Here is a 115,343-nt window from a genome sequence, read left to right on the forward strand (position 1 = left end):
TAAAGAGTAGTTAAGCCTACCAAAATATGATTTCAGTCTGTAGTGAGACTGAGATGGAATCCCATCAACCGGAGTTCCTATGATATTACCTTCTGCATCCACAAAGTTGAAATCAGGAGATTTAGAGAAAAAGTCCTGAAAAGAGTAACCGGCAGTTGCTTCTATGCGGCTGTTTATACCCGTTAGTTCCTTTGTATAATTAAGGTAAAAGTCTAACAGATCATTTTCCCTGTTCTGAGCATAACGTGAAATGGTTTGAACACCATATTGGTTAGGAGCATAGTTAGCAGCTTCAATTATGCGTCCTTCACTATCAGACCTGTCAGTACCGATGTTAAGATTTGCTCTTAACTCAGGCAAGAAATGAAATTTATAATCAATCTGTACATTTCCTATCCATCTGTTTGCTTCCCCCTGATCGTCTCTCTGCTTAAGCAAACTCAATGGGTTTGTTGGAGCAAGAGTGTTAAAGGCGTTATTTAATGTCCATTGGAAATACCCTCCAAATTGATTATCAGGTTGGAATACAGGCCGGGTTGGATCAAAAATAATTGCCGCACCAATGGCCCCTTCATTTGCAAAAACACTTTCCGTAAGCGCTCCTTTAAAATTCAGGTTAACACTCAAGTGATCATCCAAAAAGCTAGGATTCAAGCTTAATCCCAAAGATTTTCTTTCGAAGTTAGACGTCTTAAGTACCCCATCCTGGTTTAGATAGCCTAAAGACAACCGGTAAGGAAGTGATTTGTAAGAACCACTTAAGCTAATGGTATTATCAGTAATATAGGCATCCCTGTAGATCACATCCTGCCAATCTGTGCTTGCATCGCCTAACAGGTCTTTTTGAGTTTGTGTACCTGTTTCATTTACCAAAGCTCTGAACTCGTCTCCGGAAAGTACATCAATTTTGTCTGTAACAGTTGAGTAAGAATGCTGCGTACTGAAATTTACTGAAAGCTTCTCTCCCGCTTTACCCTTTTTTGTAGTAATTATGATGACACCATTTGAGGCACGTGATCCATAAATCGCGGTGGCAGAAGCATCTTTTAAAATGTTAAAGGAGGCAATGTCATCCGGGTTAAGAAAGCTCAAAGGGTTTGCTACACCAGAAACCCCTCCATTATCAATAGGCACACCATCGATAACGATCAAGGGATCATTGCTGGCAAACAAAGAAGCTCCTCCCCTGATACGGATTCTGCTTCCGGCTCCCGGAGCACCGCTATTGGAAGTAATCTGTACACCAGCAACCTTGCCCTGTATAAGCTGCTCAGGAGTAGTATTTTGCCCCTTAACAAACTCATCAGAAGTAACCGCAGTTACAGCTCCTGTTACATCGCTTTTCTTCTGCGTGCCATAACCAACTACAACCACCTCCTGAAGGGCTTTGGTGTCAGGTCTTAAGGTAACATTGAAATTAGACTGATTTCCGATTGCTACCTCCTGGTTCGTGTAGCCAATATAAGAGAAAACAAGCGTTCCGCCTGTTTGAGGGACAGAGAGAGAGAAGTTTCCGTTCACATCGGTAGAGGTTCCAGTTGTTGTACCTTTCAACACAACCGTAACTCCCGGAAGGCCTTCCCCATTCTCATTTACTACCTTGCCTCTCAAAGACACATTCTGTTGTCTTGCTTGCAAAGAGCTGGTAACCTCTGTGTTGTTTTTGACAACTACAGGGTTTCCGTCTCCACTTTCGGCGTTTGCATTACCTGAAATATACAGGCAGCACAAAGCCATGGTCAAGCCGAAGCTAATCCGTTTTGTAGACTTTTTTTGCATATAAAGTTTAAGTGAGTGATAGTTAGAATTTGGTAACACTGGTGTGTGGCTCTGGATGCTAATGAATAAGTAATCCTCAACACAACACGCTAAAATCAATAGCTAAACTAATAATTATACAATTTGTTTTTTAAGAGATAACCATTAATCAAAAAAAGCTCAGCTAGTTCAGAGCAGAGCAATTCAACCTCTTGCTTTAGACTCGATCCCTGATCTTTGCTAAGACCGTGAATTTTTCCTTAAAAAGCAAGTTATATATATATAGATTTTGTCATAATAACACTTCTGTTGAAAGCATGTTTAGCTATAAAAGAAGTAAAAGATGACATCCAGCATTAAAGTAGAAGCTTCCTTTGCACAAGGAAAGCCATTTTTATACGTGCTTTACGAAACATTAGATGCACATACTAAAAAAAAGCCTGCATACCCGCGCAAAATTAACGGGTTTACAGGCTTTTCTGATAGGTAAGGTATGGTTTCTGCAGAAGTGATTCCTTTACCAGAAGATGATGTAAATAGCTGCTGTTATAAATAAGATAGCCAGTGCTGCTACATTAAATATCGAGTCTGTACTGAATAGGTTTGTTTCAATCCTTACATAGTTTTCAGGTACTCTGTTCTTTGTTTTGTTTTCATACAAAGAATAAATAATTATCAAAGCTGTAAGAAGCAGAAATACCACACCCATCTGATCCAGGAATGGCATAGTTGGGAATACCAGGTCAATAATTATACTAACTGGTACGGAAGCGATGGCTGTTGCCAAAGCAGCATTAGAGGTGGTTTTTTTCCAGAAAAGACCAAAGGCAAACAAAACAACAATACCTGGGCTAACATAGCCGGTATACTTTTGTATGAACTGGAATATCTGCTCTTCGCCACCCAACAGAGGCTCCGCTACCAGTGCCGCTATAATAATAGCTACCAGGCTGACTAGTCTACCAATAGAAACCAGTTGATTCTCACTCGCATCTTTCTTTAAGTGAGCTTTATAAATGTCCATCGTAAAGATGGTTGCCGTAGAGTTCATCATGGAGCTCAGGGAGGACAAAGCAGCAGCGATGAGTGCCGCAAAAGCAAGACCTTTTACACCTGTAGGCACAATGTTACTTAATAGCCAAGGGTATGCCTCATCGTATCTCGTGATATCAGCGTTTAGGGCAAAAGCTGCAATACCTGGTAGTACCACCACCAACGGAATAAGAAGCTTTAAGAAGGCAGCAAAAGAAAGCCCCCATTGTACCTCCTTCACACTTTTGGCAGCAAGTGCTCTTTGAATAATATATTGGTTAAAGCCCCAGTAGCTTATGTTAGCAATCCACATTCCACCGAAAAGAACCGTCATACCAGGCAAGTCTTTATAGAAAGGATTCGTCTCCTCCAGAATCATGTCAAATTTCTCCGGTACCTCCACCAGCAACTGCGAGAATCCGGCAATGGCTCCCTGACCGCCACTAACGGCATCTAAAGCAAGGAACGTAGTAACAAGGCCACCCGCTACAAGGAAAATTACCTGCACTACGTCCGTCCAGGCTACCGCCTTCAGACCACCATAAATAGAGTAAGCTACCGCTACAGTCGCTAAGCCAAGAATAGCCTGGAATGTTGTTATACCTAACACCACACTAAGCGCAAGAGCCGAAAGGTAAAGCACCGTGGTAAGGTTTACGAAGATGTAAAGCATGATCCAGAAAATGGCAAGGCTGGTCCGGATGCGGTCATCATAACGTAACTTCAGGAACTGGGGCATTGTAAAAATGCCTTCCTTGATGTAGATCGGAAGGAAGAATTTCGCAACCACTAGCAGGGTAATTGCAGCCATAAATTCGTAGCTGGCAATACCAAGTCCGATAGCAAAACCAGAACCCGACATACCGATAAACTGTTCTGCCGAAATATTAGAAGCAATCAGGGAAGCCCCAATGGCCCACCAGGGCAGGGATTTGCTCGCCAGGAAATAGTCAGTAGAGTTCTTTTTATGGCCTTTCTTCTCGCGGGAAACAAGGATACCGATGACTATAATAAAGACACAATAGCCAATGAAGATGATAAAGTCCAGTGGAGAGAGATTCATGTAAAGGAGCGTTATTTATTTGTTTAAGGGTTAAAGTTGACTCTGTAAATAGAAACAATTTTAAATATGGATATTATATATTATAGTTTTCTAATATAAAAAGGAAATTATCTTTGAAGAAAGCTTTTTAGCTTTTCAGCACTTGTTTCAGGTGTTATATCACGCTGCGGGCTCCCTAGCATCTCATATCCAACCATAAATTTTTTAATGCTGGCAGAGCGTAAAAGGGGCGGGTAAAAGTGCATATGAAAATGCCATCCCAGGTACTCCTTACCATCTGTTGGCTGCTGGTGTATACCGGAAGAGTATGGGAAGGAGGTACTGAAAACTTTATCATAAATAGAGGTTATTCTTTTGATGGCATCCGCATAGGCATCTTTCTCCTCTGTTTTCATCTGGCCGATGTGCTGAAAATGGCGTTTACTGATAACAATCGTTTCGAATGGCCAAACTGCCCAGAAAGGTACTACTACCGCAAAAGAAGCATTTTCATAAACCACCCGCTTTTGCTCCTGCAGTTCTAGGGAAAGGTAATCCTGCAAGAGGCTTTTCTGATGCTCCAGATAGTAATTTTCCTGTTGGGTGGTTTCTTTTGCCGGTTCATTAGGAATTGTACTCTGAGCCCAGATCTGGCCGTGTGGGTGTGGATTGCTACACCCCATAATAAAGCCTTTATTCTCAAATATCTGCACATAATGGATAAAATCTACTTTACTCAGTTCCTCGTACTCCTGCTGCCATAGATCTACCACATTACGGATATCTGCAACTGCCATGTCGGCTAAAGTATGATCATGGCGCGGTGAAAAGCAGATTACTTTGCAGATTCCCCGCTCACTCTCTGCCCGAAGCAAACCTCCCCGTTCAAACTTGCCTGCCGGGGTGTCAGACTTTAATGCACCAAAGTCATTTTCGAAAACGAAGGTAGTTTTGTAATCAGGATTATGCGCCCCATTTGCTCTTTCGTTAGTAGGACAGAGGTAGCAGGAAGGGTCGTAACCAAGTCTGTCGTCTACACACACCTCCTCCTGCTGCCCCTGCCAAGGTCTCTTTGCTCTATGAGGAGAAACAAGCACCCACTCCCCGATCAGTGGGTTAAAGCGTCGATGCGGGTGATCTGCTAAAATGAATGAACTCATCTGGTGTATAAATTCAGCTTTATAATAAGGGGTAATAATTTAACCTTTAAAAGGACAGTATCAAGAAATCTTGCTGCTGCCATCAACAATTTCAGCTACATATGTTTTAAGTGACATTCCGAACCTCTTCTCGTAAACCTCATTCATCGAATGGGTAAAGTCTTCTACAGCAGCAATATTCACAATATTTATGGTGCAGCCCCCAAAGCCCCCGCCCATCATACGGGCCCCCAGAACTGAAGTATTCTGCTTTGCCTCCGCTACCAGGAAATCCAGTTCCGGGCAACTTACTTCATAATCATGCTGCAAACCTGCATGTGAAGCATACATCTTTTCTCCAAAAAGGTGCAGGTTACCCTGCTGCAGTGCCTCGCAGGCCTCCTCTACCCTTTTATTTTCCTGCACCACATACATACAGCGTTTGAATACAACAGGATCGAATTCTGTCCGTTGTTCTTCCAACATCTCAGGTGTAACATCACGAAGGCTGATAAGGTTATGATAGTGTTTTTGAAGTATGGCTACTCCTGCTTCACATTCCATTCTTCGTGTGTTATACTCAGAAGAGGCAAGCGAGTGTTTGACCTGTGTATCGCAAAGCACAATACGGTACTGGCTCATGTCGAAAGGGTAATAAGTGTATTCTAAAGAGCGGCAGTCGAGCTTTACCACATGCTCCTTCTTTCCAAATAAACTGGCAAACTGGTCCATTATACCACAGCGTACTCCGGCAAATTCGTGCTCAGCCTTTTGTGCAACTTTGGCAAGGGCCATGCGGTCTAAGCCATAATCAAATATCTGGTTCAGAGCGAAAGCAAGCCCGCACTCCACAGCAGCAGAGGAAGACAAACCAGCCCCGATCGGAACATTTCCGCCAAAAAGAAGATCAAATCCCTTTACCTGTAGGTCTGCCTTCTGAAATTGTGCTACAACTCCCAGTAAGTAGTTTGCCCAACTAATATCTGACACTCTTATAGCTTCCAGATCAAAATCAGCCTGTTCCTGCATGTCAAATGAATACAGCCTGACAGAACTTGTGTTAGTTGGCGCAACGGCGAAAAAAATCTCTTTGTTAATAGCTGCCGGCAACACAAAGCCATCATTATAGTCTGTATGTTCACCAATAAGGTTTACCCTGCCGGGGGACCTGAAAAGTGTTGGCTCCAGATTAAAGATATCTTTGAATTTATTTCTGATTAATTCCTGCATATTTTTTAAGCTGCCTGGTATACTTTACAAAGTGGTCTGTCATTTTTTCTCTACAGCATCAATAGAAACTGAAGCTGATTAATAAGCTTATCATTTTTTCAGGCTTACAGACTCCACCTCCAGACTAAAAGGCTTATTCTTTTCACTTTCAGTGAGTCCTTTGCCTAACAATATCTCCAGCTTTTCACCCTGGCTCAACCTGAAAGGTTCTGAGTTACCAGGTACAAACCAAAAGGGATGGAAGCCTGGATAAGGTCTTGGTAAAAGCATAAACTCTTCGGGTTTCAGGTTCTCCAAAGGAATTTCTATGTCCTGGAAACTACTTATGAGCGTAACGTAAGCAGCATGGGCGGTAGCATCATCAGAAATCAAAGCAACTCTGGCTTTGACAGGGTTAACATTTGTCGTTCTTGCTCTGATCACCAGCTTCTTGAATTCATTAAGCTCAGAGGCTCTTCCCTTCAGCTTATCACCAAAGAAAGTTTGGTAGCCCATCACCCCCTCACCGCTCAATAAGTCAGGTACTGCTAAGCGAAGTATTAGCTGCCCAGGTTTTTCTGCTGTGATCAACCCCCTTTCGTTACTTTTCCAAAGATTAGGGTAAACATAAATGTTCCTGTCATTACCAGCATCAAAAATTTCCAAGGCTCCTTTTTCACTCGCTACAAGGGTTTTCCAGCTATCATCATGATAGTAATCCCAGGTCCATGGGTTTCCTTTATGTCCCCCCGGGAAAGTGAGATAATCTTTATCACCCTCCTGAACCATAATACGGTAGTTAAGAACACCTGGAGTGGTTAATTCAGCAGGCACTGTTGCCTGGAATACATAAGGCTCAGCCTCCTGCATAGGTATCGTTTTGTAAACACCTGACAGATTATTGATCAGTAGGGTTACTTTAGTAGTAGAGTCTACTCCTACTATTTTAGCGCTTAGTTTGTAAGGTTTATTTGCAGTTACTTCGCTGACAGGCTCATGCGACACAAAAGCCTCCTGCCTTACCGGCTGCGGAGCGACAAATTCATTTAGTTTTAGTGATCCCATTCTACTTGTACCAGACCAGCCTCCTGTCTTTTTCCCCTTTTTCATCAGCAGATAAGAACCCGGCTTTACCTGGAATACCCCATCCTTTGCTTTAGTTGCCAAGGTGTTTCCTGCATTTAGTCCTTGCACACTATAGTCATTGCCAAGATCTGGTAGATCAAACTGTATGGGATGTGTTGTCCATTCTATGCGGGTTACCTCTTTATTTGGTGAGGCCTTTGAAAATGGGTCGCGTATGTGCACGGCATCCGGCATTACTTCTAACCGCCACACCCCGTTTTCAAGTTTATCTAAAAAATAAGCACCACGTCCGCTGTAGGTCACCACAGGAGAACTTCCGACGCCAGCTATATGCTGCAATCTGGAAGGACGTACGGGTTTGGTAAGCGTTGTATTGGAGTAATAGAACTCCTGGGGCGTGTTCAGTTCGCTCAGATTATCTTTGTAACTTACCCGAAAAGCGCCAAAAGTACTGTCAGCCGGATAAGTACCATAACTTTTTAGCCTCGGAAGCTGATGAAAAGCCTTCGATGCTATAAGGGCACTGATTGCCTTCGATGGTGTATAGGCTATATTCAGGTAATGTGTCTGGTATTCAGTATTACCATAAGCAGTTGCCATAGGATCATAGGCAAACTGGGTAGCCCATTGAAAGCCTGCTCCCCTGAAGCTGCGGGCCATGGCCGGATACATGTTCGGCTGAAGTACATCCCCTGCATCAAACTCATACACCATTCTGGCCTTGTTTGCATAGGCGGCAATCGTATCGAAGGGGATGTTGTAGCGGTCTACGTGCGGCAAATAGTTTCCCTGTAAGGTATGATTAGCTACCAGTCCGGTAGGATACCACTGAAAGCTCACTCCATCTATGTTAGCATTCGCCACGGCATCGGCGTAAGCAGGTGATTCACTGATGTTGTAAAAAATTGGCTTGCTCCATCCTGTGTTTTTCACTGCAGCCACCATACGATTGACAAATTCTGTTGCTCTGGCTTTTGGCCCCGTATGCTTGGGTTCGTTGTTTATCTCTGCTGCAATGATGTCAGGGTCATCCTGGTAGGTGAGTTTAGTATAGGGATTCGTATGCCTGAAGAATTGATCAAGAAACCGTTCCTGAGCCTTGATAGCCTTTTCTTCAGTAACAGCTTGTTGCTTATTGTAAATGCTGGAGAACCCTGCTGTTTTCATGTCAGGCTCCGGATAACCTGCTCCCCAGTATGCTATTGGCGTAACAAGAATTTTAATATTCCGCTCTTTTAACTTCGCAATAAGATAATCGAAAAGCCGAAGGTGCTCATTTTTCAGAAGGTTACCAGTTGAGTCTGATATCTCTGTATCCCAGACATGAACCCGGAAGGCATTGAACCCCAACCTAGCCATATGATAAACATCCTTATCAATAGCTTTCTCTAAGTCAATACCCAAGGCTTTGTGAGAGCGATAGCCATAGGCAAAGGGTACGGTATAGTTTACGCCAAAGAAGGTCGCTTCCTTATTGTCTTTTTTCCAGCGAAGAACCCCATGCTTATCAACATAAACAGGCGCTACTTCTTCATTTCTTTTCTGTGCTATAGCTGCATGGCCAGCTAAGAAGGATGTACAAAGGAAAATAACCCACAGGGCAAATCTATCTTTTAGCTTCATGAGTTTCAGGTATGGTCAGAGAAAAAAAGACGCTGACACTAGTTGAGGTCCTGCCAGTCTGGTAAAGACCGGTAGGACCTCAATGCTATGTGAACTTCCTAAGTCGGCAACTCAGGCAATAAGATGTCAATTCTTAATAGAGCTTAACCATTTTCTTTATTGTTTTCCCCTGCCCTATTTCAACCTGGAGCAGGTATATACCGGCACCGACTTTACCATAATGTAGAGTGTGCTGAATGTTTTCTCTATCTTTTGATATTACCTCCTTCTGGATCAACCTTCCAGTTAGGTCAAGCAAAGTAAGGGTAACTTCCCCTCTGTAGTTACTATTGATCTCTACCTGGGCCTTATCTTCAAATGGATTAGGATATACGCTGGTAGACCTTGCTGCCAGTTCATCTTCTGCTGACAAGGCCACATTCTGCCACGGCACCAAACCAGCCTGCGGAGTGCTCAGACGATTGGTTGTGAAAATGCGAAATTCTCCAGGCTGAAGCACGATCTGCTCAACCGGGTTTGTGATATTCACAGACTCTCCTGTAAAGTAATCGTACCACGTACCCACAGCCGGAAACTTAGCTTCTTCAGTACGCCTGCGAACATCAAAGTTACCGATCATAAACGCTGTAGTGTTACCTTCTACAAGAACCATACGCTTCACCATTCCATCAAATGAAAGCGAATAGTCGCTTGTCTTGAATACAGCTTCATTTGTTTTTAGCTTAATCAGCTCCGAATATACTTTGTAGAGTTTCTGGCGCTCCGCATCGTTCTGGTACTCCCAACGAAGGGGTTTAGCCCCGGTTCTTCCATTAAAGTCAATGTTAACATCATAGCCCAACTCTCCAAACTGCCAAAGCAACTTAGGACCGGGAACAAGCAGAGAAAATGCTGCCGCAAGTTTAGCCCTGTTAAGTGCCGTAACTAAGTTTCTTGTGTTATAAGAGTCAGCGGAACGGCCATTCTGCATCACATCATACATAAGTCGCTCCTCATCATGGCTTTCAACATACCCAATCAAGTAGGGGTTTTGCCAACCTCTTTTCTTATAGGATATCCAATCCATATTTACCGATTCTCCTTTCGCTGCATTTCTGTAATCGTGGCTAAGGTTACCCCAGAACATCATACCATAGTTTGCCAGCTCTTTTTCCTCTGTATTATCGGCAAAGTGCTCCAGAATAACATAAGCAGTAGGATCATAGGCTCTGATTTCGTCATAAATACGCTTCAGGTTCTCCACTCTGCTCGCATCATACGCACTCCATGCTCCTACATCACCACCCGTATTCTTCTGTGTAAAGCCTTTTGACAGGTCAAAACGGAACCCGTCCACATTATACTCCTGAAGCCAGAATTTTGTAACCCGACGCACAAACTCCTCTGTTGCCGGACTCTCATGGTTAAAATCAAAAAAGACACTGAAAGGGTGAGTTGCCTGCTGGTTGAAGAAAGGACTGTTGGCAGAAGGCTTAGACCCATCCCAGTACATTTTTACGTAAGGAAACTCGTAATCTGCCTGGTTAAGCACAATATCCAGGATAACAGCGATGCCATTCTGATGACAGGCATCAATAAACATTTTTAATTCACGTGCTGTACCGTACGCTTTATCAGGCGCAAAGTAAAAAATTGGGTTGTACCCCCAGGAATCGTTACCTGTAAATTCCATCACAGGCATCAGTTCGATGGCGTTTATTCCCAGCCTTTTGAAATAAGAAAGGGTATCGGTTAAGGTCTTATAATTACGGGTGGCAACAAAATCGCGTACCAGCAATTCATATACCACCAGGTTCTTGGGATCAGGTCTCTCAAAATCAGGCACGGCCCAGGTGTAGGTCTGCTGATTTGTCTGTAGTACTGAAACGATACCGTTTGCACCAGTTGGGTAATCCTTTAGATCCGGGTAATTAGCATCCGTCAGATACTGATCATTGTTCGGATCAAGTATTTTGTTGGTGTAGGGATCAGCAACAGCAAGTGTACCGTTAACAAGGTATTGGTAAGCCACTTCTTCTCCTGCCGGCAATCCATTCAATTCAAGCCAGTAACGCTCTCCGTCAGGCGTGCGCTTCATGAGGTATTCGGAAGTAGCCTGCCAGTTGTTGAACTCTCCGATTACATACACAAACTCTTTGTGTGGGGCAAAAAGAGAAAGTATAGCGCTGGTTGCACTTGTGTAATTTACTCCGTCTTTTATTCCAGAAGGCCGTTGCTCCACTACCGGAGACGGCTTTACAGTATAATAAAAAGTATCTCTCGCAGTTTCAGTGGTAGTTGTTGCTTCAAATACGACCGTTTTACGTACTCCTGCCTCTGTGCCTGCATTTAAAGAATAAGTAAGTGTTTCTGCATTTCCCTCGGTTACAAGAACAGTATTATCCCTTTTTAAGGTGAGTGTAGCAGGGGCTGATGCTCTAGCTACAACAGAGATACTTGCGTTGGCATTTACGAAAAAAGAACTCTCGGAAGGGCTGCTGAAACTTGCGTTTAGCGCATCATCATATATGGTAATGATAAAGTCCTCTGTCTGGTGTTGCCCGTTTCCGCTCTTAAGTAACAGCCCAAGCTTCTTTATGTCTTTGTCTGCGGGAACATTAAAATACTGCCTTGGGGTCAGCTTTATTTGCCAACGGTTATTGCCCAGTGAAGTCATTCTTCCCGGCTCAAAGGGCTTAGAGAAATCTGTTTGCCCTGTTGGCTGGTACTCAAATGCATTTGCAGTTGCCGTTGTGCCGGCACCTGACCACAGAAATACATCATCTGTTTTACCTAACAACCCTGCAGCGCGCGAGTCTTTGGCTTTTGAGACATCAAAAATGAGGGTAACTTCTTTATTTGCTGTAGGAAATTCAGGAACAGTGGTAACAACCTGTCCCAAAGCGGTTGTGCAAACAAAGAGTAAGAATAATAGAAAGTTACCGGAGTAGAGTTTACGCATATGTTATGGTAAGAAAAGGTTAAGCTTTAAGGTAATTTAACCATAAAAATGGGAAAACGTTTAACTAAAGAACTAGCTGAAAAACCTCAATAAACATAGTTAACGATAGAAAGCAATCTACTGATAAAATGTGATTGTGACAATTTCCACTACATTAACAGCTTAAAAAACAACCCTGTTGCTATATTAAATTTTATAAATACAATTCTGTTGATGTATTGTTATAGGCGCAAACACAGAATGGCACTTAAAATGATACCACATAACCCCGTTTTTAGTTACCTACTCAAATACTTTTTTCAGTAAATAAAGTACCCCAAAAAAACTGGACCTGCGTCAACTATTTATGCCTTCGGTAATGATTCACAATTGATAGGTAAAAAAATAAGTCTTAAACAGTTGTTGTAAGACTATTATTTAACCAAAACAAATTTATAACCCACAAGAACTATATACTTTACATTTTATTACTGATGAAGGCATATGGCTCAGGAAGTTAATACTAAGATAAACAAAACTGAATTGAAGGCGTTCTGAGAGTAATATGGGGAAGCACCGCAACATAACCTACCAAGCTGCAAAGACTGTTTCACAGGCACTGGAAGAACATTTTAAGAGAAATATCTCTGCTGCTCGGCATAACAATGATGACATACCAGCCTCATCCCCACCAGCAACTATCATAGAAGCAATAATTGATACGGCATTCTGGACAAGCCTGCGGCGTGAGGAGGGGCAGTCACCAAAGATTTCCTTAGCATGGCTGTCCCCGGACCAGGCTGATCAGGCAATGCTGTTTGAAAAGCCGCTGCCCCTGAATTCAGGTGTTTTAACCAAATTAGGCCCTGGTGTAGAACGACCTGGTATACATTTAGGGGTTTGGCAGGATGAGGAAGACCTTTATATATGGGGAGCCACACGTTCTATTCCCAGCTTTTGTTTTGTAGTGGATGTCCCGGAGCCTGGGCTACTGGTTATCAAGCACCGCAGGTTAGATGGCTTTGGCAAGTTTGCCAACGTTGCCGTACTTAAAGGTGATGAGGTAAAAGTAGTGGACGAGGATAATGCAAAATTACCTGACAGCCCCAATGTTTTGAAAAATATGCTTGGCTACACTTCATCAGGCTTGTGGGACGACTCCCTAAACGTGCTTGTACAGATGGCTGTTTCCATGCGGGCACACAAACATGGAGGTTCCTTACTTGTTGTACCTTCCGGCAGTACCACCTGGCAAAAGTCTATCATTTACCCCATAAACTTTGCCGTACAACCAGCCTTTTCTTTATTGAAGGATATTTTAGACCGGGACACCACTGAAAAAAATCAAAACCTGTGGCAGGATGAACTGAAACGTACCATTGATGGCATTGCTGGCCTGACTGCCATTGATGGCGCTACTATAATAAGTGATTCGTACGAACTTTTGGCCTTCGGTGCAAAAATAGGTCGCCGGGAAGGCATGGAGCCGGTAAATGAAATGTTAGCAACCGAGCCCATAGCCGGAAGTGTAGCAACCGTCTCCCACCCGGCCCGCCACGGGGGCACCCGCCACTTGTCTGCAGCACAATTCGTGCATGATCAGAGAGAGGCGATGGCTCTTATCGCATCTCAGGACGGACGCTTCACAGTCTTCTCCTGGTCGCGTAGTGAAAACATGGTGCAGGCCCACCGCATTGAAACACTATTGCTCTAATATAGCTCTTAAGAATTTACAGGCAGGCTCCTGCTTTGCTTTAACATATAAAAATTCAAAGCCGCCCCAGATAACCCAAGGCGGCTTTTGTTTCACCTTCCGCAGAAGACACTATTCTTTTACATGTTTCTTGCCTGAACAGGCAGGTCTTCAAGCTGGGCAAAATGAAGCTTCCACTCTCCTTCTTCGCTTTTCTTCCAGAGCAACATAAAGTTACCCTCTCCAACCCCATGAGGCTGGTCGGGACCGGCAGGTAACACATCTACTGAAAAAGTACCTGCTTCATAGGCGATGTTCTCACCCGTGCCCGAACTCACAACATTTGTTTTAAGGTCGGCAATAGTGCCCATTGTTTCGCGCACCCACTTATCTGCCACTTCAGACTTACCCTGAAAATGAACCTCGCCTTGCAAAAAATGAACATCTTCTCCTAAAAAGGAAATTACTTTATCTGCATTTTTAGAGTTCCAGGCACTAATAAACTGCTGGTTTAGTTCCTGAATGTTAACAGATTCCTTCTGTTTGGTGCAGGAAGTAAAGAACATAGCAGCAAAACCAAGTATAATAACTAATGCTCTCATGTCTGTATAAGTTAAATTTCAACTTTTGAAAAAGCCCGGATATTACTACCCGGGCTTTCTTATTATGTAAAAGACAGGGTAAATGTTACCAGCTCTTTCTTCTGTATTCTGATGTATAATATGGCTTTGTAGGATCACCATAGTCCAGGTTAGGAAGCAGAGCAATGCTCATAATCGGATCCTGTGTATTATAGCTGGCATAAGCATGTACTGCAGGATAATCAGCAGCTTCAATCTGCTTCGCCGGAGCAGCTTCCGCTCTGCTAGCTACTCTTTTGTTTGATACAGCCTTGGTGTTATTTGCAACTGATCTGTTTGCTTCCGCTCTCCTTGCCGCAGCTCTTTCTGATGCTGCTCTGTTTGCCTCCGCTCTTTCAATAGCTGCAATTCTTTCTGCTTCTCTTTCTTTCTGTTTGTTGTCAATGTGCTTACCAATACCATAGCCAGCAGCGCCACCTACAACGCCACCTACAACACCACCTATAACACGATTACGCTTATGTATAACAGCACCTGCTGCGGCACCTGTGGCTGTACCAATGACAGCACCCTTAGCCTGTGGACTCCATTTTTTCTGCGCCTCCGCTGAGTTATTGAAAGCGAATGTCACTAATAAAACCAAACTTAAAATAAGACTAACCTTTTTCATAACACTTTTCTTTAAGTCAAAGATATTGTTTGTAATGAGATCAGTTATCCCAAATCCGTGCCAGAAAATATTAGACATAGTTAATTTAAATCAGACTCAGGAGGAAATACACAACATAACTCACTGCTTTTCAAAACATTAAAGCCATCTTATATTTTTATTTACTTTCTAATGGATGTTGAAGGAGCACCACCGACCTACTATCTATTCTTATGGATTCTCCTGCACCGAAAGTTCCGTTCTTTGCATCTGCACGGTTTTCAGCTGTATCCAGAACTTTAATCCAGTTACTTCCATACTTTTTGGGTGGCAACTTATAGTCGAGAGGCTCATAGTGCGCATTAAAAATAACGTAGAAGCTATCATCAGAAACTACTTCGCCGGAGCCCCTGGAGTGCATATCATGCCCGTTTAGGAACACCCCAAGTGATTTGGCGTAGTCATGGTCCCAGTTTTCCTCCGTCATTTCGGTTCCTTCCGGTAAAAACCAGGCAATATCTTCAATCCCAACACCTTTTATAGGCTTACCCTGGAACCATCTTTTACGTCCAAAAACAGGATGCTTCTTTACCAAATGAATTAGCTTACGCGTAAACTCAAGCAAGTCTGAATCGATGTGGTTCCAGTCAATCCATGAAATCTCATTATCCTGACAGTAGGCGTTGTTGTTGCCCTTTTGACTTCGGCCGAATTCATCTCCGGCTAAAAGCATAGGAACTCCCTGTGATAAGAAAAGAGTCGTCAGAAAATTTCGCTTCTGTTTGTCACGCAATGCGATCACCTTCGGATCATCCGTAGGTCCCTCTATACCGCAATTCCAGGAACGGTTGTGGCTTTCTCCGTCCTTGTTTTGCTCGCCATTCGCTTTGTTGTGTTTTTCATTGTAAGAAACAAGGTCGTTCAGTGTGAAACCATCATGTGCAGTTACGAAGTTGATGCTAGCTGTAGGCCGGCGAAGATTATCCTGGTATAAGTCAGAGCTTCCCGTAAAACGTTCTGCAAATTCCGCTAACATACTGTCCGATCCGCGCCAGTAGTCACGTATACAGTCACGGTACTTCCCATTCCACTCTGTCCAGCCAGGAGGGAATCCTCCAACCTGGTAACCACCCTCTCCTACATCCCAAGGCTCTGCAATAAGTTTCACCTGAGAAATAACAGGATCCTGGTAAATAATATCGAAGAATGCACTAAGTCGGTCAACTGCGTGTAGCTCCCGGGCAAGTGAGGCAGCAAGGTCAAAACGGAATCCATCCACATGCATCTCCAGTATCCAATACCTCAAACTATCCATTATGAGCCGCAATACGTTCGGTTGCATGGTATTCATGGTATTACCTGTTCCGGTATAATCCATATAATACCTGCCTTCGCCAATAAGCCGATAGTAAGAAGCATTGTCTATTCCCTTGAAGGAAAGAGTTGGGCCCATATGATTTCCCTCTGCCGTGTGATTATACACAACGTCAAGTATCACCTCAATTCCCTCTTTATGAAGCGCTTTTACCATGTTCTTGAACTCCACTACCTGCTCACCCAGTACACCTGTGCTGGAATAGCGGACATCCGGAGCAAAGAATCCTATACTGTTATAACCCCAGTAGTTTGTGAGCCCCTTTTCATCAAGGTGTCGGTCTGTAACGAAGTGGTGCACGGGCATTAGCTCTATGGCCGTAATTCCAAGCTTCTTTAGATACTCCAATGTTACAGGGTGAGCCAGAGCTGCATAAGTGCCTCTTATCTCTTTGGGTATTTCCGGGTGAAGTTTTGTGAAGCCTTTGACATGGGCTTCATAAATTACAGATTTATAATAGGCCGTCTTAGGTCGACTGTCCCCTTCCCAGTCAAAACGCGTGTCAATTACTACTGATTTCGGCAAGTAGGGTGCACTATCTTGCTTACTGAAGCTCAGGTCTTTATCAGGATGACCCAGCTTATACCCAAAGAGGGAATCGTGCCACCGTATGGTTCCGGCAATAGCTTTGGCGTAAGGGTCTATCAGTAGCTTATTACGATTGAAACGATGTCCATTCATAGGATCATACGGCCCATCCACCCTGTACCCGTAAAGCTGCCCGGGTTTGACACCTGGAATATAAATATGCCACACCTGGTGGGTTCGTTCTGTGAGCTTTATAGTTTCACTTTCTTTCTTAGCATTTTCATCAGAAAACAGGCACAACTCTACACCTGTAGCGTTTATTGCTGTCAAAGCAAAATTGGTTCCTTTACCATCCCATGTGGCTCCCAAAGGAAAAGGACTGCCTGAATATACCTTATTGTGCATAATTTGGAGTTACATATGTGAAAATCGCCACCACTTAATTTAAGTGCTGTACTTATAACTCATGAAACGACAACAGGTGAATTGGAGTTTTAACAGGGTCTGCAGGCTTTGGTTCCTTTATGAGAAATAGTATTTTAAACAGGAAATAATTCCCCCGCCGTAAAGTGAGCAGGGGATTTAGTGCTAATCGTACTTCAGTTAGGTCTACCTGATTTTTTCGTATCAGTACTTGCAGGAGAAAAAGAAGCTACTTCTTCATCTTTAGTAGAAGAAGCCCGTATACTCCTGATAATAAAAGTAAGACAGCATGACAAGTCTCCTACTTATATCAGTTTTTACGGCTCTATATAGGAAAGACAAAATATAATTGATAAAACGATTGCTTTAATTAGCGGAAGTCCTTTTCTTTACTACAGTGAGAATACCGGCTATATATCTGATTCATAAATTTGGCGCTCTGTTAGCTGCTTTGCTATGCTTTGCGATCACTTTATGTACTTCAGGTAATGCACAGGCAGCTCCTGTTGCTCCATGCCAATCTATTCTTTCTCTTAATAATTCAGAAGACCCGGACTTTATCTTATCAGCCGGAGAGTTAGAATCAGGTGAAACAGAAGCTGTTTTACAGTTAAAGAAGTCTTTACTTATCCCATTATTTCAGGCTGTTCTAGCACAGCTATACCCCCCACAGTATAACTTTGACTTTAAACTTAGTGAACATCCCTTCTCTGGAAGCGACTGTGGGAAACACTCCAGCCTCACGAAAGGCCCCTGATATCGTCAAATTTCTTTAATCTGCTGTTTTCTTCGCAGTATCCTACTGCTATGAGGAAGGCAATGTCTTCTGAGCAGCAGTAACACAAATGTCCACTCCTTTTTTGCTTTTCAGCTGCTGCGGCCAATTGGCTCATATTTTTATTCTTTGCTTTGATATGCAGCAGTAGTGCTAAATTTAAACCCTATTCTATAAAAAGGTTTAATCAGCATAAGTAGATGGATGGATTTTCAAACAGAAAATATATTGGTTAGTTAATTACCCCAAGTAAAATCCGCCCTTTATGGGGCGGATTTTCTTTTTAATTTATCTTTACAGGGATGCAGTTTCAAAAGCACGAGATGAAATTAACTACCCTTTACTCGAACAACTGTAACTGCTTTCCAAAGATACTGGTTGGCACCTCCTGCTGTTCCTTATAAACTGAAGCATACTTACCTAAATCAATTTCCACACCTTCCTGCAATGCTGCATGGTGGACATCGGTACAACTGATACAAAAAACAGCTGACTCCTGGTAACGTGAGGCTACAATTACCTCTGTTGATTCACTTTGTGATGTAAAGAGTTCTTTCACTAAATCAGGGCAATTATTATCCTTAGACAAATGTGACAATAACAAGTGGCTCATATAAGAAGGCTTACAGGCTGTAAAAAGAGCAAGTGCCTGCCTGTTGGAAAGATGTCCTTTGCCCCCTCTTATACGCTTCTTCAAATAATAAGGGTAATGCCCCCGCTCCAATAAGTCCTCATCATAGTTTGCCTCCAGAAAAGCTGCGTTGCACTGACTAAAATACTTAATAAGGTTATTACAAGGAGAGCCAATGTCTGTGAACACACCAATTTGTACTCCTTTATAAGTAATTAAAAAGCTATGTGGATCATAGGCATCATGTAACTTAGCAAAAGGCAAAATAGTGAATTCACCAATCTGTACTGCTTGCTCCGAGAAAAAAGGCAAGGTATACACTCCATTGAAATCCGTCCTGGAATAAGCTTTTGTACCTTCTGTTATATAAACAGGAATTTGATACTTTTTGGCTAGGACGGGAACGCCACGAATATGATCAGAATGTTCATGAGAGATAAAGATCGCTTTCACCTTTCGCATAGATAAACCAAGGCGTTTCATTCGCTTTTCTACCTCCCGACAGGAGATTCCAACATCCACGAGAACAGCTTCCCGATTATTCCCGATATAATAGCAATTTCCGTTGCTTCCAGAGTTTATTGATGCAAAATATACGTGCATGTAGTATAAAGTAATTCTTCAGGGTACATCCAAAAGTGTTTGCAGCGCCACAACGTTCCATTTTTTACATTGGGGAAAAGAGAAATCAGCTATGCATTTGTTATACAGCCGGTTACCAACCTTCACAGTTTTATTTTTTATTATAACGCTCCCGCGCCTCCAGAATCTGGTGTATGTTTAGTTTAGCCCAGTCAGCCAATTTAAGTAACTGCAATAACAGGCTTTGCCCCAGAGAAGTGAGAGAATATTCTACCCGGGGCGGTATTTCAGGAAATGAATTCCTGTTTACAAGTCCATCTTCCTCAAGAGCACGCAAGGTTACTGTAAGCATACGTTGCGAAATGCCAGCAATCAAACCCTTGAGTTCGTTAAACCTAAGCGTTTCATGCTTTCCTAGCATCAGAATAGCATAAATAGACCATTTATCTCCAAATCGGGCAAGAATATCCTTCACCGGACAACACTGCTCTTCCTCCTGCCTGGCTGTGAGTACTTTTTCAATTTTTTTCTGAATCCTAACCCGCTGGTCCTCAGCTTTAGTTACTCCCATGTTCCTACGTTCCTGTTAAATACCTTCTTGACACTACCAAAGTTAATAAATAACTTTAAGTTACTAAAGGTAACCTAGTATTGAAACGATACTTAATTTACTACTGTTAAGATTACGTTGATTATGCAAGGCATTGGGGTGCAAATTGCAGCACCCCCTAGTAAGTATACTAATGTATACTTTGGAAGATAAATACTGTTCCTGATCCAGTTAACCAGGAGCAAATAAATGTACAGATATGACAAAACAGAAAATAAAGATCGACATCGTTTCAGACATAAACTGCCCCTGGTGCTATGTAGGGGAACGTCGTTTAAAAAAAGCTATTGAAGCTGTAGAAGACAAGTATGAGTTTGATATCAACTTCAAAGCTTTTGAGTTGAATGCAAGCATCCCCGAAAGCGGTATCACCAGAAAAGATTATTTTAGAAATAATTACGGAGAGGCTATTTTACCAAAACTGGGTGAAATGGATACGCAAATGAAGGAGAGTGGCACTGCGGAAGGAATTATATTTAATTTCTCTCCCGGTATGGTTATAAACAATACGTTTAACGGCCATAGGCTTATCTGGCTGGCAGATGAATACGGAGTACAGGAAGCTGTTGCCAATGAATTGTTCAAGAGCAACTTCACGGACGGCAACAACATGAATGATACCAAGGTTCTGACAAAGATCGGCCTAGAGAATGGTATTCCTGCTGAACGACTCGAAGGATTCTTTGAGGGAGATGAGGGACGTGTGGAAGTACGTGAGATGGAGAGTTTTGCACAGGCTGCCGGCATTACAGGAGTACCATCTTTTATTATCAATGATCAGTACCTTGTAAGGGGGGCACAACCTGCAGATACGTTCCTGAAGGCTTTCCAGCAAATAACTCCTGCGCTTCAGGAGGTAAAATCTGAAGGAGGAAGCTGCGGCGTAGACGGCTGCTAATAACCCAAGCAAGTATAAGTCCGGTAGCAGCTTATATAGGCTGCTACCGGATTATTATTTAATATCATACTTAAAAGAAAACGTGACAGACCATTCTAAAAAAACACTTAAAGACACTCCGGCTTCTATTCTGGACCTTGTACCTATCCTTTCCGGTAAAACAGCATCAGACTCTTTTAAAAACAGCCTGAACCTGGCTCAAAATGCAGAAAAGTTCGGCTTTAACAGGTATTGGCTGGCGGAGCACCACAATATGCCTGGTATTGCCAGTTCTGCCACGGCTGTACTGATCAGCCATATTGCAGGAGGTACCTCTAAAATCCGGGTTGGCTCGGGTGGTGTAATGTTACCAAACCATGCCCCTCTCGTTGTAGCAGAACAGTTCGGCACATTGGAATCGTTGTATCCCGACAGGATTGATCTGGGTCTTGGTCGTGCCCCAGGTACTGATCAGCTTACAGCTATGGCGCTACGTCGCGACTTAAGAGCGGCAGACACAGATTTCCCGGAGAACCTGGCCGAACTGATGCATTACCTGGCTCCCAAAGAACCCTCTAAAGTAAGAGCTGTGCCCGGTGAGGGCTTAGATATACCAGTCTGGCTTTTAGGCTCCAGTACCTATAGCGCACAGCTGGCAGCTATACTTGGTTTACCCTTTGCCTTTGCCAGTCATTTTGCACCACAGGCCTTACACTTTGCCCTGAAACTGTATCGTGAAAACTTCAAGCCTTCAGAGCACCTGAAGGAACCATATGCCATGGTCGGTGTCAATGTTGTAGCTGCTGATACTGATGAAGAAGCAAACAGGCTTGCCACAACGCTTTACACCTCTTTCCTTAATGTGATAAGGGGAACGCCTAATCAAATGCAGCCACCTGCCAGTGATATGGAGAGCTTATGGAATGCTTCTGAGAAGTACGCCGTGCAACAGATGCTTCGCTATGCCTTCATCGGTAGTCCGGAAACAGTGAAGAAAGGCTTAGGTGAATTTATAGAAATAACCCAGGCAGATGAGCTAATGGTAACCTCACATATTTATGACCATGAAGCAAGAGTACATTCTTACGAACTGCTTTCTCACTTTATTAAGCGGAGTAATTAGGAAAGTGCAGCAGCTTTTTATCTGAGTATTTTTTTTACCTCACCACACTCCAAAAAAGCATCCGCCCCATATGGGTTTCTTACTTCATTTGTTTTACTAAGCCAGTAGGCACCACGACGTTCATTTACCAATGGGCAGTACATAACATAAAGCTCCGAGCTACTTCCAAAAGCATTTACAGCTTTTATCATCGCAGTGGAGATGTATATAAAGTTTTCTTTGATTCTTTGCATGTCCTCCATTTCACGCTGCATACGGAGATGCTCTTCCAGAAAAAGCTTCTTTTCAGCCCAGAAAGCTTTTGCTTCCTCCTGCAGGTCGTTTACATCTGTGGCTCTTAAGCTGCCCAGCATTTCGGAAGCAAATTGGTCCGCTTTCGCCAGATCGTTCTGGGCGAGTGCTTCCTGAAGTTGTAAATAGTTGATTAGAGCCTGCTCGAAAGCTTCCTTAAAAGCCTCTGTTGTTTGATCCCGGAACTGCATTGTGTCTGTTTGGAGGATAGTCTCAATCGCCACCTGGTCGTATAAGCTTGTAGAGTCTGTAACATAACCTGCGACGTTGGCAGGATTAGGAGGGTCACTTACATTTTCCTTGTTCCTCTGCTCCTGACAGCTATTACAAAAAAGCATGCTTGTTAAAAGCACGAGAACCGAAAATGAGTATCGATTTAATTTCATAGTTACCTTTTGTTTTCTAGTTATACATACCTTCAATACAACGCATAATTCACTTTACCTGTTTAATGGCCCTTTTACCCGACTTTCTTATCCCTTTTCGCCACTTCTGTGTAGGTAAACCAATGATTTTTCGTTCAGAATACAGAACTTTGGCTGGATGACTTTAGCGACTAACACCTTTCCTGGTTTGCCGCAGTTTCCGGTAACAGAGGTTCTGCCGGAGTTGCTCTCCACCCTTGAATCAAATATGCGGGGCGTATTGGAAGCGCCTCCCGGGGCTGGAAAGACTACGTTAGTTCCTTTGGCTTTACTACAGGCAGCATGGCGAAAAGAAGGTAAAATTCTGGTGCTTGAGCCACGCCGTTTAGCTACCCGGGCTGCCGCACAGCGTATGGCTGATCTTTTGGGCGAACCCCTGGGCCAGACAGTTGGCTACTGGATCAGAATGGAACATGTGGTTTCAGCACAAACTAAAATCGAGGTAGTGACCGAGGGTATCTTAACAAGGCTGCTTCAGGAAGATCCTGCCTTGGAAGGAATTGCCGCTGTTATTTTTGATGAATTCCACGAACGAAGCCTGCAAGCCGATTTAGGCCTGGCTCTTGCTTTGGATACACAGGCTGTGCTAAGGCCTGACCTGCGCCTGCTTATCATGAGTGCTACCCTAGATGCTGCTTCCATTGGCAAGTGGTTAAAGGCTCCAGTGGTGCGTAGTGAAGGTCGGCTATATTCTGTTGAGACGCACTACCTAACCAATGCCGAAGTGGCCGCAGCAGGGAACTGGCCTTCCGAGCGATTAGTGAACCTTGTTCCTAAAACCATTCGGCAGGCACTGGATCAGCATTCAGAAGGAGACGTACTGGTCTTTTTGCCTGGCATGGGAGAAATGCGCAGAGTTGCTGAAAAGCTTGATAACACCCTCTCTCCTGCTACAGATCTACATTTACTACATGGTGATCTGGTTCTTTCGAAACAGGTAGCTGCCATTCAACCTGCGCCTGCAGGACGAAGAAAAGTGGTATTGGCTACAAGCATCGCAGAAACCAGCTTGACTATTGAGGGAGTAAGAATTGTAGTAGACGGCGGGTATGCCCGTGTGCCTGAATTTGTACCGCGCACCGGGCTTACTACGCTGGTAACTATTCCTGTTTCAAAGGCAGCAGCCGACCAACGCCGTGGGCGGGCGGGGCGTCTGGCACCCGGAACCTGTTACCGGTTATGGTCTACAGCTGATCAGCTACAGTTGCCGGAAAGGCAAACACCAGAAATTTGTGAAGCTGATTTAACAGGTCTGGCCCTGGAACTGGCGATTTGGGGTATTAAAGATGTTGCGTCCCTTTCATGGTTAGATGTTCCTCCTGCCGCGGCCATGCATCTTGCTAAGGAGCTCCTGCTTCGCCTGGAGGCAATTAACAAAACGGGTAAACCAACTGCACATGGAAAGGCCCTTGCTCCTCTAGGTCTCCCTCCTCGCCTGGGCCACCTGGTCATACGGGGCACCCAATTGGGATTAGGTGCAACAGCATGTGCCCTCGCAGCTTTGCTCTCGGAGAAGGATGTAATCAAACCTATTCAGGGAAACTGGGGGAATGCGCAGCCTGACCTCCACCTGCGCCTTGAAATTATCAGCGGAAAACGCCCTCCTGTACCGGGTTATACTATTGATGAAAATGCTCTGAGAAGGGTACGGGACCAGGCGCAGCACTTACGCCAGCGCATACGTGAGCAGCATAAAACCATAGCACCTGATCATGCCGGTATTCTCACGGCACTTGCTTATCCTGACCGGCTGGCACAACGGGAAAGCTCCGGGCGGGTTAGGCTCATTTCCGGACACCGGGCTTTGTTACCAACAGAGTTATTTGGCGAAGCAGAATACTATGGAATTGCTCACCTGGATCTAGGAAAGCAACCGCGGGTTTTATTAGCTGCACCTATTACAAAAGAAGAAGTACTGGAGCACTTTCTGGATCAGGCAGAAGAAACTCAGGAAGTAAGATGGGATAGTGCTACAGATCGTATCATAGCTAAAAGATTTTTAAGATTAGGTGCTATTATTCTGGAAGAAAAAGCACTATCCACCCCGGATCCCAATAAGATACTTGAAGTACTGCTAGAGGTACTTAGGGAAAGAGGAATAGAACGCTTACAATGGTCTGTTGAGGCAGAACGGACACGGCAACGATTAGCTTACCTACACCTACTCCATCCTGCTAACTGGCCAGATGTGTCGGATAAAAACTTAAATGAAAGTATAGAAGAATGGCTTGGCCCTCACCTGCACGGTATGCGATCCCTGGAACAGGTAAGCAAATTGAATTTAAAGGAGATTTTACTGAGCAACCTCTCATGGGCACAGCAACAGGAAATGGAGAGACTTGCACCTGAGTATTATGAAGTGCCGACAGGATCTAAAATTCCTCTTGATTATTCCAATCCTGAGGCACCGGTGCTGGCTGTGCGACTGCAGGAGGTCTTTGGTTTACTCGATACGCCACTGATAGGAGGTGGTAAAACGCCTTTACTCCTGCATCTTCTCTCTCCTGCCTCACGACCCGTACAAGTTACCCGCGACCTCAGGAGCTTCTGGACAACAGGCTACTTTGACGTACGAAAGGACCTGCGTGGCCGATATCCAAAACACCATTGGCCGGAAGATCCATTGACAGCTTCACCTGTAAGAGGTGTTAAAAGGAAGACGCAGAAATAAGAAGAGCCGTTAATTTCTTAACGGCTCTTCTTAAATTGTAACGGTATCTTGGGTTTAACCCCTCACTTGTCCACTGCCTTTCACTATCCACTTGTAACTTGTTAGTTCATCCAAAGCCATAGGTCCACGGGCGTGCAGCTTTTGCGTACTGATTCCAATTTCAGCGCCCAATCCAAACTGTGCTCCATCGGTAAAGGCTGTAGATGTATTGGCATAAACTGCAGCAGCATCAACAGCTTTCAGAAAGTGATTGACATGGTCTTCGTTTTCTGAGATGATAGCCTCACTATGCTGAGAGGTAAAAGTGTTGATATGCTCAATGGCTTCATGCAATCCTTTAACAGTTTTTACCGACATTTTCAGCGACAGGAACTCCGTACCAAAATGCTCTTCCGTTGCCGTGTGTAATTCGTCCTTTGGGTAGGAATCTTTAAGGGCTGCATATGCGGGGCCATCGGCATATATTTTTACTCCTTTTTCAGATAATCCCTGACCTATTTCAGCCAGATCAGGCAAGCGGTCTTCATGAATTACCAGGCAGTCCAGTGCATTACAAACGCTAACCCGACGGGTTTTTGCATTGATAATGATGTCTTTACCTTTGGAGAGAGCTGCAAACTCATCGTAATAGGTATGCACAATACCCGCCCCGGTTTCTATAACCGGCACTTTAGAATTCTCACGCACATAGTTGATAAGCCCCTGGCTGCCCCGTGGAATAATAATGTCTACATAATCTACCGCATGAAGCATCGCGTGCGTTGCCTCCCGATCAGGCGGAAGCAACTGCACAATATTCTTCTCTACCCCATTTTGCTCCAGCACCTCATGTATGATTTTCACAATGGCGGCATTCGAATCTTTGGCATCACTACCTCCTTTCAAAAGCAGGGCATTGCCAGACCGAAGGCACAGGCTGAACACATCAAAAGTTACGTTTGGTCGCGCCTCATATATTATACCGATCACACCAAGTGGTACAGAAACTTTCTTCATTTCCAGTCCATTCTCCAAGGTGCGCTCAGAGAGAATTTTACCTAAAGGGGAAGGCAAGCTGGCAACATTATGAATGTCAGCGGCAATACCTTCTATTCTCTCTTTATTCAGCTTTAGGCGATCATACTTTGGATCATCCGCACTCATCCGCTCAAGATCATTCTTGTTTGCCGCCAAAATTTCATCAGTTGCCTGTATGGCTCTGGCAGCAAGACTCTCCAGCACCTGCTTTACTTTATCTTCTGATAACAAATTGAGCTTCCTGCTCGCCAGTTTGGCGTTTTTAAAAACCTGTTGCAAAGCCATAACTATAGGGTGTGATATTTAAATAAATAAAGATAATTGTAATGAATGATAGGCTTTTGGTTGCTTAGGCCCATCTGTTGCAAAGCTTTTTTAGAGCCATACTCTGCTTTTCCGATTCCCAGCCTTTCTCCGCTTTCATTCTTGATCCGGATAATGTCCCCTTTAGAAAAGTTACCGATGATCCCAACAACTCCGACAGGAAGAAGGCTCGCGGCATCTTCTGCATGTAAGGCTTCCTTTGCTCCCTCATTGATAATCACCTCCCCTTTGGTATAGTTGTCACTGTGCGCTACCCATTTCTTCGGGTTTGCTTTGGAAGAGTGAGGCTCAAAATAGGTGGCCTTTAATTGGTGGTTGTAAAAGTCAGCCAGCACATCATCCCTGTTGCCGTTGGCTATGTAAACATGTATCCCAAGATAAGCTGCTTTCTTCGCCATCTTCATCTTACTGCCCATACCACCACGACCAAATGTAGACTTAGAAGAGGCAATGTAGCGCTCCATGCCGGAAGACCTTCTACCTACACGTTCAATCAATTTTGCATCCGGATCATTCGGGTTTCCACTGTAAATTCCATCCACGTTTGTGAGCAGGATCAATGTATCTGCATCTATCATGGCAGCAGTCATACTTGCCAGTTCATCGTTGTCGGTGAACATCAGTTCTGTTACAGCAACGGCGTCATTCTCATTAATGATGGGAATTATATTGTGGTTCAGCAGCCCCAACAGGCATTCTTTTATGTTTAGGTAGTGACGGCGCGAAAGGAAATCCTGCGGAGTTACCACGATTTGAGCTATCTGGTGCCCTTCCTGCTGGAATAGCTCCTTATAGGATTGCACAATATCTATTTGTCCAACGGAGGCCAGTATTTGCTTCCGTACAACAGACTCTGTTTTTTCTTCTATCTTGATGTTGTTTCTTGCAAAGGCCACTGCCCCTGATGATACAAGCACTACCTGAATGCCTTTTTCTTTCAGAAAAACAATTTGCTTGACAAGAGAAGCCATGCGTTGTCTGTCTGGTGAGCCATCCTCTTGTGTTAACACATTGGAGCCAACTTTAACAACAACCAGCTGTGGCTGATAATCCATACTTTGTTTGATTTGTAAAACAATAGTTTAGCAGCAACGCCAGATCTTCTGCGCGCGCTGTATTGAGATGCAGTAAATTAGGGGGTATTAGTTCAGGAGAAAGCAAGGCTTTAACTTGGCAAAGTCTTACCTTATAAAAACAGCATGTTGTTCTGCAGCAGCATAAACCGAAGAAAATGCTACGGTACTGCCACAGAACAACATACTTAATAAGAACTACAGGGCAGCTTCTTTTTCGCGCTGCTCTTTCAGGTCTAGTATTCTTCTATGAGATCCCACAAGTCCCTTGATAACGGCAGAGCTCAGGCCCTGGTGTTCCATCTCGTTGAGACCCGTAATCGTACAACCCTCCGGAGTAGTTACTTTGTCAATCTCCTGCTCAGGGTGCGATTTATTTATAGTAAGCAAGGTAGAGGCACCTTTACTAACCTGTACAGCAATTTTCTGTGCGTCCTCAGCATCCAGGCCCAACTGAATACCACCCTGTGTTACGGCACGAATAAAACGCATGTTAAAAGCTATACCACTGGAGCAAAGCACAGTAGCTCCAGCCATCAACTCCTCCTCTATTACAAGAGTCTCACCCACACAGTTAAAAATCTCTTTTACTTCATCTTCTACCTGGGCAGCTTTATCATTGAATGACAGGCAGGTCATAGACTGTTGCACGGCAATGGCGGTATTTGGCATACTGCGAACAATAGCAAAATCACCTACTATGTCTTTGATATAGTCGATTGTTATACCTGCAATCACGCTTAGCAACACGTGCTTCTCAGGGTTCAGGTAAGGAACAATTTCCTGCAATACATTGTCCAGGTGCGCTGGTTGTACGCAAAGTAAGATATAGCGGCAGTTTTTTACAGCAAATGTATTGTCGCTGGTAACCTGCACACCTTTATCTTTAAGGCTCTGTAATGACTTCGTGTTTCTCCTGGTTACATAGATATTTTCCGGCTGATACTGACCATTGCTAAGGAGTCCTTCAGCAATTGATTTTCCGAGATTACCTGTACCCAGGATAGCTACGTTATCTGTATGCATACTACTGTTTTATAGTGATTTTTTAAGAGCTCCGCAAAGGGAGCCACGGTTAAAAAGAAGTTGTTTCGAATGCAAAAGTACAAAATATTGCCTTAGATAAAAAACCTGCATTGCCATCAGGTTAAGCCTAAACCGCTTCCTAATACCTTAACAGCTGTTTTCTATAACGGAATTGTACAATTTAAAAGACAAGCAGATTTATGACGTGAAATTCTGCTTTACATGCGCGATATACTGCAGCATCCGCTCATAGTGGGAACCTTTCCAGTAAACTTTTTCACAGGAGGGGCACTGGTAGAACTCCTCAAAGTACAGCCTTGTCTTTGGTGGTACTTTATTTAAAATTTCCTGCTTTTCCACCTGCTTTATAAACGTATTACACACTAAACATCTCGTTAACGGATCAAGCTCATCGAGCAGGTTATAGCGCTGCATTACTTCATTTAGCTGCTCCTCTGTTTGCTGTGATCGTAACCAATATCCACGTTCAATGGTCTTCTGCTTCAGCAATCCTACATCCCGCGTTAGCACGATACGCTGCTCTTCCTGGGCTATCTCAGCTATTCTTTTATCAGACAGATCCCTTCTATAGTAGCAATCAAAGCCAAGCATCCTTAGCGACTTGGCAAGTGTACCCAAGTGAACGTCTAAGACAAACCTATTTGATTTTCTGCAAGTTGTGACTAGTGCATAATCTGCTGGCCAGTTCATGGTTGAGGAGTACGGGTAAACCTCTACTCTATCTCCTGCCAGCAAGGGCTGCGAAAATCCTACTGGCTTCTCATTAACCAGAATCGCCTGCACCTCCGGATGCGGGATACCAATTGCCTCGATGGCATCCTTCACTGCGGGCGCGCTATTAAATGTGTATTCCAGTTCCTTCCCTCTCTCCCTGGATCTTAAGAAGTCATTAAGGGCACCGTAAAAGCGGAAAGAGGCTGTATTTTGCATGGTTTCTATACTTAACTTAATCTACGTAAAAACTTCAGACAATGCCCTCTTAGTAAAAGCCTCTGGTCCACTCTAAAATAAATTTTACAGTTTAACCACAATCCTGAAAACTTGCTGTAGTATTGCACCCTTAAATCAGAACAGGAAGATTCGATGGAACAGTGGCTAAGTTATGCAATCATGGCTATGCTTACAGGAGGTGTAGCAATGGTGTTTGCCAAGATGGGAATGGGAAGTGCCAACGAGCATGTGGCGCTTGTTATTAGAACAAGCGTATTACTAGCCATGGTGGTTGCTAATGCCTGGTATGCTGGTGCACTTAGCGGCGTTCGTTCTGTAGACAATAAGACAATGTTGTGGCTTGTATTGGCAGGCTTGTGTACAGCAGTATATTGGATATTATATTTTAAGGCTCTGAAAACCGCCAACGTTTCAATGGTTGCAACCATAGATCGGGCAGGTATAGTTGTAACAGTTCTACTATCATATTTTATACTTAAGGAGCCGCTTACCCCCAGGCTTTTATTAGGTATGGGTACAATCCTGGCCGGAACCCTCATTCTGATATGGAAATAAAAAGAGGGAAAGTTTCCTTCCCCTCTTTAAATCAAATGCTAACAGAAAACTATTTTAAGGCAATCTGCTTTGAATCGGCTTCAATTACTTTCTTGTAGAAGTCCCCGAACGCTTTTACACCCTTAGCAGGTATTACATCCTGCTTATACTTCAGCTCACGCACAAACTGTAGCGTCTGCCCGTTAAGTTTGCATGATAGGGTATAGTCTGCATATTCACAGCTATAAGTAACCGTTTTTGGCACCTCTACCAGCTTTTTGTTAGCAGGCAGTACAATAGTGATCACCTCTCTGTCCTTGTCAGTGTACACGTTCTGGCTCAGGTCTATCGGGAAAGAGCGCTCATCAGTATTCAGTACATAGTCACTTGCTGATGCTTTGCTGCTCCATGGCAGAGCGAACAGTGACATGCCTCCTACTTCAGTAATTACATTGTCTATGGTGTACTCGATGCTGCTGGTTACAGTGTCTTCCGTACCGTCAAGCCCAGTAAACACTAACTTGCTCATTGCCACATTTGGATAAATTGTTTTGATGCCATCCAATATCTCCTTCTCACGTTCCTTGCTGCTAAGGTGTCGGTACCTGGATTTAAGGTAAGCAGCAATAGATGCCGTATTCGTGTTCTCTTCACTTATCACCAGGCTCTTCCCCTCTACCTTGATCTTCGTGTCGCGGGATATGTTATTTGCCTTTCGCACCTGTGGGTTTAAATATCCCAGTTGAAGCGATGGATTGCTTGTCTCACTGATCTCAAGGATGCGTGAATTCAACATATCGCTGTAGAGGCTTCCGAACGGCAGGAAGTTAGATGTCAGCTCAAGGTAATGCGTTTTACCTGCAAGGTCTACTCTGGCAATACAATGATTAAACTCTATGGAAGGTAGCTCCATATCATTCAAACCATTATCACGGGTATTCACAAGTACCAGGTTTGCCTTGATTCCTACTTCATTACACATGGCAACAAACAGGGTAGAAACATCTTTACAGTCGCCCATTCGGGTATTCAAAACAACAGAAGCTTTTTGTGGTACAAGGCCACTCTGACGGAATGATACAGAACTGTAAGTAATGTTGGTGATAATGTAGTCGTAAATAGCTTTCACTTTTTCCTCAGGACTTAAACCGGCCTTGTCTTTAAAAAGCTCTGCAACCACCTCTTTTACTTCATAATCTCCTTTGGCCTTTGCCGAAGCCAGATCAGAATACCAGTTAGCCACGTAGTTCCAGTCCGGTAATGAAGACAGGTAGAGTGTTTGTCCTATGTCCGCCAGCACGGGCATTTTGTCCTCATACTTAAGTGCTGATACTTTTTCTTTCTCCCATACATACAGATCGAAATCCGCATCAGGTTTTGTTACTTTTGGCTCAATTGGTTGCTGGTTTACTTTATACTGAAACTTTACCTTTGGCGAGACCAGAAGGCTGTATCGCGTTGTAAGGTAAGGCATACCATGGGTAAAGTAATATTTATCCCAGAAATGAGAGGCTAGCCTGCCCTGATGAAAGTTCTGCAGGCGGTATGTCACATGAAGGCCATCCCCTACTTCCAGGTTAGTGAAAACCACCTGGTTCTGGTTGGTCTCAGCAGGCACTTTTGTTCCGTTAGCTTTGATAACCTCCGCCTTTTCAATTACCAGCCGCTGATCATTGCTGTAGGGGATGTTATACTCCTTCCAGTCATCAATGCCCCTGGCATTCAGGATCTTCATCAGGTATATCCGCTTCTCTTCAGAGGCTCCCCCTTCGTATACTACACGCTGCACTTCATCGTGCAGGATCAGAGCTTTATCCTCTGGATATGCATCGGAACCAGGTGCTGCTTTATAAAGCGCGTATACATCCTGTGCCGGAAAGTAATCGAAAACATCCTTTTTATCTTCTAGTTTGCGTAGTTCTTTGATGCTGCCAAAGTCCGTGGAGTTAAAGGAGATGGCTTTTTTATAGGAAGAAACAGCCTCCTCTTTCTTGCCCATGGCCTGCTGTGTTTTAGCAAGCTGGGCATAGTAGTCGCCATCATAAGGCGAAAGACGCAGCGCTTTATGATAGGCCTCCTCGGCCTTTTTATAATCCTGGAGGCTTGCATAAATGTTACCTACCTTGTACTGGTATCCAACAGATACGGGCTCATTTTGAATAGCTGACAGGTAGATTTTTAAACCATCACTTACTTTTCCCTTTTCAAAGTAATCCTCGGCCAGTAATTCAGCACTGGTAAAGTGATTGTTGTTCTTCAGGAAGCTCTTGAGAACGTTTACAGAAGAGGACGTATTCTTCTTTACTGATTTCTCTACCAGGTACTTCAGTTTTACGAAATCAGCGTTTTCAGGGTAGGCCGCATAAGCCTGCTCTGCAATGGAAATTATCTCTTTCTCCTTCTTGTCCAGGTAAGCCAGCTGCAGACGCTTGAGGTAAATATCTTCTTTGTCGGCATTCATGCTCTCAATCTGCTTTAGAATGGCCGTTGCCGTTTGAGAATTCTCTTTCTTTACTTCCTCATTAAAAAGCAGGTTTAGCGAGAGAGGATTCTCCGGATCATTGTCCTTTAGCCACTCCAGGGCTGTAGCCAATTGTGTTCTGTTATTTTCGCGCTGGTAAAGGTCGATTAGTTGGGTCATGATGTAGCTTGACTCCGGTGCCAGCTTCTGGGCTGCCAGGAAAGCCTTCCGGGCTTCATACTTCTTCTCATTACGAAGGTAAATTTGCCCCAGGAGCAAGTGGTTCAGTACCTTTGTCGGCTCCTTTTTAACAAGCTGCTCAAAATACTCTTCAGCGAACATTGGAAGTGCTACAGCTTGGTAGCTCATTTCCTTGCTGTAAGATTGTGCTGACTTGGAGAAGGAAAGACCACTTAAAGGTTTACCGGTACCGTCAGTAAGGCGAGCCATAAAGTTGGAACGTCCTGCATAGCTTTCGGCAATTTGTATCAGTACGCGGTTATACCCTTTCTTTAACTTTACTTTTGCCAGGTAAGTGTCGAGATCGTTATTTCGCTCTTCCTGCTCTGACATTACAAGAGCATCATTTATCCATGCTTTTAAGGACCCGGATACACCTACACGCAGTTGTACCTCTTGTTCAGATGGGCTGTTGACAAAAGTCTGGGCGTAAATTACAGAATTATGGGTAAAAAAATGATAGTTGAAATCAATCCAGCGATTTGTACGGTAAGCTGGAAGATCAAACCAATATACAGCAGCACCACTTTTATTCCGGAAAGCAGTTTTGCTGTCAGCCTGATGAATTGGTGAATAGTCTTTGTTGAAACCACTGGCGGAGATGTTTTCAAACTCCCCTACTATCTGCCAGTCAACAAGCGCACCTATCTGGCTAAATTCTTTCTCGGCTTCCTTTAACTGGTTGGATAAATCATAATGATCACCAAGTGAACTGTGAGCCAAAGCACGAAGGGTACCATCTGTTTTCTGCTCAGCAATAAGCCCTTTTAAAAATTTAAGTTGTGCGGAGCTTTTTTTGCCGGAACCACCCATTATGGAGGGAGTGCTCCAAAGTGCTACCGTATAGGGTTGATGATTTGGGTGTGCTTCAGCAAACTGAACATAGGCAGCGAAGGCTTCTTCATGGGTCTTATCTACAGTAGCCAGAAGGGAAAGGCCAAATTGGGCTTCAGCTTTTGATGATGATTCTTTGCTTGCTTTCTGAAAAAGGGTTCGTGCTTCCTGCCGATTGTTCGTATAGAAGCTTTTCCAGGCTGCATCCAGATCAGGGTTTGCCTGACCAAGCAGCTTTGCTGGAATACAAAGCGCTACGAGCAGCAGCAGGCGTACGCACCTGATGGCTTGTAAATTTTTAAGCATACATGTTTATTAAGGTTGAAAATAATAAGCGCAATTAGCTATGTCCTAAATATAGCAGGTTTAAATATAATAATTCAATTATATATATTCTATTTAAATGGCAAATTAACACATGCTGCACATCGCCAAACAGGTAACACATATGTGTAACAGTTTGGCAACCAAAACTCCAGCTTATGTTAGAATAAATGAAAAATGAAGCTAAAGAAGTATGATGCGGTAGAATTTTACACAAAAAATCATCATAAGTGGGTATTGTCCTCCCTTATTCTTCTCTTTAAATTCGTATTAAATATAGTATAAGTAAAATTTGTTTCACCCTAAAGTATGTCTTATACCTAATGGACAGGAATCTAAAACCGTTCACCAGTAAAGAATGCAAGATTATAGCTTTCCTAGCAGAGGGTTATACCTATAAGCAGATTGGAGATAAGCTAAAGTGGAGTGAGCATACCGTCGAGGATACTTTGTTGCAGATGCGGCAAAAGCTGGAAGTGAAGCATCCTTTTGAATTGATAAGTTGGGCTTATATGACAGGTATTCTTGTATAGTTTCCTTTGAAACCATTTCAAAGAAATGATAATCTATATTCACCCTTTTAAAATGAGAAAAAAATTACTAGAAGTTCTGGCTCCAGCCATTCAGTCTTCCATGTTACTCTCTAGCCTGATCAGGATGATCAGCAAACAAGAGTAAAGGAAAACATTTCTTACTTACTTCTTTTCTTTCATCATATATATTGATGGCAGGGATTGTTATCTCTGGTTCATAGCCTGGAGCTATCAACTCCAGTGCCGATTAGAAATCGGCACTGTACCCCACACTTTGTGCTACACACGTAGTCTGTACGCTCTTCTCTTACAGGTTCTGCCATTACCATCATACTGTGTGCTGGTCTGGAATTATGGTAACTTAGTACAGGGGTTACTTGAAAATATGAACTTCCGGCTGTTTCTAATACTGCACAATAAGTTTTGTAGCAGATTATAATACTCATTACTGCCCCTCCCTTTCCAGTTCCTAATGCTTCAGGGGGCTCAAAATGAAGTTTTTAATATATATTTTTAAGATTAGTAAGTTTTAAGGAACATTTTAATAAAATTGAACGTCAACAGAATATTAACAAATAATTATTATGAATAACGGAACAGTAAAATTCTTTAATAGCGAAAAAGGATTCGGCTTTATTAAAGATGAAAATTCAAACCAGGAGTATTTCGTACATGTTACAGGACTGGTTGATGAGATCAGAGAAAACGACAAAGTAACGTTTGAACTGCAGGAAGGAAGAAAGGGATTAAACGCGGTTAATGTTAAGCGCGCTTAAGTTAGCAATACAATCCATCAACAGAAAAAAGTAATGCCAGGCTAAAGCCTGGCATTACTTTTTTAAACCTATATAATGTATCAGGCAGAAAGAGCACCTTGTGTTTCATCTAAAGTTAAGAGCCAGTGACGAGCATGTTCTACCCTGCTGAAGCACTCCAACTGTATTCGGTGGCCGTACAATCTGTAAGTTTTCTCTATCATACTGTTAGCCAGCATATGCAAAAAATGATCTCCGGGTAGTACAACTGCAATTTTTCTTAAGCTTGAATTAAGGAAATGGGGGAAAAGATGCTCTATAGTCCATTTCTGGTCTAAAGCCACAGGTGGAATAAAAACAGAGGCACAAATCAGCCAGTTTTCCAGGTTTTCTTTTAGGATTAACTTTTGAATTTCTAAAAGTCCCCTCCGAAACTCACTCCCGCTTACAGACCTGGTCCATTCTGTATGAATTATTTTATGTGGTGAATCAACTCTAACATTGATATACCTTTCATAGTTTTTCATTAAAGCCTCCTAATTCCCTCTGATCTAACTTTTATATAAGCATATTTACGTATATTACAATTAATTAGCATTATTGTTCAAGTTATTTGATGAACGTGCTGTAAATGGCATCAAACAGCATTTGATTGCCTGTGATTAAAAAGAAGAGGAAGTTTCTTAGTACTAATTTAGACTCTTATACTAATTAACTGTACTTTTAAACTAAATTAGGTTTAATTGAAAAAAAATAAGAACGAAAAGAAAATAAATCGGTATCTTTGCATTGACAAACGTCAAAGAACATATCAACATTATTTAAATGAACAAAGGAACAGTAAAATTCTTTAATGATTCGAAAGGATTCGGATTTATCAAAGAAGCAGATTCAGGTCAGGAGTATTTCGTTCACGTAACTGGACTTGTACACGAGATCAGAGAAAATGATGAAGTTACTTTTGACCTTCAGGAAGGCAAAAGAGGATTAAACGCGGTTAATGTTAAACGCGCTTAGTTTTTAACATAACGTCACTTGAAAATCCCCGCACTGGCTGCGGGGATTTTTGTTTTAATGGATTCGATAAAAACGAAAGCTTTCTCAACTAACTGGCAACTGTGTTATAAACTTGGACTGTTTATCTTAAAACTTCGGCAGATTAAATCATTCAGTTAGCTAAACTTTCAGCTGTACAGCACTAATTAAGAGGGGGTTCAGTTATCTCTACCTTAAGGAGCTATGAAATTTAATTGCATTTATTTTTCAGCTATCGCAACCCTGCTTCATCTACAACCGTAAACAAGCATGGCTAAAAGTTGAAAAGTAGTCTTACTGTTGTATTCACTATCTTTTCATATCATAAGAGGGCTCCCTTTGGGAGCCCTCTTCATTTAGTAGTTCTAGAACTTACCAGTTCTACTTCTTTGATCTCTCCAAGGTCTATATAGGTCAGGCAATTTTAGCTAAATCCCTTCCCAGTAATGTAGTTATTTTTTGCCGGCCTCTCATTATGCCTTTATTCAGAAATTTCAACATTATAACTCTCCTTTCCCCCACGACCCCTCCTACACCTCATGTTTGCAGTAAAATAAGGGCTGTTGATCTAAAAAATTTTCATAAAGCTTATAATATATTTCTTTTGCCAAAGCATTGTGCGTTAAAACACTATACCACAACAACATAAGCTATGATTGAGAATAAATATTTCCTTATACTAATAGTACGTCTCTTTTTGGGGTACATATTTTTTTCAGCCGGAGTTTGTAAGCTAACGCACGGTAACTTTGGGCAGTTAATAGGCCCCCCCTGGTTGGAAGAGCTTTTAGCTAAACATGGTTTAGGGCTTTTTGCACAGGTGGTGGCAGTTAGTCAGGTTGTGTGCGGTGCTCTGTTACTCTCCCAAAGATTCAGTTTATTGGGAGCTATAATGCTCATTCCGATGAACGTTGCCATACTTGCAGTAACTGTATCTCAAAAATGGGTTGGTACTCCCTACGTTAATACTGTTTTCTTGCTGCTGAACCTACTTTTACTGGGCATTGAACGGGACAAGTTCAGATTCCTGGTGCAGCCACAGCAAGCTTTTCATGTCAGTCCATCAGAATTGAGTAAAATTGGCCAAAACACCTTCTCCTGGTTAGGGTTAGGGTTCAGTTTATTAACAATGATAGCGGCATTTTTTAGCCTTATACTAACCAACATCTTCGCATTGCTGGCTTTTACTTCTTTTGCCCTTACTATACTTCGTAGCGTGTTACACCGAAAGCTAGACCCAGTTTTAATTGCTCTGCCTTTCGTGGCCATGGTCATACTTACCTTTGCTAAATTTGTTCCTTATGCCCAACCTGTTCTTGCTGCTGTACTACTAACAGAAGCTTTGTTACTCCCCATCAGGCTTTACCAGAACAAGAAAGCAGATGAAGATGCTGCCCCTGCTTCAATCGCTGCTGGATGAGAAGAGCCACTCAAGTGCGGCATCCTTTGAAACAAAATCTCTTGACTCGCAGGGTAAAGGCACTTCCGAGGCCTTATCATAAATGTTTTGTATAGCTAACTGTTGGAAAAGATCTTGTGCCATAAGATTAGCAACTTTTCTAAGCCTGCTATGCTGTAATAAATCTGCTGAGTGATTTGCAATCCAAACCTGATCCTCTACAGTGGGTGAGCACATTTTTGTATAGTCAGCAAGTATCAGTTCAACATTGTTGGCTAGAATAAACTCACAGGAGAAAATTATTGCCTCCCTAAGTTGTTTACTTGGTATTGCCCCTTTCCATTCGTTCCAAATAAAGTTTTCCCCGACGCTAAAGCGCATCGTGAAATAGTCCTTGTCCAAAACCTTCTTCAACCCACGTACTTTGTCTTCCATCCTGCTTAGTCAAAAAATCAAAGACTTGATTCCAATAAGACTTGATTACAATAAGATTTACGCAAAATCATTTCTGTCTGACTAACAACAACTTGCAAAGTTAAAGCATTACCTTACTTTCCGAACAAACTGAACCTGCTTAAAGTAGCTTGTCCCTTTTAATCAGCTTTTTTGTACCAGTCATAACCAGGCCATATACAAGAACAAATAGGTCAATGTTTGAACTTAGACCTATGACAGGGTGTTAATTTATTGGCTAATAGTTGAAAAGTTTCCTAAGAGATAATCAGTTACTTTTCAATAAAACAGATGGGCTCCTTTGGCGAGGAGCCCATTCTGCTTCTTTCAATTCCTGGTCTACTTATCAGCTTAGTACTACTTCAGTGCCCACCAAGTTCACTGATGCTTCGGTTTGAATTATGTGAGGTGTCTCCCCTGGTGCTGCCCCTACCTCCTCCGTATGTGCCTCCTCCCATAGAGCCATACCCTCCGTAGTTACCAGAGGAACTGCCGTACGTGTTGTTACCGAAATTGCCTCCGCGGTGCCCGCTCATGTAACCGGTGCCTTCACCGTAATTCTTGCCACCATATGAACTTCCCATACCAGTGCCAGGGCCTTGTGCAAAGTTACCGTTACCGTAGTCAGGCACACCTCGGTGAGAATGCGGGAAAGACTCTCCCATACTACCACCAAACCCAGTGGTCCTTATTCTGTCTCTGTTGTGGGAATAGTATGGTTGTTCACCCTGCCAATAATTACCTTGTTCATCATTGCTCAGGGTGTTGTACCTGTCGGAGGTACCTTCGAAATCTGATATGCCGTATCCCCGTCTTATATCACTGTAAGCCGGCGTCTGCCTTCTGTCAGGTTCATCCTCAGATCTATATCGGCTTTCCGACCTATTATATCTGCCGTAGTAATTACTTTCTTCACTCTGAGGATAACTCCGGTAATTAGGCACAAACTGGTTATCTACGTTTTCATAATATGTTCTATTGTAATAACCATCCCGCGTGTTACGACTCCTTCTGAAGTTACTATCAGACCTTTGCCTGTTCTGGAGATCAAATCTACCTCCACTATAGTAATTGCTATCTCTGTTATATCTTTCCATAGCTTCCAATATTTAGAAATGTTTAACCCTAGTATTTTTAACGTGGTTAAAATGACACAGTTCAACGATTTCTCTAAACCTTCGGCTTTGATCTAAGCTATCCTTTGAACACAATTAAATAAGCAGATATTTTCGAAAGCCTTTCAGGATTTAAAGATTCTTCATAAATAACTTATGGGGCTGAGGAATCGAAATTGATCTTTATAGCGCAATTGCTCAAACACAAAGCTTATTACTTTTTTTCTTTTAGATACTCCTCAAGAAGCCACTACCGACGACTGGTAAAAGTACTGCTTACAGCCTCAATACAATTTGTCTCGTACTGATTCTATTTTAAACATTCCTGCAGTTCCTGTAGTTGTTTATTGATAATTTTTAAATCTATGCAGAATTCTAATAGCTTTGAGTTTAGCAATGCTACATCAGATCTTATTCGGGTTGTAAATGAGTATTGGGAAAAATTCATTTTCCTGTTACCTAACATTTTTTTTGCAATTCTTTTATTCTTCATCTTTTTATGGTTATCATCCAAAGCTCAGAGTCTGATGCAGAACAGGCTCACCGGAAAAGCGAAAGACAAAATAACAGCTGACTATATAGCACTACTAATAAAATGGGCAGTTTTAATCATCGGGTTTCTGCTAGTTCTTCATACGCTCGGTTTAAGTGCTGTTGCAGGAGGAATATTAGCGGGGGCAGGAGTATCAGCTTTAGTTATTGGCTTCGCTTTCAAAGATATTGCAGAAAACTTTCTGGCTGGCCTTATCCTTGCTTTTAACAGACCTTTTGAACTTGGTGATTCCATTGAGGTGGATGAAGTTGTTGGTAAAGTAAAGGCACTCAACATTCGAACCACACACATCAGAACCTTTGATAGCCGCGATGTCTACATACCAAACGGCACCATTCTTACGTCCAATGTTATAAACTTAACAGCAAACGGGCTTATCAGAACCGACTTCGTTATTGGGATAGATTACAACGACAACATCCAGGATGCACTTAATTTAATAGAGCGAACTACAAAAGATGTAAAAGGTGTCTTGCAGAAAGACCCTCCCTATGCCACTGTAGATGAACTTGGAGTAAGCACAGTAAACATCAAGGTTTTCTTCTGGGCAGAAACGAATGATTATAAAAAAGGTATTGTATTGCTGAAAGGCAAAGTAATGCAAGAGGTTACCAAAGCCTTGTTAGAGAATGGATTTGGTTTACCAGCCGACATACAGGAACTAAAGCTTTATGATTATCAGAAAACGTTTCCTGTTGAGTTAGTAAAGGGTGAAGATAAACAGTCGGTGCAAACTTGATTATCACCCTTTGTAAGCCGATCTACTCCTACCAGGTTGTTTAAAATGCTGAGCAACATTAAAATATCTGCAGTCTGTAAGCTTATTTAATTGTTGTGGATGACCTTCTTTCATCTGGTGCAGCATGTATCTGAAGAACAAATACTCTTCCCTGTTCTTATCAGCTGTATCAATAGATTTTCTATACTCTAATAGGAGTAAGAAGCTCTTCATATCATTGTAGAGCATGTACTTGTACACGTCTGAAAATAATCTTTTAGCCGAAGTAGCCTCCAATTCACAATCTAACTCATCCTGTACGGCGTTAATTTTGTTGTATTTCATAGCACTCGATCTTATGCAGGTTGTTTTGATTCATTGAAAAGAGATCAAAACTACAAATACAAAGCAGCGCAAAAAATGACAAGTATCAGCTTTCAGAAATCACCTAAGTCAATTCAAATGATTTCTGTTTAAGCATTTAGCGATACTCCCGTTCCCTTATTTGAGGAATAAAGAATTAAGGCAGCCAATTATTAGCTTTAACCTCTGAACGGGTTTCGTGAAAAGGAATTCTTCATGAATAAAAGAATTTAATATTCGCTTCTCCTTTTAGCCTGCTCCTCCAGGGCTTTTAGTTCATGTTCAGCTGCCTTTAGCCTGTCCTTAGCGGCTTTTTCCCGTTGATTTGCTTCTTCAGCGAAACGCTTTGCCTCCGTGTACTCTTTCTCGAGTAGATCCACACGCCGCTGTTGCTCTGCTACTTCCGGGTCATTAGAAAAGCTTCCTCCTCCACCAAAAGTCGAACAGCTAAAAAGCAGTGGAAATAAAAATATTACAATCAAGGCACAGAAGCTTTTGTAAATATTTGTTTTCATACAAATAGGATTTGATGCACTTTAACTTACGTACATAGCTCATATCTTGTTCATTTACTTACACTTAACCAGTTAATTTAATAGATATTCAGTAGTTTCCGAAGTGTTAATAAAACTATCTTACTATCTTTAACAGCATTTAACAGAGACCTGTACTAAAAGAAAGGTCTCTGTTAAATGCTGCCATTTTTACTTTTTTTTGACATACTTCTAAGTAAAGCAGAAAAAATTAGCACTTCAGCACCATTACCTTTAGCTTAAAACGATTCAAGTATATTTTCCATGAAAGCCCTTTCAATCACCTTATTGCTTTGCCTACTGATCTGCAGTAAGCTGCAGGCCCAAATTGATCAAAAACCAACTCTTGTCACATGGAAAGAAATTGCAGCCATGCCCTTGCCTGCTGCAGACCATGTTATAAAGTATGGCAGTGATTCGCTACAATTTGGAGAGCTGCGTTTACCGGAGGGCAAAGGTCCTTTTCCGGTGGTTGTGGTGGTACACGGTGGATGCTGGCTGTCGGCCTATAATCTGCAGTATATGTCTCATGTGAGCGAAGCCCTCACCAAAGCTGGCTATGCCACCTGGAATATCGAGTTCAGGCGTGTAGGCGATGAAGGAGGTGGTTTTCCGGGTACTTTTCAGGATGTCGCGAAGGCCACAGATTATGTGAAAGAGTTGGCAAAGAAGCACCCTTTGAACGCTAAAGAGGTGGCAGTACTGGGTCACTCCGCAGGAGGTCATCTGGCGCTCTGGTTAGGTGCCAGAAGAAACCTGTCACGCAAAAGCGACCTGTTTACCAAAAAGCCTCTTAAGATAAAGGGCATAGTATCGCTTGCGGGTATACCTAATCTGGCTTCATACAGCGAACAGGAAGGAAGCTGCAATTCAGCAGTACAGAAACTCATGGGTGCGCTGCCAGCAGAAGCCTCAGCACTTTATGCGGATGCCTCTCCGGCAGAACTTCTGCCACTAAGAGTACCACAACGAATGGTGCAAGGGGAATTAGATCCGATTGTTCCGGTTGCGCAAAGCCAGCTTTTTACAGAAGCTGCAAAAGCAAAAGGTGATGACAATGCTTTATTTCTAATTCCGGAAGCCGGACATTTTGACCTGGTTGCTCCACATTCTCCAGCATGGTCTACTGTTCTCAAAGCTGTTCAGGAAGTTCTTCCGCTAAAAGGGAAATGAAAAATTTCCTGCAAATGAAAAAAAGCTGTGATCTGTTGGTTTACCCCTAGAGACCACTGCTTTTTTGTTTAGTAGCCGCTATGAAACCAGTTCTTCAAAATCAGCACTTTTAGGAATATGGTTAAACTGCTCTGCCAGTTCTTCAGGTAAGGCAGTCAGTTTTCTTTTTTGAGTATCCATCCAGGCGCCGTCCACATTGATAACGGCTGCTTTTACACCATTCTCTTTGATGATCTCATGCTGTATAGACCACCTCGATCCGTCAGGGCGGCTCTTCAACAGGGTTGTCGTAACCGTGAGTTTCTCATTTACCCCAACTTCCCTCAGGTAAGTTGTTTCTTCTCTGAACAAGATGGGCCCAATATGTAGTTTGTGGAACACCTTCAGGTCGAGGCCCAGTTTATCCAGTACCTCAATACGCGCCTGCGCTGCAAAATCGGCATAAGCAGAGTGTCGCATGTGCATGTTCGCATCCAGGTGCGACCACATTACTTTGCCTTCATAAGTATAATCCATGTTTGTTTTTATTTTGTGTTTAGCTGTGGCTAAAGCCGTTGCTCTATACACAAAGATAGCAGTTGATGTTGCAACATGATAAAAAAGAGGGGCAACATGTACAACTAACTTAATTGATACCACCCAATTATAGTTTAATTTATATATTTATAGGTTGTTGTGCATTTACTATTTTATCCCTCTGTTATATCCACATTCCTGCTTATGAGAACAGCTTTACTTATTCTAATCCTTTCTTTCTCTTTTATTACGCCCTCACTTGCCCAAAGCACCTCCTATACAATAGATTATGTAAAAGGTAATGTGCTGAATAATGCTCAGGATGTTATTGTAGGAAATGACGGACTTCTTTATGTAGCTGATAGTTATTCAACCCGTGCTTTTGATCCGGCAGGAAACTTCAAAGGTGAGTTTCATTTAAAAGGGATATATAATGACTGGTATTCCCACAATACCTTAACCCGTGACTCGAATGGTAATATTTATGTAATAAGCTTTGATGGCATCATTCATAAAATAAGCCCGGATGATGAAGTTTTATTTACCTTCGGAGAAAAGAGTGCGAGTGGAATACGAGATGCCCCTAAAGGCATTGTAGTCGACCAGGTAGGAAACATCTTTGTAGCTGATACCAAAAACCATCGGATACTGAAGTATGACCAGCAGGGCATTATCATACTTTCTTTCGGCAGTTTCGGATTAGAACCAGGGCAGTTAAACACACCTACTCAACTTGCTGTTGATAATGATGGAAATCTTTATGTTGCTGACACAGAAAATCACAGAATCCAAGTTTTTGATCAACAAGGTGCTTTTATAAGAGAAATTGGGGCCTCTGTTGATCCTGCCATGCAATTTTATCCATCTGATGTTTCAGTAGATAGCTACGGGAACGTATATGTTGCAGATATTGCTCACCATAAAATCTTAGTTTATTCTTCTGCCGGGAAATTAATCAAAAGTTTCGGTTCAAAAGGAACCGGAAACGGACAGTTTACAACCCCTAGTTTTTCCATTGCTGTAGATGCTTCAGGTTTTATATATGTTTCTGATAATTCTAACAGAAGCCGTATTCAAAAATTTAATGCAGCGGGTGATTATATTCTATCTTTTGGTAGTATAATCACTGAAAACAACCTCCTAAGTTCCCCTTTTACAGTTGAGTCTGATCCTGTAGGTAATTATTTCGTTGCTGATAACTCGAATAAAAAGATATCAAAGTTTGATAAATATGGGAACCACCTGCTATCGTTTGGAGGCAAGGCAGACGCTGACGGCAAGTTTAACTTCATCATCTTTGACATGGAGCTGGATAAACAAGGAAATCTGTATGTATTTGAACCTAATATAAAAGGGTCGGTGCAAAAGTTTAACTCACGGGGCGAGTTTGTTACACGTTTCGCCCCAACATCAATTACAACTTCTGTTGAACCTACTCCAGAACCTATTCCCGAACCTACTCCAGAACTTCCTGCAAAACCTCACTATATTCTTCTAGATCATGAAGGCTATATCTATCTAGTAGAGAAAACATTTATATACAAATATGATCCATCGGGCAAGCTGATAAAGAGACTGACACTTATTAACAATGAAACTGGTAATCCTATTGAATTAACAAAGGCTGCTTTATATGGGCCAACTGGTATTAAGATTGATAATAAAGGTCAGATACATGTTAGCCACAAGAGGGACATCAAAAAGTACGACCTAAACGGTAACTACATCGGAGACTTCATACCGCAGGAGCACCCTTACGGCCTTAATGCAAATGATATTGACTTTGACAGTGACAACAACATGTATGTTGCAAACTGGTCCTACATTAAGAAATTTAATTCTGAAACTGGAGAATTATTAGCGGTAAGCAGTTATCATTCTTTTCTACTACATATATTAGGAAGTAAAATATCGGTTAACTCATCTGGCACAAAAGTATATGTTACCAGTGCTTTGAATACATTAAGCTGCTTTACCAATGGCCTAACGCAAGAATACTCATCACCTGTTAAATATATTACCGGCTCAATTTACCAAGACTTAAACGAGAATTGCAATAAGGAAAGCATTGAAAGCACCTTAACAGGAATCATAGTAGAAGCAACGCCTGGCCCCTACTACGGAATATCTGACAGAAACGGCAATTACTCAATTGAAGTAGATAGTGGCACTTATACTTTATCTCAGGTTTTACCTAAAGCCATAAGTGGCAAGAATGTAGACCAATGCGAACCTGAACTGCAGGTAAGTTTTGAACACCAAGAAAATACCTCGTTCAATAATAATTTTGGTAACAAAATAACTTTGTCTCCTTACCTTACCATAAGCCTCTCTTCTAATCGACGCAGACGTTGCTTCGAAAACAATACAATTATAAAATACGCCAACGAAGGTTATGCAACTGCAGTTGATGCGAAAGTGCACTTACAACTACCTGGACAAGTAGAGCTACTTTCTGCTGATAAACCTTTTGTCCGCCAGCCTGATGGAACTTATATTTTTAAAGTAGGTGATTTGATTGCCGGTAAAACTGGAACTATCACTATAAAAGACATAGTAGTTTGCGGAGATGAGAGCATACGTGGCCTTACCGTTTGTACCAAAGCTTGGATAACCCCTTTAAACGTACAACCTCCTCCCACAGCCACTATAACAGTTACAGGAAATTGTAATTCAGGAACAGGCTATGTTCGCTTCGTGCTTAAAAACGTTGGTAAAAACAGTATGGAGACAAGAAAGCCCTTCCGGTTATACCTGGATGGACAACTAGCTACTATTGAAACGTTTAAACTAATAACAGGCGACAGCCTGGTACTTTGGATACCTACAGGAGGCAAAACAGCAAGACTGGAGGCAGATCAGCCTGAGGGTAATGGTGATAATAAAGTAGTTAGCAAGACAGTTGAAGACTGCCATACTTCTAACTCCAGTGCAGTAGCAGCGAGCAGAGGCTTTGTGAATGTTTTGTCTAGTGACGACGAGGAACCTGAAGTAGCTGAAGAGTGCTTGCCAATCATTGACTCCTATGATCCCAACGATAAACTGGTCTCTCCAATTGGCTTAACTGAAGAAAACTATACCCCAACAGGAATTGAACTGAAATACAAGATCCGCTTCCAGAATACTGGTACCGATGTCGCCTACCGGGTGGTGGTTGTGGATACACTTTCTGAACACCTGGATCTGAGTACTCTGCAGTTGGGTGCTGCCTCCCACTCCTACCGTTATAATGTGAGCGGAATGGGAAAGCCTGTGATAACCTGGACCTTTGATAACATCATGCTGCCTGACAGCACTAGTGATGAGCCTGGAAGCCATGGCTTTATCCAGTTCACCATAAAACCAAAGGCAGGCCTTCCGGAGAAAACTGCCGTGGAGAACTTCGCAGACATCTTCTTCGATTTTAACTCACCTGTGCGAACTAACACAACTGTAAACCACATCTATGATATGCCGCCAGTGGTAAACGAGGAGGTGCGGCTGGAGGCAGAGCAGATCATTGCCTCCCCCGCCATCACTGATTTCTCACCTGAAGCAGGAAGATTCGGTGCAGAAGTTACTCTTACCGGAAAGAATTTCGGTCCCACACCAGAGCAGAACAAGGTATACTTCAATGGTATGTTAGCTACTGTACGCTACGCCTCTGCAACTCAGTTGAGGGTGCTCGTTCCAGAAAGCTCTAGCTCCGGAGCTGTGAAGGTGATCACTCCTGACGGAGGCATTCAAACCACAAAAGATTTTGAAGTATACCAGCCACCTGTAATTAGCAGTTTTACCCCTGGTGAAGGCGTTCCAAGTGCAACAGTAACTTTAGAAGGCATGAACCTGACAGCGGATTGGTTGCAGCGCATAAAGCTAGGCTCCGAAATCTGTGAAATCATTAGTGCAAAAGGCACATCAGCTGTGGTGAGAGTGCCACAGCTGGCGCTAACAGGTAGCTTTGAGATTATTACCAAAGGTGGACAGACGAGCAGTACAGAACAGTTTGTGGTGTGGCACCAGCCAGTAATAACCAGCCTAAGCAACTATCTTGATAAAGTAGGTGCAACCGTAGTTATCAGTGGTGAGAACTATGCAGCAGATGCAGCCCGAAACATAGTGCACTTTGGAACAGTGCAGGCGCAGGTGTTGGAGGCATCAGCAAGCCATCTCAAGGTACTTGTACCTGCAGGAGCCACAACAGCAACTGTTTCAGTGGAAACACCGGGAGGCAAGATCAGCAGCTCCAGACTTTTCGAGGTTATACCTGCACCTGTGTTAGTCTCTTTTACTCCGGAAAGAGGCCCGATAGGCACAGAAGTATCATTAATTGGTGAGAACTTTCTGGCTTTAGGAATGCAGGACACAATTTACATTAATGGGGATAAGGCTCAGGTGCTAAATGCTACAACTGAAAAGGTTACAATCCGCATCCCACGTGGTGCTACAACAGGGAAAATAAAAATAGCTGGTATCGGCGGTTTTGCTCTAAGTGCTACTGACTTTGTGGTGGAAGAACTCAGAGCAGAAGAGGCCATAGAAGTTTTCCCAAACCCTACCACCGGCCACTTCACAATTAGATTTGCCCATGCCGATTTTGATATACAGTCAGTTGAAATATATACCTCCGTTGGCAGAGTTATTCATACTGTTCCTGTTGCCAGTCCACGTCCGGAGAAACTGGAGGTAGATATTACGAAGGCTAAACCCGGCATGTACCTGCTGCGCATACAAACAGACCGTGGTACGGTAGTGAAGAAACTGAACCTGATTTAATTTTTTCCTTAAGCAAAGAAGAGCAGCCATTTTCGGACTGCTCTTCTTTGCTTAAGGAACACACTGAAATGCAAACCTTTTTATTAAGTAATTCACTTAAACTCAAAAAGCTAAGTTTAAGATTGCTTACCTCCTGTCACTTACTAAACTCATCGATTTCACCAAATTGATAAACTCAACCCTATACCCTTCTTTGTCCTTCCCTCTCGCTCCCTCAGCTAATTCCAGCACCATTGGGTAAGTCGCATTACCTTTAAACTCCGAGTCTCGAAGCAGCATACCACAAGCGGCTACAGCGGCTGAGAATCTAAAATTGTCTGACGTTTCACTTGCTGTTGTGTTTTCATCTGTTACAACTTTAGAAATCAGTTTGCTTTCCATTCCCTTTGGTTCTTTATAGCGAAGCTTCAGAGTTAGTATCTCCTTGCTTGCAGTAGCACTCGGATCTAGCTCCGTTCGCTGGTATTTAAGCTCGTCTACCTTTCCTGTTTTTGCAGATGAATGGGAGCTTGCCGGCACAATTTCATAAAGTGCAGTAACCGTATGACCTGCCCCCATATCCCCGGCGTCTTTCTTGTCATCGTTAAATTCCTCATCAGCCAGTGCGCGGTTTTCGTAGCCTATCAGTCGGTAAGCTTTTACTTTGGCAGGATTAAACTCCAGTTGCAGCTTCACGTCTTTGGCAATCGTAAACAGTGTGCCGCCAAATTCATTTACAAAAACTTTTTTTGCTTCCAGGATATTGTCGACATAAGCATAGTTCCCATTGCCTTTATCTGCCAGTTGCTCCATACGGGAGTCCTTCAGATTACCAGTTCCGAAGCCCAACACAGTCAGGTATACACCTGTTTCACGTTTCTTTTCGATAATCCGCTGTAACTCACTATCAGAACTTACGCCCACATTAAAATCGCCATCTGAGGCAAGAATGACCCTGTTATTACCATCCTCTGCAAAGTTTTCTTCAGCCACTTTGTAGGCTAGTTGTATGCCAGCACCACCAGCTGTAGAACCACCGGCTTCCAGGTTATCTATCGCCTGTATTATGGCAGATTTATTCTTACCTGATGTAGAAGGCAGAACCAACCCGGCCGCTCCGGCATAAACAACTATGGCTACTTTGTCCTGCGGCCTCAGCTGATCAACCAGTAACTTAAATCCTGCTTTTACCAATGGAAGTTTGTCAGGAGAACTCATCGAACCTGAAACATCTATCAGAAATACCAGGTTGGCTGGTGGTAAGTCATCAGTGGGAATATCTTTACCTTGCAGACCGATATGCAGAAGTTGATTATCCTTATTCCACGGACAAGCAGAGAGCTCTGTGGTCACAGAGAAAGGAGTATCGCCTTCAGGCTGGGGATAGTCGTAAGTGAAGTAGTTAACCATTTCTTCGATCCTAACCGCATCCACGGGAGGCTTTTGTCCCTGGTTCAGGAAGCGCCGCACATTGCTGTAAGAGGCGTTATCTACATCAATGGAGAAGGTGGAAAGCGGTGTCTTTTTGGCATCCTGAAATGTGCTTTCCTTGAGGTAACTATAGTTTTCAGTATTATGGGGAGGTACATTCATTTCATAGGTTGCATAGGATAAGGTGTTGGAACCACGTATACTTATTCCGGCAACTTTACCTCTTACACCATGCCCTGTAACTACTACTTCCTGTAAGGTCTGCGTATTCAGCTCCAACGCTACGTTTATCAGCTGCTTGCTACCTACTTTAACTTCTTTTGTGTTGTAGCCGATGTAATGAAAAACCAGAACAGATTTTTCATTTGGCACGCTAATGCTATACTTTCCTTGTTTATCTGTACTGGTACCCGTAGACGTTCCTTTCAGGAGAATCGTAACACCCGGTAGAGCTTTGCCGTTGGTTGCGTCTGTTACTTTTCCGGTAATCATTATGCCTTGTGCATTTACCTGGAATCCCGTAAAGAACAGGACCAGCAGGAGGATGAGGTACTTTTTCATGGCTTTATACTTTTGGTTTCCTTTAGGATGCCTCCTTCCTAAACTTTCCATAAAAAGTCTGAAATTTTTTCTCTTTCTTTAAGAAGCAATACCAACTCCTATGCTTCCATTCTTCCTCAAATTGTTTGCTAACGCTAAGCCTCCTCCGGATGACCAGGAGTTGCTGCAGCTGTATAGACAGACAAGGGAGCTGAAACATTTAGGGGAGCTGTTTGAGAAGCATTCAGAAATGGTATACCTGGTGTGCTTAAAGTACCTGAGAGAGGAGAGCGACAGCAAGGATGCCTCAATGCAGCTTTTCGAGTACCTTGTTGAAGCTGTGCTAAAGCATGAAATAACCAATTTTAAAAGCTGGCTTCATGTTACTACAAAAAACCACTGCCTGATGCTGCTACGGTCGAGGAGCAGAAAGCCTGAGGTAGCCATATCTGAATTTACGCCGCAGCCTATGGAAAATCATGATCCTATGCATCTTACAGAAAGTGAGCAGGCAGAGAAAACGGAACAGGTTTTGCAACAGGCTTTACAGGAGCTACCTCCTGAACAACGCCAATGCATCGAACTGTTTTACCTGCAGCAGAAGAGTTACAAAGAAATTGCGGGTATTACGGAGTGCGATTTAAATAAGGTAAAAAGTTACATCCAGAACGGAAAACGAAACCTAAAACTATACATGGAGAAACACCATGAGCCAAGATAACAAACAAGTACTTTGGGCACAAGGGGATCATCCTTCAACAGAACTGCTGCGCCAGTATCAGGAGAACAACTTGCCTCCTGCTCTGGACAACCAGTTGGAGCAGCACCTGTTGGATTGTGAGCTTTGTACTGATGTGGTGGAGGGAATGGTGCTTTCTGGTGGCCCTGAAACGAAAGCTGCAGTAAGAAACATCAATCGTTCGGTTTCCTCCAAAATCAGGAAAAAAGAAAAGCGAAAGCCACTTCCGCTTTATATGCTGGATTGGCGTGTAGCAGCAGCTATTCTTCTTGTACTTTGCTCTATGGTACTGGTGTTATATTACAATTACCAGGAGTTAAACAAGAACAAAGGTGGAGTAGCTTCGGAAACAGGCAATACAGTAGATAAGTCTGTAAACCTTGCCAATATACCTGCTGCCATTGCTCCTGAAGAAATGGCTGAGGCAGTACCTGATACCGTAAAGCAAACCATTACACCTGAAATTCCTGTACCACAAACACGTATTGCTGCGGTGACTAAACCTCCTCAGAAAGAGGTAAATAAAGTGGATTTTCCTGAACCGGCAGCTACAGCAGTACCCGATGAAGATGGGATTACCTTTAACTTCCAGGCCGATTCATCTGTTGCAGCAACTGCCGGTGCTCTAGCTAAAACGGCTAAACCACAAACTATAATTTTACAGAAAAACACGTTTGTTCCTGAGTCTACTTCCGCAGTCAATGCATTGGAAGGCAAACTGGAAGGGCTGCAGGTGATAGAAACAAGATCCTTCTCTCTGAGGCAGGTACAGGGAAGAGTACTCTCACCTACTGGCCAGCCTCTTCCGGGTGTGGCTGTTACCGTAAAAGGAACAAATAAGGGAGTTGCAACAGATGCAAAAGGAAACTTTTCACTAAACCTTCCCAAAAACGACATAACCCTGGTTTTTAACTACCTGGGGTATGATAGAGAGGAAAAAGCCATACCCCCTGACTCAAAAGACATTACAGTAAACATGAAAGAAAATACTATGTCTTTAAGTGAAGTAGTGGTGGTAAGAGGAGTTGGAACAACAGTGACTAAGTCGCCTGCCACTACTCCGGCTGTTCCTTTAACGGGAGACAAGAACTATAAAGTTTATTTAAAGGAGAACATACGTTACACTTCTAACATACAGAAAGGACGGGTTATATTACACGCTACTGTCTCCCCAACTGGTAACTTACAGAATCTGAAAGTGAGTAAAAGCCTCTGCCCTTCCTGTGACCAGGAAGCACTAAGGCTGGTAAGAGAAGGTCCTTCCTGGAAAGCAGCTACAAAAGATGGGAAACCAGTAGCGCAAAAAGTTAAAATAGTAGTCCGCTTTCATCCTCCCTATCAAAAGTAAATGGGCAATGGGCAAGTAAAAGCAATATGGGAAAAGCTTATTTCCAGGTACACATCTAACCTCCAAGGCGATGAACTTTGGAAAGAACTGGAGAAGGCCTATACCTCTGAAGAAAGGTCCTATCATACCCTGCACCACCTGGGGTATATGCTGCAACTGGCAGAACAGTACAAGCCTGAAATAAAGCATTTTGATGCACTTCGGTTTGCTATCTTCTACCACGACATCATCTACCATCCTGCTGCTAAAGATAACGAAGAGAAAAGTGCAGAACTGGCCATGGTTGCACTTAATTCAGCTGGGGTAAAACCTGAAGAACTGGAACTAATAAGAAAAATGATTCGGGCTACTAAAGAGCATCAAGAACACAGGAATAAAGACATTAACCTGCTGTTAGATTTTGACCTGGCTATACTTGGCACAGAATGGGACAAGTACGACACTTATCGAAAGCAGGTGCGGATAGAGTATAAGCATTTTCCGGATGCGGTATTCAATCACGGTCGAAAGCAGGTTTTACAAAGCTTTCTGGCCCAGCCTTCCATTTTCAAAACACCACAATTTGAAGTGGAACGTGAAGCAAAAGCACGGGAAAACCTAACAAGAGAAATATATCTGCTGCAATAGCAGACTAAACCTCCATACAGCTTATTAGTATATAAGCTGAATGGACTGTGAACTTTACCCTGGTCTCTAAACAGAAAGGTCCTTTTTCTTTTCTAAACTGAAGGATAGAAATAAGTACACAAAACTTATATAAACTAGATGAAACAAGCTGACCTGCAATCTTTCCAGTTATGCCCGCTAGGAGATTGTGCCATGACACTGCAGTTCGAGGACAGCATTTCTCAGGACACGCACCTACGCATAAAGGCCATAAGCCATTATTTTGATACGCATACTGTACCAGGCATTGTGGAGTATGTGCCCGGATACACTACCGTCACTTTTTATTATGATCCATGGGCAATAAGCGAACAAGGCAAGTTTAACCCATACGATCAAATTGTGGAGCGAATACAGCAGGCACTCCGGCAGGTGAAGCTTGAAAAAGCCTCCAGGTCAGAAATTATAGAAGTACCGGTTTGCTACGGGGAAGAATTTGGGCCTGACCTGGAGTTTGTAGCACAATATACTACACTAACGCCCCGTGAGGTGATAGAACTACATTCCAAAGGAATTTACCTGGTGCACATGATCGGCTTTGCACCTGGTTTTCCATACCTGGGAGGTCTTTCAAAAAAACTAACTACTCCCCGCAAGGAGCACCCTCGAAAGGTAATACCACAAGGTTCTGTAGGCATAGCAGGAAACCAGACTGGTGTGTACCCTATAGAAACTCCTGGTGGTTGGCAGTTGATTGGGCGCACCCCACTCAAACTTTTTGATCCGGACTGTACTAAACCATCCCTGCTTCAGGCAGGTGATAAGATTCGTTTTGTACCCATCTCAGCAGCAGAATATGAAAGGCAGGTGAAAGATGAGCATTAAAGTTATCAAGCCAGGAATACAAACCACTGTTCAGGATCTGGGTCGGTTTGGGCACCAGAAAGAAGGAGTAATTGTGAGCGGAGCCATGGATAGATTCTCCCTCCGGGCAGCTAACCTTTTAGTGGGGAATCCTGAGCATGAAGCAACTCTGGAAGCTACTTTGGCTGGTCCTACTTTGTATTTTGAAGAAGAGCAGGTAATAGCAATAACCGGTGCCGACATGGCCCCGGCAGTCAACGGCGTACCCATAAAAATGTGGCGACCTGCGCTTATAAGAAGCGGCAGCACACTTGAGCTTAATCACGCCAAAGTTGGCTGCCGGTCTTATATCTCTGTGGCGGGTGGTTTAATGCTGCCGAAGGTTATGGGCAGCCATTCTACTTACCTGAGAGCTGGCTTAGGTGGTTTTAAGGGACGAGTTTTGAAAGCCGATGACCTTTTACCATGCCTTGGGTTCAATCCGCAGGCTGTACCTCTGGCAGCGCCTTTACAGGAAACGGCAATAGGTCAATGGTTTAGCCAGGCTAACTGGTCTATAGACCCGCAGCAGCACTCCCTTTATGAGGAAGAAGTTATTGTGCGGGTGTTGCGCGGACTGGAATATGAATTGTTTTCAGAGAGCAGCCAATCCTACTTCTGGAATGATAAGTTTCAGGTAAGCCCCAACTCCGACCGAATGGGATACCAACTTCTTGGCTCACCTTTGGTAACGTCAGAACCAAAGGAACTCTTATCCAGTGCCGTTACCTTTGGCACTGTGCAGGTGCCCCCAAACGGCAGCCCAATTATACTGATGGCTGATCATCAGACTACAGGAGGGTATCCACGAATTGCTCAGGTAATTTCAGCAGATCTGCCTAAATTAGCACAGGTACAACCTGGTAAGATGATTCGCTTTAAGGAAACAGACCTGAAGGAGGCGCATGAATTATACCTGCAGCAGGAGCTGAACATGGAACAGCTCAGGAGTGCCTTAAGTTTGAAATTACAGGCTACATGACAAAATACCACGTGGACCTAAACTGCGATTTAGGGGAGAGTTACGGTGCTTGGCGCATTGGTAACGACGAAGCAATACTTGATTACGTAACCTCTGCCAATATTGCCTGTGGTTACCACGCCGGCGACCCATTGGTGATGCAGCGCACTGTTGAGATGGCTCTAAGAAAAGGTGTGGCCATTGGTGCTCACCCGGGGCTGCCAGACTTAGCCGGCTTTGGCCGGAGAGAAATGGCTGTGTCTCCTGAAGAAGTTCATGCCATGGTTGTGTACCAGGTGGGGGCACTTCAGGGTTTTATCAGGTCAGCGGGTGCTTCACTTCATCACATCAAACCACATGGAGCGCTCTATAACATGGCCGCCATCAATTCCTCTCTGGCAGAGGCTATTGCTCTAGCTGTATACCGCGTGTCTCCGGAAGCTGTACTCTATGGCCTTGCCGGAAGTGAGCTTATTAAAGCGGGAGAAAAGGTTGGGCTAAAAACAGCTCATGAAGTATTTGCAGACAGAACCTATCAGCAAGACGGAACCCTCACTCCCAGAAGTTCGACAGATGCACTTATAACAGATCCACAGAAAGCAGTAGAGCAGGTAATAAGAATGGTTTGTGAGGGGAAAGTACGATCACAACAAGGTGTAGACGTAGCTATCAAAGCTGATACTATTTGCATCCACGGAGATGGAGAACATGCTTTAGAGTTTGCCCGCTTTATAACCAGCACATTAAAAAACCAGGACATCATCACACAGGCAGTTTAAGCATGCTGAAACACAAAAACTGGGGAGTACTGCTTGGTGCTGCCTTTTTGATGGCTACCTCTGCGGTTGGCCCTGGCTTCCTGACACAGACTACTGTTTTTACCCAGACCTTGGGCGCTAGCTTTGGCTTTGTCATCCTTTGTTCCATTATCCTGGACATTGGCGCGCAATTAAATGTGTGGCGGGTAATTGCCATTTCAGAGAGCCGGGCTCAGGACATTGCAAATAAAGTTTTACCTGGGTTGGGCTTCTTTATTTCTCTTTTGATTGTGCTAGGCGGTTTTGCTTTTAACATAGGAAATGTTGGTGGGGCCGGCCTTGGCATGAATGTGCTCTTTGGCATAACTCCGGAGACAGGAGCGGTCATTGCAGCCTCAGCTGCCATTCTGATATTCCTGGTGCGGGAGGCAAAGAAAGTTATGGATCGTTTTGCTCAACTCATGGGCTTTCTGATGATCGCATTGATGGTGTACGTGGCAATAACCTCTGCTCCTCCCCTTGCTGAAGCCGCCATTAAAACCTTACTCCCTGAAGAAATTGACATAACTGCAATCATCACTTTAGTAGGTGGAACAGTAGGTGGGTATATTACTTTTGCCGGAGGGCATCGCTTGTTAGACGCCGGTATAAAAGGAAGGGACTCCTTACCGCAAGTTAACAGCAGTGCGGTTTCTGGTATCACCATTGCCTCTGTTATTCGCATTTTCCTGTTTCTGGCAGCTTTAGGAGTGGTTAGTAAAGGGATGGTTCTGGATGAAAGCAACCCACCCGCCTCTGTTTTTCAACTCGCAGCAGGTGATATTGGATATAAGATGTTCGGGGTTGTTATGCTCTCTGCAGCGATCACTTCTGTAATCGGGTCAGCCTATACATCGGTATCCTTCATCAAGTCGTTTCACAGCAGCATCGAAAAGTATGAGAATTGGGCAATAATCCTGTTCATCGTAATTTCCACAGCTATTTTTGTAACTATAGGCCGTCCGGTGCACCTGCTCATTCTGGCTGGGGCACTTAACGGATTAATACTGCCCATTACACTTGGTACCATGCTGGTGGCAGCTTATAACCGGAAAGTAGTTGGTGACTATAAGCACCCGATCTTGCTAACTATTTTTGGGTCTCTTGTAGTGCTGGTAATGGCTTGGTTAGGTGGGTATACGTTGGTGCAACAATTACCTGCTTTGTTTGAATAGCTTCAACGGAGCGCATCAAAACTGTACTGAGCACCGCTCCAGAAATCATCGAGGGCAATGATCCGGGGCTTGAAGAAAGAAATCAAGGTGGGCCAGTCATCCTTTTTAAAAATGCTCACGCCACTGATCTCCCTGTAAATTCTGCTGATGGTTTTGCCGAATTCGTCTGAAGTATGTAGTTCCCACTCCCACTCTTCTCCCACATACTCATGCAACAGGCTTTTTAGCTCAAGAAACTGTTCAAAAAACAGTTCCTGTATATCCGGGTCCGGATGCGTAAGTTCAATTCCAATGGTAGCTACCTTTTTATCGGCATGCATGCGGAAGCTTACGTCTTTCAATCCAGTTTTATAGTTTACCCAGTTGATCTTTGATCCTTCAGAAGACGGGTAGGGTGCAAGGTACTGGCCAAAAGTTGTCCAGAAAGCTTGTCTCAGCTGCGAAGCCTCTTCTCTTGTATACATCCCGTAGTTTTATCTTCTGCCTACTCGTGTACTTTATCAATAGTTTTACGCTTTTCCTCTTTTACCTCCTTAAAGTGAGTGGGTGTTAAGCCGGTAACTTTCTTAAACTGGTTAGAGAGATGCGCGACACTGCTATACCCTAACTTATGGGCTATTTCTTTTAAGCTCAGTTCATTATAAACCAAAAGCTCTTTTACACGCTCAATGCGTTGCAGAATGAGGTACTTTTCAATAGTAATACCCTCAAAAGATGAGAACAGAGAACTAAGGTAATGGTAATCCTGCCCAATCTTTTCTGCAAGGTAATCGGATGTGTTGACATGCAGGTCTGCCTCCCCCTGTTGGTGGATGAGTTCAATAATAGCCAGCTTTACCTGCTCAATAAGTTTTGTCTTTCGGTCATCGAGTAGATCAAAACCGTTATCAGTCATTACTTCTTTGATTTTCTCTAATTCAATTTCCTTTGCTTCTGTGGTAATTTCCGCCTCCCCTAGCCCTACATGCAGTACTGTATAGCCGAGCTTGTTTAATTCTTCTGCCACTACCTTTTTACAGCGGTCGCATACCATATTCTTAATATAAAGCTTAGTTGTAGCCATTTTACTTTCCTTAAATGTAAAACCAGAACAGAAGAAAAAATGCTTCTCTAATTCTACACAAAAATAAGAACTTGTACTAGTAAATCCTGACCTAAGTCATACACTTCCTTATCACTTTTGTACTTTTTTAACATGTAGCCATTTTCATTTCAATGTTCACGGAATAACCCATTAAATTTTCAAACCAGATGCTTGATTATAAGCAACATTGTGTAAATTCGGAAAATTTTCCTCAAACGAAGCACTGAAAAAAAGGAAGTTGCAGTTATAAAGCTGCTCCTGGAAAGCAGTTTTTTTCGCGATCATAGGCTAACTAAACTGTCTTGTTGGTTAGATTAATATAATTTTATTTATGAGTCTTTTGTCTCCTTCTTTTTATAAGCATCTGTTGAGCAACAGTACAGACCTCCTTTCTGTAATGGATGAAAACGGGAAATTCAGGTTTTTGGGAGATTCCATAAGATCAATACTTGGCTATGATCCGGAAGAACTGGTAGGCAAAAGCGTATTGGATTTTATACACGCTGAAGACTTACCGATTGCCTTAGATTCTCTCAGGAAGGTTTTAGGCGAAGATAAAATGCAGGTCCCTCCTATCCGCTTTAAGTCAAAGCACAAAGGCTGGCGCTGGTTGTCTTGCACAGGAACAAACTTTTTACATGACCCTGATATAGCAGGTATCATTACCAATTCAAGAGACATAACTGAAACAGTTGAAGCAGAGTCAGAAAAAGATCTTCACCAGGCATATTATATTTCTCTTTTTCAGGAACACCCCGATGCCGTATTTTCTATAGACAGGAATGGGTACTTCAGAACAATAAATAAAAACTTTGCAATCATTACAGGTTACTCAGCAAAGGAAACGCTTCATCAGCATTTTCTGAAGGTAATACAACCGGATGAAGCGGCCATCGCCAAAGCTGCATTTGACCTGACCCTTACGGGGGAAACCTTTAGCAACGAAATCAGGATACGTGATGCAAGAGGAAACAAAAGGCTTCTGAACTTATCGCTTTTACCTGTTTATATAAATGGAAGAGTTGAAGCGGTACAAGGAATCGCAAAAGACATAACCGAACTAAAGAGGTCGCAGCGACTAATAAAGGAACAGGCAAAGCAGTTAAGTAATCTGGTGGAAAGTATAACTGAGCCATTTTTTGCTTTGAACTCGGAATGGCGCTTCACTTACGTAAACAAAGCTTTTTGCTCCTTTGTCGGGGAGAACTGCGACTACTTTATAGGTCGTATAGTATGGGATGTATTTAAAGGTATCGAAAGTTCTAAATTCTATAGTAAATGCCACGAAGTTGCTGAAACAAATAATACCCAGTACTTTGAAGAGAACTATGCCCTGAACAAAGACCTGACCCTGAGGTTTAGTATTTTCCCATCAGATGGAGGTATTGCTGTGCATTTCATTGATTCTACGGCACAGATTGCCATACAGCGTGAACTGGAAAAGCTGTCGCTAGTTGCCAGCAAAACTAGCAATGGAGTTGTAATCATGGATGCAACCGGGAAAATCGAATGGGTAAATGATGGCTTTACAAGGCTTACCGGATTTGGAAAAGAGGAGGCTTTAGGAAAAATACCCAGCAGTTTCCTGCAAGGAAGAGACACAGACCCTCTCACCTCTCTGAGGGTAGCAGAAGGCTATAAAAATCAAAGGTACTTTTCTGAAGAGATTGTTAATTACCGCAAATGCGGAGAAAAATATTGGGTCAAGGTAGATGTTAGTCCAATTAAGAATGCTACAGGAGACTTGATCAACTATATTGCCATCCAAACTGATATAACAGAAAAGAAAAAGGCTGAAGCTAACCAGCTAAAGTTGACAGACGACCTGTACAAGCATAACCTGAATTTGCAGCAGTTTACGTACATGGTTTCTCATAACCTGAGAGCTCCGGTAGCCAACGCTCTTGGTTTATCCGGACTCGTGAAAAAACTTGACAAAGAGGCACCGCAGTTCGCAACAGCGCTCGACAAGCTGCATACTTCTATCTCGCAGCTTGATGGCGTGATCAAAGACATAAATAGTATTCTTAGTGCGCGTGATGCTGACAAATCACTGCCGCGTGAGCCTGTTAATCTTAATAAGATAATTCAGGAGGTACTGGATAGTTTTGTGGATGAACTTGATGAAAAAGAAGCATCTGTAAACCTGCAGGTAGACGGTTCTTTCGAGATGACATCTAATCGGGCCTACCTGTACAGCATTATGTACAACCTTGTATCTAACGCTATCAAATACAAAGCAACTAATCGGCAATTCGAACTGAATATATCAGTCATCAAAGATGAACGCGGATTCGTCATTTCCGTAACTGACAATGGTCTGGGCATGGATATGCAACTTGTACAAAGTCAGCTTTTCCAGTTATATAAGCGTTTCCATCCAAATACTCATGGTAAAGGTGTAGGTCTTTTCTTGGTTAAAACTCAGGTAGAGGCAATTGGAGGCAAAATAGAAGTGGAAAGTGCGCCAGACAAGGGAACAACCTTCAAACTTTTGCTTGGAGCTAAGCATGTATAACAAAGTCCATATTATAGATGATGATGAGATCAGCATATTCCTGACTGAGACGATTCTGGATGTGGAGAACTTTTCGAAAGAGTTTAAAGGGTTTCTCTCCGCACAGGATGCCCTGGAAGAGTTAGTTTTGACCCTGGAAACAAAACAATATCAGAACCTCCCCGATCTACTCTTCCTGGACCTGAACATGCCCTTTATGTCGGGCTGGGACCTGCTTGACGCCCTCTCTCCTTATGAGCAGGACCTTCAGAACAAATGCCGCATCTTCATTCTAACTTCATCAGTCGATGCTGTGGAGTTAAAAAGGGCAGAACAATATAAACTAGTTGCCGGTTTTCTTCAGAAACCACTGGAAGAGGATGCTCTGGAGAAAATCAGGAAAATGGTTTAGTAGCGTTTCCTTCTATTCAATACTTTTATTCCAGGTTTATACTTCCTTGCAAACTATTAAAAACCTCCACTAACTTCTATTTGCAACCTATACCCATTCCAGACGTTGCTAATGTAATATAGCTTTTCTGAGATTTGTAGAAATAGTAGAATAGCTGATGTACTAATCGATTAAATTATGAAAAAATATATGATTGCCTGCTTAATGGCAGGTGTAATGACAGTATTTAATTCCTGTTCCAAAAATCCGGTAACAGGTAAGCGGGAGGTATCCTTCGTGTCTGAAGAACAGGAAATTGCCATGGGGCAGCAGGCAGATCCTGAAATTGTGGCACATTTCGGACTCTATGAAGATCCTACGCTTCAGCGCTTCATCGAAGCAAAAGGACAGAAAATGGCAGCGATCTCGCACCGAAGCAATCTGAACTATAGCTTTAAAATTGTTGACTCACCGGTAATAAATGCCTTTGCTGTACCTGGTGGATATGTATATTTCACCCGCGGTATCATGGCTTATTTTAATAATGAAGCCGAGTTTGCTGGGGTTCTAGGTCATGAAATAGGACATATAACCGCCCGTCACTCTGTTCAGCAACAAAGCAAGGCTATGCTGGCACAACTGGGGCTGATCGTAGGAATGGTAGTTTCCCCTGAGTTTGCACAATTTGCAGATATTGCCCAGCAAGGCGTAGGTATCCTGTTCCTGAAGTTTGGACGTGAGGCAGAACGAGAGTCAGACAGGCTTGGTGTCGAATATTCTACTAAGATTGGTTATGACGCACAGGAAATGGCAGAGTTCTTTTTGACATTACAAAGAACAAGTGCAGAAGCGGGAGCACAACCTGTTCCAACGTTTTTATCAACTCACCCGTCTCCGGAAGACCGTTTGGTAAGAGTTACGGAGTTAGCAGAAGAGTGGAAACAAAAGTTAGGGCTCGTCACTCCTGAAGTAGGCCGTAACTCATACCTGAAAATGATAGACGGGATGATTTTCGGAGAAGATCCAAAGCAAGGCTTCCATGAAAATAATATTTTCTATCATCCAGTGCTGAAGTTTAAATTCCAGACTCCTGTTAACTGGGCTTTCCAGAATACACCGCAGCAGGTTAGCATGGCAGATAAAGATGGAAAAGCCATGATGACGCTGACGCTGGTACCCGGAGCAAACCTGCAGGAAGCCGCTCAGCAGGTAATGCAGAAGTATAAGCTAGAGCCTGTGGAAAGCAAAGATGTAACAGTGAATGGTTTGCCAGCATTGGCCGTAATAGCAGACCAGCAACAACAACAGGGAACAATCCGAACGATGACATACCTGATCCAATACGGGGGTAACATATACAGCATGATGGGAATCACTTCGGCTGCAAGATTCAATGAGTATGCAAACCTGTTCCTAAATGTTATGCAAAGCTTCAGTACGCTAACAGATCCCGAAAAGCTAAACAGAAAACCAGAACGCATACAGATAAAACCTGTTAAGCAAACCACTACCCTTGCAAGGGCGCTACAATCCTATAATGTAAGCAATGAAAGACTAGAGGAAATGGCTATTCTCAATGGCATGAACTTACAGGACCGTGTGGAACAGGGAATGTTGATTAAAGTAGTAGTAAGAGGATAGATTACAATAACACAAAAAAAGGGCCGCTAAATTTTAGCGGCCCTTTTTTGTCATCTTGCTAAACTAAAACAGAAGTAGCAGAAATGTGTTTTCTAGCGTATTACACACCAATGTCTTCATTCCATAGTTCAGGTTTCTCCTGTATAAACTTTTGCATTAATTGATAACACTCCTTATCATCTGCAACCACTACCTCTACTCCTTTTGTACGAAGTAGTTCTTCCTCACCCATAAATGTTTTGTTTTCTCCGATTACCACTTTAGGTATACCATAAAGTAGTATAGTGCCGGAGCACATGGAGCAAGGCGACAGAGTAGTATAGATGGTACACTCACGATATACAGCAGCCGGCTGACGTCCTGCATTTTCAAGAGCATCCATCTCTCCGTGCAAAACAACACTTCCCTCCTGTACCCGTTTGTTATGACCACGGCCAATGATTTTACCTTTATGAACTAACACAGAACCGATGGGGATACCACCTTCTGCATAACCCTTTTTTGCTTCATCTATTGCTGCCTGTAAAAATTCATTCATGGCTAAATGATTGTTTTAATTTTTTTGCGCTACTTCCAAAAAGAAAAATCAAACTACACAGAGCAAAGGAGTCTTTGGCTTTAGTATTTTTAGTAATTTCTTTTACTTTAAATTTAGACAAACTTATCAGAAAATGCATTACCACAAAACATTTTTACTGTTACTCGCCTTTTTCCTTGCTCAATGGGGCTTTTCCCAGAAAACAGGTAAAAGCACTTATTTCCTCCTTAAGCCGGACAGAGTTTTTGATGGTGAAAAGATGCAGGAGGGCTGGCAGGTGTTGGTACACAATGATAGGATAGAAAGTGTGGGTATACTTAAAAACGTACCTCCAACTGCAGTTATAGTTAACCTGAAAGGCACCACCCTGATGCCCGGGCTTATAGAAGGCCATAGCCACCTCTTTCTCCATCCCTATAATGAAACGCCCTGGAATGACCAGGTGCTGAAGGAATCCAGCGTTGAGCGTATCGCCAGAGCTACCAATCATGCCCGTGCAACATTGATGGCTGGCTTTACCACTGTGCGGGACCTTGGGACTGAGGGTGCTGGCTATGATGATGTAGGGCTCAAGCAAGCAATTGAAAAAGGGGTAATAATAGGTCCGCGTATGCTAGTTGCTACGAGGGCGATTGTTGCATCGGGTAGCTACGGACCAAAGGAATTAAGTTATGAGATTGAAACTCCTACAGGAGCAGCTGTGGCAGATGGAACCGACAACCTCATTCGTGAAGTTCGAACACAAATAGGAAAAGGCGCCGATATCATCAAAGTATATGCAGATTACCGTTGGGGTGCAAATGGTGAAGCACAACCTACGTTTACACTGGAAGAATTAAAGACAATCGTAGAAGTGGCAAACAGCAGCGGCAGACCAGTGGTTGCACATGCTTCTACGCCGGAAGGTATGCGCAGGGCTACACTGGCAGGTGTGGCAACTATCGAGCATGGCGATAATGCCACACCGGAGATTTACCGCCTTATGAAGAAACACAACGTAGCCCTATGCCCTACCCTGGCCGCAGGTGATGCCATAGCGCAATACAGAGGCTGGAACAAGGGATCAGAGGCTGAACCAGACCGCATCCGGGAAAAGCGAAAGAGTTTTGCCGCAGCCCTCGAAGCTGGTGTAAAAATTTGTATGGGAGGTGATGCAGGTGTTTTCACGCACGGTGATAATGCACGAGAGATGATTATGATGGCAGAATACGGTATGAAGCCTGTGGAGGTATTGCAAGCCGCCACTTCTGTAAATGCAGATGTCTTTAAGGTCGCAGACAAAATAGGGAGGGTAAAACCAGGTTTGCTGGCTGATCTGGTAGCTGTGGAGGGAAACCCCGCTGAAGACATTGCACTGGTGAAGAAAGTAAAACTAGTTATGAAAGACGGCAAAATCTACAGGCAATAGCCTTTAAGTGACTGTTCCTGGCCGCTGCATCTCCTGCCCCTCAGAAGAATGGTAGAATCGTGTAGTGGGGTAAGCAAAATGTATGTCGGAAGTTGTTGCAAAAGCAGCTAATACATCTTCCCAGATGTCATGCTCACTTTGCCTGCGGCGCATGATACTACATAAGTACCGCATAGTTAGTCTTACCCCATTTTCACGAACATCGGTATACACCTGCGGGTCAAAGTTTTCATAAAAGATAAGGTGCTGCTGCGATCTTTGCTTTACCTGCTGTAAGGCCTGTTCAGACAACTTTTCTGTGTGGCGGTTCACAACCTCAGCAAGCATCGCTTTAGCCCGGTTCCAGTTACTTTCGAAAGTAATGGTAACAGAAACTTCATTCCAAATAAAAGGAAAGCCATAGTTATAGTTAGCCTGCGGTTCTGAGAATAGCCGTCCGTTCGGAACATTGATAACACGCCCTGTGGGTTGATCTGCGTCTACCCACCCCCTGATCTCATTTAAGGAAAACTGGAAAAGCCTTATGTCTATTACATCTCCAGCATAGGTTCCTATCTGTACTCTGTCTCCTATCCGGAAAGGTCTTTTCCAGATGATAAGAAACCAGCCTGCCATATTCAGCACTGGCTCCCGTAGCGCCAGTACTAGTCCGGCGGATAGCAGACCCAAAAAGGTTGCGATAGATCGTAATCCGCCAAACCATACGTTTACCAGCAGTATAATGCCAATACCCGTAATGATATAGTTTGTAAACTTTCGCCACTGGTACTTTTTTATAATGTCTTTTTCACGCTTGAAAGCAACAGCCAGAATAAGAGTACTCAGTAGCCAGAGCCCTGCCACTACGGCTAATGTTAAAAGCAGGTGCTCATAAAACTCCGCGGTAACTCCGCTAGCATTTTCAAGCCATTGTGTAACTCTGCGCATACCCTACCCTTACGCGGAATAAATCGGGTAAGGTTTATTCCTGCAGCAGGTGTTGCGCACTAAAGCAACAAATCTCAGCCCTTTTGCTCAATGCCATTTCTCCATGTGATGAGCATGGGTTCTAAGATAGGAGCCAGGTTTATAGAACTTATCATAAAAGTCCAGGTCCAGGTGGTGGGCCTGCAGGTACAAAAGCGTAAAGATGGAGGGAACAGTTGCGGGGAATTTACCAAATGTATCATACAGGTATTGGGCCTGCATAGCAACGCATTCCCTAAAGCGCTCATCGTGCACCTGGGCGGCTCCCCTTACTTTAGAAGTTTCTTTCCAGGGCCCTGGCGTTGCTTCGTTAAACGGGCCTCCGGAGCCAAACTTTCTGTCGCACACTGCCTCCACAGCTGCGCGCATGTCAGGATAGTGTGGTGGGCAAAAGCCTTCCATCACCCCTTCCAGCCCGGTTGGGTTAGGATAGGGCCAGTTCTCATTAGTGTCATACCTGAAGCCAAGTCCAGGGACTTCAGGGTTGCCGCTCGCCCCCAGTAGGCAAAATAAATCAATGCCATTATACATCCAACCCCCTAAACCCATCGCCTGTAACATAAGTGTGCCGGCATAGCAACCTGTTGAAAGCTCTGCAGTTACTTCAGCTAAACTCAACTGCTCTACAAAGGAGATGTTCCAGGTATTAGTGGTGTCCACTATGTCCTTATATTTCTCAATACCAGGTATCGGACGCTTATTTATATCATCGGTTAATACTAATCCGTTTTGCAGCATGTAGCAGATAGCAAGCAACACGTGTTGCGCCAGGTCCGCTACGGGAATAACCAGTAAAGTTCCCGGTTTATTTGCTACCCACGTGTTATGCGCCTCAACATACGGAACCTCAGAAGGTAGCTTTAGTCTGCCATTCTGTATCTTTCTGACACTGCCCTTTAGAGCGTCTACAACAGCATCTAGATCCAAAGAACCGTCGTCAGCTCTTTCTGCCGATGCTGGTGCATCCCGGTTTTCAAGCAAATAAACACCATCATCGTCTGTAAAAAAGGTTTTGCTGGTATGAAAGCCTGCAGCCGACGGAAAAGTTCGTCCTCCTGCCGCCGCCGCGTAGTTTGAGAGGTGTGGTGCATAGCGTTGTCCCCGGTATATCAGATGGTTCCAGCCGGTATTCCCTCCGCATGCTGTTACAACTAACAACTTCTCCAACTCTGATAACGGAACCACTTCATGCCCTGATTTATGCGCAAAGACTCCATCCGGGATTTCAGCTCCCATAAAAAAACGGCGTGAACGGCGCCCCAGCAGTGCTTCTACCAAACCGAAGCCTAACATGTCCTGGAAACCTGGAGGTAGAGAAGTCTTTTCCATAGTGGTATCTTTTATTGTTCTTTTGTGTACTTAAATAGCCTTATTCTGATCAAGTTTTAACTAGGTAAATCTTACTCTTTAATAAAATTTGATGCTTACCAATATTTCCGTTCTGCTGCCTTGACTTTAGCTATAACCACTTATTTATCAAAGACTAACGCTAATTACACTTTATAAGGGTCATTTATAGCTTATAAAAAGTATATTTCTTCTATTTTTTTGCCTTTTTTTTCAAACCATCGTATACACAATAAATTTTTGAAACTCATTATTTACTCATTAACAGGAGGTTGACATGGGAACAGTAAGAAACATACTCCAAACAAAAGGAAACAAAATTTTCTCTGTCAGCCCCAACGATACTGTCTTCAGCGCATTAGAGAAAATGGTTGAAGAAAACATAGGTGCTCTTCTTGTGCTGGATAATGGAAAGTTTGTTGGCATTTTCACTGAAACGGATTATGCCAGGAAAGTAATTTTAAGAGGCAAGGCTTCCAAAGAAACACAGATCAGAGAAATAATGAGTGAGCGGCCGGTAACTGTCACCCCGGATACGACCATGGAAGAATGCATGGCGCTCATGACCTCCAAATACATACGCCACTTACCAGTCTTCGAAGGCAATAACCTAATCGGGATAATCTCCATCGGCGACATTGTAAAATATATTATCGACGAGCAAAAATTCATTATCGAGAATCTCGAGCATTACATTACCGGATCCTGATAGCTAAACGAGCTAAACGGGCCTGAAAGGAATACCTTACTTTTTGTTTTTCATCGAATTAATATTCGCACGGAGGCGGAGTGTCTATGTATGCTTCAAACGAAAATAGTGTGCTCTTATGGCCCTTGGTCGTATATGGCGCCATTGTACTGAGCCTTGTTGTGCTCATACTTGGGTTATCATATGTGCTGGGTCAACGGACGAATGAACGTGCGACGGGTCAACCCTACGAAGGCGGTATCTTAAGCGCTGGTTCCGCCCGCCTGCGCTTCTCTTCTCAATTCTATTTAGTGGCAATGCTGTTTGTGATCTTCGACGTAGAGACGGTCTTTATATTATCCTGGGCTATAGCTTTTCGCGAACTGGGCTGGTACGGGTACATAGGAGTTGTAGTGTTTATTGGCCTTCTCCTTGTTGTTCTGGTGTATGAATGGCGGAATGGCGCCTTAGACTTTGGTCCTGACGGCAAGAAGATACTGAAAGCTTATAAGAAACTGTATCAGAATCCCAGGGCTGATTAAAAAGAACAGCTCAGTTGGAATTGTAAATGCCCAGACGAGTGATCCGGGATAAGTAAGCAACTTAATATCTAATAGCCTATGAAATGGTGGCTAAGTAAACCAGACGCCCCTGCTAATACAATAAAAGGCACCGGTTCCTACGAAGAGGCTGTGCAGCAAAGCATTATGCTAAGTACGGTTCAGGACCTGCTGGCCTGGGGCCGCAAAAACTCCATGTGGCCTTTTCACTTTGGCTTATCCTGCTGCTTTGTAGAGATGGCCACAAGCATGACGCCTAAATATGATGTAGCCCGTTTTGGGGCGGAAGTAATTAGGGGCACTCCACGCGAGGCAGACGTTATGATCATAGCTGGAACGGTTTTTATCAAAATGGCTCCTATCATAAAGAGATTACACGAACAGATGATGGAACCGAAATGGGTTATCTCTATGGGTTCCTGTGCTAACTCAGGCGGGATGTACGACATCTACAGTGTGGTGCAGGGGGTTGATAAATTTTTACCGGTTGATGTTTATGTACCGGGCTGTCCTCCCCGACCTGACGCTTTTATGGAAGGTTTAATGCTTTTGGCTGAAGGCGTAGGCAAAGAAAAGCGTCCTTTGACTTGGACGATTGGTGAACAAGGAGTGATCAGGCCGGAGAAGATAGAAGTAAAAGCTCGCAAGCGCGAAAGATGGGACACCATGACAGAGTTCCGGTCGCCGGATGAAGTATAGCAGTCTTAAAAATAAAACGTCCACTTTAACATCTTACCAATATGCCAAAATATGTTATCGAGCGGGAAATTCCCGGTGCTGGCAAACTAACGGCCGAACAACTAAAGAACATTTCTCAAACTTCCTGTGGGGTGCTAAATAACATGGGTCCTCAAATACAGTGGATACAAAGTTATGTGACAGGAGACAAAGTTTATTGCGTTTACATAGCGCCAAATGAAGAAATGGTAAGAGAGCATGCAAAACAGGGTGGTTTCCCGGCAAACTCAGTGAGTGAGGTAAAAGCAGTTATTGACCCAACTACAGCCGAGCCTGTTGCGGAAAAAGAACTGGCTTAACTCCTGCCGCTTCCGATAGCTTTTATAATCACTGCCTGTGATTGGACAATAGAATAAAAATCGGGCAAAAGCCAGTGCTGCTAACCTGAAGTAATAACAAATATAATTTTAGATTGAAATAGTAAACACGCAAAAGTACAATACTAGCTTACAATGAGTTAACGACAAATAGGTATTCATTTTTCATTCCTCCTTATGGAAAATAGTAGCAGCACACTTATCGAACTGCATTCGCGGTTTGGGGAAGACACGTTTACGCAGCAAAGCACAAAGGATGAAATCCTCACCCTTTGGCTGCCATGCAATAAACTTAAGGAGGTGCTCACCTTCCTGAAGTCATCTGTTCAAAAACCGTTTCGGATGCTCTACGATCTGGCTGCTATTGATGAAAGAACCCGCAACAAGAAAGATAACGGCTATCCTTCTGCAGCCTTTACACTTGTTTACCACCTGTTTTCCTTTGAAAGAAATGAATTCATAAGGTTAAAAGTGGCCTTGGCAGATGAATTTCCTTCTGCACCCAGCATAACTAATGTATGGGTTAACGCCAACTGGTATGAGCGTGAAATCTATGACATGTTCGGGATCAAGTTCGACGGACATCCGCACCTTTCACGTATTCTGATGCCCCGCACCTGGGTAGGGCACCCTCTAAGAAAGGAACATCCGGCAAGGGCCACTGAAATGGGGCCTTTCCAACTATACGACGACAAGATAGACCTGGAGCAAGCTGCCCTGCAGTTTAAACCAGAGGAATGGGGACTGGAGCGCCAGAGCGAGGACAGCGACTTTATGTTTCTAAATATAGGGCCTCAGCATCCAGGTACGCATGGCGTACTCCGGATCATTCTTCAACTAGATGGAGAAGACATTGTAGACGCTATTCCGGATATAGGTTTCCACCATCGTGGTGCTGAGAAAATGGGTGAAAGGCAGACCTGGCACACCTACATACCTTATACCGACAGGGTGGATTATTTGGGAGGTGTGATGAATAACCTGGCCTACCTCCTTTCTGTCGAAAAACTGGCAGGCATAGAAGTACCTGAGCGCGTTAAAGTAATCCGTGTAATGCTGTGCGAGTTCTTCCGCATCGCCAGCCATCTTGTATGGTACGGCACTTTTGCACAGGATTTAGGGCAGCTTTCCCCTGTTTTTTACATGTTCTCCGATCGAGAGCGCGTGTTCAATGTAATAGAGGCTGTCTGTGGCGGACGCATGCACCCAAACTGGTTCAGGATTGGTGGGGTGGCCCAGGACTTACCAGTAGGATGGGAGAAACTGGTGCAGGATTTTATAGACTATTTTCCTAAGAGGCTGAAAGAGTATGACAGTATGGTAATGAAGAACAGCCTGTTCAAAGCACGCACCATAGGTATTGGCATATTTACTTTAGATGAAGCGATTGAATGGGGTGTTACTGGTCCTGGGTTACGGGCTTGTGGCATGGAGTGGGATTTCAGGAAAAAACGCCCTTACTCCGGCTATGAAATGTTTGACTTTGACATTCCTACTGCCACAAACGGTGACTGCTATGATCGGGCCGTGGTACGCGTGGAGGAAATGCGCCAGAGCCTGCGCATCATAGAACAGTGCCTGAAGAATATGCCTGCAGGACCTTATAAAGCAGATCATCCGCTCACAACCCCTCCGGTTAAGAAACACACCATGCATGACATAGAAACCCTTATCACGCACTTCCTGGGTGTTAGCTGGGGACCTGTGATACCGGCTGGTGAGGCCATGAGTTGCATTGAGGCTACCAAAGGTGCTAATGGTTACTACCTGACCAGTGATGGGAATACTTCCCCTTACAGGGTGCGTATCCGGACTCCCTCCTTCCCGCACATGCAAATGCTGCCTTACATCAGCAAAGGCTACACTGTAGCCGACATGTTGTCCATATTAGGAGCCATGGATTATGTGTTGGCTGATATTGACCGGTAAGGTAAACGGAGATTGAAAATGAATAATATGGTACAGGTTGGCGCAGTATAAAGTACGCGCCATTTGTACCCCCAACTATAGTAAACAACTTGTACTTACGTGTTGACTATGCTTACAACAGAGGAAATACAACAAATTGATCATGAGATTTCTCTCGTGCCAGTCCGGAAGGCGGCTTGTATAGAAGCACTTAAGGTAGTGCAGAAACAACGGGGCTGGGTGTCTGACGACACGCTGAAGGCAGTAGCGGATTACATGGAGATGTCTCCGGCTGAGCTGGACAGCGTAGCCACCTTCTATAATCTCATTTTTCGGCAGCCTGTTGGAAGGCACGTGATCCTGGTATGTGATAGCATCAGTTGCTGGGTAATGGGCTACGAAAACCTGAAAGAGCACCTAACGCAAAAGCTTGGAATACAATACGGACAGACCACGCCGGACGGGAAGTTTACCATACTTCCCAATGTTTGCCTTGGGTGTTGCGACCACGCCCCAGCCCTTATGGTAGACAATGACTTATACCACGATGTCACACCTGACAAAATAAACGCATTACTTGAAAAATACGCCTGAAAAAGCAATGGCACCATGGAAACGCCCCTGACCCAACATATCGTAGCCGGCAGACAGCCCCTCAGCTTAAAAGAGTATGAGCAGGTAGGTGGCTACCAGTCTGTAAGGAAAGTCCTGAAACAGATGACACCAGCAGAAGTAACTGAACTGGTAAAAGCCTCAAACCTAAAGGGGCGCGGCGGCGCCGGATTTGGCACAGGCATGAAATGGAGCTTTGTTCCGATGGATGTACCTGGTCCAAAATACCTTGTGGCTAACGCCGATGAGATGGAACCAGGCACTTTCAAAGACCGGGTACTGCTGGAAGGGAATCCGCATCAGCTCATCGAAGGTATGATAGTGGCCTCCTATGCCATACAGGCAAACATTTCTTATGTTTTCCTCCGCTGGGCCTACAAACTGGCAGCACATGAGGTAACCAAGGCCATTCAGGAGGCTTATGATGCCGGCTACCTTGGTAAAAATATTATGGGCACAGGCTTTAACCTGGAAATGCACCTGCACACTGGCGTTGGCAGGTATATGTGCGGGGAAGAGACAGCCCTGTTAAATGCGCTGGAAGGTAAAAGAGCAAACCCAAGAGCAAAGCCTCCTTTCCCGCAGGTAAGCGGACTCTATGGCAGGCCCACCATTGTCAACAACGTGGAAACACTCTGCTGTTTGCCTCACATCGTGAACAAGGGTGCCGAATGGTTCAAGGGACTCAGCAAAACCGAAGATGCGGGCACAAAGCTTTATGGTGTAAGTGGTAAAGTAAAGAGGCCCGGAACATGGGAACTGCCTATGGGCGTAACGGTTCGCGAACTTTTGGAAGAGTACGCTGGCGGCATGAAAGATGGCTTACAGTTCAGAGGACTTTTACCCGGTGGGGCATCTACCGACTTTTTGGTGGAAGAGCACCTCGACGTGAAGATGGATTATGCATCGGTCACCAAAGCAGGTAGTCGGATGGGTACCGGTACCATGATCATACTGGATGATAAAACATGCCCTGTTGGCTTTGTGCTCAACCTGCAACATTTCTTTGCGCAGGAATCCTGCGGTTTCTGTACTCCATGTCGGGAAGGTCTCCCCTGGGTAGAAAAAGTGTTACGGGCAATGGAAAGAGGCGAAGGCCGCCCAGAAGATATGAATATTCTCGATTTTCATACTCAGTTCCTTGGCCCCGGCAATACCTTCTGTGCTTTGGCACCAGGTGCTATGGAGCCCCTGCAAAGTGCACTAAAGTATTTCAGAGCTGATTTTGAACGACACATAACTGAAAAAAAATGTCCGTGGAGGTAACGTATGGCAACAATATACATAGATGGTAAATCCTATGAGGTAGCTGCAGGCAAGAACCTGCTGGAAACCTGCTTGAGTCTGGATCTGGACCTCCCCTACTTCTGCTGGCACCCGGCAATGGGTTCTGTAGGGGCTTGCCGTCAGTGTGCAGTCTCCATCTTTAAGGATGAGAATGACACTACAGGCAAGCTGATGATGTCGTGCATGGAGGTAGTACGAGACGGTATGCGGCTCTCCATTCAGCACCCTCCTGCAAAGGATTTCCGAAATAATGTCATCGGCTGGCTGATGACGAATCACCCCCACGATTGTGCGATATGCGACGAAGGTGGCTCCTGCCATTTACAGGACATGACGGTAATGACAGGCCACAACTACCGGAAATACCATTATGAGAAGCGCACCTACCGCAACCAATACCTGGGTCCGTTCCTGAACCACGAGATGAACCGCTGTATACAGTGTTACCGTTGCGTTCGCTATTACAAAGACTACGCCGGAGGAAAAGATCTGGATGTTTTTGGGGCTCACAACCACCTGTACTTTGGGCGCCACGAGGATGGTGTTTTGGAGAGTGAGTTTAGCGGTAATTTGGCAGAAGTATGCCCTACCGGCGTGTTCACTGACAAAACTTTAAAGCAGCACTATACCCGTAAATGGGACTTAACAACCGCACCTTCTATTTGCCATCACTGTAGTTTGGGCTGTAACACCATAGCCGGTGAGCGCTACGGCACATTACGAAACATTACCACGCGCTATAACGGAGAGGTAAACGGTTACTTCCTTTGTGACCGGGGTCGTTTTGGCTATGAGTTTGTGAACAGCGCAGCCAGAATAAAAAAGCCTTTGGTACGCAGTCAATTGCCAGAGGCAACAACAAGAGAACGTGCCCTTCAGGAAGCAGCAAACATCGTCGCCTCCGGCAAAGTGATTGGCATCGGTTCACCGCGGGCATCCCTGGAATCAAACTTTGCCTTGAAAACATTCGTCGGCGAAGACAACTTTTACCTGGGCGTTTCTGAGCCGGACCATGACCTGGTAGAGTTTAACCTACGGGTGTTGCGGGAAACAAAGGCACACGTACTTTCTTTAAGGGAAGTAGAAAGTTGTGATGCTGTCTTTGTACTGGGTGAGGACCTTACCAATACAGCACCGATGCTGGCCCTTGCCGTACGACAAGCTGTGAGGCAACAGCCCCTGGAGGATGTGACGGCATTAAAGCTACCCCTCTGGCAGGATGCAGCTGCCCGTGAACTGATCCAGGATAAGAAAGGCCCTCTTTTCATTGCCACCTTCCATCCAACAAAGCTCGATGACATTGCCACTGAAACCTATAACGCCACTCCTGCTGAAATAGCGAGACTAGGTTTTGCTGTTGCCAACATCATTCTTGGCGAACCTTCTGTTGTGAATGATCTTGGTAAGGAAGAGGAAGAGTTAGCAAGAAAAATAGCTGATGCCTTGCTCACAGCAAAGCGTCCGGCAATCATTTCCGGTACCCACGGAGGTCGGGAAAGCATTATCAAAGCTGCGGCTAACATAGCCACGGCCTTACAGAATAAAGGAAAAGAAGCAGGCATCATGCTCACAGCCCCTGAGTGTAACAGCCTGGGACTTGACATGCTGGGCGGACACAGGTTAGAGTCTGCATTTGCAGTAGTGGAACATGGAGAAGCAGACACAGCCATCATCCTCGAAAACGATCTTTATAGAAGAGCTGGCTCAGATGTAGTTGCGAAGTTCTTTGATACGTGTAAACAGGTTATTGTACTTGATCATTCACATACCCCTACCACTGAAAGAGCAAATATTCTATTACCTGCGGGTACCTTTGCAGAGTCCGATGGTACGCTGGTGAATAATGAAGGACGTGCGCAGCGCTTTTACCAGGTATATCCCACTAACGAAGACTTACAGGAAAGCTGGCGCTGGATCATGCAGGTGGGAGCGGCGGTAGAACATCACCACATGCGCGGCTGGAGCACTTTTGATGATTTGATTCCTGCAATCGTGGTAGCCAACCTTGCCTTTAAAGGAATAGAACAGGTTGCCCCCTCTGCAGATTTTAGAATTGCAGGTCAAAAGATCCCGAGGGAAACACACCGTTTTAGCGGACGCACCAGCATGAATGCCGGCATCCATGTAAGTGAACCAAAACCTCAGGAAGATCCGGATTCGCCTCTTTCATTTACCATGGAAGGGTACCGGGGCAAGGCTCCCTCCTCCATCATACCTTTCTTCTGGTCGCCGGGCTGGAATTCGCAACAGGCAATAAACAAATACCAGATAGAAGTCGGTGGCCCTTTGCGTGGTGGCGATCCCGGAATAAGACTGATAAACCCTTCAGAAGCAAGCATGGGCAATCATTTTAGTGAGGCTCCGGAACATTTTCAGCCACTCGACGGACATCTCTTCATGGTGCCCTTATACCATACGTTTGGTTCAGATGAGCTAAGTGCTTTAGCACCTGCTATAGCACAACTCGCACCGGAGCCTTATGTAGCCATTAACCTGGCCGATGCACAGGAACTGCAGGTGGAGGACGGGCAACACCTGACCTTTAAGATTGGAGAAGAAGTTTACCGTCTACCAGTTAAAACGAGCAAATCTATTTCACGGGGGGCGGCTGGTTTACCTGTAGGGCTGCCGGGAATATCCTATGCTGAGCTACCTGGTTGGGCAATTTTAAATAAAGATCTGATATGGAAGAAGCAACCTCAACCTATCTCCTGATCATCGGAGGCGTATTGTTCGTGCTGCTGAACGTAGCAGCCGGACTTATATGGGTAGAGCGCCGTATGCTGGCACTCTGGCAAGACAGGTATGGTCCCAACAGAGCAGGGCCTTTCGGGCTTCTGATCATATTGGCAGATTCTCTGAAACTGTTCTTCAAGCAGGACTGGATTCCACCGTTTGCTGACAAAAAGGTATTTGTTATTGCCCCCACAGTAGTTCTGATTGCTGTATTAATGGCTTTTGCAGTGGTACCATTTGCTCCGGGAATTGTGGTAGCAGACCTGAACATTGGTCTCCTGTTCTTCCTGGCTATGTCCTCTATGGGTGCTTATAGCATTATTCTGGGCGGCTGGGCTTCAAACAACAAATATTCGCTGCTGGGCGCCATGCGCGGTGCGGCACAAATGATCTCGTATGAGGTTTTCATGGGTCTGGCACTTATGGGTGTCGTGCTGTTAAGCGGCAGTTTTAATTTAACGGAAATTGTGCTGGCACAGGCTGAGCTTTGGTTTGTGGTTCCACAGATACTTGGCTTCATTATCTTCTTTATTGCAGGCATTGCAGAAACACACCGCCTCCCTCTTGATATTCCGGAAGCTGAGAGTGAACTGAGCGCAGGTTTTCATTCGGAGTACTCAGGCATGAAGTTCGGGATGTTCTTTATCGGGGAATACTTAGGTATTACTCTCATCTCCTGTATGGTGGTAACCCTGTACTTCGGCGGATGGCTGGGTCCGGACTTTCTGCCACCTATTGTATGGTTTATACTGAAAGTAGCCTTCTTTCTCATGATTTTTATCCTTTTGCGGGCTTCGCTGCCCCGCCCACGGTATGATCAATTGATGGAGTATGGCTGGAAAATATTGCTCCCTCTCACGCTTCTTAACCTCTTGGTAACTGCCGGGGTAGTGCTGTGGCTGGCAGAGTAAAGGGAGCGATAGATAGGGTCTGAAATGGCTTAAAGAATAACAAAAAAGAAGAATTGTCTCCCTGGTGAGGCAATTAAAAATTATAAAGAAAGGAGCAGGAATATGTTTAGTTTACTGCGAACCATGTGGCTCACGTTTTTACATGCTTTTCATAAACGTGATACCATACTTTACCCCGAGGAAAAACCAATTCTCCCGACGCGGTGGCGTGGCAGAATTGTGTTGTCACGTGATCCGGACGGCGGAGAGCGCTGCGTTGCCTGCAACCTATGCGCCGCCGCCTGCCCCGTGGATTGTATTTCACTGCAGCCAACAGAAGATGAGACCGGAAGGCGTTACCCGGAGTTCTTTCGCATTAACTTCTCGCGCTGCATCTTCTGCGGCTATTGCGAAGAAGCCTGTCCTACTTATGCCATTCAACTTATACCGGACTTTGAAATGGGAGAATATAACCGCCAGAACCTGGTATACGAGAAAAAAGACCTGCTTATAAACGGGCAGGGCAAGTACCATGGCTACAACTACTATAAAGTAGCGGGTATGGCCATAGGCGGAAAAGACAAAGGAGAAGCGGAAAATGAAACACCGCCAGTAGACATCAAAAGTTTAATGCCCTAACGCCATGGAACTAACATTTTACATCGCTGGCGCCGTAGCCATACTCTCTACCATCATGGTCATCACGAGGTATAACATGATTCATGCCCTGCTATACCTTGTGGTTTCCTTTCTGGCTGTTGCCGTGGTTTTCTTCACCTTAGGTGCCCCCTTTATGGCAGCGCTGGAGATAATCATTTACGCTGGGGCCATTGTGGTACTCATCATCTTCGTCATCATGATGCTAAACTTAAGTGAAGAATCAATCAGGAATGAAAAAGAGTGGATGAAACCATCCATCTGGATTGGACCAGCTTTGCTTTCCGCTGTTTTGCTAGCTGAACTGGTTTATATTTTTACAGCCATGGAGGTGCCTGCTTCGGCCACCATTCCGGTGGATGCCAAGCTAGTGGGGCTGGCACTTTACGGACCTTACATACTGGGTGTTCAACTCTGCGGCATGCTGCTAATGGCAGGCATTGTGGGAGCTTATCACCTGGGCCGTCAGAAAAGGAAAGTTACGCACCGTTTTCTGGAAAGGAGAAGCGCCGCATGATGGACAGTGTCTCATTAGAAGCAGGATTACTGCTGGCCGGTATCCTCTTCACACTCGGGTTGATTGGTGTGCTGGTTCGCCGTAACATCATTTTTATGCTCGTCTCTGTAGAGATCATGCTCAATTCCGCCGGACTTGCCTTTATAGTGGCTGGCATGCGATGGGCACAACCAGACGGGCAGGTCATGTTCATTTTCATACTTACCATGGCGGCAGCAGAGGTATCTGTTGGCCTGGCGCTGATACTGCAGTTGTACCATAACCTGAAAACACTTGATACCGATGCGGCAAGCATCTTGAAAGGATAGCTATGGAAAATCTGATCTGGTTAATTCCCGCTCTGCCCTTTACGGGGGCGCTATTGCTGATCTTGTTCGGCCTGAAAATTCCGAAAGCGCTGGTACCTGTTATAGGCGCTGGTAGTGTAGGTATAGCAGCAGTTTTAACAATACTGCTGGGCATCCAGTTTTTAGGGGCTGATGTGGTTTTCTTCCATCAGCAGGTATGGCAATGGTTCGGGGTTGCGGGGTTTAACCCCGGCATAGCATTCCACCTGGACGCCCTTTCGCTGGTCTTTATTTTTGTAATCACGTTTGTTGGTTTCCTGATACACCTGTACTCTGCCGAATTTATGGCAGATGACCCCGACTATTCCCGATTCTTTGCCAGCATGAACTTATTTGTGGGTTCTATGCTGGTACTGGTGCTGGCTGATAACCTCCTGCTTTTGTACCTGGGCTGGGAAGGTGTAGGCCTTTGTTCCTTTTTACTGATTGGCTTCTGGTATAAAGAACCAGCCAACGGTTACGCTGCCCGAAAAGCCTTTATTATCACACGGGTGGGAGATACAGCTATGGCCATTGGTCTTTTCCTGCTGTTCCAGTACTTCGGGACACTGAACATCCGGGAAATTCTCACAGAGGCTCCACAGGTTTGGTCGGTTGGTTCACAGGCTGCAGTACTGGTAGCCTTACTTTTAGTTGGTGGTGCGGTGGGTAAGTCAGCACAGTTACCGCTGCAAACCTGGTTGCCGGACGCCATGGCGGGGCCATCGCCGGTTAGTGCGCTCATACATGCAGCTACCATGGTAACAGCGGGTGTTTACCTCATTTCCAGAACCTATGTTCTTTTCGAATTAGCACCAGCTGCCCAAACTGTAGTTGCCATTATAGGGGCAGCAACGCTGCTCATTGCCGGCTTCACGGCGCTTACTCAAAATGACCTGAAACGGGTGTTAGCATACTCCACCATCAGCCAGATCGGTTACATGTTTTTGGCTCTGGGTGTGGGCGCCTGGTCTGCGGCAGTGTTTCATTTCATGATTCATGCTTTCTTTAAAGCACTTCTGTTCCTTGGGGCCGGAGCGGTGATTATGGCCTTGCACCACGAACACGACATGACACTGATGGGAGGCCTGCGCAAGAAAATGCCACTAGTGTTCTGGACCTTCCTTATCGGATCTGCGTCGCTGGCTGCCGTTCCCTTAATTACGGCGGGCTTCTACAGTAAAGATCAGATTCTGTGGATAGGATTGGCCGGGGAGAACGGCAGCATTTGGTTTTACCTGGCAGCCCTGCTTGGTGCCTTTGTAACCTCTGTTTATACGTTCCGGATGGTATTCCTCACCTTCTTTGGCGAGAGTAAAACGACAATCAGCCACATGCCAGGTTTTTGGATGAAAATGCCTTTAGTTGTACTGGCTGTACTTTCCCTGGGTGGAGGCTTTATCGAACTACCGCATAATTTCATACACCTGACACTGTTCACCGATTACCTGGCGCCTGTGCTTCCTGCTGTTCTTGTAGATGAAGGTTTTGCTGCTATAGAGTGGATGTTTCAGTTGATAGCTGCTATAGTGGCTTTAAGTGGTATTTACATTGCTTACCTGTATTACCTGAAAAAGCCGTACCTGGCACACAACCTGGAGCGCTCTAAAACGGCTATGGCGCTGCATCGCTTCTGGTATTCCGGCTGGGGCTTCGATGCTTTGTATCATACCTTATTCGTTCGGCCTTATGTTTACTTCTCAAAGACGAACAAGAGCGATGCCATTGATTATATCTACACCGGTACTACCTCCTTCACACAATGGCTGCACCACTTGTTTTCCAGAACACAGACCGGTATGCTGCGCACATACTTGATGGGGGTATTGGTAGGCGCTTTCCTGATTATAACCTTAAGTCTGCTGCTATGATCTTACTTTGGATGATCGTGATTTTAATGGCTGGCGGCGTGCTTGCCTGGATTGCAGGTAGATGGAGCAATGCGCTGTCCAGATGGATAGCCCTCATTGCCACACTTGCTGATTTTGGTATCATTCTCTACATCTGGGCAACAAGTACTGTCTCTGCCGGGCTCCCGACTCCCTGGGTCACGCAACTGAATGTTGAATGGATTCCACAGTGGGGTATTGGCTTTGATTTAGCCATGGACGGGTTAAGCCTGCTCATGCTGCTGCTAACCTTTTTGCTTGGGGTGTTGGCTATTTTAGTATCCTGGAACGAGATATACAGCAAAGTAGGCTTCTTCCACTTTAACTTACTATGGGTCTTAGCGGGTATCACGGGTGTGTTCCTTACCATGGATCTCTTTCTTTTTTATTTCTTCTGGGAAGTTATGCTGATCCCGATGTACTTTCTCATCGGCATCTGGGGCCACGAGAACAGAACCTATGCAGCCTATAAATTTTTCATTTTCACCCAGGCCAGCGGACTTCTCATGCTGCTGTCTATCCTCAGTCTGTATTTTATTCACGGCAGCCAGACAGGCGTTTACACCTTTAACTATTTCGAGTTATTGGGTACCACCTTCTCTCCTGTTATCGGAATGTGGCTCATGCTTGGTTTCCTGGCAGCTTTCCTCGTAAAACTGCCTGTAGTTCCTTTTCACTCCTGGCTCCCCGACGCACACTCTCAGGCCCCTACGGCAGGTAGTGTGATATTGGCTGGTCTGTTGCTAAAGACAGGTGCCTATGGTTTATTACGGTTCATACTTCCTTTGTTCCCGGAAGCTGCGCAGGAGTTTGCGCCCTGGGCTATGCTGTTAGGTGTGATCGGTATTATTTATGGAGCAATAGTAGCCTATTCACAAACCGATCTGAAAAGACTGATAGCCTACACCAGTGTGAGTCATATGGGCTTCGTGATCCTGGGAGTATTTGCCTTTAATGAACTGGCTCTGCAGGGAGTGGTCATGCAGATGATCACACACGGATTAAGTACTGGCGCCCTGTTCATACTGGCTGGTTTCCTTTACCACCGCATCCATACCCGCGACATTGAAAAAATGGGTGGCTATTGGGCTGCAGCCCCTAAAATGGGCGTGATCGCTATGGTGTTTGTCATGGCTTCGCTGGGGCTGCCCGGTCTAGGTAACTTTATTGCAGAATTCCTGACACTACTCGGCAGCTGGCAGGCCAATAACTGGCTAACTGTTTTTGCGACCATTGGCCTTGTGATGGCAACGGCTTATTCGTTGCGTATCCTGAAAAAAGTATTCTATGGTGTGAACCCCTCAGGCATACTGCTCCCTGACCTCACCTGGAAAGAAATGCTCATTACAGTACCCATGGTGCTCCTGCTTCTATGGCTGGGACTTTACCCACAACCTGTGCTTGATACAGCCAAACCCTCTATTGATGAACAACTGCAGGCATACAAAGTACCTGATACCAAAAGAAATTTAACTTTGAAGCAGAAGAATACGCTTCAGGTTTTAGCAACAGACTCTATTGCTCCACAAAAAACCATAGGAGGTGCTTATGATCTTAGATGACTTTCTCCACCTGATGCCCCTGCTTATATTGGTGGCGGCGTCTCTGATCATCATGCTGGTGATCGCGGTACAGCGGTATCATAAGTTAATTTACATTATTACCCTGGTCTCGCTTATAGCAGCCTTTGCCTCTCTGTTTGAGTTAAGAAACACTGAAATATATCATATCAGTCCGATGTTTGTTATCGACAGGTTCGCCCTGTTCTACATTGGACTTATCTTGCTCTCCTCTCTTATTGTAACTATGCTCTCTTACGCATACCTGGAGCAGCGGGAAGAACGAAAGGAGGAATACTACATCCTGCACATCCTGGCAACGTTAGGTGCCTGTGTGTTGGTTATCAGCAAGCATTTTACAGGACTTTTCTTAGGATTAGAGGTGCTAAGTGTAGCGCTGTATGGCCTCATTGCTTACATGCGCACCCGCGAACGCTCCGACGAAGCGGGTATCAAATACCTTATCCTGGCTGCAGTATCCTCTGCTTTTCTCCTCTTCGGAATGGCTCTGATTTATGCGGCAACAGGCTCCATGGGCTTTTATGAAATCGGTCTTTACTTGTCAGTTTCCAGTTTGCACCAGATGCCAATTATACTCCTGACCGGCTTCGGTTTGATGATTGTGGGCATAGGTTTTAAACTAGGAATCGTGCCTTTCCATATGTGGACGCCGGACGTATACCAGGGAGCTCCAGCGCCTGTTACTGCTTTTATTGCGACTGTTTCAAAAGGAGGTATGGTGGCCGTACTTATCCGCTTCTTTATGCAAACAGATGGGTTCCGTTACCCATCACTGGTGATCATCTTTACAGTTATTGCCATTGCCTCCATGTTCGCCGGTAACATTCTCGCCCTGCTGCAGAACAATGTGAAGCGTATCTTAGCCTATTCCTCCATCGCACATCTTGGCTACCTGCTGGTGGCATTTCTGGCCGGAAATGCTTTGGGCGTGGAGGCCGTCACTTTTTACCTGGTTGCCTACTTTATCACGAGCCTTGGCGCTTTTGGCATCATTACTTTACTTTCGGATGAAGAGCGGGATGCAGACCTAATGGATGACTACCGGGGCCTGCTCTGGCGTAGACCGTGGACGGCTGCTGCCTTCACAGCCATGCTTTTATCCTTGGCCGGTATTCCGCTCACTGCAGGGTTTGTGGGTAAATTTTATCTCCTGGCAGCGGGCGTGCGTACAGAACTTTGGCTGCTAGTGCTTATGCTGGCCTTAAACAGTGTGGTAGGACTTTACTATTACCTCAGGATAGTGGCAGTAATGTTCCAGCAGACGAATGCAGGCCGTGAGCGCCAGTTGCTTCATCCTTCTGCTTACTTTGTGAGCGGTGCAACCATTGCTATTCTGGCGATACTGCTGGTGTACGTCGGGGTTTATCCTACAGGCTTAATGAACATGATACAGGGGCTTATACTTTCTATAGATACCTCTATTCCATAAACTCAGAAAACCTAGTACCTATATTGCCATTTACCTTTACAGGTAATCCATTAAGCCTTTGTTCAGGAAAGGCCACCAACTATTCCCGAACAAGGGCTTTATTAGCCTATCGTATTCGTATACAACCTAGTATGTATATGTCTTATCGGTTGCACTTCAGCCATTCTCTGTAAATCCCTCACCCCATGCCACCTATCTTTTACTGCTTGTGCAGCCTTTTAATCAAAAGGAAGAAGCCATGACAGAAAACACTGCAATACAGGAATTTAGCACACACCTACGCGGCAAGTTAATACAACTAGGTGACCCTGAATATGATGAAGCCCGCAAAGTTTATAATGGCATGATCGATAAAAGGCCCCAATTCATAGTCCGGTGCGTGGATGTAGCGGATGTGATGCAGGCAGTTAACTTTGCACGGGATCAAAAGCTTTTACTGGCTGTACGTGGCGGAGGTCACAGTGTACCAGGAATGGGCACAAGTGAAGGAGGATTGGTGATAGACCTTTCACTTATGAACGGGATCAGAGTAGATCCGGATGAAAAAACGGTTCGGGTAGAAGGCGGTTGTACCTGGGGTGCTGTTGACCACGCCACACATGCTTTTGGCATGGCTACTACTGGTGGTGTCATAGCTTCAACGGGTGTTGGCGGTTTAACACTAGGCGGCGGCAGTGGTTACCTTACCCGTAAGCACGGTCTCTCCATCGATAATTTACTGGAAGCTGACATGGTATTAGCTGATGGAAGTTATGTGACAGTTAATGAAAAAAGCCATGAAGACCTTTTTTGGGCAGTACGGGGTGGTGGTGGAAATTTTGGCGTTGTCACGTCCTTCCTTTTTAAGCTGCACCCTGTAAGTATAGATTACGCTGGACCAATGCTTTGGTCCCTGGATCAGATAAAACCAGTGATGCAGTGGTACCGTGAGTTTGCACTGGCTGCTCCAGAAGATTTGTATGGTTTCTTTGCCTTTCTGCAGGTGCCACCTGGTGCGCCTTTTCCGGAGGAATACCACAACCAGAAGATGGGCGGTGTTCTTTGGTGTTATTTAGGTGACCCTGACAAAGCGGATAAAGTGTTTGATCCAATCCGAAATCTTACTCCTAAACCAGCCATCGACCTGGTGGGGCCTATTCCTCACCCTGCGCTACAGAGTATGTTTGATCCGCTTTATCCGCCAGGGGAGCAATGGTATATCAAAGCTGATTTTATCAATGAGATTCCCGATGAAGCCATAGATCTGCATATTAAATATGCCAGGGAACTACCAACTCCTACCTCAGGAATGCACCTCTATCCAATAGATGGGGCTGCTCATAAAGTAAAAAAAGATGCCACGGCATGGAGCTTCCGCGAGGCAAACTGGTCTCAGGTCATTATCGGGGTAGACCCTGATCCTGCCAACAAGGAGAAAATAACAGATTGGGTCCGGGCCTATCATGAAGCCATACACCCATACTCAGCTGGCGGCGCCTACATTAACTTTCTGATGGATGAAGGAGACGAAAGAATTCGCGCCACCTATCGCGAAAACTATGATCGTTTGGCAGAGATAAAACAAAAGTATGACCCTACAAACCTGTTCCGTATTAACCAGAACATTAAACCAGTTGCAATGGCCTGAAGAGCACTGGCAAACAACTGTATCAGAGAAAGAATAACTAAAATAACGCAACATGACATATTTATTAATCAGACACGAAGTAAACGACTTTGATCATTGGAAAACAGCTTATGACAACCATAAAAGCGCTCGCGATGAAGCAGACCTGCGGGAGGTATACCTGCTGCAGAACAGGTACAACCATAATGAAGTTGTTATCCTGTTTGAAGCTAAGAACGAACACAAGGCGCAGGATTTCATAGAGTCAGAAGACTTAAAAGAGGCCATGAAAGGAGCAGGCATGGTGGGCACTCCAGAGATCAGAATGCTCGATCAGGTTCACGCGCAGCTATTTTCAAAAAATAGTTAATTCAACTGCAGCATTTATAAACCAGGAGATATGTATCTTTGAGCTGATTTGTGGCTGCTTTAACTACTCACTGCGGCTGCAGCTTAATTTTGTTTAGTTGAAAGCCACCATACGAAAGATCATCCACGTAGACATGGACGCTTTTTTTGCGTCGGTGGAACAGCGCGATAACCCCGAGCTGCGGGGAAAGCCTGTGGCCGTGGGAGGTTCCAGAGCGAGAGGTGTGGTAGCAGCCGCCAGTTACGAGGCCAGAAAGTATGGCGTACACTCTGCACTGGCTTCTAAAATTGCTGCACAGCGTTGTCCGAACCTGATCTTCGTGAAAGCCCGCTTCGAAGTTTATAGTGCTGTGTCCCGGCAGATCCGGGAGATATTCCACTCCTACACCGATCTGGTGGAGCCGCTTTCGCTGGATGAAGCGTACCTGGATGTAACGGAGAACAAGATTGGCATGCCTTCTGCCACCATCATCGCGCAGGAAATACGAAAACGTATTTTTGAAGAAACCGGACTTACAGCATCGGCTGGTGTTTCCTACAATAAATTCCTGGCCAAAATCGCCTCCGATCTGAACAAACCGAACGGCTTTACGCTTGTCACACCGGATAAAGCGGAAGAACTGGTGGCTGGGCTGGCCATAGAGAAGTTTCATGGCATCGGAAAAGTAACAGCAGCCAAAATGCAAAGTATGGGCATATTAACCGGAGCTGATCTACGGGAAAGATCTGAAGAAGAGCTGGTGCGCAATTTTGGGAAAGTAGGGCATTATTATTACCGCATTGCCCGGGCACAGGACAATAGGGAAGTACAGCCACACCGGGCCCGAAAATCCATAGGCTCAGAGAGAACGTTTGACATAGACCTGGTAGAAGAGCACGACATGCTGTTGCAGATTGACCGGCTTTGCCAGGAAGTGGCACACGACATGGAACGTTTAAAAACAACAGCCAAAACTGTTACGCTCAAGATTAAATACTTTGATTTCACACAAAATACACGCAGCAAAACCTTCCTCAGTGAGTTTAGCAGTGCTGATGCTATTTATACTATTGCCCGTGACCTGCTGCGCACCCCTCACCTACCTCAACACCCTGTGCGTCTCCTTGGCGTTTCAGTTAGTAACCTGCTTTACCAGCACGACCGGCTGCAGGAAGGTTACCAGCTAACGCTGGAACTGTAACGTTATTTCTATTCCCTTTGCAACCATTAAACTACATAGAAAATATAATATTCTATTTCTCCTCATTAAACCATTAACGGTTAATCAAGTCTTAACATAACCTGCATCTGCTATTGATGCTATAACATTCATTCTTATATTTAAGGAAATATCAATTCTTACTACTAAACCTATCTAATCACCCAATTATCAAATCATGAGTAAAAAATTACGTTTTGCTCCTTTGGTGGCATTGTTGATTGCTGGTGCTACCATGGCACCTTCGGCTCATGCCCAAAAGAGCAAGAAAAAGAAAAAAGACAAACAGGAGGTAACAGCAACACCTACACCCGCTCCTAAACGAGACGATGGTAAACCCAAACCTTATAGTGAGGTTATCACCTCGAAAACTGTTACAGACGAAGGTCTTTTCAAGGTTCACAAGATCGATGAAAAGTACTTTTATGAAATACCCGACACCCTGCTGAACCGCGACATGCTGATGGTCAGCCGAATTGCCAAAACAGCCACTAACATTGGTTACGGAGGCGAAGAGCTGAATACGCAGGTGCTGCGCTGGGAAAGAAAGGGTAATAACATACTACTGCGTGTTGTCTCTTATGAGAACGTAGCCGCTGACTCGCTGGAAATTTATCATTCCGTTCAAAATTCGAATCTTGCCCCTGTTATTCAGGCTTTTGACATAAAAGCATTTGGCCCAGGCACCCAGGTTGTAGAAGTGACAGATCTGTTTTCTAAAGATGTAACATCTCTGGGTCTTGACAAGAGAAGGCGTGAACAGTATAAAGTTCGCAAGCTTGATGACAAACGTACATTTATCGAAGGTATCAAAAGTTTTCCGATAAATGTGGAGGCAAGGTCTCTGATGACTTATGAGGCAACAGACGCACCGGCAAACTCAAGCACAGGTACTATTACTCTGGAGCTGAATCATTCTATGCTTCTGCTTCCAAAGAAACCAATGCCAGCCCGTACCTTTGATCAGCGTGTAGGTTTCTTCACAATCAGGCAAACGGACTTTGGTACAGACGAGCAGCGTGCTGCCAAGCGCCAGTACATCGTTCGCTGGAGACTGGAGCCTAAAGATGAGGCTGCCTATGCTCGTGGTGAACTGGTAGAGCCTAAGAAGCAAATTGTCTACTACATCGACCCTGCTACGCCTATGAAATGGCGCCCATACCTGAAGCAAGGTGTTGAGGACTGGAATAAGGCCTTCGAAGCTGCCGGTTTCAAGAACGCTATTGTTGCCAAAGACCCTCCTTCATTTGAGGAGGATCCCGAGTTCAGCACAGAAGATGCCCGTTACTCCGTAATCCGCTACTTCTCATCTGAGACGCAAAACGCTTACGGACCAAACGTACATGACCCACGTTCAGGAGAAATCCTGGAAAGCCACATCGGCTGGTACCATAACGTAATGAACCTGCTGCGCAACTGGTACTTCATCCAGACTGCTGCAGTAAACCCGGATGCACGTGGCGTGCAGTTTAAAGACGAGGTAATGGGTGAACTGATCCGTTTCGTTTCTGCCCATGAGGTTGGTCACACTTTAGGTTTACCCCATAACATGGGTTCTAGTGCTGCTTATCCAGTAGAAAAACTTCGTGACCCGAATTTCACGAAGGAAATGGGTACTGCTCCTTCTATTATGGACTATGCCCGCTTTAATTATGTGGCGCAGCCAGAAGACAAAGGTGTAGCACTTATGCCAGGAATTGGTGTGTATGATAAGCATGCTGTGAAATGGGGCTATACTTACTTCCCTGAAAAAAATGGTCATGATAACGATCAGAAATTAACTGCCTGGATCAGGGCACATGAAAATGACCCGATGTACCGCTTTGGCCGTCAGCAGGGAAACCCAATTGACCCTTCTTCTCAAACAGAAGATTTAGGGGATGATGCTATGCTGGCAAGCACATATGGTATTGCCAACCTGAAGCGCCTGATGCCAAACCTTATCGAATGGACGAAGGAAGAGAACAAGGATTACGATGACCTGCAGGAAATGTATAGCCAGGTGCTGGGGCAGTGGAACCGCTATATGGGCCATGTAACGGCAAATATTGGTGGGGTATATGAGAACTACAAGACCTATGATCAAAAAGGTGATGTATACTCTTATGTTCCGAAAGAGAAGCAGAAACGTGCTGTTAAATTCCTTAATGAGCAAGGCTTCTCCACTCCTACCTGGATGCTGGACGACAATATCCTGCGTAAGATCGAATCTGCGGGTACAGTGGAGCGTGTACGTAACGCACAGGTAAATATCCTGAACAATGTGCTGGATGCCGGCCGTATGGCACGTATGATCGAGGCTCAGGCTACTGTGGGTACCGGTGCTTATACTTTATTGGAGATGATGTCTGACCTGCGTGGCGGAATATGGGCTGAAGTTAACTCAGGCAAGAACATAGACACCTACCGCAGAAATCTGCAGCGTGGTTACCTGGAGCGTATGGCTTACCTGATGACAGATCAGGAGAAAAACTCGAATGCTACCAGCCGTTCAAGCAGAGGCGGTACTCAAATAGATGTTTCGCAGTCTGACATCCGTCCTGTAGTTCGTGGTGAACTGATTGCCCTGCAGAGCCAGATCAAGGCCGCCCTGCCTAAAGCAAAGGATACCATGACAAAGTACCATTTACAGGATGCACTATATCGCATAGATGATATTCTTAATCCGAAGAGCTAAGCTTAAACTTAAATTACAAATTTATACCGCCTCAGCCATCTTGGTTGAGGCGGTTTTGTTTTTAATCTTTCTCTGATTCACCTTGAATTTTAAGAAAGTTATCCTAAGGGCATGGCTTAAGAATGAATCTCTGTTCAGGAAAATCAAATAATTACCGTACCTTTGTAGCCCATAAGCTTAACCCAAACTTATGGCTACTAAATACATCTTTGTTACAGGCGGCGTAACGTCCTCCCTCGGAAAAGGCATTATATCCGCATCTCTTGCTAAGTTGCTGCAGGCGAGAGGTTTTTCTGTAACCATTCAAAAATTCGACCCTTACATTAACATCGACCCAGGAACGCTGAACCCTTACGAGCATGGCGAATGCTACGTAACAGAGGATGGCGCTGAAACCGACCTGGACCTTGGGCACTATGAGCGTTTCCTGAACGTACCAACTTCCCAGGCAAATAATGTTACCACTGGCCGCATTTATTATAATGTGATCATGCAGGAACGTGAAGGGGCTTATTTGGGCAAAACGGTGCAGGTAATACCTCACATTACAGATGAAATAAAGCGCCGCATGCTGCTTTTGGGCGAAAGTGGCGAGTATGATATTGTGATAACGGAGATTGGTGGCTGTGTGGGTGATATTGAATCGCTTCCCTTCATTGAAGCAGTTCGTCAGCTGCGTTGGGAACTTGGTGTACATGAGTCATGCGTGATTCATTTAACGCTGGTGCCATTCTTGAAAGCTGCCGGAGAATTGAAGACAAAGCCGACACAACACTCTGTGCGGGATCTTTCAGAGGCAGGGGTACAGCCAGACATCCTGGTTTGCCGCTCAGAATACCCTATTCCGTCTGATTTACGCAAGAAAATCGCACTGTTCTGTAACGTTAAGATAAACTCAGTTATAGAGTCGCTAGATGCGGACACCATTTACGATGTGCCCCTCCTGATGCGCAAGGAAAAGCTGGATGAGCGGGTGATAAGTAAGTTGAAGCTGCCGCATAGAGCTGACCCAAATCTTGATAGCTGGAAAGAATTCCTGGGCAGGTTGAAAAATCCAACTTCAGAAGTAAATATTGCCCTCGTTGGTAAATATGTGGAGCTTCCTGATGCTTATAAGTCTATTGTAGAGGCTTTTGTGCATGCTGGTTCCGCTAACGAGTGCAAAGTAAACATCAAATGGTTCCAGTCAGAGAACATAACAGATGACAATGTTGCCGGCCTGCTGAAAGACATGGATGGTGTACTCGTTGCTCCAGGCTTTGGTGAGCGCGGTTTCAAAGGCAAACTGGAGGCCATTCGTTTTGTACGGGAGAATAATATTCCTTTTATGGGCATTTGCCTTGGGATGCAATGCGCTGCCGTAGAGTTTGCCCGGAATGTACTTGGTCTTGAAGGTGCTGCCTCTACTGAGATGGACGCAGAAACACAACATCCTGTGATAGATATGATGGAAGATCAAAAACAAATTACACAGAAGGGTGGAACTATGCGATTAGGTGCCTATACTTGTGAACTAAAAAAGGGTTCTAAGGCTTATTCTATTTATGGAAAGTCTAAGATTTCGGAGCGCCACCGCCACCGTTATGAGTTCAATAACAAGTATTTAGCTGCCTTTGAACAGGCAGGCATGATGGCAACTGGCATAAATCCTGATACAGGACTAGTAGAGGTAATCGAACTGCAGAACCACCCGTGGTTTGTTGCAGCTCAGTATCACCCGGAACTTAAAAGTACTGTACTGAACCCGCATCCGCTTTTTGTTAAATTTGTGAAAGCGGCAAGCAATTATAGAAAATCATAATAAGCTCAATAGAGAAACACAATTCAAATTTTAGTAAATGGATAGAAATCAAGCGATTGGCTTTGGATTAATTGCCGTGCTACTTTTGGCCTACTCGTTCTTTTTTACGAGTCCGGAGCAGCCAGTACAGACACAGGCAATTGAAGAAAAAGCCAGGGTAGAGCAAGTGCAACCTGCTGCAGTTGTAGAAGATGACTCACTGGCACAGGCTCGCAGAGCAACTGCTCTCGGCGCTTTTGGCGCTGCCGCTACAGGTGAAGCAAGTACTACTACTGTAGAAAACCAGAACATCCAGGTAACTTTTAATACAAAGGGCGGTCAGGTAGAAGAGGTTGTATTAAAGAATTACAAAACCTACCAAGGTGAGCCACTGGTGCTGTTTGACAGCGAAAGCAGTAGCACAGATCTTTCCTTCACGACCAATGATGGTAAAAAGATACAATTATCAGACTTATACTTTACTCCTTCTCAGGTAAGAGAGGTAGAGGCTAATGGTAAAGCTGGTAAGACAATCTCCTTCAGGGCAGACCTAGGTAACGGGCAGTTTATTGAGCAGGTTTATACTTTGTATGAAGAAAACTTCATGCTAGGCTATAAGCTTAATTTTGAAGGCCTTGACAGAGAGGTAAGTGGTAACACCATGACCTTTACCTGGAACGACAAGCTAAAGCAGTTGGAGCGTGACCTGAAGCAAAATCGAGCTAAGTCTACAATTAACTTTGCTACTATAGAAGATGGTTATGATTATCTTTCTATTTCAGAGGATAAGGAAACCATGACTGTTGAGGAGCCACTGAAGTGGGTTGCTAACAAGCAGAACTTCTTTACGGCAGGTATTATAGCCGGTAACCAGTTTGCAGGAGCTAAAATGGAAACTTCCGTTGACGTTGCTGACACAACCGTTGTAAAGTTGTTGTCTTCCCAGATCCTGATACCTACACAAGATGTTCTTTCAGGCAAAGGGGAGTTTATGTATTACTTCGGCCCGAATGACTACAACATTCTAAAGAACATCGGAAACGATTTTGACAAGAACCTTGATTTGGGCTGGGGAATTTTCTCTTATGTGAACAAATGGCTGATCATCCCGGCATTTGATTTCCTGGAGAACTATATCGGTAACTACGGTATCATCATCATGCTGCTGGTACTGTACATCAAGACTATCCTTTTCCCGCTTACTTACAAATCGTATGTATCGATGGCGAAAATGAAGGTTTTAAAGCCGGAAATCGATGCTATCAAGGAGCGTAACGATGGCGATATGCAGAAAACGCAGATGGAAACCATGAAGCTGTACCAGGAAATGGGCGTGAACCCGTTGAGCGGCTGTATTCCAATGCTGTTGCAGATCCCGATCTTGTTTGCCATGTTTAACTTCTTCCCTAACTCTATTGAGCTACGACAGGAAGCATTTCTATGGGCTTCAGACCTTTCGACTTATGATGTATTCGCGAGACTGCCGTTCACAATTCCTTTCTATGGCGACCACGTGAGTATGTTCACTTTGTTGATGACAGCCTCAACCATACTTTATACCTGGTCTAACAACCAGGTTAACACCATGCAGGGTCCAATGAAGTTCTACAGCTATTTAATGCCGTTAATCTTCATGTTCGTGTTGAACTCCTTCCCTGCTGGTCTGTCCTTCTACTATTTCGTTTCCAACATTGTAACCTTCGGTCAGCAGGCTGCTATCCGTAAATTTGTGGATGAAGGTAAAGTAAGAGCCAGACTTGAAGCTAATAAAGACAAGATCAAGGAGAAAAAGAAAACTGGTGGCCCTTCTTTCACGGAGCGTATGCAAGAAGCTATGCGCCAGGCACAAGAGCAGCAAAAGCAGAAGCGTAAAGCGAAGAAATAATATTCTGTTAGAAGTCATAAAAAAAGCCCCTCCACAACAGGAGGGGCTTTTTTTATGACTATAGTTGTTTCTGTATCGTATGCAGGAGTAAATGCCTGATATGATGAAGAACAATTCCCTATATCCCTATTTACTGCTTTTAGCTTTTACCTTATTAAGCTGCCAACAAAAAACGGAGGAAGATGGCTCTATAGCCGGAACTCATCCTGAACTGGAAGAGCAATTGGAAGAGAGCCAAATAGAAACTCCTGTTTCTGACCGAGACAGAGAAGACCTGTATCAGCGTTACGAGATAACAATGGAGGAATACCAGCAAAACAGCTCCTACGATGCCGGAGATATTTATCGTGGACGTCTTGCCCCTTTAGATGAGAGTAGTCACATAGATGCAGGCACTTATCGTTCAGCCCTGCAGCAAGGCATGAAAGAAGGTATAAACTTCGCAGGCAGGTATACAGTGGTATCCGTTGGCTGCGGCACCAATTGCCAATTGCATTATGTGATAAACAGGGAAAACGGCAAAGTAATGGATAAACTGCAAAGTAGTATAGGAGCAAAATACAGCCCTGACAGTCGCCTGTTTATCATAAACCCACCAAATGCTTCCATAAATTATGAGGAATGCCTTGACTGTGCACCAGAAGCTTATGTGTTTGAAGAAGGGAAATTCAGTAAAGTTTCTGAACTATAGGAAACAACATGCAGCGATCGGCATTATTTAACATAAAAGGGCAACTCGTTACAGTCTTTCTATTGCTGATCATTCTTGTTACAGTGGTTGGCTGCGCCACAGGAAGCCAATGCCAGACTTCCGGTAAAGAACTATCTGCAGCGCCTCCACTGCTTAAGTTTCAGAAAACCCCTTGTTATGGCCCCTGCCCTTCTTATGAGGCTGCCATCATGGAAGATGGTACCATAACGTATGTTGGATGGGAACACGTTACAGTGGAAGATACGCTTCAAACTTACTTATCTAAAAGAGAACTAAAGCAGCTAAAGGCTGATATCAGTACATTAGATTATACCTCTATGCAAAACTCCTATCTCACCGATTGGACAGATATGCCATTTACTTACCTGACCTTCTACGAGAATGGAAAGGAAGTAAAGAGGATAAAGCATCAAAAAGGAGGTCCGGAAAAACTACAACAGTTCAAAGAAAGCCTTAATGATAAAATACTGTCACTGGTAAAACAGAAAAGCCAAAAACAATAAAAATACTAAATGACGTACAGTCAAAAAATATATTAAAGCCGAATAAAAAAAGCTCAAAAGATATACTTACACATGTCCGGAAAGAAAAAAGGTTGGATTATTTTCGCTCTGTTGCTGCTGGTGGTAATTGGTGGCGCAGTATATTTTATACTGAAAAAGAAGTACTACCCTAAAGTTGAAGGACTGGAGTACCTGAAACTTGAACTGGCAAAAGATACGGCTCAAGTTAAGGCAGGAGTGCAGGTGCAAAACAGGATACCTTTATCAATTTCCCTTGACAGCATTAACTATGCGATAACAGACGAGGGTGACACCCTGGGCTGGGGACAAATGACTACCGATCATACTCTTCCACCCTTGGGCGACAAAGTTGTAGATTTTAGTATGGAACTTGACTTTGAAAAGTACAGAAAGCACCTCCAGGAACAACAAGGAAAAGATAGCCTAAGGTTAGATGTAGCAATGGACGTCTACTTTGACCTTCCCATCATCAGTCAGAAGAGCATAACTGTTAACCGCCAATTAACCGTACCTGTTGCTAAGGCACCCAAAATGGAAGTACAGGATCTGATAGTGAGGAGCTTTAGTCCGGACTCCGGCTATTCTTTCCTGCTCAAGATAGATGCTACTAATAAAAACCTGCCCGGGCTAATCATTGATAACTTCCGTTATGATATTCAGATTGATTCACTTCAGTTTACCGGTGGAGTAGATACTACTTTCCACCTGCAAAAGGGATCTAAGCTTCTGGAGGTGCCCCTACAACTAAAAACTTCAGACGCTATTGCTCTAATAGAGAAAAAACTTTCCGGAGATGATTTGTGGAAGTATGATGCGAAAATTCAGGCGCAAATCAGTAGTGACCATCCGATTTTCGACTCTTTTAGATTAACTGTTGCAAAATCTGGGGAACTGGATATCAGTAAAATGGGAACAGGTGAGAACTACCTTCCTACAGTAAAACAAATAAAACGGCTTGAAATTGACTCTAATGAGGAGCAGACACGGCTAAATGCAAACATAGTAGTACACAATCCTGCCCCTATTCCTTTTTACATAGATAGTGCCTCCTACTATATCCGCCATAAAGGCCAGGTAATAGCAAGCGGAAAAAAAGATTTCGAAAAGATCTTACCTAAATCCGGAGATCAGTCTCTTAATCTACAGCTATTGGTAGATGAGAGTGCCTATCAGCAGTTCATGAAGAAGGTGCAGGACCAGAAGAAGGTAAACCTGGAAGTTGAGCTAAACCTTGTTTACAATCTTCCGGAAGCAAAGAGGCAAAAAATATCACTCAGGCGCCAGGTTCAGGTGCCGGTTCCGGGGCAGGCGGGAATTCAGGTAGCCGGTCTGGAAGTAAAAGAACTAGATCCTAAGAAAGGAGCTCAGTTAAATCTGAAACTTAAGGTAGAAAGTTCTAATCTTCCTAACCTCCGGATAAAGAACCTGGATTACAGGTTACAGCTAAGCGATGATATTCTTTTGACAGGGCAAACAAAGGAGCCGATCAGGGTAAGTGAAGAAAACGCGATAGTAGAAGTACCGATACACCTTTCAGCAGATGATGTTAACCAGCTTATAAGAAAAGCACTGAAGGGGAATACAAACTGGGCCTATGAGCTTCAGGCTACCGCTAAAATATTAAGTGATAATGATATCCTTGGCCCCACAAAAATTAATCTTGAATTTACAGGTGATCTTGAGTTAGCTAAAGGTACCGGCGGTCAGAAACTACTGCCACAAATTACAAGTATCGACACCCTGGAAGTAACCATCGCCTATGACACGGCTTGGGTGAGGTTAAACATAAAGGTGAGAAATCCATTGCCTGTCCCCTTTTATGTGGATAGCCTCGCCCTGAAACTTACACATGAGCAGGATACCATTGCTTTTGCACGAGAAAACGTAAATAAAATACTACCAGCTGAAGGAACTCAAACAGCATGGATAACGCTGGCTGTAAACTATGAAACGTGGCGTAATCACCTGGTTCACCATCAGGAACAAGACAGTATGTTATTGAAGGAATTCGTTACGCTTGTATTTCATATAGATGACCTTGAAAGTCAGCAGGTATCTTTTGTTAATGAATTTCAAGTACCCACGCCTAAAGTGCCGGTAACGAAGCTAAAAAAAGTAAAACTGAGAGGCTTTAGCTTCACGAAGGGAATACTTGTGACCGGACTCGTGCAGGTTAACAACGCTAACACAAAGGGATTGGAAATCAGTGATATTACCTATAATGTATGTGTAGAGAAACTATTGGATGTCTGCGGCACTATTAACCGCACATATGATATCCCATTAGGTACCAGCATAGTGAAGGTGCCCCTGAATCTGGGTATAGGTGAGGCGTTCAGAGCTTTCTTTGCACGCCTGATGGGCAAGAGCAAAACCAGAAACCTTTATATAAATTCTTCAGCCACTATAGACACCGCTAATCCGAAAATCAAGAACACCTATGTCAGATTTGAAAAGTGGGAGAAGTCAATTTTGTTCAATAAAAACAAGAAGTCTGGCACTCGGAATGAGACAAGCGAGTAATAGTATCCTGTTTAAGTAACTCTTTCATATAGGCTGATAAAAAAACGTTGACTATGCTCCACAACGAAGTCCACTCTCACCAGGTAACCCCTTTTTCCAGATTTCAGGAGTACCTTGGGGAGTTTGTTTATGGCGGAATTGACGGATGTGTTACGACGTTCGCTGTTGTTTCGGGCTCTGTAGGTGCCGGCCTTGACAGCTCAGTTATCATCATACTTGGTTTTGCGAATTTACTGGCTGATGGATTCTCTATGTCTGTTGGCGCTTATTTGTCTACCAAGTCGGAGCGAGACAACTATGAAAAGCATAAGAGAACTGAACACTGGGAGATAAAAAATTTCCCAGAAGAAGAGAAACAAGAAATAACTGATATATACAGGGCTAAAGGTTTTGATGGAGAGTTACTGGACCAAGTCGTAAACGTTATCATTCATGATAAAGAGCGTTGGGTGGATGACATGATGAAAAACGAATTGGGAATGATTAAAAATCAGAAGTCTCCGGTAGCTATCGGGTTAGTTACCTATCTATCTTTTATTGCTATAGGCTTAATACCTCTTTCAATTTATGTTTGGGACTATGTTGCTCCTCTTAATGGGAACCCTTTTCTCTGGACAATATCTTTTACGTCTGTAGGTTTTCTTGTAATCGGGTTCTTAAAAAGTTATGTAACCGGAGTAAATAAGTTCAGGGGCATGATCGAAACGCTTGCCCTTGGTATGATAGCGGCTGGTGTAGCATACTTCGTTGGTGATGTATTGGAGGGACTTGTTAAGTAAAGCCTCTTTCCCCTGAAAGTTGCTCCTCCACTAGGAGTTTAACTTTATACCTTCCCCCTGTTACACCTATTATTCACTTAATAAAAAGGGGGATTCACCATCTATAAGCCTTGAGTTGCCAAAAAGATTAACTTTATTTGAACTTTACCAATATTATATTTACCTCCTTAATTAACTCTACCTCTCTCCTGCCGTAAATTTTAATAGAGCTTGTAGTTAGAATCACAATAAAGATATATTTCAACATTTAAATACAACTATTTAATGAACACCAACAAAGATAAAGTACAAGATACTGAATTTGAAGAAAAGCTTCGGCAGAGTACTTCCGCTGAACAAATTTCAGATAATCAGGAGAAGGTGATTCCGGTTGTAGAGGAAAAGCTACATGTGGATGTTGAAAAAGTTGAAACAGGTAGGGTTCATGTGTCAAAACAGGTACACGAAGAAGAAGTAACGGTAGATGTACCCTTCGTGCACGATGAGGTAGATGTAAAGCGGGTTGCAAAAAACATTTCAGTGGACAAAGCTCCAGAGGTCCGCTATGATGGAGACACTATGATTATACCCGTGTTAAAAGAAGAAGTAGTTGTTCAAAAGCGACTGGTTCTTGTCGAAGAACTTCACATCACGAAAAAAAGAATCGAAGAGCATCGTCCTCAACAGGTAACTCTCAAAAAAGAAGAAGTAAAGATCAAAAGATCTTAAATAATAAAAATTTATCTAACCACACAGAAGCATGAGAATCATGCTTTTATTTTGAATAATGAACTAAACAACAATAACTATGAAACAGACAGTAATAGGAATTTTCGATTATGGCGTAGACGCCCAAATGGCCGCACAGGAACTTGAACGTAGCGGCATTCCGAATAATAAAATAGATATAGCCGTAAGAGGCGCTAGAGATAAAAGTAGTGCAGCAGGAAGTAAGCCTTCCCCATCAAATCCAAATATGGGTGGGCCAACGAATACAACAGCTACTACCCCGGACAGTAAAAGAGACAGTGATTTTTTTAACTCTCTTTTTGACAACCGTGAAGAGTCCAGCAAATACTATGAAACAGCAAAGAATGGTTCTATTGTAACCGTACACACTGACTCTAAGGAGCAAGCAAAGAAAGCTGCTGAGATCCTGGATAAATTAGGTGCAGTAGATGTTGATGAGCGATCAGCACAGCGCCGCACGATGTCTAGCTCAGACAAAGGTAAATGGACCAATTCAAGCGCTTCTATCCCTGTAGTGGAAGAGAACATGCAGGTTGGTAAAAGAGAAGTGGAAACTGGTGGAGTACGCATGAGAAGTCGCATTATTGAGCGACCGGTTGAAGAAAAACTTCGCTTACGTGAGGAACACGTACATGTAGAGAGAAAGCCAGTTAACCGCCCTGCCAACGAAAAAGACCTGGCCAACTTCAAAGGTAGTGAAACCACAATGACTGAGCACGCCGAGGTGCCTGTAGTAAATAAGGAAGCCCGCGTTGTTGAGGAAGTTCGTTTAGGCAAAGACGTAGAACAGCACAATGAGACTATCCGTGGTACAGAACGTAAAACGGACGTTGAAATTGACAGGCTAAATCCTAAGAATGAAAACAGGGATCTCAACAAAAAAGGTCCTGAAAAGAAATAAGGATAGTGCCTTATAAACCTTAATGAACGGGAGCAGCTATTATTAGCTGCTCCCGTTTTTTGTACCTACAGTACAAGATTTGTTATTTGCCAGTAAGTAAAGCTGCAGAAACAGGAAAAAAATTTCTTTTGATACTGTTGCGCGTTTTATCCCGTTCCTAATTTGGGAGGGTGTGGAACATTGGTGGAAAAGTATGTAAAATCGTGGATAAAAAAAGGTCACGAAGCGTGGAACATCTCCTCCATTGTGGCTAAAAAGATGTATCTTTGTGCAGGTTCAGGTGTCTCAGGAGATGATCCAAAAGCTAATTAACAGCAATTATGAAAATAACTTACTACGGACAGTCTTGCTTTTTATTCGAAATCGGAGAGAACCGTGTTTTGTTTGACCCGTTCATTTCCCCTAACGAATTAGCTTCCAGTATTCACGTTGATGAAATAAAAGCTGATTATATTCTGTTATCCCATGGTCACCAGGATCATGTACACGATGCTGAACAAATTGCTAAGAACAATGATGCTACCATCATTGCTACTTTCGAAATTGCCAGCTGGTATGGTGCAAAAGGTGTAGAAAAAACGCACCCTATGAACACCGGAGGTAAAGTAACACTACCTTTTGGCACTGTTAAAATGGTAAACGCTGTTCACTCCAGTTCGCTACCTGATGGTACTTATGCCGGAAGTGCTGCAGGGTTTGTTGTGGAAACAGAAGAGCAGACCTTTTACTATGCCGGAGATACGGCTTTAACCTACGACATGAAGCTTATACCCGAGCAATTTGATGTAGATTTTGCTTTGCTTCCTATAGGTGACAATTTTACCATGGATATTCATGATGCCATGATTGCCGCAGACTTTGTGCAGGTAGATAAGGTAATCGGGATGCATTTCGACACCTTTCCATACATAGAAATTGATCGTGAAGAGGTACAGGAAGTGGCAAGAATGGCAGACAAAGAACTTATTTTGATGGAGATAGGTCAAACTATTAACCTATAATTTTTAGAATGGGAAAGATTATCGCAGTTGCGAATCAGAAAGGTGGTGTTGGTAAGACAACAACAGCAATCAATTTAGCTGCCAGCTTAGCAGCTTTAGAGTTTAGAACACTTTTAGTAGACGCGGACCCACAGGCAAATGCAACCTCTGGATTAGGCTTTGACCCTGCTACCATCACAACAAGCATTTACGAATGTATGGTGGAAGATGTAAAGGTTGAGGATATTTTACTTCAGTCCCCTAATATTGAGTACCTCGACCTAATCCCCTCGCATATCGACCTTGTTGGTGCCGAAGTGGAAATGATTAACCTTCCGAACCGGGAGGAAAAAATGCGTGAGGTGCTTAATCCGCTAAAGGAAAAGTATGATTATATTATCATTGACTGCTCTCCTTCGCTGGGTCTGATAACCGTTAACTCTCTTACAGCCGCTGATTCAGTTGTAATACCGGTTCAGTGCGAATATTTTGCCCTTGAAGGTTTAGGTAAACTCCTGAACACAATCAAGATCATACAATCGCGCCTGAACACAGAGTTAGCCATTGAAGGCATACTCTTAACAATGTATGATGTGCGTCTGCGCCTGAGCAATCAGGTAGTGGAAGAAGTTAAAACGCACTTCCAACAGATGGTATTTGATACCATTATACCGAGAAATGTGAAGTTGAGCGAGTCGCCAAGTTTTGGATTGCCTGCCATTCTGTATGATGCAGAAAGCAAAGGAGCACTAAGCTACCTGAACCTGGCCCGAGAAATTGCAGAGAAGAACAGCGTTGCGCTGGCGAAATAACATTACGATTTCATGTCCGATAACAAAAATTCAGCAGCTAAACGTAAAAGCGGCCTCGGCAGAGGCCTTGGCTCTCTCTTGGAGGGCAATAAATACACTGGAAAAACAGAATCTTCCACCGTTAACGAAGTCAATACCATCGCAGATATAGCTATTGATCAGATACAGACCAACCCTTACCAACCGCGAACTCACTTTGATCAGGCGGCTCTGGAGGAGTTGGCAGAGTCTATTAAAGTACAAGGCATTATACAGCCTATCACTGTTCGCCAGCTCGACCAGAACACCTACCAGCTTATTTCTGGAGAGCGCCGTTATCAGGCTTCCAAAATTGCTGGCTTAACGGAAATTCCAGCCTACATACGCAAGGCTGATGACCAGCAAATGCTGGAGATGGCCCTGATTGAAAACATTCAGCGCGAAAACCTGAATGCCATTGAAATTGCCCTCTCCTATCAGCGCCTTTTAACGGAGTGCAGCCTGAAACAGGAAGAACTGGGGGATCGTGTTGGTAAGAAACGTACAACCGTTACAAATTACCTGCGCTTACTTAAGCTGCCCCCGGATATCCAGATTGCTCTTCGCGATAATCTGATTTCCATGGGTCATGCCCGGGCTCTGATCAACATCGACACCATTGAGCAACAACTGGATGTGTTCAAAGAAGTGGTAGCCAAAGAACTGTCGGTACGAAAGGTGGAGGAACTGGTACGTAACCTGCAGAACGCAAAGAAAAAGCCAGACAACCAGCAAAAACTGCACTTCGGTAAATATGATGAGGAGCTGAAATCAGTAGAAACCAAGCTAACATCTCAGTTTGGCACTAAAATACAGGTAAAAGCAAACAACGAGGGTAAAGGTGAGATCAAAATACCTTTTGTATCAGTTGATGAGCTGAACCGTATTTTAGAAATATTAAACTACTAAACCTAAGATGGAGCTTAACTTCAAAGCGGCAATAATACTGGTAGGGATATTTCTTTCTTTTGTTTATGTACCTGCCTTAGGGCAGACAGTAACGGAAGGACCTGATTCTTTGCGCGTACCTGTTTCTGATACTTTGAATGTTGGGAAAGGCTTTTTTCTAAGTAGGTGGGACAAACCTGCAAAAGCGGCTCTGTTTTCAGCCATAGTCCCAGGAGCAGGCCAAATCTATAATAAAGCGTATTGGAAAGTACCCATAGTGTGGGGCGCAGGCGTTGCTTTGGGGTATTTTATCATTGATAATAATGAAAAATACCAGGATTTTCGGCAAGCGTTAGTGCAACGCAACAGAGATTCCACTGACGTTTTTCGTGATGATCCCATTTATGGCATACAGCGAAGTACCGGCACACAAAATCTACGCTACAGCCGCGACTTCTACCGCCGTAACCGAGACCTGACGATTATGCTTTCTGTACTGGCTTATGGCTTGAATATTGCCGAAGCCTATGTACATGCCCATCTGAAGGAGTTTGATGTTAGTGAAGACCTCGCTATACGCATAAAACCTGATCTGTTACCGGTACAGGCCAAAAGGTATGCCATGACACCGGGTATTACCCTTGTATTATATACTAAACCATAATGAGAATTCTTCTGATCGGCTATGGCAAGATGGGTAAGACCATCGAGCAGCTGGCCCTGTCTAAAGGTCATGAAATTATAGGACGAATTGACCACAACAATGCAGAGGACCTGCTAAATTATACGTCTGAAAATGCAGATGTAGCCATAGAGTTTACACATCCGGAAGCGGCTTATGGCAATATCTCCTACTGCCTTACGCATGGTATACCTGTTGTTTCAGGCTCTACAGGCTGGCTGGATAAATTTGAGGAGGCTGTAGAACTTTGTAAGAAGAACAATGGTGCCTTCTTTTATGCCTCTAACTACAGCGTTGGGGTTAACCTGTTCTTTCATTTTAATGAGTACATTGCCAGCAAAATGCAGGCTTACCCGGAATACCAGGTAGGAATAAGGGAAATTCACCACTTGCAAAAAGTTGATAAACCAAGTGGTACAGGCATTACTACTGCTGAGGGTATCCTATCCAGCTATAAGAATTTGGGAGGCTGGGTAGCTGATAGTCCGGAAGAAAAGAATAAATTAAACATTGCTTCAGAACGAGAGCCTGATGTAGTAGGCACACATATTGTTACCTATAGCTCTGAAGTAGATCAAATTGAACTTGGCCATATAGCACATAGCCGCGCCGGATTTGCTGAAGGCGCTGTGATGGCAGCATCCTGGCTTGTTAGCCGTAAAGGCGTATACGGCATGAAAGACATGCTAAACCTGTAACTATAGTTTTTGCAGATGAACGTAAAATTCTGGGATAAAAAGCCAGTAACAAAGGAGCCCCAAAAAAAGAAAAGCTTTGCCCGTGAATGGGGAGATGCCATTCTGTTTGCCGTAATAGCAGCCAGCCTTATAAGATGGGCTACATTTGAAGCCTATACCATACCAACGCCTTCTATGGAGAAATCGCTGTTGGTTGGTGACTTCCTGTTTGTAAGCAAGCTTCACTATGGTCCCCGCACCCCGATGACGCCATTGCAGGTGCCGCTGACGCACCAGACTATCTGGGGCACAAACATCCCCTCCTATTCTGATGCTATTCAGTTACCCTCCTTCCGTTTGCCAGGTTTTACGGATGTGGAACGTGGCGATGTTGTGGTGTTCAACTTTCCTCCGGAAGAACAACACCCTGCTGACTTACGCACAAATTATATCAAAAGAGCCGTTGGTCTTCCCGGTGACTCCCTAAGCATCCGTGATATGCAGGTGTACATTAATGGAAAGCCCATGGAGAACCCTGAAGGAATGCAGTTCAAATATTTTATCTCAACGGATAATATGCTGAACGAGAAATTTTTCCTAGATCGTGATATTACAGATGTTATTCGCTGGCAAGGTGGGTATATTGTAGACACCTCCCCAGAAAAAGCGAAAGAATTAGCCTCACTTGATTTTATTAAGGAAGCTATGCTGCTCAAGGAAATTCCTGGTAAAGGTGATCCGGAAGTGTTTCCTAATGTACCTAGCATGTATGACTGGAACAAAGATAACTTTGGACCTCTGTATATACCCCAAGAAGGAGCTACTATGGAAATTAATGAAAAGACTTTGCCGCTTTACCAAAAAGTGATCCTTCAGTACGAGCATAACGAAAATGCAGAAGTTAGAGATGGAAAGCTATTCATCGATAGCCGTGAAGTTAACAGCTATACTTTTAAGCAGAACTACTACTTTATGATGGGAGACAACCGCCACAACTCCCTTGATTCCCGTTACTGGGGTTTTGTACCAGCAGATCATATTGTTGGAAAAGCAGTGATGATCTGGATGTCAACTGACCCTAACGGAGGTTTCCTTGATAAAATACGATGGAGCCGCATTTTTAACATCATCGACTAAAGTAATCTCTACAACAAAAAAGCCAGACCTTAAAAGTTTGGCTTTTTTGTTGTACTGTTGATATAACCAGGCAATTACTAGTTCTTCCCTTTTAAAATCTTGTTTGGTAGGCCTCACTACCGAGGCTTGATAATGGACCCTCTTTTGTACCTCTGAATCCATGCGGCCCATAATGCATATGCCTACAGAAGCTCCAGCACATTTTCAGGTGGCCTGCCTAGAACAGCCTTTTTATCCTTAACTACAATAGGACGTTCAATAAGAACAGGATGCTCTACCATCACCTGAATCCACTCCTCATCGGTTAAGTCTTCTCCCTTGTAGTTATCTTTGTACACCTGCTCTCCCTTGCGCAGCAGTTGCTCCGGCTTCAAGCCAAGTTTTTGGAGCAGGTCTTTTAGCTCAGAAACGGAAGGCGGAGTTTTTAAGTATTCTACAACCTCGGGTTGCTGTCCTGCATCCTTTATCAGTTCTAATGTCTGGCGGCTCTTGCTGCACCTTGGATTATGGTAAATTTTTATCATGTCATTTAGCTTAAGTATGTTAAATTAATAAAATCAGGAGGCACTTTGCAATTTAGTGCAGCTTTGAATTGTCTGTTTTAGTTAAATTGCCGTCGTAAATTCTAAACAACTATGAGAAAAATCAAAATTAACTGGATTAGCGGGCTTTGTTTGAGCCTGGCCTGCCTGTGCTGTATGAGTTTTACATTTTCTGGCAAGGGTAAAACCATTACGAACGGCAATGAACTGATAAAAGAAATGTATAATCGTTGGGAAAAGAAATGGTATCCAAACTTTGCATTCGAACAACGTGCTATTTTCTATGAAGAGGACAAAGTTACAAAAGAAGAAATATGGCAGGAAATTTACAGCCAGCCCGGCAATCTTCATATCCGGTTCAACGGCTTTGAAAGCGGCAACGGTGTAGTGTTCAAATCAGATTCCCTTTATACTTTCAAAAACAATCAACTACAGGCCAAGACCTTCCAAATCCACCCGCTGGTACTCTTAGCTTTCGATGTTTACTTTCTAAAACCTGAGGATTCTGTTAACAAACTGGAGAAGATAGGGTTCGACCTGACAAAGATGACGGAGGCTGAATGGCAGGGGCGAGATGCTTATGTCATAGGCACTACTGATGCCAACGATGATAAAACACCACAGTTCTGGGTAGATAAGGAGAGACTATACGTAGTGCGGGTGCTAACAAATGTAAAAGGCTCTACAAGAGATGTAGAAATGAACAATTACCAGCTTGTAGAGAAAAACTGGGTGGCAATGGAAATCATTTTTAAAACTAACGGCAAGCTTACCTTACGGGAAGAATATTTTAACCTAAGCTTTCCGAAGAAGAAAAATGACACCTGGTATAATCCTGAGCAGTTCAAGACTGCAAAATGGTAATAAGGTTAAAGTAACTGCTGTAGCAATGGCCGGGGAAATTCTCCGGCCATTGCTACAGCATCTTTACCAGTTAATCGGTTCTTTACCGTGTTCCTGTAAATACTTATTTGCTTTACTAAAGTGCCTGCTACCAAAAAAACCCCTGTCTGCTGCAAACGGAGATGGATGGGCAGCCTTCAGCACCAGGTGTTTGCTTTCATCTATAAAAGCTCCTTTCTTCTGTGCATAATTTCCCCATAGCATAAAAACCACGTGCTCTTTTAAGTCATTTACCTTCTGCACAACGGCATCTGTAAACTCTTCCCACCCTTTTTTCTGATGAGAACCCGCGTTTCCTGCTCTCACGGTAAGGGTAGCATTCAGTAAAAGAACTCCCTGTTGTGCCCACCTCTCCAAATTACCCGTAGCAGGCATGTCTTTGCCAAGATCACTTTTTATTTCTTTAAAAATGTTCAACAGAGAAGGTGGCGTTCGCACCTTATCACTTACAGAAAAAGCTAATCCATTTGCCTGGTTAGGACCATGGTAAGGATCCTGCCCTAAAATCACAACCTTTACCTCATCAAAAGGACACATTTGAAAAGCATTAAAAATCTGGTTGCCAGCCGGGTAAACTTTTTGAGATGTGTATTCGTCTTTAACATATGAGACAAGATTTTTGAAATATGGTTTTTCGAATTCATCTTGCAGCACATTTTGCCAGCTTTCTTCTATCTTTACATTCATGAACAGTTGGGCCTGATGGGTTTGGTGAAAAATGAGAAACTTTACCTACGGAAGCAAAGTCTCGCTCCACAATAGTTTCTAATTATACAAAAAACTCTGTAACATGGATACAAAAACTACAGAAGGTGTAAAAGTTACGGTTACTACAAATTACCTTCCAGACTATTCCAGTCCTGTGCAGCAGCATTATGTATTTGCCTATAAGATTAGTATAGAGAATAATTCCGAGTTTACTGTTAAACTACTGCGCCGGCATTGGTACATTCATGATGCCACTGGTGTAGTAAGAGAAGTAGAAGGAGAAGGCGTTGTTGGTCAGCAGCCAGTGCTTGAACCTGGAGAATCGCATGAGTATGTTTCTGGCTGTAATCTAAAAACCAGTCTGGGAAAGATGCGTGGCACCTATCTTATGGAGCGTATGGTTGATGGTAAGCAGTTTGATGTAACTATCCCGGAATTCACACTGATCGTGCCTTACAAGCTGAATTAAAACCAAATAAACATAAAGTTACAACGTGCTTCCTTTTCACCTGGCTTTCCACTACCTCCTTTATAGCTTAAGATCGGTCAAACTCCACGGGGTACACTCTCCTTTTATATTTGACCTGAACAACCAGGTAATCCGGCACGATGGGCATTTTGCAGCATATGATACGGTTGAGTCTCTACGAAATGAGCTTTTACAAGACTCCCGTGAGCTACAGGTCACTGATTTTGGAGCTGGACCAAAGGCGGGTACAAAGAAAACGAGACAGGTAAGAGAAATTGCCAAAACATCCGCCAAACCTGCAAAATACGGTCAGCTGCTTTTCCGGATAGTGAACCACTTCCAGCCTAAGGTAATTTTTGATCTAGGCACTTCGTTAGGCATTACTACTTGCTACCAGGCAGAAGCATGTAAGAAGGCTGCTGTTTATACCTTTGAGGGCTGCCCGAATATTGCAAAGGTGGCTCAGGAAAACTTCGCTAAACTGGGATTAAAACAGGTACAGACGGTAATCGGGAACCTTGACGAGACACTTGCCCTGCAAATTGAAAAAGTTGATAAACTGGACTATGTGTTTTTTGATGGCAACCATCGGTATGAACCAACCATGCGCTACTTCAAGCAATGCATGGAGAAGCACCATGAAGGAAGTGTGTTTGTGATAGATGACCTGTACTGGTCCCCTGAAATGAAGAGAGCCTGGGAGGAAATAAAGAAGCACCCGAAGGTGCTTCAAACTGTTGATCTGTTCTATGTAGGGCTGGTATTTTTCAGAACTACGCAGCCAAAGGAAGACTTTACGCTTTACTATTAACCTAGTCGTTTTCCTGCACCACCTGTGTTTCCCAGCCATCAAATTCACCATCATGCTGTATGGCAAGCTGCTGAAGCATTTCTGTTACCAGGTAGATAGTTTCTTCATCAGCCTTACTCTCCCTGCTTAACACCAGCTTGTAAGGAACCTCCTTGTCAGAGCCAAGCATGGATTCCTCCACTACTTCAAACCCACTCTTAGTAACCTCTTCTACAACTGCTGCTCTGTCTTTCTTGGACCTAAAGTACAAGCTGTAGCTTATCAGGCGGGGTACATATGCCTGGTCGCCCTGCTCCTCCAGTAAACGGAGCATTTTGTTGTTTTGGATTCGGAGCAGACTCTCCTCGTCTGGGTAGAGGTAATCAAAATAAACCTCCCAGTTGGGATCTTCCTGTACCTGATGCTCAAAAGTATAAGCAGGAAAGTGCTGCCGAAGCTCATCTATCATTTGCTCAACCAGCAGTGTATCGCCACTATAGAAGTATAGGCCGCGCCGACCGCTGTTCAGAGTCTTACCCACAAAAGAGGCTTCCAGCTTCTCCTCAAAGCTGTTCACCAGCATATCTTCTATTTCTTCCAGCTTCTCCCACTCATCATTCTCCGGAAATCCATCAGCAGTAGTAGTTAACAAGCCAGCAGCCACTTCAATCAGGTGAGGTTTATCAGTAAGCGGTGCTACATCAAAGTAGCCAAGGTCCACGCTGATAAAAGCCGGAGTATCTTCTAAATAGCAGAAGTAAACATCCCAATCCTGCTCATAGTCGCTGTTCATAGTTCTTATGCTTTCTTTATTCTATTAACGTATTGCTTCCCTGATACGAATAAGCTTTGTAAGCAATACCTCCAGCTGATCCAAAGGCAACATGTTTGCACCATCAGATTTAGCTATACTGGGCTGCGGGTGCGTTTCGATGAACAGGCCATCTGCCCCTACTGCGATAGCTGCTTTAGCAATGGTTTCAATCAACGCAGGTTTTCCACCGGTAACACCTGAGCTCTGGTTCGGTTGCTGTAACGAGTGTGTAACGTCCATCACTACGGAGGCTCCAGTAGCCTGCATCTCAGGTAAGTTTCTAAAGTCAACTATCAGGTCAGAGTAGCCAAAGCTGTTCCCCCGATCAGTAAGTATTACTTTTTCGTTACCTGATTCCCTTACTTTATCTACGGCAAAACGCATTGCCTCTCCCGATAGAAACTGACCTTTTTTTATGTTCACCACTTTACCGGTTTTAGCTGCTGCCACCAACAAATCTGTTTGGCGGCACAAGAAAGCAGGTATCTGCAGCACGTCTACGTATTCAGCGGCCATGGCTGCCTCATCAGATTCGTGAATATCAGTTACTGTAGGCACACCGAACTCCTGACTCACCTTCTGCAGGATCTTCAACGCTTTCTCATCACCAATACCGGTAAAGGAGTCTAGGCGGGAGCGATTTGCTTTACGATAGGACCCCTTAAATATCAGCGGAATGCTTAGTTGATCAGATATTTTGGTAAGGTATTCAGCTATTTCTAGGGCCATCTGCTCTCCTTCTATGGCGCATGGACCAGCCATCAAAAAGAAGTTACCGCTATCTGTATGCTTTAATTTTGGTATTTCGAACATGATTATGTGCTTTATGATGTCATTTTGCCTGACAAAGGTAATTATTGCTTAGAAAGAATGGGAATTATTTAGCCCTTAGCACCATAAACAACTCCCTCCCCTGGCGTGGAGGAATGGAATTGTAAGCTGTCTCGAAATGAATAAACTCAAAATACGGCTCAAAGTAGGCCCTATACTCTTCCCGGCTACCTCCGAAAGGAGGACCTTGTTTTTCAAAGATGGTATCAAACAAGAGACCTACAAGTAGTCCTCCAGGTTTTAGTAGTTCTGCGCACTTTACTGCATAGGCTGCGCGTTGCGCTGGATCTATGGCACAAAAAAAAGTTTGCTCTACAATAAGGTCATATTTACCAGAAAGTTTGAAAAAGTCTGTTTCTAAAAGATGTTCAGCGGGGAAATCCTGTACACGGTTTTCAAAATTCCGGAGTGGAGCACTCGCAACATCTGCTAAAAACACATTCCTAAAACCTTGCTGGTGAAGGTACTCTGCTTCATAGGCGTTACCACACCCCGGAATTAAAATGCGGACCTCTTTGTTTCGAATCTGATCAAAATATTCTTTGAGGGGAGGCGTTATAGCTCCAGTATCCCATCCCGTTTGGTCTGTTTCATAACGTTGTTGCCAATAAGCTGCGTTAGAATCCTGATTCATACTAGCACGTATATAGTGTAAATTTTTTATATTTGATACTTTGGTGCTTTAAAAGAACATACATGAATGGTTAAAGCATCAGTTACAATTCAGTAAGAAACACAAAATAACTAAATCGAAACCTTATGTCAGTGAACACTCCTGAAAATAGAAGCAACCGCAAACTGTTGATCGGGGGCCTCCTAGTAGTTCTGCTTAGTATAAACGGTATTCTGATATATATGAATTATCAGAAGAAAGAAAAGACTGAAGAGCAGGCGGAGATCATCCGCGTAAAGAACAGCGAGTTAGAAAATCAGATCAAAGTGTATGAGGCTCTTAAGGCAGATTTTGAACGCCAAAGCCAGGAGCTTCAGGCAATGGGTTTGGAAAATGATTCACTAGAGGCTAAAATTACAGCTATAAATGCAGACTTAGATGAACTTCGTGGTTTTAGAAAGAGAAGTTACAGTCTGGCAGATCAGCGCCGCTTCCGTGATCGTGCATCTGCATTTGAAAAACAATTAAAGGAAAAGGATAGTGAGATTGCTCAGCTAAAAGAAGAAAAAGAGGTACTCTCTACAGAGAACACAGACCTGAGAACTACCCAAACCCGATTGGCAGATAGTCTCTCTACCATGAAAACCACAAATAGGAACCTAAGCGAGAAGGTGAAAGTGGCGTCAAAACTGGAGGCACAGAATATTAATGTTAATATTATCAACCAACGAGGTAAAGAAAAAGAAGATGATGATAATGAATACCGTGCTAAGCGTGTAGACAAAATCAGAGTTATCTTTAAGCTGGCGAAAAATGATGTAGCGGAGCAGGAGCCTAAAACAGTGTATATGCGTCTTATCGAACCTGACGGAGCTGCTCTTTATAACCTATCCATGGGGTCTGGCACATTCCAGATTGATGGAGAAGACATGTACTATACTGCTAAGCGTGATTTCGTGTTCGACAACACACAGCAACAGCTAAGCTTCCTTTACGATAAAAATGCTGCCTATAAAAAAGGAAAGCATACGATTGAACTATACACGGATGGATTCATGATCGGTAAAGCTAATTTTGAACTCAAGTAAGCCGCTTTAAACCTTAATAGCGAAAGCCTCTGCAGATTGCAGAGGCTTTTTTTTGATAGCTACAGGATAAAAAAAACCCTTTCCTGAGGAAAAGGTTTTAGTCCATCGTTCACATATAATATAGCTGTCAGACTTAGTAACGCCTGATTTAATCGGCAAGTATCTTTCTGTCCTGTATAACTTTGAAACTTTCTACCATTTTAACAGACTCATTTACATCTTCCGTAAAAATGGCTATAAACGAACCTGACTCAGCATGCTCCAGGGCATAAGCTATGGCACGCATTTCCTCTGGAATTATCTTTACAGGTTTGTTTGGCGCCACGTCTTCAATTCCTTGCATGATCGGTCCGACTATTTCGTCTGCTGTTTTACCTCTCAGGTCAGCATCAAGACGTACAATGACCTCATCAAACACTTCCCCTGCCACACGTCCGATTTCATAAAAGTCTTCTGCCCGGCGGTCTCCTACTCCGGCCACTATGCCTATTTTCTTAGTAGAGTCCAGCTCATTCAGAAACTCACCTACAGCCATTAAACCTCCTACATTGTGTGCATAATCCACCAGCACCTCAAAGTTAGGGAACTTGAAGAGGTTCATACGACCTGGTGTTTTTCCGGGAGATGGTATGAATGTGCGTAAGGAAGTTTTTATGTCTTCTATCTCGAAATGGGAGATATAACCAGCCAGAGCTGCTGCTAAAATGTTCTGAATGTTAAATTTAGCCTTTCCTCCGAAGGTAAGCGGCACATCGGCCACCCGGTCTATCCTGATCTTATAACTGTTTTTAAAAATAGAGATATAGCCGTTTTCAAACACGGCTGCAAGTCCGCCTTTAGCAATGTGCTTCAGTATCCTTGGATTTTCCTCATCCATGCTAAAGAAAGCTACCTTACAGTCTAATTCCTCTGCCATGCCATACACAAGATCATCATCAGCATTTAGTACAGCATACCCATCCTTGCTTACACTTTTTGGAATTACGGCTTTTACCTGTGCCAGTTCCTCTAGAGAGTGAATGTCTCCCAACCCTAAATGGTCAGAGCTTACATTTGTTACAATGCCTATGTCACATTGCTGGAATCCAAGGCCGGACCTGAGAAGGCCACCTCTGGCGCTTTCCAGAACAGCAAAGTTTACCGTCGGATCCTTCAAAACGAATTCTGCACTATAAGACCCAGTTGTGTCTCCTTTTTCAAGCAACTTATCCTGAATGTAAATCCCATCCGTAGTGGTGTAACCAACCTGGTACCCTTTTGCTTTTACCATATGGGCAATAAGGCGTGTGGTAGTGGTTTTACCATTGGTACCGGTAACAGCAATAATTGGAATACGGGAAGGCTTGCCATGCGGGAAGAGCATATCAACTACTGGTTCCGCCACATTCCGCGGCAGACCATAGGTAGGTGATATGTGCATCCTGAAACCAGGTGCCGCATTAACCTCCAATACAGCACCTCTTGCCTCGTTTAGAGGAATGGCAATATCAGTAGTCATGATATCGATGCCACAGATGTCAAGACCTATCAGACCTGCAATACGCTCCGCCATAAGGATATTGTAAGGGTCCACGAGATCCGTTACGTCAGTTGCAGTTCCACCTGTACTTATATTAGCAGTACTTTTAAGGTAAAGCACTTCACCTGCTGGCAACACAGACTTAGAAGTAAGGTTCTGGCTTTTCAGAATTCCTTTGGTATGTTTATCAATCTTGATCTTAGTTAGTACCTTTTCATGACCGATTCCACGTCTGATATCCTTGTTTTCCTTATCAATAAGCTGTTTGATGGAAGAACTTCCATCACCCACCACCATAGCGGGTGTGCGTTTGGCAGCTGCCACAAACTTTCCATTTATTACCAGTAACCTAAAGTCAAAGCCTTGGATATATTGTTCAACAATTACACCTTCAGAGTACTTTCTTGCCTCTGTAAAGCCACGTTGTGCATCTTTTAGATTAGTGATGTTTATAGTTGCTCCCTTTCCATGATTTCCATCCAGGGGCTTGATTACAATGGGAAAGCCAAGCCAGTTCAAGGCTTTTTTCAGCCCTTCCTGAGAGGTTACAGTCGTCCCCTTGGGCACCGGGATCCCTGCGTCTTGCAGCATATCTTTTGTGGCATCCTTATCACCAGCAATTTCTACGGCAAAGCAGGCTGTTTTGCAGGTCATGGTAGCCTGGATCCTCTTTTGGTGAACCCCATACCCTAATTGGATCAGGGAGTGACGATTCAAGCGAATATAAGGGATGCCACGGCTGATAGCTTCTGAAATGATAGAATAGGTACTCGGCCCGAAATACTCATCTTCCCGAATCTGATGCAGACGACTAATGTCATCATACAAGCGTATTTTATCTCCTTTCGCCAGCGCTTCCGTCATTCGTACGGCTGTATACGCTGCGTATTCGCCCGCTCGCTCTTCCTGGTAAGAAAACACTACATACATGTGATCATCTTCCCGGGCAGGATAGCAGCGGCCATAGCCAGAATCCATGCCTGCCATTGTTTGTAGCTCCAGGGCCACATGCTGAACAACGTGCCCTAACGTGGTACCTTCTTCCACTGTTTTAAAAAAGCCTCCTTCCACCTGCTCAGTGGAACGATGGGTCCTCATTCCAGGGAAAGTTTTACGGAGTCGTTTAAGAAAGTGGGGAATATCGCTTGTAAGCTTTTGGCTAAGGTCTTCCATAGCCAACTTTATAACAATGATTTTTGGGTGTTTGACTGACCAGTAATTTGGTCCGCGCATGATGCGCAAATCTGTGATTTTCATGTGTCAGTAAAATATGCTAATGCATTACTTATTTCTCAATCTTTTTGGTTACTAAAGCTCTAACAGCCCTTCCCTCTCCTCAGGATAAAAGGGTTAACCAGCTATACAACTTGTCCAATTTTTCCAGCTCAAGAGAAGTCTTATTTTCTGCTACGGATGATCAATTTTGTTAGAAACAGATCGTTTGCGGGTGTTTAGTTTTCCTGTTAGTTTAGATGATTACGGGAAACCTTATTAAAAGATTAGTACAAAGGGGAAATATTGGGGGCAGGAGCAAATAAAAAAGCCCCATCAGTTTTACTGATAGGGCTTCGAGAGGTAACGAGCGGATTCGAACCGCTGTAGCAGCTTTTGCAGAGCTGAGCCTAGCCACTCGGCCACGTTACCGTGTGTTTGGGATTGCAAACATACGCAGAAAAGTATGTTTGTCAAACTCCTGGCGCAGTTTTTTTTAACCCAGAAGCTAGCGACACATAAACCTGATCTCCTGTATTATGCTCCCCATCTGTAACCCTCACAACCACAGTACCATCGGCTACAGCTACCTCTAACTCAGAGTAGCTTCCATAGAAGTACACCCTTTGAACGCGTCCGGGTACTGCCTTTGTTTTATTAGTTACAATCTGAAGTTCCTCCGGCCGGAGTATTCTTTCTGAGGACTGCTTGTTGAGCTCGAACTGCTTCAACATGGCTTCTGAAGTTATTAGGTTATACCTGCCGAAAAGGCCGGCTACATACTCATTAAGAGGACATGTGTAGACTTGATTTGGTGGCCCTTGCTGCACGATCTCCCCTTCTTTCATAACAAGTATAGTTTCTGCCCAGGAAAGGCTGTCTTGAGGATCATGTGAGATAAGGGTACAGGTTATACCCATTTCTTCGCTAATGTCCCTGATCACAGATTTAAGAACGTTTTTGTGCACCATATCAAGGTTAGAGAAGGGTTCATCCAGCAGCAAAAGACTGGGCGATGTGGAAAGCAAGCGAGCTAAAGCTATCCGTTGCCTCTCTCCTCCTGACAGCTCATTTGTCTTCCTTTTCAAAAGATGACTAATCCTGCAGATATTGTACAAGGCTTCTGCCTCGCCACCAGGCATCGTATTTGCATACTTTAAAACCTGCTCTACCCGAAGAGAGTGAGGCAGCTCAAAATGCTGAGACAAGTAAGCAATGCCCTTGTGGCCGGGAATTAATTTTTCTTCCGGACCTACTACATTTTGCCCCTTAAATATCACTTCACCAGATTCTGGTTGCGCTAATCCAGCAATAACCTTCAGCACCGTACTCTTTCCAGAGCCTGTCTCTCCTGCAATGGCTATGTTCTGAAAAGCTTTCTGGGTAAAGGTAATTCCCTTCAATACTGCTTTAGCCTCGTCTCCGACGCTAATTTCTGATACTTCTAAAAAGCTCATGGCCCTGTTTAAACTGAACTAATGAGTTCTATACCTTCCAATACTAAATGATAAAAAAAGAGCCCCGGATTTCTCCGAGGCTCTTTGCTATGTAACAAGCTTAAGATTAAGCGTTGTTCTCTTCTTCAGATGAAGCTTCATCTTCGTTAGAATCTTTTGCTTTTTTAGCAGCAGCTTCTTCTAACTTCTTAACACCAGCTTCTTTCTCATTAGAAAGCATTTGCTCTTTCAGAGCAGAAAGTGCATCTAAGTCACCTAAAGTAGACTTATCAGCCTCTTTCTGTACTTTTGGAGCCTTAGGAGCTTTCGCCTCACCAGCAGGCTGTGCCTTCTTGGTAGCCTTAGCTACACGAGGAGACTCAACTTCAGAGTGAGTAGCAGTATGAGAAAGAATAATCTTACGATCTTCTTTAGAGAACTCAGTTACTCTGAAGTCAAGGTTTTCACCAGCTTCTACCTGAGAACCATCCTCTTTTGTCAATCCTTTAGGGAAAGCGAAACCTTCGATACCGTAAGGAAGCTCAAGAACAGCGCCTCTTTCTGATTTCTCAAGAACTGAAGCTTTGTGTACTGAACCTACATTGAATACAGACTCGAAAGTATCCCATGGGTTCTCTTCAAGTTGCTTATGACCAAGTGCAAGTCTTCTGTTAGGAACATCCAGCTCCAGAACAACTACATCAAGATTCTCACCAACTTTTACGAACTCAGATGGGTGCTTGATCTTCTTAGTCCAAGACAGGTCAGATACGTGTACCAGACCATCAACACCTTCTTCCAGCTCCAGGAACAGACCAAAGTTAGTCAGGTTACGAACGATGCCAGTATGCTTCGTGCCTACTGCATATTTCGTTAACACATCTTCTTTTGTCCATGGATCTTCAGTAAGCTGCTTGATACCAAGCGACATCTTACGCTCTTCTCTGTCAAGAGTCAATACAACTGCTTCAACCTCGTCGCCTTGCTTAATGAAGTCCTGTGGGTTACGCAGGTGCTGTGACCATGACATTTCAGACACGTGGATCAGACCCTCAACGCCTGGCATTAACTCAAGGAATGCACCATAGTCAGCCACGTTAACAATCTTACCTTTAACTCTAGAGCCAACCTCGATCTCAGCTGGCAACGCATCCCAAGGGTGCGGAGTAAGCTGCTTCATACCAAGAGAAATACGCTTCTTGTCCTCATCGAAGTCCAGAACTACTACGTTCAACTTCTGGTCAAGCTGCAATACTTCCTCCGGGTGGTTGATACGGCCCCAAGAAATATCTGTAATGTGAAGCAG

Annotated in this window: 97 protein-coding genes and 1 tRNA gene (2 of these 98 only partly in view); 60 read left to right on the forward strand and 38 right to left on the reverse strand. The window is 44.0% G+C overall.

Annotation, left to right across the window (positions count from 1 at the left end):
- The 6 genes from ACFSRY_RS00485 to ACFSRY_RS00510 all read right to left on the reverse strand — a co-directional run.
- A protein-coding gene (locus ACFSRY_RS00485) for a SusC/RagA family TonB-linked outer membrane protein (protein WP_377502196.1) crosses the window boundary here: on the reverse strand, window positions 1-1,779 show its 5' portion. 1,257 nt of this gene lie to the left of the window's left edge; the window shows 1,779 of its 3,036 coding nt (coding positions 1-1,779); its start codon is at window positions 1,777-1,779; its stop codon lies off the left edge, out of view.
- 496 nt (window positions 1,780-2,275) lie between these two features.
- Window positions 2,276-3,853, reverse strand: coding sequence for a sodium/sugar symporter (locus ACFSRY_RS00490; RefSeq protein ID WP_377502199.1), 1,578 nt, complete (start codon window positions 3,851-3,853; stop codon window positions 2,276-2,278).
- A gap of 107 nt (window positions 3,854-3,960) precedes the next feature.
- The gene (locus ACFSRY_RS00495) at window positions 3,961-4,992 is read right to left on the reverse strand and encodes a UDP-glucose--hexose-1-phosphate uridylyltransferase (protein WP_377502202.1); all 1,032 of its coding nucleotides are present in this window, start codon (window positions 4,990-4,992) and stop codon (window positions 3,961-3,963) included.
- A gap of 60 nt (window positions 4,993-5,052) precedes the next feature.
- The gene (locus tag ACFSRY_RS00500) at window positions 5,053-6,201 is read right to left on the reverse strand and encodes a galactokinase (RefSeq protein ID WP_377502205.1); all 1,149 of its coding nucleotides are present in this window, start codon (window positions 6,199-6,201) and stop codon (window positions 5,053-5,055) included.
- Window positions 6,202-6,291: 90 nt separating this feature from the next.
- On the reverse strand, window positions 6,292-8,889 hold the full coding sequence (locus ACFSRY_RS00505; RefSeq protein WP_377502208.1) for a cellulase family glycosylhydrolase: 2,598 nt from the start codon (window positions 8,887-8,889) through the stop codon (window positions 6,292-6,294).
- 133 nt (window positions 8,890-9,022) lie between these two features.
- Window positions 9,023-11,830, reverse strand: coding sequence for a DUF4961 domain-containing protein (locus ACFSRY_RS00510; protein WP_377502211.1), 2,808 nt, complete (start codon window positions 11,828-11,830; stop codon window positions 9,023-9,025).
- 544 nt (window positions 11,831-12,374) lie between these two features.
- Here ACFSRY_RS00510 and ACFSRY_RS00515 point away from each other — a divergent pair.
- A complete protein-coding gene (locus ACFSRY_RS00515) occupies window positions 12,375-13,523 on the forward strand; it encodes a putative sensor domain DACNV-containing protein (RefSeq protein WP_377502215.1) in 1,149 nt (382 codons plus the stop codon).
- A gap of 119 nt (window positions 13,524-13,642) precedes the next feature.
- On the opposite strand, the gene ACFSRY_RS00520 is transcribed toward ACFSRY_RS00515, so the two are convergent.
- The 5 genes from ACFSRY_RS00520 to ACFSRY_RS00540 all read right to left on the reverse strand — a co-directional run bounded on the left by ACFSRY_RS00520 (window position 13,643) and on the right by ACFSRY_RS00540 (window position 19,617).
- A complete protein-coding gene (locus ACFSRY_RS00520) occupies window positions 13,643-14,104 on the reverse strand; it encodes a YybH family protein (RefSeq protein WP_377502217.1) in 462 nt (153 codons plus the stop codon).
- 85 nt (window positions 14,105-14,189) lie between these two features.
- Window positions 14,190-14,831 carry a glycine zipper domain-containing protein gene (locus ACFSRY_RS00525; RefSeq protein WP_377502220.1) on the reverse strand — a complete coding sequence of 214 codons (642 nt, stop codon included), beginning with the start codon at window positions 14,829-14,831 and terminating at the stop codon, window positions 14,190-14,192.
- A gap of 79 nt (window positions 14,832-14,910) precedes the next feature.
- On the reverse strand, window positions 14,911-17,040 hold the full coding sequence (gene glgX / locus ACFSRY_RS00530; protein ID WP_377502223.1) for a glycogen debranching protein GlgX: 2,130 nt from the start codon (window positions 17,038-17,040) through the stop codon (window positions 14,911-14,913).
- A 1,133-nt stretch (window positions 17,041-18,173) separates the two neighbouring features.
- Complete coding sequence (locus tag ACFSRY_RS00535; protein WP_377502226.1) at window positions 18,174-19,067, reverse strand: MBL fold metallo-hydrolase; 894 nt, start codon at window positions 19,065-19,067, stop codon at window positions 18,174-18,176.
- 130 nt (window positions 19,068-19,197) lie between these two features.
- Window positions 19,198-19,617 (reverse strand): winged helix-turn-helix transcriptional regulator, encoded by a 420-nt coding sequence (locus ACFSRY_RS00540; protein WP_377502229.1) that lies wholly within the window; start codon window positions 19,615-19,617, stop codon window positions 19,198-19,200.
- 238 nt (window positions 19,618-19,855) lie between these two features.
- Between ACFSRY_RS00540 and ACFSRY_RS00545 the strand changes: the two genes are divergently transcribed.
- Both ACFSRY_RS00545 and ACFSRY_RS00550 read left to right on the forward strand, forming a co-directional pair.
- Window positions 19,856-20,554, forward strand: a complete 699-nt coding sequence (locus ACFSRY_RS00545) for a DsbA family oxidoreductase (protein ID WP_377502232.1) — start codon at window positions 19,856-19,858, stop codon at window positions 20,552-20,554.
- Window positions 20,555-20,636: 82 nt separating this feature from the next.
- Window positions 20,637-21,656: an LLM class flavin-dependent oxidoreductase gene (locus ACFSRY_RS00550; RefSeq protein WP_377502235.1), complete on the forward strand. Its 1,020-nt coding sequence runs from the start codon at window positions 20,637-20,639 to the stop codon at window positions 21,654-21,656.
- Window positions 21,657-21,673: 17 nt separating this feature from the next.
- On the opposite strand, the gene ACFSRY_RS00555 is transcribed toward ACFSRY_RS00550, so the two are convergent.
- Complete coding sequence (locus ACFSRY_RS00555) at window positions 21,674-22,333, reverse strand: DUF3347 domain-containing protein (RefSeq protein ID WP_377502238.1); 660 nt, start codon at window positions 22,331-22,333, stop codon at window positions 21,674-21,676.
- Between the two features lie 157 nt (window positions 22,334-22,490).
- On the opposite strand from ACFSRY_RS00555, the gene hrpB reads away from it, so the two are divergent.
- Window positions 22,491-25,043 (forward strand): ATP-dependent helicase HrpB, encoded by a 2,553-nt coding sequence (hrpB, locus tag ACFSRY_RS00560; protein ID WP_377502241.1) that lies wholly within the window; start codon window positions 22,491-22,493, stop codon window positions 25,041-25,043.
- 54 nt (window positions 25,044-25,097) lie between these two features.
- On the opposite strand, the gene ACFSRY_RS00565 is transcribed toward hrpB, so the two are convergent.
- From ACFSRY_RS00565 to ACFSRY_RS00580, 4 genes are all read right to left on the reverse strand, one after another.
- Window positions 25,098-26,345 carry a glutamate-5-semialdehyde dehydrogenase gene (locus tag ACFSRY_RS00565; RefSeq protein WP_377502244.1) on the reverse strand — a complete coding sequence of 416 codons (1,248 nt, stop codon included), beginning with the start codon at window positions 26,343-26,345 and terminating at the stop codon, window positions 25,098-25,100.
- A 2-nt stretch (window positions 26,346-26,347) separates the two neighbouring features.
- Window positions 26,348-27,439 (reverse strand): glutamate 5-kinase, encoded by a 1,092-nt coding sequence (gene proB, locus ACFSRY_RS00570; protein WP_377502247.1) that lies wholly within the window; start codon window positions 27,437-27,439, stop codon window positions 26,348-26,350.
- Between the two features lie 216 nt (window positions 27,440-27,655).
- On the reverse strand, window positions 27,656-28,483 hold the full coding sequence (gene proC / locus ACFSRY_RS00575) for a pyrroline-5-carboxylate reductase (protein ID WP_377502250.1): 828 nt from the start codon (window positions 28,481-28,483) through the stop codon (window positions 27,656-27,658).
- A gap of 198 nt (window positions 28,484-28,681) precedes the next feature.
- Entirely contained in the window at window positions 28,682-29,434 is a 753-nt protein-coding gene (locus ACFSRY_RS00580) for a Mut7-C RNAse domain-containing protein (RefSeq protein ID WP_377502253.1), read from the reverse strand.
- 153 nt (window positions 29,435-29,587) lie between these two features.
- Between ACFSRY_RS00580 and ACFSRY_RS00585 the strand changes: the two genes are divergently transcribed.
- The gene (locus ACFSRY_RS00585; protein WP_377502256.1) at window positions 29,588-30,010 is read left to right on the forward strand and encodes an EamA family transporter; all 423 of its coding nucleotides are present in this window, start codon (window positions 29,588-29,590) and stop codon (window positions 30,008-30,010) included.
- 49 nt (window positions 30,011-30,059) lie between these two features.
- Here ACFSRY_RS00585 and ACFSRY_RS00590 read toward each other — a convergent pair whose 3' ends face one another.
- Window positions 30,060-33,830: a tetratricopeptide repeat protein gene (locus tag ACFSRY_RS00590; RefSeq protein ID WP_377502259.1), complete on the reverse strand. Its 3,771-nt coding sequence runs from the start codon at window positions 33,828-33,830 to the stop codon at window positions 30,060-30,062.
- A 341-nt stretch (window positions 33,831-34,171) separates the two neighbouring features.
- Here ACFSRY_RS00590 and ACFSRY_RS00595 point away from each other — a divergent pair, with 341 nt between their 5' ends.
- Both ACFSRY_RS00595 and ACFSRY_RS00600 read left to right on the forward strand, forming a co-directional pair.
- Complete coding sequence (locus ACFSRY_RS00595; RefSeq protein ID WP_377502263.1) at window positions 34,172-34,381, forward strand: helix-turn-helix transcriptional regulator; 210 nt, start codon at window positions 34,172-34,174, stop codon at window positions 34,379-34,381.
- Window positions 34,382-34,965: 584 nt separating this feature from the next.
- A complete protein-coding gene (locus ACFSRY_RS00600) occupies window positions 34,966-35,157 on the forward strand; it encodes a cold-shock protein (RefSeq protein ID WP_377502266.1) in 192 nt (63 codons plus the stop codon).
- Between the two features lie 80 nt (window positions 35,158-35,237).
- Here ACFSRY_RS00600 and ACFSRY_RS00605 read toward each other — a convergent pair whose 3' ends face one another.
- Complete coding sequence (locus ACFSRY_RS00605; protein WP_377502269.1) at window positions 35,238-35,663, reverse strand: hypothetical protein; 426 nt, start codon at window positions 35,661-35,663, stop codon at window positions 35,238-35,240.
- A 298-nt stretch (window positions 35,664-35,961) separates the two neighbouring features.
- On the opposite strand from ACFSRY_RS00605, the gene ACFSRY_RS00610 reads away from it, so the two are divergent.
- On the forward strand, window positions 35,962-36,153 hold the full coding sequence (locus tag ACFSRY_RS00610) for a cold-shock protein (protein WP_377502273.1): 192 nt from the start codon (window positions 35,962-35,964) through the stop codon (window positions 36,151-36,153).
- A gap of 670 nt (window positions 36,154-36,823) precedes the next feature.
- A complete protein-coding gene (locus ACFSRY_RS00615; protein WP_377502276.1) occupies window positions 36,824-37,591 on the forward strand; it encodes a DoxX family membrane protein in 768 nt (255 codons plus the stop codon).
- On the opposite strand, the gene ACFSRY_RS00620 is transcribed toward ACFSRY_RS00615, so the two are convergent.
- Together ACFSRY_RS00620 and ACFSRY_RS00625 are read right to left on the reverse strand one after the other, a co-directional pair.
- Complete coding sequence (locus ACFSRY_RS00620) at window positions 37,574-38,005, reverse strand: hypothetical protein (protein WP_377502279.1); 432 nt, start codon at window positions 38,003-38,005, stop codon at window positions 37,574-37,576. The two genes, ACFSRY_RS00615 and ACFSRY_RS00620, sit on opposite strands and share 18 nt — an antisense overlap.
- A 380-nt stretch (window positions 38,006-38,385) precedes the next feature.
- Complete coding sequence (locus ACFSRY_RS00625; protein WP_377502282.1) at window positions 38,386-39,120, reverse strand: hypothetical protein; 735 nt, start codon at window positions 39,118-39,120, stop codon at window positions 38,386-38,388.
- Window positions 39,121-39,503: 383 nt separating this feature from the next.
- Here ACFSRY_RS00625 and ACFSRY_RS00630 point away from each other — a divergent pair, with 383 nt between their 5' ends.
- Window positions 39,504-40,430, forward strand: coding sequence for a mechanosensitive ion channel family protein (locus ACFSRY_RS00630; protein ID WP_377502285.1), 927 nt, complete (start codon window positions 39,504-39,506; stop codon window positions 40,428-40,430).
- Window positions 40,431-40,433: 3 nt separating this feature from the next.
- On the opposite strand, the gene ACFSRY_RS00635 is transcribed toward ACFSRY_RS00630, so the two are convergent.
- Both ACFSRY_RS00635 and ACFSRY_RS00640 read right to left on the reverse strand, forming a co-directional pair.
- Window positions 40,434-40,754: a hypothetical protein gene (locus ACFSRY_RS00635; RefSeq protein WP_377502288.1), complete on the reverse strand. Its 321-nt coding sequence runs from the start codon at window positions 40,752-40,754 to the stop codon at window positions 40,434-40,436.
- 248 nt (window positions 40,755-41,002) lie between these two features.
- Complete coding sequence (locus ACFSRY_RS00640) at window positions 41,003-41,287, reverse strand: hypothetical protein (RefSeq protein ID WP_377502290.1); 285 nt, start codon at window positions 41,285-41,287, stop codon at window positions 41,003-41,005.
- Between the two features lie 282 nt (window positions 41,288-41,569).
- Between ACFSRY_RS00640 and ACFSRY_RS00645 the strand changes: the two genes are divergently transcribed.
- The gene (locus ACFSRY_RS00645; protein ID WP_377502293.1) at window positions 41,570-42,478 is read left to right on the forward strand and encodes an alpha/beta hydrolase family protein; all 909 of its coding nucleotides are present in this window, start codon (window positions 41,570-41,572) and stop codon (window positions 42,476-42,478) included.
- Between the two features lie 78 nt (window positions 42,479-42,556).
- Here ACFSRY_RS00645 and ACFSRY_RS00650 read toward each other — a convergent pair whose 3' ends face one another.
- Window positions 42,557-42,994 (reverse strand): acyl-CoA thioesterase, encoded by a 438-nt coding sequence (locus ACFSRY_RS00650; protein WP_377502296.1) that lies wholly within the window; start codon window positions 42,992-42,994, stop codon window positions 42,557-42,559.
- 204 nt (window positions 42,995-43,198) lie between these two features.
- Between ACFSRY_RS00650 and ACFSRY_RS00655 the strand changes: the two genes are divergently transcribed.
- Window positions 43,199-47,749, forward strand: coding sequence for a DUF7619 domain-containing protein (locus ACFSRY_RS00655; protein ID WP_377502299.1), 4,551 nt, complete (start codon window positions 43,199-43,201; stop codon window positions 47,747-47,749).
- A 126-nt stretch (window positions 47,750-47,875) separates the two neighbouring features.
- Here the strand turns inward: ACFSRY_RS00655 and ACFSRY_RS00660 are convergent, their stop codons facing one another.
- On the reverse strand, window positions 47,876-49,720 hold the full coding sequence (locus ACFSRY_RS00660; protein ID WP_377502302.1) for a vWA domain-containing protein: 1,845 nt from the start codon (window positions 49,718-49,720) through the stop codon (window positions 47,876-47,878).
- 100 nt (window positions 49,721-49,820) lie between these two features.
- Here ACFSRY_RS00660 and ACFSRY_RS00665 point away from each other — a divergent pair, with 100 nt between their 5' ends.
- The 7 genes from ACFSRY_RS00665 (at window position 49,821) to ACFSRY_RS00695 (ending at window position 56,228) form a co-directional block, all read left to right on the forward strand.
- The gene (locus ACFSRY_RS00665) at window positions 49,821-50,420 is read left to right on the forward strand and encodes an RNA polymerase sigma factor (protein ID WP_377502305.1); all 600 of its coding nucleotides are present in this window, start codon (window positions 49,821-49,823) and stop codon (window positions 50,418-50,420) included.
- A complete protein-coding gene (locus ACFSRY_RS00670; RefSeq protein ID WP_377502308.1) occupies window positions 50,407-51,786 on the forward strand; it encodes an energy transducer TonB in 1,380 nt (459 codons plus the stop codon). The genes ACFSRY_RS00665 and ACFSRY_RS00670 overlap by 14 nt, the downstream gene beginning before the upstream one ends.
- Entirely contained in the window at window positions 51,787-52,413 is a 627-nt protein-coding gene (locus ACFSRY_RS00675) for an HD domain-containing protein (protein WP_377502311.1), read from the forward strand.
- A 138-nt stretch (window positions 52,414-52,551) separates the two neighbouring features.
- The gene (gene pxpB, locus ACFSRY_RS00680; protein ID WP_377502314.1) at window positions 52,552-53,277 is read left to right on the forward strand and encodes a 5-oxoprolinase subunit PxpB; all 726 of its coding nucleotides are present in this window, start codon (window positions 52,552-52,554) and stop codon (window positions 53,275-53,277) included.
- Window positions 53,267-54,277, forward strand: a complete 1,011-nt coding sequence (locus tag ACFSRY_RS00685; protein WP_377502317.1) for a 5-oxoprolinase subunit C family protein — start codon at window positions 53,267-53,269, stop codon at window positions 54,275-54,277. The genes pxpB and ACFSRY_RS00685 overlap by 11 nt, the downstream gene beginning before the upstream one ends.
- On the forward strand, window positions 54,274-55,035 hold the full coding sequence (locus tag ACFSRY_RS00690; protein ID WP_377502320.1) for a LamB/YcsF family protein: 762 nt from the start codon (window positions 54,274-54,276) through the stop codon (window positions 55,033-55,035). Before ACFSRY_RS00685 ends, ACFSRY_RS00690 begins: the two co-directional genes overlap by 4 nt.
- Before the next feature lie 2 nt (window positions 55,036-55,037).
- The gene (locus ACFSRY_RS00695; protein WP_377502323.1) at window positions 55,038-56,228 is read left to right on the forward strand and encodes an NRAMP family divalent metal transporter; all 1,191 of its coding nucleotides are present in this window, start codon (window positions 55,038-55,040) and stop codon (window positions 56,226-56,228) included.
- 2 nt (window positions 56,229-56,230) lie between these two features.
- Here ACFSRY_RS00695 and ACFSRY_RS00700 read toward each other — a convergent pair whose 3' ends face one another.
- The gene (locus tag ACFSRY_RS00700; RefSeq protein ID WP_377502326.1) at window positions 56,231-56,692 is read right to left on the reverse strand and encodes a DUF4268 domain-containing protein; all 462 of its coding nucleotides are present in this window, start codon (window positions 56,690-56,692) and stop codon (window positions 56,231-56,233) included.
- Between the two features lie 20 nt (window positions 56,693-56,712).
- The gene (locus ACFSRY_RS00705) at window positions 56,713-57,291 is read right to left on the reverse strand and encodes an AraC family transcriptional regulator (RefSeq protein WP_377502329.1); all 579 of its coding nucleotides are present in this window, start codon (window positions 57,289-57,291) and stop codon (window positions 56,713-56,715) included.
- 352 nt (window positions 57,292-57,643) lie between these two features.
- Between ACFSRY_RS00705 and ACFSRY_RS00710 the strand changes: the two genes are divergently transcribed.
- From ACFSRY_RS00710 to ACFSRY_RS00720, 3 genes are all read left to right on the forward strand, one after another.
- Window positions 57,644-59,830: a PAS domain S-box protein gene (locus ACFSRY_RS00710; RefSeq protein ID WP_377502332.1), complete on the forward strand. Its 2,187-nt coding sequence runs from the start codon at window positions 57,644-57,646 to the stop codon at window positions 59,828-59,830.
- Window positions 59,823-60,221: a response regulator gene (locus ACFSRY_RS00715; RefSeq protein WP_377502335.1), complete on the forward strand. Its 399-nt coding sequence runs from the start codon at window positions 59,823-59,825 to the stop codon at window positions 60,219-60,221. Before ACFSRY_RS00710 ends, ACFSRY_RS00715 begins: the two co-directional genes overlap by 8 nt.
- A 177-nt stretch (window positions 60,222-60,398) precedes the next feature.
- Window positions 60,399-61,841: a M48 family metalloprotease gene (locus tag ACFSRY_RS00720; RefSeq protein WP_377502338.1), complete on the forward strand. Its 1,443-nt coding sequence runs from the start codon at window positions 60,399-60,401 to the stop codon at window positions 61,839-61,841.
- 100 nt (window positions 61,842-61,941) lie between these two features.
- Here the strand turns inward: ACFSRY_RS00720 and ACFSRY_RS00725 are convergent, their stop codons facing one another.
- The gene (locus tag ACFSRY_RS00725) at window positions 61,942-62,379 is read right to left on the reverse strand and encodes a nucleoside deaminase (RefSeq protein ID WP_377502341.1); all 438 of its coding nucleotides are present in this window, start codon (window positions 62,377-62,379) and stop codon (window positions 61,942-61,944) included.
- A gap of 133 nt (window positions 62,380-62,512) precedes the next feature.
- Here ACFSRY_RS00725 and ACFSRY_RS00730 point away from each other — a divergent pair, with 133 nt between their 5' ends.
- Window positions 62,513-63,787: a metal-dependent hydrolase family protein gene (locus ACFSRY_RS00730; RefSeq protein WP_377502344.1), complete on the forward strand. Its 1,275-nt coding sequence runs from the start codon at window positions 62,513-62,515 to the stop codon at window positions 63,785-63,787.
- 3 nt (window positions 63,788-63,790) lie between these two features.
- Here the strand turns inward: ACFSRY_RS00730 and ACFSRY_RS00735 are convergent, their stop codons facing one another.
- Window positions 63,791-64,714 (reverse strand): mechanosensitive ion channel family protein, encoded by a 924-nt coding sequence (locus ACFSRY_RS00735; protein WP_377502347.1) that lies wholly within the window; start codon window positions 64,712-64,714, stop codon window positions 63,791-63,793.
- Between the two features lie 87 nt (window positions 64,715-64,801).
- On the reverse strand, window positions 64,802-66,082 hold the full coding sequence (locus ACFSRY_RS00740) for a hypothetical protein (RefSeq protein ID WP_377502350.1): 1,281 nt from the start codon (window positions 66,080-66,082) through the stop codon (window positions 64,802-64,804).
- A gap of 295 nt (window positions 66,083-66,377) precedes the next feature.
- On the opposite strand from ACFSRY_RS00740, the gene ACFSRY_RS00745 reads away from it, so the two are divergent.
- The 33 genes from ACFSRY_RS00745 to lepB all read left to right on the forward strand — a co-directional run bounded on the left by ACFSRY_RS00745 (window position 66,378) and on the right by lepB (window position 103,112).
- Window positions 66,378-66,809 carry a CBS domain-containing protein gene (locus ACFSRY_RS00745; protein ID WP_377502353.1) on the forward strand — a complete coding sequence of 144 codons (432 nt, stop codon included), beginning with the start codon at window positions 66,378-66,380 and terminating at the stop codon, window positions 66,807-66,809.
- 110 nt (window positions 66,810-66,919) lie between these two features.
- The gene (locus tag ACFSRY_RS00750; protein WP_377502356.1) at window positions 66,920-67,330 is read left to right on the forward strand and encodes an NADH-quinone oxidoreductase subunit A; all 411 of its coding nucleotides are present in this window, start codon (window positions 66,920-66,922) and stop codon (window positions 67,328-67,330) included.
- A 78-nt stretch (window positions 67,331-67,408) separates the two neighbouring features.
- On the forward strand, window positions 67,409-68,047 hold the full coding sequence (locus ACFSRY_RS00755; protein WP_377502359.1) for an NADH-quinone oxidoreductase subunit B: 639 nt from the start codon (window positions 67,409-67,411) through the stop codon (window positions 68,045-68,047).
- 41 nt (window positions 68,048-68,088) lie between these two features.
- Window positions 68,089-68,385: a DUF4242 domain-containing protein gene (locus tag ACFSRY_RS00760; RefSeq protein WP_377502362.1), complete on the forward strand. Its 297-nt coding sequence runs from the start codon at window positions 68,089-68,091 to the stop codon at window positions 68,383-68,385.
- 195 nt (window positions 68,386-68,580) lie between these two features.
- The gene (gene nuoC, locus ACFSRY_RS00765; protein WP_377502365.1) at window positions 68,581-70,332 is read left to right on the forward strand and encodes an NADH-quinone oxidoreductase subunit C/D; all 1,752 of its coding nucleotides are present in this window, start codon (window positions 68,581-68,583) and stop codon (window positions 70,330-70,332) included.
- A 108-nt stretch (window positions 70,333-70,440) separates the two neighbouring features.
- The gene (nuoE, locus tag ACFSRY_RS00770) at window positions 70,441-70,905 is read left to right on the forward strand and encodes an NADH-quinone oxidoreductase subunit NuoE (RefSeq protein ID WP_377502368.1); all 465 of its coding nucleotides are present in this window, start codon (window positions 70,441-70,443) and stop codon (window positions 70,903-70,905) included.
- Window positions 70,906-70,920: 15 nt separating this feature from the next.
- The gene (nuoF, locus tag ACFSRY_RS00775; protein WP_377502371.1) at window positions 70,921-72,189 is read left to right on the forward strand and encodes an NADH-quinone oxidoreductase subunit NuoF; all 1,269 of its coding nucleotides are present in this window, start codon (window positions 70,921-70,923) and stop codon (window positions 72,187-72,189) included.
- Window positions 72,190-72,192: 3 nt separating this feature from the next.
- Window positions 72,193-74,925, forward strand: a complete 2,733-nt coding sequence (nuoG, locus tag ACFSRY_RS00780) for an NADH-quinone oxidoreductase subunit NuoG (protein ID WP_377502374.1) — start codon at window positions 72,193-72,195, stop codon at window positions 74,923-74,925.
- Window positions 74,895-75,857 (forward strand): NADH-quinone oxidoreductase subunit NuoH, encoded by a 963-nt coding sequence (gene nuoH, locus ACFSRY_RS00785; RefSeq protein WP_377502377.1) that lies wholly within the window; start codon window positions 74,895-74,897, stop codon window positions 75,855-75,857. The genes nuoG and nuoH overlap by 31 nt, the downstream gene beginning before the upstream one ends.
- 102 nt (window positions 75,858-75,959) lie before the next feature.
- Entirely contained in the window at window positions 75,960-76,475 is a 516-nt protein-coding gene (gene nuoI, locus ACFSRY_RS00790; RefSeq protein WP_377502380.1) for an NADH-quinone oxidoreductase subunit NuoI, read from the forward strand.
- A gap of 4 nt (window positions 76,476-76,479) precedes the next feature.
- Window positions 76,480-77,010: an NADH-quinone oxidoreductase subunit J gene (nuoJ, locus tag ACFSRY_RS00795; RefSeq protein WP_377502383.1), complete on the forward strand. Its 531-nt coding sequence runs from the start codon at window positions 76,480-76,482 to the stop codon at window positions 77,008-77,010.
- Window positions 77,007-77,318, forward strand: a complete 312-nt coding sequence (nuoK, locus tag ACFSRY_RS00800) for an NADH-quinone oxidoreductase subunit NuoK (protein ID WP_449301362.1) — start codon at window positions 77,007-77,009, stop codon at window positions 77,316-77,318. Before nuoJ ends, nuoK begins: the two co-directional genes overlap by 4 nt.
- 2 nt (window positions 77,319-77,320) lie before the next feature.
- Window positions 77,321-79,207: an NADH-quinone oxidoreductase subunit L gene (gene nuoL / locus ACFSRY_RS00805; RefSeq protein ID WP_377502386.1), complete on the forward strand. Its 1,887-nt coding sequence runs from the start codon at window positions 77,321-77,323 to the stop codon at window positions 79,205-79,207.
- Complete coding sequence (nuoM, locus tag ACFSRY_RS00810; RefSeq protein ID WP_377502389.1) at window positions 79,204-80,787, forward strand: NADH-quinone oxidoreductase subunit M; 1,584 nt, start codon at window positions 79,204-79,206, stop codon at window positions 80,785-80,787. Before nuoL ends, nuoM begins: the two co-directional genes overlap by 4 nt.
- Window positions 80,774-82,234 (forward strand): NADH-quinone oxidoreductase subunit N, encoded by a 1,461-nt coding sequence (locus ACFSRY_RS00815; protein WP_377502392.1) that lies wholly within the window; start codon window positions 80,774-80,776, stop codon window positions 82,232-82,234. Before nuoM ends, ACFSRY_RS00815 begins: the two co-directional genes overlap by 14 nt.
- A 238-nt stretch (window positions 82,235-82,472) precedes the next feature.
- Entirely contained in the window at window positions 82,473-83,861 is a 1,389-nt protein-coding gene (locus ACFSRY_RS00820; RefSeq protein WP_377502395.1) for an FAD-binding oxidoreductase, read from the forward strand.
- A 52-nt stretch (window positions 83,862-83,913) separates the two neighbouring features.
- Window positions 83,914-84,210, forward strand: a complete 297-nt coding sequence (locus ACFSRY_RS00825; RefSeq protein WP_377502398.1) for a hypothetical protein — start codon at window positions 83,914-83,916, stop codon at window positions 84,208-84,210.
- Between the two features lie 97 nt (window positions 84,211-84,307).
- The gene (dinB, locus tag ACFSRY_RS00830) at window positions 84,308-85,390 is read left to right on the forward strand and encodes a DNA polymerase IV (RefSeq protein ID WP_377502401.1); all 1,083 of its coding nucleotides are present in this window, start codon (window positions 84,308-84,310) and stop codon (window positions 85,388-85,390) included.
- Window positions 85,391-85,586: 196 nt separating this feature from the next.
- Complete coding sequence (locus tag ACFSRY_RS00835; protein ID WP_377502404.1) at window positions 85,587-88,085, forward strand: zinc-dependent metalloprotease; 2,499 nt, start codon at window positions 85,587-85,589, stop codon at window positions 88,083-88,085.
- 190 nt (window positions 88,086-88,275) lie between these two features.
- The gene (locus ACFSRY_RS00840; protein ID WP_377502407.1) at window positions 88,276-89,886 is read left to right on the forward strand and encodes a CTP synthase; all 1,611 of its coding nucleotides are present in this window, start codon (window positions 88,276-88,278) and stop codon (window positions 89,884-89,886) included.
- A 37-nt stretch (window positions 89,887-89,923) separates the two neighbouring features.
- A complete protein-coding gene (yidC, locus tag ACFSRY_RS00845) occupies window positions 89,924-91,750 on the forward strand; it encodes a membrane protein insertase YidC (protein ID WP_377502410.1) in 1,827 nt (608 codons plus the stop codon).
- Between the two features lie 100 nt (window positions 91,751-91,850).
- Complete coding sequence (locus tag ACFSRY_RS00850; protein WP_377502413.1) at window positions 91,851-92,441, forward strand: hypothetical protein; 591 nt, start codon at window positions 91,851-91,853, stop codon at window positions 92,439-92,441.
- An 8-nt stretch (window positions 92,442-92,449) separates the two neighbouring features.
- Window positions 92,450-92,965 carry a DUF6438 domain-containing protein gene (locus tag ACFSRY_RS00855; protein ID WP_377502416.1) on the forward strand — a complete coding sequence of 172 codons (516 nt, stop codon included), beginning with the start codon at window positions 92,450-92,452 and terminating at the stop codon, window positions 92,963-92,965.
- A 72-nt stretch (window positions 92,966-93,037) separates the two neighbouring features.
- Complete coding sequence (locus ACFSRY_RS00860) at window positions 93,038-95,509, forward strand: LEA type 2 family protein (protein ID WP_377502419.1); 2,472 nt, start codon at window positions 93,038-93,040, stop codon at window positions 95,507-95,509.
- Window positions 95,510-95,562: 53 nt separating this feature from the next.
- Window positions 95,563-96,288 (forward strand): VIT1/CCC1 transporter family protein, encoded by a 726-nt coding sequence (locus tag ACFSRY_RS00865; protein WP_377502422.1) that lies wholly within the window; start codon window positions 95,563-95,565, stop codon window positions 96,286-96,288.
- A 264-nt stretch (window positions 96,289-96,552) separates the two neighbouring features.
- Entirely contained in the window at window positions 96,553-96,996 is a 444-nt protein-coding gene (locus ACFSRY_RS00870; RefSeq protein ID WP_377502425.1) for a YsnF/AvaK domain-containing protein, read from the forward strand.
- A gap of 79 nt (window positions 96,997-97,075) precedes the next feature.
- On the forward strand, window positions 97,076-97,918 hold the full coding sequence (locus tag ACFSRY_RS00875; protein ID WP_377502428.1) for a YsnF/AvaK domain-containing protein: 843 nt from the start codon (window positions 97,076-97,078) through the stop codon (window positions 97,916-97,918).
- Window positions 97,919-98,238: 320 nt separating this feature from the next.
- Window positions 98,239-98,919 (forward strand): metal-dependent hydrolase, encoded by a 681-nt coding sequence (locus tag ACFSRY_RS00880; RefSeq protein ID WP_377502431.1) that lies wholly within the window; start codon window positions 98,239-98,241, stop codon window positions 98,917-98,919.
- An 8-nt stretch (window positions 98,920-98,927) separates the two neighbouring features.
- Window positions 98,928-99,710 carry a ParA family protein gene (locus tag ACFSRY_RS00885; protein WP_377502435.1) on the forward strand — a complete coding sequence of 261 codons (783 nt, stop codon included), beginning with the start codon at window positions 98,928-98,930 and terminating at the stop codon, window positions 99,708-99,710.
- Window positions 99,711-99,722: 12 nt separating this feature from the next.
- Complete coding sequence (locus tag ACFSRY_RS00890) at window positions 99,723-100,637, forward strand: ParB/RepB/Spo0J family partition protein (RefSeq protein WP_377502438.1); 915 nt, start codon at window positions 99,723-99,725, stop codon at window positions 100,635-100,637.
- A 7-nt stretch (window positions 100,638-100,644) separates the two neighbouring features.
- Window positions 100,645-101,280: a DUF5683 domain-containing protein gene (locus ACFSRY_RS00895; protein ID WP_377502441.1), complete on the forward strand. Its 636-nt coding sequence runs from the start codon at window positions 100,645-100,647 to the stop codon at window positions 101,278-101,280.
- Window positions 101,280-101,996, forward strand: coding sequence for a 4-hydroxy-tetrahydrodipicolinate reductase (gene dapB, locus ACFSRY_RS00900; protein ID WP_377502444.1), 717 nt, complete (start codon window positions 101,280-101,282; stop codon window positions 101,994-101,996). The genes ACFSRY_RS00895 and dapB overlap by 1 nt, the downstream gene beginning before the upstream one ends.
- A 15-nt stretch (window positions 101,997-102,011) precedes the next feature.
- Window positions 102,012-103,112, forward strand: a complete 1,101-nt coding sequence (gene lepB / locus ACFSRY_RS00905) for a signal peptidase I (RefSeq protein ID WP_377502447.1) — start codon at window positions 102,012-102,014, stop codon at window positions 103,110-103,112.
- Between the two features lie 182 nt (window positions 103,113-103,294).
- Here lepB and arsC read toward each other — a convergent pair whose 3' ends face one another.
- On the reverse strand, window positions 103,295-103,636 hold the full coding sequence (gene arsC, locus ACFSRY_RS00910) for an arsenate reductase (glutaredoxin) (RefSeq protein WP_377502450.1): 342 nt from the start codon (window positions 103,634-103,636) through the stop codon (window positions 103,295-103,297).
- A 111-nt stretch (window positions 103,637-103,747) separates the two neighbouring features.
- Between arsC and ACFSRY_RS00915 the strand changes: the two genes are divergently transcribed.
- The gene (locus ACFSRY_RS00915) at window positions 103,748-104,518 is read left to right on the forward strand and encodes an outer membrane lipoprotein-sorting protein (protein ID WP_377502453.1); all 771 of its coding nucleotides are present in this window, start codon (window positions 103,748-103,750) and stop codon (window positions 104,516-104,518) included.
- A 63-nt stretch (window positions 104,519-104,581) separates the two neighbouring features.
- Here the strand turns inward: ACFSRY_RS00915 and ung are convergent, their stop codons facing one another.
- Complete coding sequence (gene ung / locus ACFSRY_RS00920; RefSeq protein WP_377502457.1) at window positions 104,582-105,244, reverse strand: uracil-DNA glycosylase; 663 nt, start codon at window positions 105,242-105,244, stop codon at window positions 104,582-104,584.
- A 103-nt stretch (window positions 105,245-105,347) separates the two neighbouring features.
- Here ung and apaG point away from each other — a divergent pair, with 103 nt between their 5' ends.
- On the forward strand, window positions 105,348-105,734 hold the full coding sequence (apaG, locus tag ACFSRY_RS00925) for a Co2+/Mg2+ efflux protein ApaG (RefSeq protein WP_377502461.1): 387 nt from the start codon (window positions 105,348-105,350) through the stop codon (window positions 105,732-105,734).
- Window positions 105,735-105,759: 25 nt separating this feature from the next.
- Window positions 105,760-106,545 carry an O-methyltransferase gene (locus ACFSRY_RS00930; protein WP_377502465.1) on the forward strand — a complete coding sequence of 262 codons (786 nt, stop codon included), beginning with the start codon at window positions 105,760-105,762 and terminating at the stop codon, window positions 106,543-106,545.
- A 1-nt stretch (window position 106,546) separates the two neighbouring features.
- Here the strand turns inward: ACFSRY_RS00930 and ACFSRY_RS00935 are convergent, their stop codons facing one another.
- The 3 genes from ACFSRY_RS00935 to ACFSRY_RS00945 form a co-directional block, all read right to left on the reverse strand.
- Window positions 106,547-107,317, reverse strand: coding sequence for a DUF695 domain-containing protein (locus ACFSRY_RS00935; protein WP_377502468.1), 771 nt, complete (start codon window positions 107,315-107,317; stop codon window positions 106,547-106,549).
- A 24-nt stretch (window positions 107,318-107,341) separates the two neighbouring features.
- Window positions 107,342-108,151 (reverse strand): 3-deoxy-8-phosphooctulonate synthase, encoded by an 810-nt coding sequence (gene kdsA / locus ACFSRY_RS00940; protein ID WP_377502470.1) that lies wholly within the window; start codon window positions 108,149-108,151, stop codon window positions 107,342-107,344.
- Between the two features lie 64 nt (window positions 108,152-108,215).
- Window positions 108,216-108,803 carry a methyltransferase domain-containing protein gene (locus ACFSRY_RS00945; RefSeq protein WP_377502472.1) on the reverse strand — a complete coding sequence of 196 codons (588 nt, stop codon included), beginning with the start codon at window positions 108,801-108,803 and terminating at the stop codon, window positions 108,216-108,218.
- 125 nt (window positions 108,804-108,928) lie between these two features.
- Between ACFSRY_RS00945 and ACFSRY_RS00950 the strand changes: the two genes are divergently transcribed.
- Complete coding sequence (locus ACFSRY_RS00950) at window positions 108,929-109,870, forward strand: hypothetical protein (protein ID WP_377502474.1); 942 nt, start codon at window positions 108,929-108,931, stop codon at window positions 109,868-109,870.
- Between the two features lie 148 nt (window positions 109,871-110,018).
- Here ACFSRY_RS00950 and cphA read toward each other — a convergent pair whose 3' ends face one another.
- The 4 genes from cphA to rpsA form a co-directional block, all read right to left on the reverse strand.
- Window positions 110,019-112,646: a cyanophycin synthetase gene (gene cphA / locus ACFSRY_RS00955; protein WP_377502476.1), complete on the reverse strand. Its 2,628-nt coding sequence runs from the start codon at window positions 112,644-112,646 to the stop codon at window positions 110,019-110,021.
- Window positions 112,647-112,962: 316 nt separating this feature from the next.
- Window positions 112,963-113,033 (reverse strand) — tRNA-Cys (locus ACFSRY_RS00960).
- A 41-nt stretch (window positions 113,034-113,074) separates the two neighbouring features.
- The gene (locus ACFSRY_RS00965; RefSeq protein WP_377502478.1) at window positions 113,075-114,058 is read right to left on the reverse strand and encodes an ABC transporter ATP-binding protein; all 984 of its coding nucleotides are present in this window, start codon (window positions 114,056-114,058) and stop codon (window positions 113,075-113,077) included.
- 106 nt (window positions 114,059-114,164) lie between these two features.
- Window positions 114,165-115,343, reverse strand: the 3' portion of a protein-coding gene (gene rpsA, locus ACFSRY_RS00970; RefSeq protein WP_377502480.1) for a 30S ribosomal protein S1. Its footprint extends 708 nt past the window's final position; 1,179 of the gene's 1,887 nt are visible here — the last part of the coding sequence; its start codon lies beyond the right edge, outside the window — the gene reads right to left on this strand; the stop codon is at window positions 114,165-114,167.

The organism is Pontibacter locisalis (genome assembly GCF_042684605.1).
Taxonomy (GTDB): Bacteria; Bacteroidota; Bacteroidia; order Cytophagales; family Hymenobacteraceae; genus Pontibacter; species Pontibacter locisalis.

Coding starts and splice junctions, on each gene's coding strand:
- ACFSRY_RS00490 (WP_377502199.1), bottom strand. CDS start 3,853: ATGAATCTCTCTCCACTGGACTTTATCATCTTCATTGGCTATTGTGTC.
- ACFSRY_RS00495 (WP_377502202.1), bottom strand. CDS start 4,992: ATGAGTTCATTCATTTTAGCAGATCACCCGCATCGACGCTTTAACCCA.
- ACFSRY_RS00500 (WP_377502205.1), bottom strand. CDS start 6,201: ATGCAGGAATTAATCAGAAATAAATTCAAAGATATCTTTAATCTGGAG.
- ACFSRY_RS00505 (WP_377502208.1), bottom strand. CDS start 8,889: ATGAAGCTAAAAGATAGATTTGCCCTGTGGGTTATTTTCCTTTGTACA.
- ACFSRY_RS00510 (WP_377502211.1), bottom strand. CDS start 11,830: ATGCGTAAACTCTACTCCGGTAACTTTCTATTATTCTTACTCTTTGTT.
- ACFSRY_RS00515 (WP_377502215.1), top strand. CDS start 12,375: ATGGGGAAGCACCGCAACATAACCTACCAAGCTGCAAAGACTGTTTCA.
- ACFSRY_RS00520 (WP_377502217.1), bottom strand. CDS start 14,104: ATGAGAGCATTAGTTATTATACTTGGTTTTGCTGCTATGTTCTTTACT.
- ACFSRY_RS00525 (WP_377502220.1), bottom strand. CDS start 14,831: ATGTCTAATATTTTCTGGCACGGATTTGGGATAACTGATCTCATTACA.
- glgX (WP_377502223.1), bottom strand. CDS start 17,040: ATGCACAATAAGGTATATTCAGGCAGTCCTTTTCCTTTGGGAGCCACA.
- ACFSRY_RS00535 (WP_377502226.1), bottom strand. CDS start 19,067: ATGCACGTATATTTTGCATCAATAAACTCTGGAAGCAACGGAAATTGC.
- ACFSRY_RS00540 (WP_377502229.1), bottom strand. CDS start 19,617: ATGGGAGTAACTAAAGCTGAGGACCAGCGGGTTAGGATTCAGAAAAAA.
- ACFSRY_RS00545 (WP_377502232.1), top strand. CDS start 19,856: ATGACAAAACAGAAAATAAAGATCGACATCGTTTCAGACATAAACTGC.
- ACFSRY_RS00555 (WP_377502238.1), bottom strand. CDS start 22,333: ATGAAATTAAATCGATACTCATTTTCGGTTCTCGTGCTTTTAACAAGC.
- hrpB (WP_377502241.1), top strand. CDS start 22,491: ATGACTTTAGCGACTAACACCTTTCCTGGTTTGCCGCAGTTTCCGGTA.
- ACFSRY_RS00565 (WP_377502244.1), bottom strand. CDS start 26,345: ATGGCTTTGCAACAGGTTTTTAAAAACGCCAAACTGGCGAGCAGGAAG.
- proB (WP_377502247.1), bottom strand. CDS start 27,439: ATGGATTATCAGCCACAGCTGGTTGTTGTTAAAGTTGGCTCCAATGTG.
- proC (WP_377502250.1), bottom strand. CDS start 28,483: ATGCATACAGATAACGTAGCTATCCTGGGTACAGGTAATCTCGGAAAA.
- ACFSRY_RS00580 (WP_377502253.1), bottom strand. CDS start 29,434: ATGCAAAATACAGCCTCTTTCCGCTTTTACGGTGCCCTTAATGACTTC.
- ACFSRY_RS00585 (WP_377502256.1), top strand. CDS start 29,588: ATGGAACAGTGGCTAAGTTATGCAATCATGGCTATGCTTACAGGAGGT.
- ACFSRY_RS00590 (WP_377502259.1), bottom strand. CDS start 33,830: ATGCTTAAAAATTTACAAGCCATCAGGTGCGTACGCCTGCTGCTGCTC.
- ACFSRY_RS00595 (WP_377502263.1), top strand. CDS start 34,172: ATGGACAGGAATCTAAAACCGTTCACCAGTAAAGAATGCAAGATTATA.
- ACFSRY_RS00600 (WP_377502266.1), top strand. CDS start 34,966: ATGAATAACGGAACAGTAAAATTCTTTAATAGCGAAAAAGGATTCGGC.
- ACFSRY_RS00605 (WP_377502269.1), bottom strand. CDS start 35,663: ATGAAAAACTATGAAAGGTATATCAATGTTAGAGTTGATTCACCACAT.
- ACFSRY_RS00610 (WP_377502273.1), top strand. CDS start 35,962: ATGAACAAAGGAACAGTAAAATTCTTTAATGATTCGAAAGGATTCGGA.
- ACFSRY_RS00615 (WP_377502276.1), top strand. CDS start 36,824: ATGATTGAGAATAAATATTTCCTTATACTAATAGTACGTCTCTTTTTG.
- ACFSRY_RS00620 (WP_377502279.1), bottom strand. CDS start 38,005: ATGGAAGACAAAGTACGTGGGTTGAAGAAGGTTTTGGACAAGGACTAT.
- ACFSRY_RS00625 (WP_377502282.1), bottom strand. CDS start 39,120: ATGGAAAGATATAACAGAGATAGCAATTACTATAGTGGAGGTAGATTT.
- ACFSRY_RS00630 (WP_377502285.1), top strand. CDS start 39,504: ATGCAGAATTCTAATAGCTTTGAGTTTAGCAATGCTACATCAGATCTT.
- ACFSRY_RS00635 (WP_377502288.1), bottom strand. CDS start 40,754: ATGAAATACAACAAAATTAACGCCGTACAGGATGAGTTAGATTGTGAA.
- ACFSRY_RS00640 (WP_377502290.1), bottom strand. CDS start 41,287: ATGAAAACAAATATTTACAAAAGCTTCTGTGCCTTGATTGTAATATTT.
- ACFSRY_RS00645 (WP_377502293.1), top strand. CDS start 41,570: ATGAAAGCCCTTTCAATCACCTTATTGCTTTGCCTACTGATCTGCAGT.
- ACFSRY_RS00650 (WP_377502296.1), bottom strand. CDS start 42,994: ATGGATTATACTTATGAAGGCAAAGTAATGTGGTCGCACCTGGATGCG.
- ACFSRY_RS00655 (WP_377502299.1), top strand. CDS start 43,199: ATGAGAACAGCTTTACTTATTCTAATCCTTTCTTTCTCTTTTATTACG.
- ACFSRY_RS00660 (WP_377502302.1), bottom strand. CDS start 49,720: ATGAAAAAGTACCTCATCCTCCTGCTGGTCCTGTTCTTTACGGGATTC.
- ACFSRY_RS00665 (WP_377502305.1), top strand. CDS start 49,821: ATGCTTCCATTCTTCCTCAAATTGTTTGCTAACGCTAAGCCTCCTCCG.
- ACFSRY_RS00670 (WP_377502308.1), top strand. CDS start 50,407: ATGAGCCAAGATAACAAACAAGTACTTTGGGCACAAGGGGATCATCCT.
- ACFSRY_RS00675 (WP_377502311.1), top strand. CDS start 51,787: ATGGGCAATGGGCAAGTAAAAGCAATATGGGAAAAGCTTATTTCCAGG.
- pxpB (WP_377502314.1), top strand. CDS start 52,552: ATGAAACAAGCTGACCTGCAATCTTTCCAGTTATGCCCGCTAGGAGAT.
- ACFSRY_RS00685 (WP_377502317.1), top strand. CDS start 53,267: ATGAGCATTAAAGTTATCAAGCCAGGAATACAAACCACTGTTCAGGAT.
- ACFSRY_RS00690 (WP_377502320.1), top strand. CDS start 54,274: ATGACAAAATACCACGTGGACCTAAACTGCGATTTAGGGGAGAGTTAC.
- ACFSRY_RS00695 (WP_377502323.1), top strand. CDS start 55,038: ATGCTGAAACACAAAAACTGGGGAGTACTGCTTGGTGCTGCCTTTTTG.
- ACFSRY_RS00700 (WP_377502326.1), bottom strand. CDS start 56,692: ATGTATACAAGAGAAGAGGCTTCGCAGCTGAGACAAGCTTTCTGGACA.
- ACFSRY_RS00705 (WP_377502329.1), bottom strand. CDS start 57,291: ATGGCTACAACTAAGCTTTATATTAAGAATATGGTATGCGACCGCTGT.
- ACFSRY_RS00710 (WP_377502332.1), top strand. CDS start 57,644: ATGAGTCTTTTGTCTCCTTCTTTTTATAAGCATCTGTTGAGCAACAGT.
- ACFSRY_RS00715 (WP_377502335.1), top strand. CDS start 59,823: ATGTATAACAAAGTCCATATTATAGATGATGATGAGATCAGCATATTC.
- ACFSRY_RS00720 (WP_377502338.1), top strand. CDS start 60,399: ATGAAAAAATATATGATTGCCTGCTTAATGGCAGGTGTAATGACAGTA.
- ACFSRY_RS00725 (WP_377502341.1), bottom strand. CDS start 62,379: ATGAATGAATTTTTACAGGCAGCAATAGATGAAGCAAAAAAGGGTTAT.
- ACFSRY_RS00730 (WP_377502344.1), top strand. CDS start 62,513: ATGCATTACCACAAAACATTTTTACTGTTACTCGCCTTTTTCCTTGCT.
- ACFSRY_RS00735 (WP_377502347.1), bottom strand. CDS start 64,714: ATGCGCAGAGTTACACAATGGCTTGAAAATGCTAGCGGAGTTACCGCG.
- ACFSRY_RS00740 (WP_377502350.1), bottom strand. CDS start 66,082: ATGGAAAAGACTTCTCTACCTCCAGGTTTCCAGGACATGTTAGGCTTC.
- ACFSRY_RS00745 (WP_377502353.1), top strand. CDS start 66,378: ATGGGAACAGTAAGAAACATACTCCAAACAAAAGGAAACAAAATTTTC.
- ACFSRY_RS00755 (WP_377502359.1), top strand. CDS start 67,409: ATGAAATGGTGGCTAAGTAAACCAGACGCCCCTGCTAATACAATAAAA.
- ACFSRY_RS00760 (WP_377502362.1), top strand. CDS start 68,089: ATGCCAAAATATGTTATCGAGCGGGAAATTCCCGGTGCTGGCAAACTA.
- nuoC (WP_377502365.1), top strand. CDS start 68,581: ATGGAAAATAGTAGCAGCACACTTATCGAACTGCATTCGCGGTTTGGG.
- nuoE (WP_377502368.1), top strand. CDS start 70,441: ATGCTTACAACAGAGGAAATACAACAAATTGATCATGAGATTTCTCTC.
- nuoF (WP_377502371.1), top strand. CDS start 70,921: ATGGAAACGCCCCTGACCCAACATATCGTAGCCGGCAGACAGCCCCTC.
- nuoG (WP_377502374.1), top strand. CDS start 72,193: ATGGCAACAATATACATAGATGGTAAATCCTATGAGGTAGCTGCAGGC.
- nuoH (WP_377502377.1), top strand. CDS start 74,895: ATGGAAGAAGCAACCTCAACCTATCTCCTGATCATCGGAGGCGTATTG.
- nuoI (WP_377502380.1), top strand. CDS start 75,960: ATGTTTAGTTTACTGCGAACCATGTGGCTCACGTTTTTACATGCTTTT.
- nuoJ (WP_377502383.1), top strand. CDS start 76,480: ATGGAACTAACATTTTACATCGCTGGCGCCGTAGCCATACTCTCTACC.
- nuoK (WP_449301362.1), top strand. CDS start 77,007: ATGATGGACAGTGTCTCATTAGAAGCAGGATTACTGCTGGCCGGTATC.
- nuoL (WP_377502386.1), top strand. CDS start 77,321: ATGGAAAATCTGATCTGGTTAATTCCCGCTCTGCCCTTTACGGGGGCG.
- nuoM (WP_377502389.1), top strand. CDS start 79,204: ATGATCTTACTTTGGATGATCGTGATTTTAATGGCTGGCGGCGTGCTT.
- ACFSRY_RS00815 (WP_377502392.1), top strand. CDS start 80,774: ATGATCTTAGATGACTTTCTCCACCTGATGCCCCTGCTTATATTGGTG.
- ACFSRY_RS00820 (WP_377502395.1), top strand. CDS start 82,473: ATGACAGAAAACACTGCAATACAGGAATTTAGCACACACCTACGCGGC.
- ACFSRY_RS00825 (WP_377502398.1), top strand. CDS start 83,914: ATGACATATTTATTAATCAGACACGAAGTAAACGACTTTGATCATTGG.
- ACFSRY_RS00835 (WP_377502404.1), top strand. CDS start 85,587: ATGAGTAAAAAATTACGTTTTGCTCCTTTGGTGGCATTGTTGATTGCT.
- ACFSRY_RS00840 (WP_377502407.1), top strand. CDS start 88,276: ATGGCTACTAAATACATCTTTGTTACAGGCGGCGTAACGTCCTCCCTC.
- yidC (WP_377502410.1), top strand. CDS start 89,924: ATGGATAGAAATCAAGCGATTGGCTTTGGATTAATTGCCGTGCTACTT.
- ACFSRY_RS00850 (WP_377502413.1), top strand. CDS start 91,851: ATGATGAAGAACAATTCCCTATATCCCTATTTACTGCTTTTAGCTTTT.
- ACFSRY_RS00855 (WP_377502416.1), top strand. CDS start 92,450: ATGCAGCGATCGGCATTATTTAACATAAAAGGGCAACTCGTTACAGTC.
- ACFSRY_RS00860 (WP_377502419.1), top strand. CDS start 93,038: ATGTCCGGAAAGAAAAAAGGTTGGATTATTTTCGCTCTGTTGCTGCTG.
- ACFSRY_RS00865 (WP_377502422.1), top strand. CDS start 95,563: ATGCTCCACAACGAAGTCCACTCTCACCAGGTAACCCCTTTTTCCAGA.
- ACFSRY_RS00870 (WP_377502425.1), top strand. CDS start 96,553: ATGAACACCAACAAAGATAAAGTACAAGATACTGAATTTGAAGAAAAG.
- ACFSRY_RS00875 (WP_377502428.1), top strand. CDS start 97,076: ATGAAACAGACAGTAATAGGAATTTTCGATTATGGCGTAGACGCCCAA.
- ACFSRY_RS00880 (WP_377502431.1), top strand. CDS start 98,239: ATGAAAATAACTTACTACGGACAGTCTTGCTTTTTATTCGAAATCGGA.
- ACFSRY_RS00885 (WP_377502435.1), top strand. CDS start 98,928: ATGGGAAAGATTATCGCAGTTGCGAATCAGAAAGGTGGTGTTGGTAAG.
- ACFSRY_RS00890 (WP_377502438.1), top strand. CDS start 99,723: ATGTCCGATAACAAAAATTCAGCAGCTAAACGTAAAAGCGGCCTCGGC.
- ACFSRY_RS00895 (WP_377502441.1), top strand. CDS start 100,645: ATGGAGCTTAACTTCAAAGCGGCAATAATACTGGTAGGGATATTTCTT.
- dapB (WP_377502444.1), top strand. CDS start 101,280: ATGAGAATTCTTCTGATCGGCTATGGCAAGATGGGTAAGACCATCGAG.
- lepB (WP_377502447.1), top strand. CDS start 102,012: ATGAACGTAAAATTCTGGGATAAAAAGCCAGTAACAAAGGAGCCCCAA.
- arsC (WP_377502450.1), bottom strand. CDS start 103,636: ATGATAAAAATTTACCATAATCCAAGGTGCAGCAAGAGCCGCCAGACA.
- ACFSRY_RS00915 (WP_377502453.1), top strand. CDS start 103,748: ATGAGAAAAATCAAAATTAACTGGATTAGCGGGCTTTGTTTGAGCCTG.
- ung (WP_377502457.1), bottom strand. CDS start 105,244: ATGAATGTAAAGATAGAAGAAAGCTGGCAAAATGTGCTGCAAGATGAA.
- apaG (WP_377502461.1), top strand. CDS start 105,348: ATGGATACAAAAACTACAGAAGGTGTAAAAGTTACGGTTACTACAAAT.
- ACFSRY_RS00935 (WP_377502468.1), bottom strand. CDS start 107,317: ATGAACAGCGACTATGAGCAGGATTGGGATGTTTACTTCTGCTATTTA.
- kdsA (WP_377502470.1), bottom strand. CDS start 108,151: ATGTTCGAAATACCAAAATTAAAGCATACAGATAGCGGTAACTTCTTT.
- ACFSRY_RS00945 (WP_377502472.1), bottom strand. CDS start 108,803: ATGAATCAGGATTCTAACGCAGCTTATTGGCAACAACGTTATGAAACA.
- ACFSRY_RS00950 (WP_377502474.1), top strand. CDS start 108,929: ATGTCAGTGAACACTCCTGAAAATAGAAGCAACCGCAAACTGTTGATC.
- cphA (WP_377502476.1), bottom strand. CDS start 112,646: ATGAAAATCACAGATTTGCGCATCATGCGCGGACCAAATTACTGGTCA.
- ACFSRY_RS00965 (WP_377502478.1), bottom strand. CDS start 114,058: ATGAGCTTTTTAGAAGTATCAGAAATTAGCGTCGGAGACGAGGCTAAA.